Raw genomic sequence first — 115,343 nt, forward strand, 5'->3', positions numbered from 1 at the left:
AACCGCAGCCCCCACGCGCCGCCGCACAACGCCAGCACGACCCGCACGACGACATCGCCCGGACCGAGCGCGGCATAGAACACCGCGCCGAAGCCGACCCCGCCGGCCCAGATCGCATCGACGATGCCGGCGTTGTCGTGGCGGCGTTGCCACCACCAGCCCAGGCTCATCGCCACCGCGGCGATCGCCCACAGGCTCGCGACCATCGCCCAGGCATTCATCGCGGCACCTGCGCGCCGCCGTGCAGCGGTATATCGTCTGCGCGTAACCAACGTTGCGCCAACTGCGCGAGCACCGGCATCGCCACGCCCCAGCCCAGCGCCAGCCAGGCCAACGCCGGCCAGCGCGGCGGTGCGAATTCGACCGCGCCCCAGCCGCGCGCCGCGCCCAGATAAGCCAGCGGCCCGCCGATCGCGCCGAACAGCGCCGCCAGCGCGATACGACCGTGCAGGAAACGCAGGGTGTGGTTCAGGGTCATGGCGAACGCACACCACAGGCCGAGAATCCACACCGGTGCGAAGGCGGTCGACGGCCACGGCGCCGCGTACGCGGCCGCGCCGCTCGCGGCGAGCGCGCCGTCGATCAACGCGCCGGTCGGCAGCGCCACCAAGAGCAGGCGTACATCCGCGCCGCGTTGCTCGGAGACCGCGAGTTGCCACACGATGAACATCGCCGCGGCCAGCGCACCCGGCCATGCCAGGCCGCGCCCGGCGGCGATCACGGCGCAGAACCACACCAGTTGGTAACCGGCGAAATTCGCTAGCCCTTTCATGCGCACAGCTCGCCTTCGGGCAACCGCGCCGCGCGACGATGCCCGGGCTTGGCCATCAGCATCTGCACCACGCCGATCGAGCGCTCGTGGAAGCCGCCTTCGCAATACGCCAGATAGAACGCCCACATGCGGATGAAGCGTTCGTCGTAGCCCAGAGCGCGCACGTCGGCCAGTCTGGATTCGAAGCGGCGATGCCAGGCCTGCAGGGTCAGCGCATAGGACGGGCCGAAGTCGTCGAGCTGGACCAGGGCCAAGTCGCTGCCGCGGGTCTTGGCCGCGAGCATCGCGTTGATCGACGGAATGAAGCTGCCCGGAAACACGTGGCGCTTGATGAAATCCACGCTGCGCAGCGCTTGCGCGTAGCGATGATCTTCGATGGTGATCGCCTGCACCAGCGCCAGCCCGTCGGGCTTGAGCAAGTCGCCGAGCTTGCCGAAATAGGTGTCGAGATAGGGCGCGCCGATGGCCTCGATCATCTCGATCGAGACCAGTTTGTCGTAACGGCCTTGCAGGTCGCGGTAGTCGTGCAGCAACAATTCGATCCGATCGCCCAGCCCGGCCGCGGCGACGCGTTCGCTGGCGAGCGCATGCTGTTCCCGCGAAATGGTCGTGGTGGTGACGTGGCAGCCGTAATGGGCGGCGGCGTGCAAGGCGAAACCGCCCCAGCCGGTGCCGATCTCGATCACCCGGTCGCCCGGCCGCAATGCGAGTTTGCGGCAGATCCGATCGAGCTTGCGCAACGAGGCATCCTCCAGCGATTCCTCCGGCGAGGCGAACACCGCCGAGGAATACATCAGGTCCGGCGACAGAAAGGTGGCGAAGAATTCGTTGCCCAGGTCGTAATGCGCGGCGATGTTGCGACGGCTGCCGCCGCGGGTATTGCGGCGCAGCGCGTTCCAACCGCGCATCGCCCAGCCGCCCAGGCGCGCCAGCCCGGTTTCCATGCCGTCGAGCAGATCGCGATTGCGCACCAGCAAGCGGATCAGCGCGACCAGGTCGCTGCAATCCCACTGCGCGTCCATATAGGATTCGCCCGCGCCGACGCTGCCGTTGGCGGCGACCGCGCGATAAAAGCCGCCGTCGTGGACGTGGATCGTCACATCGATCGGATCGACGCCGGCCGCTTCGCCGAGCACCACTTCGCCGCAGGCATCGCGCAAGCTCAGGCGGCCGCCGCGCAACTGCGCCATCTGCGCGATCAGGCGCTGACGCAGCCAGCGTTCGGGCAACGGGTAGGCGGTATCGGGTCGTGCGTCGAGTTTGTCGGCGCTGGGCATCATGGCAGGCCTCGCGCATTGCGCGGATGGTCGTGGACGGGATTGCGTTTGAGCCACAGGCGCAGCGCCTGCCAATGGATCGCGAACATGATCTGCACGGTCATCAACGGATAACGCCACAGCACCCGCGCCAGCCCTGCGCCGTCGCAGGGCCGGCGGCGCAGGCTCAAGGTCGCGGAAAATTCGCTGTGGTCCTCGCGCATCACGTCCATATGCACCAGCAGGTCCTCGCCGGGCGCGGTGAAGCGCCAGGCATAGTCGCGCTGCATCGGCATGAACGGCGATACATGGAAGGCCTTGGCGAACGACCACTCCAGCGCGCGTCCGCACGGCCGCGCCGTGTCGGCGGCCAGCACATAGGCGTGGCGTTCGCCCCAGGGCGTGTTGGTGATTTCGGCGACGACGTAGTCCAGCGCGCGGCCGTCGTCGGCATAGCAGTAGTAGAAGCTGACCGGGTTGAACACGTAGCCGAAGTAGCGCAGATGGGTCAGCAGCCGGATCGGTCCGGTCGGGCGCCGTCCGCAGTGCTGGAACACCCGCTCGCGTACCGCATCGGCCAGCGGCAGTTCATTCGGGCCGAGATAATCCTCGCGGCGGAAACGGCCGATCGCGCCGCGCCGGGTCGACCACAGCCAGCGGCGGCGGAACACTTGTTCGATTTCGTCCAGATCCAGATACAACTGCGCGACCCGGTATTGGAACGCATGCGCCCGCGGCGAACGCCGGCGATGGCGGACCACGCCTTCGTAGATCGCGCTGAGCAACGGCGCGTCGGCCCGTGCCGAATCGGTCCGCGATGCGTTCACGCGGCCCTCCGCTCGGCGCGTTGCGGCACGATGCGCTGGCTGGCCTGGCCGTAACGCGCGCTGCCGGCGGCGCCGAGCGCGGCGGCGACTTCGACCGCGCTGCGCATGCCGTCCTCATGAAAGCCCCAGCCCCAGTAGGCACCGGCGAACCAGGTGCGGCGATGGCCCTGGATTTCGCTCTTGCGTCGCTGCGCGGCGACGCAGGCCAGGTCGTAGACCGGATGTTCGTAGCGCATGCGCCGCAGGATCTTGTCCGGGTCGATCGCCTCGCTGCGGTTCAAGGTGACCACCAACGGCTCGGGCGATTCGATGCCTTGCAACAGGTTCATGCAATAGCTGACCGTGCAGGCCGCGGCCGGCTCGCGCGGGATATGCGCGTTCCACGCCGCCCAGGCCTTGCGATGACGCGGCAACAGCCGCGCGTCGGTATGCAGCACGGTGTCGTTGAGCTGGTAGCGCATCGCGCCGAGGATGTCGCGCTCGCTGTCGTCGGCGTCCTCGAGCAGGCGCAGGGCCTGATCGCTGTGGCAGGCGAGCACGACTTGATCGAAACGTTCCTCGCCCGCGCCGCTGACCACGCTGACGCCGTGGTCGTCGCGGCGCAGCGCATGCACCGGGCAGGCGATGCGTTCGAGCACGTTCCAGCGCGCGCGCAAGGCCTGCACATAGCGATCGGACCCGCCGTGCACGACCCGCCACTGCGGCCGCCCGGCGACCTGCAGCATCTGGTGATTGGCCATGAACTGAACCAGATACCGCGCCGGGAACGACAGCACGCGCTGCGACGGGGTCGACCACAGCGCCGAAGCCATCGGCAACAGATGCTCGTCGCGGAAGGCCTCGCCGTAACGGTTCGCGCGCAGGTATTCGCCCAGGGTCGGACCGGCGCCGTCGCTGTCTAGCAGCTCGGGCGATTCGCGGTAGAAACGCAGCAGGTCGCGGACCATGCCGAGAAAGCGCGGCGACAGCAGATTGCGCCGTTGGCAGAACAGGCCGTCGAGGCTGCCGGCGTTGTACTCCACGCCGCTGAGCTCGCTGTGCACCGAAAAACTCATCGTGGTCGCCTGCGAGGGCACGTCGAGTTCGTCGAACAGGCGCGACAGCAGCGGATAGTGCGTCGGGTTGAACACGATGAAGCCGGTGTCGACGCGGTAATCGCGGCCGTGCAGGTGGATGTCATGGGTGTGGGTATGGCCGCCGATGCGGTCGGCGGCCTCGAACACGGTCACCTCATGTTCGTGCTGCAACAACCAGGCCGCGGCGAGGCCGGAAATGCCGGAACCGACGATGGCGATGCGCATGTCAGGCCTTCGCCCTGGCCGCGACCCAGGCCGGAATCGGCTTGAGATCGCGCACCAGTCCCAGCAGCGCCATCACCCGAAGCCCGTAATAGGTCAGATCGATTTCCCACCAGCGAAAGCCCTGACGCACCGTGCCGGGATAGAAATGGTGGTTGTTGTGCCAGCCTTCGCCGAAGGTGATCAGCGCCAGCCAGAGGTTGTTGCGGCTGTCGTCCCGGGTGTCGAAACGGCGCTTGCCGTAACGATGGGCCAGCGAATTGATCGTGACCGTGGCGTGGAACAGCACCGTGGTCGAGACGAAGAATCCCCAGACCAGCATCTGCGAACCGCTGGTGCCGAGCTGCGGCGCGAAGCGCTGCAACAAGGCGCCCAGTCCGAACAACGCCGCCGCGAGCAGCACCGGCACCAGCGTATCGTAGCGATCGAGCACGCGAAGTTCGGGGAACCTGGCCAGATCGGGCACGCGCTCGAGCTCGGTGCGGAACGCGCGCGGGGTGAGGAACCAGCCGACATGGCTGCGCAGGAAGCCGTGCACGCTCGGCGAATGCGGGTCCAGCGCGGTCTCGGTATGGCGATGATGATTGCGGTGATGCGCCGCCCACCACAGCGGGCCGCGCTGCACGCTGGACGCGCCGATCAGCGCGAACACGAACTGCATCGCGCGCGAGGTGCGGAAGGTCTTGTGCGAGAAGTAGCGATGGTAGAACGCGGTCAGCGCGAACATGCGGATCGCGTACATCGCCGCGGCCACGATCAGTGCGATCGGCGACACGCCGACCCACAGCACCGCGATGCAGGCCAGATGCATGGCGATGAACGGCGAAGTGCGCAGCCAGTCGATGCGGTCGGCGCGGGCTTCGTCGAGCGGCGCCTGGGTGTCGGTATCGATCCAGCGGCGCACGGTCGCGACCGCCCGCCGCCAGCGCGTGCCGCGCGGCGCGGGCGTTGACGGCACGACAGGGCCGTCGAGCGTCGAGGTGTGGCCGGGGTCGAACGACATGCCGTGCTCCGATGCGGTGCGTTATGGGGGTCTACGATGGATTCGCGCGGACGGATGCACTCGCGGCGTGTCGGCGAGCGCCGGGGTCAGGTGCTTGCGCCTGCGCAGCTGTTGACCAGCGGCTGGGTTCGCGCGGCTTGGCGTTCGGCCGCGTCGGCCTGGGTGGGCGCCGCGAATTCGATCCGCACGTTCTGATAACGACCGGTCTGGTCGCGGATCGTCGAGATGCCCTGGAAGGTCAGCAGCCGGCGATCGGCGACCGCGTAGCGCAGCTCGATCGGTGCAATCGCGAAGCCGTACCACGTGTCCAGCGCCATGCGCAGACGGCGCACCGAGGCCACGCCATTGCCCTGCTCGAGTGGTTCGATCCTGAAATCGAGGAACGACCCGCGGCTGGGCAACAGGAACGGCGCCGCGATCGATTTACCCGCCGACAGCGCATCCCAGCGGCTGCGGATCATCGCGTCGAAGCCGGCATCGATGACCGCGCCGGCGCGTTCGGGCAAGGCGGTTTCCTTGCGCGCGGCCGCGGTGTTCTTGCGGGTGTAGACGTAGCGCCGCCCCTGTCGGGTCCAGACGCCTTCCTCGTAGCCGTCGCGGGCATCGACGAAGCCGAAATCCGGCGCGCTGGCGCTGGGCGAATCGGTCACCACTTTTCTTGCGAACGCTTCGCCGCGTGGGCAGCGGTACAGCACGATGCGTTGCCCCACGCCGTCCTGGCTATAGCGCCAATGGGTCTCGCGATACAGCACGCGCTTGCTGTCGGGCGCATAGGCCACGCCTTCGTAGCGTTCGTCGGCGCAGGCGCTCATTGCGGCCGACAGCGACAGCATGGCCACCGAAACGATCGCAATGCGACGGCCGGAATCCAGGAACCTACATGCACGCATCAGCGCTCGCCTTGGCGGCCGATGGCCGGTTACGCGATGGATACGACGATGCACCTGGACCGGATGCACCATCAGACTGAATCGCCTGAACGATGTGCCATCGACTGCATCGCTGAGCACAACAGATGAAACAAGGCGGGATCGAACCTCGGTCGCGGCCGCGCATTCAACGAAATATTTCTATTTTCTGCATCCCAACGCCACGGGGCCGCGTACAGCCAACGAACCCGTGCAGTTCATCGCAGCGCAGTTCGCGCCGATGCACGGCCCTTCGCAAGCGATCCGCGCCACGTTCCGCGCGGCAAGACCACAAATAGAGGGAGAGTGAGCATGAGAGCGGAATACCTCGCATCGATCGCGGTCGCCGTGCTGGCGGCCAGTGCCTCGCCGGCCTATGCACAGTCGGCCGAGCAGGACTGGAGCGGCTTCTATTTCGGCGGCAACGTCGGTTCGTCCGAACCCAACGGCAGCGGCGGCCGGATTTCGTTCGACAACAACCTCGACGGCGGCTACGGCGATACGGTGCGCACAGCCGCCGGCGCGGATGCGTTCTCGCCGGGCTTCTGCGATGGCGCCGCGGGCGGACGCACGCCGGCCTCGGGATGCGGCGACGACAAGGGCGGCGCCGACTACGGCCTGCGCGCCGGTTACGACTGGCAGAGCGGCCGCCTCGTGTTCGGCGTGGTCGCCGAATACACCCAGGGCGATTCGCGCGACAGCGTGTCGGCGTTCAGCACCACCCCGGCGTTCTACACCATGACCCGCGATCTCGACACCACCACCGCCTTGCGCGGCCGGATCGGCTGGACCTTCGGCGGGCAGGGCGACTATCTGGTCTACGCCACCGCCGGCGCGGTGCGGGCCAAGATCGATCACCGCTTCACCACCAGCAACGCGGCCAACGCGTTCGCCTTGCGCGGCGACGACGAGGCCGACGGCTGGCAGGCCGGTGTCGGCATCGAGCGCAAGGTGCTCGATCACCTCTCGCTCGGCCTGGAATACCTGTACAGCCGCGTCGACGACGACGATTTCCGTGTCGGCGTATCGCGCGGCGCGGCGCCGGCCAACAATCCGTTTTTGTTGGTCAATGCCAACGGCACCGATTTCCGTCGCAGTGACAGCGATTTCGAATTCGGCAGCCTGCGCCTGACCGCGACCTATCGCTTCTGATCGCTTCGATCGACGGCTTGAAACGAAGAAGGCGAGCCATCGGGCTCGCCTTCTTCATTCAACCGGTAGCGCGAATACCTCAGCAGCAGCCGTGCCCGCCATGACGATCGCCGCTGTCGGCGACCGCGCCCACGCCAGTGGTTTCACCGCGCTGACTGGCCTGATGATGCTCGGCGACCACGCGCGCGACGCAGGCGGTGACCCGCTTGCCCATCGGGATGTGCAGGAACTCGTTCGGGCCGTGCGCGTTGGAATGCGGGCCCAGCACGCCGGTGATCATGAACTGCGCGCCCGGGAATTTTTCCCCGAGCATGCCCATGAACGGAATCGAGCCGCCTTCGCCCATGTACATCGCCGGCTGGCCGAAGAAGTCGCGGCTGGAGGTATCGATGGCCTTCGACAGCCACGACGACATCGCCGGTGCGTTCCAGCCACTGGAGGATTTTTCGAGTTCCAGGGTGACCTGGGCGCCGTTGGGCGGATCGCGCAGCAGCACTTCCTTGAGCAGTTCGCCGGCTCGCTTGCCGTCCAGCGTCGGCGGCAGGCGCAGCGACAGCTTCACCGAGGTGTGCGGGCGCAACACGTTGCCGGCCGAGGCCAGCGACGGCATGCCGTCCACGCCGGTCACCGACAGCGCCGGACGCCAGGTGCGGTTGAGCACCAGCTCGGACAGATCGTCGGCCATCGGCTTCATGCCCGGCAGGAACGGGAACTTGTCGTAGATCGCGGTGCCGAGCACCTTGGCGGCCTGGCGCGCCTGCTCCAGGCGTTCTTCGGGCACGTCGACGTACAGGCCTTCGATCAGGATCTTGCCGCTGGTTTCGTCTTCCAGCCGCGACAGCAACTGACGCAGCAGGCGGAAGCTCGACGGCACCACGCCGGAGGCATCGCCCGAATGCACGCCTTCGCTGAGCACCTTGACGGTGAAGTTGCCGCCGGCCAGGCCGCGCAGCGAGGTCGTGCACCACAGCTGGTCGTAGTTGCCGCAGCCCGAGTCCAGGCACACCACCAGCGACGGCTTGCCGATGCGCTCGGCCAGATGATCGACATAGGCCGGCAGGTCGTAGCTGCCCGATTCCTCGCAGGCCTCGATCAGGATCACGCAGCGCGAGTGCGGAATCTGCTGTTCCTGCAGCGCCAGGATCGCCGCCAGCGAGCCGAAGATCGCGTAGCCGTCGTCGGCGCCGCCGCGGCCGTACAGCTTGTCGCCCTTGATCACCGGCTTCCAGGGGCCCAGGTCGTCGTCCCAGCCGGTCATCTCCGGCTGCTTGTCCAGGTGGCCGTACAGCAGCACGCAATCTTCGTCGCTGCCGCCATGGGCCGCGGGAATATCGATGAAGATCAACGGCGTGCGGCCTTCCAGGCGCACCACCTCGACCTGCATGCCCGGAATCGACTGGGCCTTGGCCCAGGACTCCATCAACTTGACCGCATCGTCCATGTAGCCGTGCTGGACCCAGTCGGCGTCGAACATCGGCGACTTGTTGGGGATGCGGATGTATTCGACCAACTGCGGGACGATTTCGTCGTCCCATTTCTGGCTTACGTAGCTATCGACCTTGCTGGCGTCCATGGGGCGGGGCCTTGGAAACGGGAAAGGCGCCAGTTTACCCCTCCCGGGGCGTGTAGGACTTTTCCTACCCTGCGCTGCGGCTCTGCCCGACTTCTTTGAGGCCGGCTTGGCGATAACCTGATCCCGTCGAGACATGGAGACTGTCTCCACCGGCGGACACAAGGACTCAGGGATGTACGGCCGCCGGTTCGGAATGGAATCCAAATCTCAGGAGCTCAATCATGAAATCGTTTGCCCTTATCGCCAAGTCGCTGGTCCTGTCGCTGATGCTCGCCGGCAGTGCCTTCGCCTCTGAACAGGTCAATATCAACAGCGCCGACGCGGCCACACTGGATCGTGTGTTGCTCAACGTCGGAGCGTCCAAGGCCGAGGCCATCGTCGCGTACCGCAAGGCCAATGGGGCCTTCCGCAGCGTCGAACAGCTGGCCTTGGTCAAGGGGATCGGTCTGAAGACGGTGGAAAAGAACCGGGATCGCATCGTGGTCGGTGGCGCGCCGCAAGGCCGTCCGACCAACACGGCCGGAGCCATCGCGGCGCCGCGCTCTGCCAGCAAGCGCTGAAACTAGTCTGCCGGACACCGTAAGGACGCGGAGCTGGCAGTTGATCGGGCAAGGAGGCCCGGTAGGATTCGGGGGGAGGTCCCTGGACACGGAAGTACGTCGCCCCGCCGCAGAAGGATCTGCGGCGGGGCACATCTGTTTTTGGGGGTCGGGATTCGGGATTCGGGATTTGGGGTTGGGAAATCGGGAGTCGGGAGTCGGGTTCCGGAATCTCGCCGGTTTCAGGCTTGTTGCGTCGCCTGTGTTGTGGACCTTCCCGAAGCGGCAATTTCCCCCAAGCCTTTCATCTCCTGCCCGAAGCGTTCCCCCCTTTGAAAAGGGGGGCAGGGGGGATTTGCTCTTAGCGCGAGCGCCGGCGTTTCAGGTCAGCACCCTGGGCCTGACCCGATCCAGCCACTAGACTCAGCGTCCCGCCGCGATCCGACCCGCGCCATGTCCGACAGCCTGTCCTGGACCATCCCCGCCAACGAATACCGCCGCGAACGCTGGCGCAACCAGTTCGGCTGGACCCGCGAGATCGTGCGCATGCGCCGCGACGACGGCCTGGACCGTCCGGCGACCGGCGAGGACTGGGACTGGCGTCTGTCGATCGCCGAGATCGAGGCCGATGCGCCGTTCTCGGCGTTTCCCGGGATCGATCGCGAACTGGTCCTGCTCAGCGGCAACGGCCTGCGCCTGCGGTTCGACGACGGCGAGTCGCACGAACTGCTGCCGCCGCACGACAAACTGCGTTTCGCCGGCGAGCGCGCGGTGCGCGGCGAATTGCTCGACGGGGTGACCCACGATTTCAATCTGATGTGGCGGCGCGAGCGGGTTCGCGCCGAGCTCTGGCACCGGCCGCTGGTCGGGCCGATGGTGATCTTCGCCGAGCCGCATCAAACCTGGGCGGTGCATCTGCTGGCCGGACAGGCCCGCTTCGCCCATGACGCGGGCCTGCCGCCGCTGCAGGCCGGCGATACCGCGATCCTCGCCGCGGGCGGCGAACGGCTGCGACATGTGCTGGAAGGCGGCGGCGAGGTTCTGCTGGTGCGGGCGGCGCCGGTCTAGGCCGCGATCCGCTCAATCGTCCCGATGCCACAGGACGAACGTGGGCGGCAGGCCGTCGGCGCGGAAGGCCTCGATCGCGCGTTGCAGGGTCGCGATCGGCAGCGCCCAACTCGCCGGATACTCATCGCGCTGGCCGTTTTCCAGCAGGTAGTCGATGGTCGCCGCCTCGGGACCGGCATAGTCCGGGTTGCGCGAACTCATGCCGGCGTCGCCGGGTTCGCGCAGGTACATCAGCCAGCCCAGCTCGCCGTTGATCAGCGCGCACAACTGCTGTCCCTGCGGACCTTCAACCCAGATTTCCCGATACCGCGCGTCGCTTGCGTCGTGGTTCATGGCGTCGGTCCGGGTTCGATCGGATGCAGTCGCGGCGGATCGCGCTCAAGCATCAATACACATCGCGGCGATAGCGCCCATCGGCCGCCATCGTCTCCAGCAGGTCCACTCCCAGCGCTTCGTGCAGCACCGCTTCGACCCCCGGCGCCATGCCTTCCAGACTGCCGCAGACATAGATCGCCGCGCCCTGCGCGACCCATTCGCGCAGCGAGTCGATGCGCTCGCGCAGCAGATCCTGTACGTACACCCGCGCCGCGCCGTCGCGCGAAAACACGTAGTCGGCGCGTTCGATCGCGGCCTGCGCTTGCCACTGTTCGAGTTCGTCGCGGTAGTGCAGATCGCAGGCGGCATTGCGCTCGCCGAACAGCAGCCAGTTGCGAGTGTGGCCGGCGGCGACGCGGGTCTTGAGCAAGGCGCGCAGGCCGGCCAGGCCGGTGCCGTTGCCGATCAGGATCATCGGTCGCGCATCGACCGGCGCGTGGAAGGACGGGTTGCCGCGGATGCGCAGATCGATCGCCGCATCGAGCGCGGCATGCGCGGTCAGCCAACCGCTGCCGCTGCCCAGGCGCCCGTCGTCGCGGTGCATCTGTCGGACCAGGAGCTGCAGCGAACCATCGGCCGGAACCGACGCGATCGAATACTCGCGATGCGGCAGCGCCTTGAGCGCATCGGCGATGGCCTGAGCGCTGCGTCCGACAAATGCGCCTGCGTCCAGCAAGCGCGAACGCGCCAGCAATTCGGACAACACGATGTTCGCGTCGTCGACGCGTACCGACGCGTTCCCGTCGTGGCCGACCGCGAGCAACCACTGCGCGACCTCATCGGCGCTGTTGCGCGGGCCGATCTCGGCGATATCGCCGGCCTGCCACTCCAGCGCCGCGCCATCGGCCGGGACCAGGGCGATATGGAACGCCGGTCCGCCGACGCTGCCGGGATTGGACAATCGCCGTTCGCTCAATCGCCACGGGCGATACGAAGGCGCGCTCCAGTCGGGCAGGTCGGTGCGTCCGGCCAGTTGCCCCAGGTGATGCTGCCAATGCCGCAGGGCGCCGGCTTCGCCGTTGTCGACCTCGACCAGATCGAACAGCGGTTGCGCGCCGGCATGGCGCAGCCAATGGTCGAGGCGATGGCCGAACGCGCAGTATTCGGCGTATTCGCGATCGCCCAGGGCGAGCACGCCGTAACGCATCGTCGCCAGATGAGCGCCGTGCGCCATGACCCGGCGCACGAAGCGCGCGGCGGAATCCGGCGCGTCGCCTTCGCCGGTAGTGCTGACCACGAACAGCACGCGCGAGTACTGCGACAGTTGCGCGGCATCGAGATTGCCCAGTACAGCCAGATCGGCGCGCAGGCCGGCATCGCGCAACGCGTCCCAGCTGCGCCGCGCGAGTTGTTCGGCGAAACCGGTCTGGCTGGCGAACGCGACCAGCCAGTCGCCGCGTTGTTGTTCGACGATGGTCGGCAGCGCGGAAGCGCGCGCGCGACGTTTGCGCGACCAGGCGATCGCGGCGACGAAACCGGCGTAAGCCGCGACAAGCGCCGCGGCGAGCCACAACCGCCCGCGCCCCGGCGACGACCATTGCAAGGGCTCGGCCTGCCATTGCGACAGGCACAGCGCGAGCGCGATCAATGCGATCACCACCAGCGCATTGCCGATCAGGCTCAGGTCGATACGGCGGCGGAACGGTGCGGGCGCTGAATTCATACGGAGCGTTGCAAGGCGACGAAGGCCGGCGTGGCGCGGGTGACGAAGCCGTCGCCGTCGCGCAGCACGAACAAGGCGGCGAGATGTTTACGGTTGGCGTAGGCCAGGCCCGCGTGCGGACCGAGCACGCTCAGCGCGGTGGCCAGTGCGTCGGCGTGCATGCACTGCGCATGCGCCACGGTGACCGAGGCGACCTCGTTGGCGATCGGCCGGCCGCTGCGCGGATCGAGCGTGTGCGCGTAACGTTGGCCGTCATCGTCGAAATAGCGGCGGTAATCGCCGGAGGTCGCGATCGACAAACCATCCAGGGCGATGACCGCGGCGGCTTCGTTGTCGCCGCCACCGGGTTGTTCGACCGCGACCCGCCAGGCGCCGCCGTCGGATTTACGGCCGTGCCCGCGCAACTCGCCGCCGACTTCGACCAGGCAATCTTTCACGCCTTGCTGCAACAACCAGTCGGCGACGCGATCGACGCCGTAACCTTTCGCGATCGACGACAGATCGATCGACGCACCACCGGGTTGGGTGAGTTCACGCGTGGCAGCATCCCAATGCAGCCGTTGCCAGCCCACGCGCTGATGCGCATCGGCGAGCGCGCGCGCATCGGGCGCGTGCGCGATGGGACCGGCGGGGCCGAAGCCCCACAGGTCGACCAGCGCGCCGAGGCTCGGGTCGTAGGCGCCGTCGGTGTCGGCGGCTAGCGTCAGCGCGGCGCCCATCACTTCGGCGAATTCGACCGGCAAGTCATGCACGCTGCCGGCCGGCGCGCGGTTGTAGCGGCTGATGTGCGAATCGGTTTCCCAGGTGCTCATCTGCGCGACGACTTCGTCCAGTCGCGCTTGGATACCGTGTTCGAGCGCGGGCAGAGCGGCCGCGGCGGCGATCAGCTTGACCGACCACCGCGTGCCCATGCTTACGCCGCGCAGCTCGTGCAACGCCGCGTCCGGAGCGCCCCAGGCGCCCGACCACGACCACATCGGTTGCGGCACGGCGTGCGACATCGACTTACTGCGGCAGCACTTCGAACACGGCGACGTAGCTCAGACGGCGCTGCTTGGCCTGCGGCAGCGTGGTCTTCTTGTCTTCGCTCGCGGTTTCCAGCCAGTACATGCCGGGCTGCGCCCATTTCACTTCGAACTTGCCGTCGGCGCCGGTGGTGGCATGGATTTCGCCTTGCTCGTTGCGGTAACGGGTCGCGCCCGGGACGATCTCGATCTTCAGGCCCGAGGCCGGCTTGCCGTCGACCAGCAACTGGAATGTCGCCGATTCGCCGGCGAACAGATCGTTCGGATGGGTCACCGGGACCAGCTCGATGCCCTTGCCGGTGGTGGCGAACACGGTGGTGCTCGGCTTGCCGACGGTGGCGAAGGTTTCCACCCGGCCCAGGCTTTCGGAGGCTTCCACGTCGGTCGCGCCGGCCGGGATGCCGGTGGCGAACTCGCTGGCCTTGCCGCGCCAGCGCTTGGCTTCGCCGCCGAGCTTGTAGCTGGCGAACATGCCTTCGTTGTTCATCGCGATCTTGTAGGTGCCTTCCTGCTGAAGCTGCAGGTCGAACACGCTGCGCAGCTTGCCGGTGGAACCGTTCTGCGGCTCGACCTTGCTGCCGTCCGGCGCGGTCACCTGCAGGCGCTCCAGCGGCAGCGGCACATGGTTGAAATAGAACAGGTCGTTGGACACGGCCGCATCGACCGTCATCCACGAGCCCTTGTCGGAGAACACCGTCTGCGACGGCTGCAGCCAGGCCTTGTGCGCCTGCGCGTTGGTGGCCAGGCCGAGCGTGGCGAGAGCGAGCGCGGTGACGAGGGTGAGTTTGGTCTTCATGATTTGGTTCCGGGAATGGGGAATCGAGAATCGGGAATCGTCAGAGCAGCAATCGCGGGATCGAAAACGGTCGGAGCGGGCTCATGCGATTCCCGACTCCCCATTCCCGATTCCCGGCCTTTCAGGGCTTCACCACCAGCCCGACCTTGCCCAGTTCCGTCTTGCCCTGCGCCGACAGCGTCTGCGCCTTGGCCGGCCATTCGAACGGAATCGTCAGCATTTCGCGGCCGCCGACTTCGCGCGCGGCTTCGACCACCAGGGTGTAGCTGCCCGGGCTCAGGCCGGCGAGTTGCTTGCTGTTGCCCTTGAACGACACCGCGTGGCTGCCGACCGGACGGGTCGCGCCGCTGACGCCGTCGACCGGCATGCTCAGGGTGCGGCCGCTGCGGCGCCACCACTGGCGCATGTCCTTGAGCCACTTGGTGCCTTCGCCGTTCTTCATGTCCAGGTCGTACCACACGGCGAGATTGCTGGCGACGGTGTTGTCGGATTTTTCGATCCACGCCGCGACATAGGGACGGTGGTACTCGGCCGCGTTGATCCGCGGGATTTCGATCTTGAGTTCCAGATCGGCCGCGAACGCCGGCAGCGGCAGCGCCAGCGCGGGAATCAGGACCTTGAACGACGACAGTTTCATGGATCGCTCCTGCAGTGCTTGAAAACGGATGTTCAGTGCATGAAAAGAAGGATGACCAGCAGCGGGATCGCCAGACCGGCCACGACCAGCGGCCAGGTCTTGCCGCGCTGACGCGCGTGCAGTTGCAGCAGCCACAGGCCGGTGAACGCGAACAACAGGCAGGCCACCGCGAACAGATCGATGAACCAGCGCCACGCGGCGCCGGTGTTGCGGCCCTTGTGCAGGTCGTTGAGCCAGGCGATCCAGCCGCGGTCGGTGCGTTCGTATTCGATCGCGCCGCTCTCGCGGTCGATGCTGATCCAGGCATCGCCGCCGGGACGCGGCAAGGACACGTAGACATCGGCGCCGGACCACTCGCCCTTGCGCCCGGCGGTGCGCACATCCAACGCATCAGCGAGCCAGTCGTTGACCGCGCCGGGCAACGGCGCATCGGCCGCCGGTTGTTTCTTCAGGCTGCGCAGCAGGCTGGCCGGCAGGGTTTCCTTGACGTTGACCACGCGCGGTTCGGATTCGATCTGCGCGGCGTGGTTCAAGGTGATGCCGGTGACCGAGAACAACAGCAGCGCGACCAGGCTCAGCGCGGCGCTGATCCAGTGCCAGCGGTGCAGGGTCTTGAGCCAAAAGGAACGACGATTAGCATCGATCGCCCCCGAAGCGGCCTGAATCGGTCCGGCTTTTATCGAGCCAGTCCTGATCGAGCCATCGCCGCCGCCGATCGCATTCACGGCTGACTCCAGCGCCGCAGCAGGTTGTGATAGACGCCGGTCAACTGCACCAGCGCCGGATGATCGGGCACGTCGGCGGTGAGGCGGCGGATCGAGATGTCGAGTTCGAACATCAGCCGCCGTTGCGCGTCTTCGCTGACCAGACTCTGGATCCAGAAGAACGAGGCGATGCGCGTGCCGCGGGTGACCGGGGTGACCTTGTGCAGGCTGGTGCCCGGATACAGCACCAGATCGCCGGCGGCGAGCTTGACGCTGTGGGTGCCGTAGGTGTCTTCGATGATCAGTTCGCCACCGTCGTATTCGTCCGGCGCGCTCAGGAACAAAGTCGCCGACAGGTCGGTGCGCACCGCGTCCATGCCGCCGCGGCTGCGGTCGTAGCGGATCGCGTTGTCGACATGGAAACCGAACGACTGGCCGCCGGCGTAGCGGTTGAACAGCGGCGGATACACCCGCTGCGGCAGCGCGGCGGAGAAGAAGGTCGAGTTCTTCGCCAGCGCGTCGAGAATCAGCGGCCCCAGTTCGCGCGCGACCGGATCGTTCTCCGGCAACTGCGCGTTGTCCTTGGCCTTGGCCGACTGATGGCCGGCGGTGATGCGTCCATCGGCCCAGCCGGCTTGCTCCAGGCGGGCCCGGCAATGGGCGACCTGTTCGGCGGTGAGGACCTTGGGAACGTGCAGCAGCATGGTTTTCCTCAATGCGGCCGCCCGGGAGGGCCCGGGCGGCGCGCGTGGACGATGGAAGTCCGATTAGAACGTGAACCCGATGCGGCGTGCCACTGCTGGCGCGCCGTACCGATGCGAGCGCTTAGAAGGCGAAGTTGGCGCTCAGCACGAACTGGCGGCCGTCGCCCGGGGTCGCCCAACCGTTGTTGCGGATACGGGTGAAGTAATCCTCATCGGTCAGGTTGTTGACGTTGAGCTGCAGCGAAGCCGAACGGTTGATCTTGTAGTTGACCATCGCGCGGTGGGTCCAGTAGCTGCCGTAGGTGGTCAGCGGGCCGTTGACGTTGGTCGCGCTGTGCTGGGTCAGCCAGATCTTGCCCTGGTAGGTCGCGCCGTAGCCGATCTGCCACTTCGGGCTGATGTCGTAGGTGGTCCACAGGCTGAAGGAGTGCTCCGGCACCTGGGTCAGGCGATCGCCCTTGGTGTAATCCAGGCCCAGGCCGGCCTGACGGTCCGACACGCCCTGCAGCACTTCGCTGTCGAGGAAGGCGTAGTTGGCGTAGACCGCCCATTGGTCGGTGATCAGTCCGGACACGCCGAGCATCACGCCGTCGACGCGCGCCTGGCCGTCGAGCTGCTGCAGGCCGGACAGGTTGGCCGGGTTGTCGAGATCGGCGACCTTGTAGTTCTTGCGGTCGTTGCGGAACACCGAGCCGGTCAGCGCGATGCGGCCGTCGGCGAAGTCCCACTTGGTGCCGATTTCGTAATTGACCGCGGTTTCCGGATCGACCGAGCAGGTCTGCGCGGTGCACGAGCCGTTGACCGAGGCCTTCGACGGGGTCTTGGAGTTGCCGTAGGCGATGTAGATGCTGCCGTTCTCGACCGGCTTGTAGACCAGACCGGCGCGGTAGGAGAACAGGTCGTCGTTGCTCTTGAACGGCACCCCGTAACCGGTGATGGTGCCGATCGGCTGCGCCGGCAGCGCGCCGCCGACCGTGGTCGGAGCGAGCACGACCACGGCGTTGTTGGTCTTGCCCTCGTTGCGCTCGTAGCGCGCGCCCAGGCTCAGCTGCCACTGTTCGTTGAACTTCAGCGTGTCGAACACGTACAGCGCGCGGTTGTCGAGCTCGCCCTCGGTGCGGCCGGTGAGGGTGCGATTGAGCGGGCCGCGATAGATGTGATCGGGGTTGGCGATGTTCATCTGCGGCAGCCCGGCGATGTACGGGTTGGTGCCGTTGGGGTTGCGGAAATCGCTGGTGACGTCGAGGTCGAAGGTTTCGTGCAGGATCGAGAAGCCCGCGACCAGGTTGTGTTCGATCGCGCCGGTGTTGAACGTGGTGGTCAGATCGGTCTGGTTGTAAATCGTGGTGTTGCGGGTATCGCGACCGTAGCCGCGCGGGCCGCTCGGGCTGTAGTTGCCCGGCAGCGTCGCGCCGCAGGTGGCGCCGGTCGGGGTGCGGTTGTTGGCCAGGCACCAGGTGCCCTGCACGGCGTCGACCAGCGAGAACTGATCGACCTGCTGCCAGCGGGTCAGGTTGCGGATCTTGAACTTGTCGTTGAACGAGTGCTCGATGATCGAGGTCAGCGAGTCGAGCTCGATGTCCTGCTTGTCGATGTTGCTGTAGCCGTAGTAGTTGCCGCGATCCACGCCCGGCAAGCCGTCGCCGTTGAAGAACGGCAGGCCGTACTGCGGGGTGTTCTGGTCTTCCTGGTGCAGGTAGTTCAAGGACCAGGTGGTGTCGCCGCCCAGGCCGAACGCGAGCGAGGCGGCCGCGCCCCAGCGCTCGTTGGTTTCGACATCGCGGCCCGGCACGTCGTTCTGGTGGCCCATGATGTTCAGGCGCAGCGCGGAGCTTTCGCCGATCACGAAGTTGCTGTCGGCGGTGACGCGCGCGTAGCTGTCGGTGCCGGCGGCGATCGAGGCCTTGTGGAATTCGTTGAGGCCGGCGTTCTTGGTCACTAGGTTGATGGTGCCGCCGACCGAGCCCGCGCCGGAGTACACCGAGTTGGCGCCGTTGATGACTTCCACCGATTCCAGATTGAACGGATCGGTGCGGCTGTACAGACCGCTGTCGCGCACGCCGTCGACGGTGATGTCGCTGCTGGCGTCGAAGCCGCGCAGGTTGATCTTGTCGCCGAAACCGCCGCCGCCTTCGCCGGCGCCGAAGGTAATGCCGGGCAGGGTGCTGAGGATGTCGGTCAGCGACAGCAGGTTCTGGCCGTCGATGGTGTTGCGGTCGATCACGGTGATCGTCTGCGGGGTATCGCGCAGGTTCGCGGTGTACTTGCTGCTGCTGGCCTTCTGGATGCGCTGGCCGTGGACTTCGACGCCTTCGACGTCCTTGGCCTGGGGGTCCGGCGCGGGGGCGGCGAACACGGGCAGGGTGAGGGCAAGAGCGAGCGCGCCGGCAAGCGGCGACACGACGAACTTCGTGGTCGACATGGGAATCTCTGGGAGGGGCAGGAAAAGGGCGGTGCAAGGCCGCGTCAGGCCGCGATCTTAATGAGATGAATTCTCATTTGCAACGAAAAGTGAATGCGAAGGCCGGCCTGTAACCGTTTTCGTCGCATGAATGTGCGTAAACGGGGTGCTGATTGAGCGCTGGGTCGCGGTTTGACGAGCCCCTCTCCCGCGGCGCGGGAGAGGGGTTGGGGTGAGGGTGTGAAAGGCGAATCGACCTCGCCGATTTGGTCGCGCTTGCCCTCATCCGCCCTTCGGGCACCTTCTCCCGCTTTGCGGGAGAAGGGAGTGCCATGGCTCGTGTTGCTTGATGCTTTATGAGGTTTCGCCCGGCCGACTATTCGTCTTCGCAATGCGGCGTCACCGCATCCCGCCAGATGTCAGCGTCGCCTTAGCTGCGAGGCGGTGGGAAGGGCTAGTTCCGAGGCCTCCGTCTCGGCTCGCCGCGCATTGCCTCTTGCCTCACGGGACGAAGCAACGTGGTGATCTGAAAGAAGAACGTCGGGCCTGGAGCCCCGCCCACAAAAAACTTTGCGCCCAACGCCGCGCGTATGGGAACGATGGGCTTCAGGCGGCGCAGCGGCGCCGCTGGAAGAAGGCGAACGATGCGTTCGCGCTGTAGCGTTCTACTCGCGATCGTCGCGGGTCCACACCCCGCCGTCTTCGACCTTCACCGGGAACTTCGGCACCGGTTCGTAGGCCGGCGCGCACAGCGGGCGGCCGTCGCGCACGTCGAAACGCGCGCCGTGCAGCACGCATTCGATCGTCGCTTCCTCGCTGTCGAAGGTGCCCGAGGACAATTCGAAGTCCTCGTGCGAGCAGCGGTCTTCCAGCGCGTAGTAATCGCCGTCGTAATTGCAGACGAAGATCGCGGTGTCGCCGTCCCAGGCGACGGTGGATTCGCCCGGCAGCAGTTGCGAAGTGGCGCAGACGAAAATCCAATCGCCCATGGCGGCAATCTCTATGCGGAATTCGGGATGTGGAATGCAGGACTGGCAAGAGCGGGGGCATCGGTTTCGCCAATCCCGAATCCCGAATCCCCAATCCCGGCCCTCAAAGCTTCTTTTCCAGGATTTCGAAACTCAGATCGTCGCGCTTGGGCAGGCCGAAGCGCGCGTCGCCGTAGGGGAACGGCTCGAATCGGCCGGTCCGTTCGTAACCGCGGCGCACGTAGAACTCGATCAGTTCCTCGCGCACGTTGATCACGCTCATGCGGATCAGGCTCAGGTTCCATTGCTCGCGCGCGACGCGCTCGGCTTCGGCCAGCACGCGCTTGCCGATGCCGCCGCCCTGCAGGGTCGGGTTGACCGAGAACATGCCGAAGTAGCCGCTGCCGTCGTCCTCGACCGCGATATGCGCGCAGGCCAGCAGTTCGCCCGGCGCGTCGGCGCGCTCGGCGATCAGGATCATGCCTTGCGCCTTGCCCAGCACGCTTTCGATTTCGTCCGGGCCGGTGCGGCGGCCGTCGAGAATGTCGGCCTCGGTGGTCCAGCCGCGGCGGCCGGAATCGCCGCGATACGCCGATTCGACCAGCGCGACCACCGCGTCGGTGTCGGCGAGGGTGGCGGCGCGGAACTTGATGGTGTCGTCGGTCATGCGAGTAGTTTGCGTACTTTGGTCAGGGCCGTCACGAAGGCGTCGATCTCTTCGAACGTGTTGTAGTAGGCCAGCGAGGCGCGGCAGGTCGCCGGCACGCCGAAGTGTTGCATCAGCGGGTGCGCGCAGTGATGGCCGGAGCGGATCGCGACGCCCTCCAGGTCGAGCAGCGTGGCCAGGTCGTGCGCGTGCGCGCCTTCGACCAGGAAGCTCACCACCGCGGCCTTGTCGGCGGCCTCGCCGAAAATACGCAGGCCCGGCACTTGCTTCAAGGCCTGCGTGAAGCGGCTCAGCAAGGCCTGTTCGCGCGCTTCGATGTTGGCCATGCCCAGCGCCGACAGATAATCGACCGCGGCGCCGAGCCCGGCGAAACCGGCGATGTTCGGGGTGCCGGCCTCGAAGCGGCGCGGGCCGTCGGCGAACACGGTGCCTTCGAACCGCACTTCCTTGATCATCTCGCCGCCGCCGATGAACGGCGGCATCGCGTCGAGGTGTTCGCGCCGCGCCCACAGCGCGCCGGTGCCGGTCGGGCCGCTCATCTTGTGGCCGGTGATCGCGTAGAAATCGCAGCCGATCGCGGCGATGTCGAGCGGCCGGTGCGGCGCCGCCTGCGAGCCGTCGATCAGGGTGACAATGCCGCGCTTGCGCGCTTCGCGGCAGATCTCGCGCACCGGGTTGACCGTGCCGAGCACGTTGGAGACGTGGGTCAGCGCCAGCAGTTTCACCTCGGGGGTGAGCAGCGAATACAGCTGATCCAGATCGAGCTGGCCGCGTTCGTCGATCTCGGCGACCTTGATCACCGCGCCGGTGCGCTGGGCGACCAGTTGCCACGGCACGATGTTGGCGTGGTGCTCCATGCGCGTGAGCACGATCGCATCGCCGGCCTTGAGCCGCGGCAGCGCCCACGAATAGGCGACCAGATTGATCGCGAAGGTGGTGCCGCTGCACAGCACCAACTCGTCGCCGCGCACATTGAGGAAGTGGGCGAGCTTGCCGCGCGCGCTTTCGTACAGCTCGGTCGCTTCCGAGCCTAGCGCATGGACCGCGCGGCTGACGTTGGCGTTATGGCGGCGATAGAAATCGTCGACAGCGGCGATCACCGCCTCGGGTTTCTGCCCGGTGTTGGCCGAATCGAAATAGATCAGCGGCTTGCCGTGGACTTCGCGGGTGAGCACCGGGAAGTCGGCGCGTACCGCGGCCCAGTCGGTAGGGGTGGGGACGGCGTTCATTGATCGGACCTTGGTGGGGAGAGAAACGAGTGGAGAAAAGTGAGAAACGAGTAACAGCGTCTGGCTCAACCGTCGTCGAGCCGCTGTACTGTTTCCTCACTCCTGCGCACTGTTTTCCTCGCTCTTAAATCAATCGTTCCAGCGCCAGATTCAAGCGCACTTCCAGCATCGCCCGCGCGCTGTCGTCTTCGAACAACGACAAGGTCTCGCGACAGAACGCGGTGGTCAGCAGGGCGCGCGCCTGTTCGGCCGGCACGCCGCGCGAGCGCAAGTAGAACAGCGCGTTGGCGTCGAGCTGGCCGACGGTCGCGCCGTGCGCGGCCTGCACTTCGTCGGCGTGGATCTCGAGCACCGGCTGGGTGTCGATCTCGGCGCCTTCGCTGAGCAGCAGGTTCTTGTTCGACAGCATGGCGTTGCTGCCGTCGGCGCCTTCGCGGATCAGGATGCCGCCGTGGAACGCGGCGCGCGAACGGCCGGCGCCGAGGCCGCGCCAAATCAGTTCGCACTGGGTGTCGCGGCCAACGTGATCGATGCCCAGTCGGGTGTCGAGGTGACGGCGACCGGTCGCCAGCAGCACGCCGTTGGCGTGGACCTGCGCGGCTTCGCCGTGCAGCGCGGCGTTGAGTTCGTGACGCGACAGCGCCGCGCCCAGTTCCAGGTCGATGCGGCGATAGCGCGCGTTGCCCGCGAGCACCGCGTCGGTGCGCGCGATCACGGTCGCGCCCAGCGCTTCGTCCTGCACCCGCGCGTGCGACAAGTTCGCGTTAGGCGCGAGATGCACGTGGGTCAGGCTGTTGCTCAGATGGGTGTGGCTGTCGGCGGCGAGCTGATGCTCGACCACGGTCAGGCCGGCGCCTTCGCGCAGCTCGATCAGGTGGCGCAGGTGCCAGGCGCGGTCGCCCGCGGCCGGGCTGCCGACGAACACCAGATGCACCGGCACTTGCGCCTGCGCGCCCGCGTCCACGCGCAGCACCGCGCCTTCGTCGGCGAGCGCGGCGTTGAGCCGGGCGAACACTTCATCGGCGCGCTCGTAGCGGCGGGCCAGGAAATTGGCTTCGCGCACGTCGCCTTGCGCGAGCACCCGCGACAGCGGCTGCAGCGACACGCCGGACGGCAAGCCGGCCAGATCGGACTGCGCGGCGTCGTAGCGGCCGTTGTGGAAGACGATGCGCGGCGCCGGGATGCCGGCGATCGCGGCGCTGTCGAACGCGGCCGGGGCGGCGTCGGCGGCGACGAAGGCGCGGCGCTCCAGCGCGCGCAGCGGGGTGTATTTCCAGGCCTCGGTGCGCGGGCCGGGCAGGCCGTCGCGCAGGGCCGCGTCGAGCGCGGCGCGGCGGGTCGCGCCCAGGCCGGCCGATTCGCGCACGGGCAGCGCGTCGAAGGCCGAGACGAATGCGTCGAGCAGGGCGCTCATCGGGCGCGCTCCCGGAACCGTTGGTCGCGCATCACGCCGAATGCTCCGGTGCGACGCGGTCCTTGAGCCATTCGTAGCCGTGCGCTTCCAGTTCCAGCGCCAGCTCCGGGCCACCGGTCTCGACGATGCGGCCGTCGGCGAGCACATGCACCACGTCGGGCTTGATGTAATCGAGCAGGCGCTGATAGTGGGTGATCACCAGGAACGCACGATCGGGCGACCGCAGCGTGTTGACGCCGTGGGCGACCGCCTTGAGCGCGTCGATGTCCAAGCCCGAATCGGTTTCGTCGAGGATCGCCAGCTTCGGTTCAAGCAGCGCGAGCTGGAAGATCTCGTTGCGCTTCTTCTCGCCGCCGCTGAAGCCTTCGTTGACGCCGCGATGCAGCAGTTCGTCCTTCAGATGCAGCACGGCGAGTTTCTCGCGCACCAGCTTGAGGAACTGCATCGAATCGAGCTCGGCTTCGCCGCGCGCCTTGCGCTGGGCGTTGAGCGCGGTGCGCAGGAAATAGGTGTTGTTCACGCCCGGAATTTCGACCGGGTACTGGAACGCCAGGAACACGCCGGCGGCGGCGCGTTCCTCGGGTTCCAGCGCGAGCAGGTCGCGGCCTTCGAACTCGACCGTGCCCTGGGTGACCTCATAGCCTTCGCGGCCCGACAGCACGTTGCCCAGGGTGGACTTGCCGGCGCCGTTGGGTCCCATGATGGCGTGGACCTGGCCGGGCTGCAGATCCAGCGACAGGCCCTTGAGGATGTCCTTGCCGGCGACTTGGACGTGGAGGTTTTCGATCTTGAGCATGGAATGGGTCATCGGAAATTCGGAATGAGTCGATGCGGCGAAACCCGCGCGGTCGCGCGCGGGTTCGCGCTCAGGCGCAGACGCCTTCGTAGGCGAGGCGGCGCTGCGCGCCGGCCGCGTCGGTGACGTCGTAGCACTGTTCGTAATCGGATTCGGCGAAGGTCGGCAGCTTCGGGCAGTCGATCATCCTGGAGCGATCCGCCAGCGCCTGCGCCTTGTCCGCGATGGATTCGATGCGGCCGGCCACGTCGATGCGGAACTCGTGCGATTTGTCTTCGCTGTCGCGCGCGCGCACGCGCAGCCACTGGCCTTCCAGGCCGATCACGTCGGCTTCGTAGGGTTTGCCCCAGCGGCGCAATTCGCGCCCGGCCTGGTCGAATTCGACCACGTAGTCGGCCAGCAGCGATTTGTCCTCGAGCGGAATCGCGCTCACCCGCGCATACGGGGTCGCGCCGCAGGGGCCTTCGCCCCAGCGGACGATACGCGGATCCTCCGGCGCGCCTTCCTCGGCCTGGCTGGTGAACGGCAGCACGTACTGCGTCGTCGCGACCGTCGCCGCCGGCGTGGCCGGCGCGGGCGTTTCGGCCGGCGTGGCGGGTTGGGCCGCCGGGGCGGGCACGGACGCGGCGGGCGCTTGCGCGGCCGGCGTTTGCGGAGTCTTGGAGCAGGCGGCCGTCAACGCGGCCAGGCAGCACACAGCGAGTACGCGCATCATCCGACCGACCCTTCCAGGCTGACTTCCAGCAGTTTTTTCGCTTCGACCGCGAACTCCATCGGCAGCTCGCGGAACACCGACTTGCAGAAGCCGTCGACGATCATCGACACCGCGTCTTCCTCGCCGATGCCGCGCGAGCGGCAGTAGAACAGCTGGTCGTCGCTGATCTTCGACGTGGTCGCTTCGTGCTCGACCGTCGCATCGGGGTGCTTGACCTCGATGTACGGGAAAGTGTGCGCACCGCACTTCTTGCCGATCAGCAGGCTGTCGCACTGGGTGTGGTTGCGCGCGCCGGCGGCGTTCTTCTCGACCTTGACCAGGCCGCGGTAGGTGTTCTGGCCGCGGCCGGCGCTGATGCCCTTGCTGATGATCTTGGACTTGGTGCGCTTGCCGACGTGGATCATCTTGGTGCCGGTGTCGGCCTGCTGACGGTGATGGGTCAGCGCGACCGAATAGAACTCGCCGGTCGAGTCGTCGCCGAGCAGCACGCAGCTGGGGTATTTCCAGGTGATCGCCGAACCGGTCTCGACCTGGGTCCAGCTGATCTTGCTGCGCGCGCCGCGGCATTCGCCGCGCTTGGTCACGAAGTTGTAGATGCCGCCCTTGCCGTTCTCGTCGCCGGGGTACCAGTTCTGCACGGTCGAATACTTGATCTCGGCGTCTTCCAGCGCGACCAGCTCGACCACCGCCGCATGCAGCTGGTTTTCGTCGCGCATCGGCGCGGTGCAGCCTTCCAGGTACGAGACGTAGGCCTTGTCCTCGCAGATGATCAAGGTGCGCTCGAACTGACCGGTGTGGCCGGCGTTGATGCGGAAATAGGTGCTCAGCTCCATCGGGCAGCGCACGCCCTTGGGAATGAACACGAAGCTGCCGTCGGAGAACACCGCCGAATTGAGCGCGGCGAAGAAGTTGTCGCCGGTCGGCACGACGCTGCCGAGGTACTTCTTGACCAGCTCGGGCTGCTCGCGGATCGCTTCGGACATCGAGCAGAAGATCACGCCCTTTTCGGCCAGTTCCTTGCGGAAGGTGGTGCCGACCGAGACCGAGTCGAACACCGCGTCGACCGCGACACCGGCCAGGCGCGCGCGCTCGTGCAGCGGCACGCCGAGCTTGTCGTAGGTGTCGAGCAGTTCCTGCGGCACTTCGTCGAGCGAGGCGTATTTGGCCTTGGGCGCGCTGTAGTAGCTCAGCGCCTGGAAATCGATCGGCGCGATATTGAGCTTGGCCCAGTGCGGCATCGGCATGGTCAGCCAATGGCGGTAGGCCTCAAGACGCCAGTCGGTCATCCACTGCGGCTCGTCCTTCTTGGCCGAGAGCGCGCGGATGACGTCCTCGTCCAGGCCGGGCGGCAGGCTGTCGGACTCGATGTCGGTGATGAAACCGGCTTCGTAGCGGCGACCCAGCTGCTCGTGGATCTCTTTATTGGCGATGTCGCCCGCCTGCGCGGGAGTCGGTTTGATGTCGGTGGCCATGGCGGCTGCCTACTGTCTAAGCGCCGGCCAGGCGCAGATCGATGCGCTTGGCGGCTGGGTCGTGAGGAAGGGATGCGGTGGGAGCGAGCATTTGAGCCAAGGTGACGTTGCTGAGCGCTTCGATGACCACGTCGTTGATGCGGCGCCAGTTGGCGCGCACGCCGCACTGATTTTCCAGGCCGCAATGGCCTTCGTGGACGCTGCATTCGGTCATGCCGAGCGGGCCTTCCATCGCCTCGACGATCTCGATCAGGCCGATGTCGTCGGCGGCGCGGGCCAGGCGATAGCCGCCGTTGGCGCCGCGGAAGCCTTCGACCAGCCCGGCCTGGGCCAGCGGCTTGAGCACCTTGCTGACCGTGGGCGCTTCCAGACCCGCCCGTTCGGCCAGTTCCGACGCGCTCAGCACGCGATCGGGCCCGGCCGCCAGGACGGTCAGGACGACCGTGGCGTAATCGGTGAGTTTGGTGACGCGGAGCATCGTGGGGAAGCTCGGGATGAATTCGTACCGAAATTGTACGTTTTTATGCCGGCTCGGGCTAGCGGGCGGTTTTGCCCAATTCAGCGGGGTGTTCAGCGCGGGCTCGACGACCCCGGCGCGGGCCGCGGCGGGGCGCCGCGTTGCGGACCGTGGCCGGACGATGGCCGGGCGATCGAAGCAGGTCGCGGAAGAAAGGCGACGGCCGACGATAGCGGCGACCGGCGCGGCAGGTCAGAATGCGCGCTCGTCATTGTTGGGAATCCCCATGCCGCGCAAGATCGCCGCCCGTCGTTCCGCCATCCACGGCAACGGTGTATTCGCCGTCGCCCCGATCGCCAAGGGCGAACGCGTCATCGAGTACAAGGGCCGCCGCCGCAGCCACGAAGAGGTCGATGCCGGCGACACCGGCGACGCCGATTCGGGCCATACCTTCCTGTTCACGCTCAACGACGAGTTCGTGATCGACGCCAACTACGAAGGCAATTCGGCGCGCTGGATCAACCACAGCTGCTCGCCGAGCTGCGAAGCGGTGCTGGAAGAGGACGACGGCGACGACCGCCGCAAGGACCGGGTGTTCATCGAGGCGATCCGCGACATCGCCGCGGGCGAGGAGCTGTCGTACAACTACGGCATCACCCTGGCCGAGAAGCACACCAAGGAACTCAAGAAGATCTGGGAATGCCGCTGCGGCTCGGAAAACTGCACCGGCACGATGCTGCAGCCCAAGAAGGACAAGAAGTCCAAGAAGAAAGACAAGAAGAAGGACAAGAAGAAGGACAAGAAAAAGAAGAAGGACAAGAAGGGCAAGAAGAAGGATTGAGGCAAGCCGGCTCTGCCCGCCGCGGCCGCGAGCCCGGGGCGAGCCAGGTTCTCGAACGTCGCTTCTCGCCGCATCTTTGTCCCAGCGCGTCCTTCTCCCGCCGCGCCGTGCCCTTCTCCCGCCGAGCGGGAGAAGGTGGCCCGAAGGGCCGGATGAGGGCAGGCGACAGCTGGCGTGAAGCCGCCTTGAGCGCTCGGGCCCTCACACCAGCCCTCTCCCGCTGGGCGGGAGAGGGAGCACAAGCAGAGCAAGCGCAGGCATGGCCGGTCAATCATTGACCGCGTACGAAAGTCCGATAGCTCAGCCGCGTCCCGCAACGGGACACTGCGGTGCATCCGCCGCCACGCCGCGATAACACCGGGCGGCGACAATGGCCGCCGGTTCGCCCGCATGGGCCACGTTTTCTTCCCGTCTGTCCTTCCCGCATCGCATTCCAGGAGTTCCTCCGCATGAGCTCGATCCAAGGCAAAGTCGCCGTCGTCACCGGAGCCGCCAGCGGCATCGGCAAGGAAATCGCCCACGAGCTGGCCCGCGCCGGCGCCGCGATCGCGATCGCCGACCTCAACCAGGCCGGGGCCCAGGCGGTGGCCGACGAAATCGTCGGCAACGGCGGCCGCGCCATCGGCGTGGCGATGGACGTCACCGACGAAGCCGCGGTCAACGCCGGCATCGAGCGGGTGGTCGCCGAGCTCGGCGGCATCGACATCCTGGTGTCCAACGCCGGCATCCAGATCGTCAACCCGATCGAGAACTACGCCTTCGCCGATTGGAAGAAGATGCTCGCGATCCATCTCGACGGCGCGTTCCTGACCACCAAGGCGGCGTTGCCGCATATGTACAAGGGCGACAAGGGCGGCACGGTGATCTACATGGGCTCGGTGCATTCGCACGAGGCCTCGCCGCTGAAGTCGGCCTACGTCACCGCCAAGCACGGCCTGCTCGGCCTGTCGCGCGTGCTCGCCAAGGAAGGCGCCAAGCACAACGTGCGCAGCCATGTGGTGTGCCCGGGCTTCGTGCGCACGCCGCTGGTCGACAAGCAGATTCCCGAACAGGCGAAGGAGCTGGGCATCAGCGAGGACGAGGTGATCAAGAAGGTCATGCTCGGCAATACGGTCGACGGTGTGTTCACCACGGTCGAGGACGTGGCGCAGACGGTGCGGTTCCTGGCTGAGTTCCCGAGTGCGGCGCTGACGGGGCAGAGTTTCGTGGTCAGCCATGGCTGGTATATGCAGTAAGGCGGCGTGCGTCCGTGAGTTGATCGCGGCGCCTGCTTTGCCCGGCATTTCCACGAATAAGACATGTGGGGTCGCCTTTGCTCGTCATTCCCCGTGAATGCGAATGTCACAGCGCCTTTGCTCGTCATTCCCGCGAACGCGGGAATCCAGCGACTTTTCGTTGGTCGGAATCGTCGTCATCGGCAAGGCGAAAGTCACTGGATTCCCGCGTTCGCGGGAATGACGGTGATGATAGTTCGCGCTGAAGTCTCTGGATCCCCGCCTTCGCGGGGATGACGAGCACAAGCATCGGGCGACGGACGACGAGATGTCTGGCTTGTCGTCGGAACATGTAGCCCGCAGTCTGAAAGCAGTACCTTCAGGTACCTTTAAACGCGACACCTTTAAAAGCGGCTCCTTCAAAAGCAGCACCTTCGAAAGTGACACCCCGCAGCTCTTCACAGTAAAAGGCGGTCAGCATGGCAACCACGCGCACTCCGACCCGGCGCAATGCCGCTTCTACCGGCGGCGCAAAGCGCGCCAGCGAGTCTGAGCCGGCCAAGCGCGAGCCGGCGCGTCGCGATCCAGCCAAACGCGACCCCAAACCGGCCACCCCTGCGAAGAAAGACCCGCCGGCCAAGGCGCCGGCGCGCAAGGAACCGCCCGCGCGTGCAAGTACGCGCCGCCCAGCCGCCGCTCCTGCCGTCGTCACCGCGCCCGCGGCGAGCAAACGCGCCGTCAAGAGAGCAGCGTTCATCGATCCGGCCGATGCCAACGCCGCGCCCGGCCGCGGCAAGCGCCGGACTCAAACCCACGACACCGCGCCGGTCCTGCCCGACAACATCGCCCTGGTCCTGCAAGGCGGCGGCGCGCTCGGCGCCTACCAGGCCGGGGTCTATCAAGGTCTGTTCGAAGCCGGCATCGCGCCGAACTGGATCGCCGGCATCTCGATCGGCGCGTTCAACACCGCGATCATCGCCGGCAATCCGCCGCAGCGGCGCATGGAGGCGTTGCGCGAATTCTGGGACACGATCTCGCGTCCCTACCTGTTGCCGTCGACCACCTTCGGCCAGGAAGCGCGCTTCGCCGATATCGACGCCGACAGCCGCGCCTGGCTCGACACCTGGGAAGCCTGGCGCGCGATCGTCGAAGGCCAGCACGGCTTCTACCAGCCGCGCGGTTGGCTCGGCCAGGATCCGATGGCGCTGTTCGGCGCGCCGCCGGGGCCGGCGGAGGCGAGTTTCTACGACACCTCGCCGATGATCGCCACGCTCGATCGCATGGTCGACTTCGACCGGCTCAACGACGGCGGCATCCGCGTAAGCGTCGGCGCGGTCAACGTGCGCACCGGCAACCTGGAGTATTTCGACAACACCCAGATGCGGCTGGACGCGCGGCATATCCTCGCCTCGGGCGCGCTGCCGCCGGCGTTTCCGGCGGTCGAGATCGACGGCGAGTTCTACTGGGACGGCGGCCTGGTGTCCAACACGCCCTTGTCGCAGGTGCTGACCGCATCGCCGCGGCGCGACACCCTGGTGTTCCAGGTCGACCTGTGGAACGCGCGCGGCGATCTGCCGCAGAACCTGCTCGACGTGGCCGAGCGGCAGAAGGAAATCCAATACTCCAGCCGCACCCGCCTGATCACCGACACCCAGCGGGTGTTCCAGCATTACCGGCGGCTGCTGCGCGAATTGCTGGAGGAAATCCCCGAGGACGTGCGCAAGACCAATCCCTGGGCGCAGCACGCGGCCGAGCTGGCCTGCGACCGCCGCTACAGCGTGGTCCATCTGATCTACCGCGACCGCGCGCGCATCGGCCACTTCAAGGACTATCAGTTCGGCCGCGTGGCGATGCGCGAGCATTGGCTGTCGGGGCAGAGCGATATCGCGCGCGCGCTGAGCCACCCGGACTGGTTGCAACTGCCGCACGGCGAGTCGGCGTTCGTCGCGCACGACGCCACGGCGCCTTGAGCGCACCGATTCGATCCGGATAGGCAGCGCCGCGATGACAGCGGGCGCGGTTCCGCTCCACGGACGAGCGCGCGAAGTCAGCCGCTGCCGCTGACGTTTGTCACGCAGCGGCCACGCCGCGACCTGAGCCAAGGGCCCATGGCGCTGGGATGCACATGAACGGCCAATGGTTGCCATGACTTACGCCATTTAGCGCACGCTCGTCGCACCGCTAGTCTGCGCGGCGTCGCGGTGCCGTATGCCGCGACTCGATACCGCGACGGGGATGCGTCGCGGGTCGGTTCACCGGCTCGGGGTCGCAGCATGCGCAATCCATTGTTCGTTTCGTTGTCGGCCGCCTGCGCCGTGTTGGCCGCGCCGTGCGCGCAGGCGGTGGAGATCGACGGCCGCATCGATCCGCAGGAATGGAGCCAGGCCCAGCACATCGAGGATTTCCGCCTGACCCAGCCGCTGTCGCGCGAAGCCGCGTCGCAGCCGACCCAGGCCTGGATGATGGCGACGCCCGAAGGCCTGGCGATCGCGTTCCGCAATCAGCAGCCGGCCGGGGTGCCGCGGCTGCGCCAGCACACCGAGCGCGACGGCGACGGCACGGTCGACCGGGTCAACCTATACGTCGACTTCGATGGCGACGGCCGCATGGGCTACAACTTCACCGTGACCCTGGCCAACAGCATCACCGACGCCACCATCACCAGCGAAAACCAGTTCAACAACGACTGGGACGGCGACTGGCGCCACGCCACCAGCGAAGACGACGAGGGCTGGTCGGCGGAGATGCTGATCCCCTGGCATATCGCGCCGATGCGCAAGGCCGACGGCGGCAACCGCACGATCGGCATCCAGCTCGACCGGGTGATCGCCTCAACCGGCGAACGCACCTCGTGGCCGGCGGTGCATTACACCCAGGCGCGCTATCTGTCGGCGTTCAACCGCGTGCAGATGCCGGCCTACGGCCAGACTTTGCTGGCGATCACGCCATACGTGGTCGGCGTGCAGGACGCGGTCAAGCACAAGGGCGACTTCGACGGCGGCCTGGACCTGTTCTGGAAACCCAGCGGCAAGTTCCAGCTCAGCGCGACCTTGAACCCGGATTTCGGCCAGGTCGAAAGCGACGAACTGACCGTCAACTTCAGCGCCACCGAAACCTTCTTCAGCGACAAGCGGCCGTTCTTCACCGAGAACCAGAGCTTCTTCGACGTGCCGTTCGGTTCGTACGGCAGCAACAGCCGCCTGATCTACACCCGCCGCGTCGGCGGCGGCCGCGACGACGGCAAGGGCTCGGGCGACGTGACCGCGGCGCTCAAGCTCAACGGCAGCGCGGCGGGCTTCAACTACGGCTTGTTCGCCGCCAGCGAGGGCGAGGAGGTCGGCCGCGACTTCTACGCCGCGCGCGTCACCCGCGATTTCGCCCGCTTCGGGCTCGGCGCGATGGTTACCCAGGTCGATCGGCCGTTTCTGGATCGCCAAGCCAACGTCTACGAATTCGACCAGCGCTGGACGCCGAACCCGCAGTGGTCGATCCGCGGCGCGGTGGTCGCCTCCGATGTCGAACAGGCCGGGCGCAGTTTCCGCGACAGCGGCGGGCAGGTCCGCATCGATTACGACATGGGCAAGGGCTGGCGCCAGCAGCTGTACGGCCTGCATCTGGGCAAGGACCTGATGCTCAACGACTTCGGTTATCTGGAGCGCAACAACTTCAACTACCTGCGCTACGACCTGGGCCGGCGCGTCACCGATCTGCCGGCCGATTCGGCGTACTCCAGCCACGACTGGCATTACGCGGTGTCGCGCCGCTACAGCGACGACGGCGTGCATATCGCCGATGCGGTATCGATCAACCGCCGCAGCGATCTGCGCAATGGCGGCCGCGAGTTCCTCGAAGCGGCCTTGTGGGGCAGCGGTCACGACGACCTGATTACCCGCGGCCACGGTGTGCTGCGGGTGCCGGCGAAATTGTTTTTGACCTACGAGGGGCTGCGTCCGCGCCAGGGCGACAACCCGTGGTCGCTGTACACCGAAGCCGGCTACAGCGCGGACGGCCTGGGCGGTGTCGACGAAGGCAGGCTGCGTGTGTACCTGGAGCCGAATTACCAGTTCAGCGACCGCATGCTGCTGTTCGCCGGGGTCGAGTACAGCCACAACCCCGACTGGCTGCTGTGGCGTCAGGGCAACCGCGTCGCCAGTTTCCGCTCCGACCTGTTGTCGCTCAACGCCGGCCTGCAATGGTTCATCGACGACAAGCAGGAACTGCGGCTGCGCCTGGAAACCATCGGCGTGGATGCGCGCGCGCGTCAGGCCTATCGGGTCGCCAGCGATGGCCGCGCCCTGGCGGTGGCCGAGGAGATTCCGGATTTCCGCGTGCGCAATCTCGGCTTCCAGGTGCGTTACCGCTACGAACTGGCGCCGCTGTCGTACCTGTACGTGGCCTACGTGCGCGGCGGCGAGATGTTCGAGGAAGGCATGCAGCACGACGGCGTCGGCCGGCAATTCCGCGATGCGTTCGATCTGCGCGACAGCGAGCAGTTGCTGGTGAAGCTGTCGTACCGATTCGAGATTTGATCGCCGTCCGGCGCGTACAACGAACTGGGTTGCAGTATGAAGCTGCCGGCGTCGCCGCGTTTTGGCGCCGGGCGTTTGCGCCGCGTGTGACCGGCTGCATAAGAGCGCAAGCGCCCGGGCGAAAGGGCTTAGGAGTACCGGTTCCGGCGCGTTCGAGGTGGTAGAGATCGCGCCGGCACGCCATCCCCCGACGTGCCGGCGCGCATCGCCGCGGCGGGCAGGCCGTGGTTAATCGGCAGACGTTGCGCGAGGCGCGCCTTTCGGATCTTTCGACAAGGAGCAAGCAATGGATGTTCGCGCAATCCGTATCGCCGCCGCCGCGGCCCTGATCATGGTGGCGTTTTCCGCGGCCGCCGCCGGCGGCAAGGGCGTGACCTGGCGCAAGGCCGGCCACGCCAACGGCGTCGACCACGTGGGCTGCTTCAGTCCCGAGTGCGACGCCTACCAGGGCGACACCGTGTGCTCGGCCCGCCTGCCGGTGTTGTGTCTGAAGCAGGACGGCTCGCCCGCGCCGGTGCCGACCGACTATTACAACGGCTGGGCCAAGGGCAACATCGCGCTGAGCCGCGCGGTGCGCGGCGATTCGTTCGCCACCCGCGCGCAGGCCGATGCGTTCTGCCGCGCCGAGTTCGGCCCGGGCTATCGCATGGCCACGCACCACGACGGCGACGGCGGCTGGAGCTGGCGGGCCTACGGCAACGTCGACGCCAGCACGCGCTTCTGGGTGACGGTGGTCGATCAGCCCAGCAGTTGCTGGAACTGATGCAGGCGCCCGCCGGCCGTGTGGCCGGCGGGTGTTTTTGGTTCCGATGCACTGTCGGGTCAGTTCGAGGGGCGGGCTCTGCTTTGGGATAGGTCGGTGCCGATCAGTGCGTGTGCTTTGGTGGGCGTGGGGGAATTTTTTGCGTGAGGTTGCGTCGTTGTTCGTGGTGTCGCGGTCGCGGCTTGCGCCGCTCCTACAGGGGCTTGCGTGAAGGTTTGTGCGCTACTTGCAGGAGCGGCGCAAGCCGCGACCACGACACCGCATCGACGACGCCACCAACCGATACGCCGCGTTGCCGCGCGAATTCGACCGCCCATCAGCGGACGCCAATCACTCCTTCCGCCACTCCACCCCGAAATACACCGCGCGCCCATCGCCCGGCAAAAAATTACGCCCATCCAACCCGCGCGCGTCGGCGATCACGTTGGTGCTGGCGATCCACTTGCGGTCGCCGAGGTTGCGCGCGTCGGCGAACCACGACCATTGCTTCGCGAGCTTGCCGCCGATGCGCAGGCCGGCGATGGTGTAGCCCGGCGCCTTGAAGCTGTTAGCGTGATCGATGTAGTACGACTGCGGCGTCCATTCCACGCTCGGCGCCAGGTACAGATACTCGCCCGGCGACCAGCGCAATTCGGCGCGCAGTTGTTGCGGTGGCACGCCGGCCAGGTCGTTGTCGCCGTAGACGCGGTCGCCGTCGAAACGGAAATCGTTGTAGAGGTAGTTGGCCGACACGGTCCACTGCGCCGCGGGCTTCCAGCCCAGGCCGAGTTCGATGCCCTGATGCACGGTGCGATCGGCATTGACCGTGCCCAGCGGATTGCCGTTGCCGTCGCTGAGCGAAAGCAGTTCGCCGCGGACCCGCGCGCGGTACACGGCCAGGTCCAGCGACAACGCGTCGCCGTTGAGGCGCAGGCCGATCTCGCCGCTGTCCGCGCGTTGCTTGTCGACCGGGGTGATGCCGGGGCCGCCGCTGAGTTCGCCGAAGCTCGGCGGTTCCAAGCTGCGGCTGAGGTTGGCATAGAGCTGGGCGTGCTCGTCGATCACATAGCGCAGGCCGAGCTTGGGGCTGATGCCGGAATAGTCGGCGGCGAAACTCTCGTCGCGGCCGCCGGTGATGAACCGATCGCGCGAGCGGCGGTCGGCGTCGAGCGCCTGCGCGCCCAGCGACAGCACCCATTGCGGCGCCAGCCAGGTCTGGTTCTCCAGATAGAGTTTGCGATTGCGCGCGCGTTGATCGAAGCGGTTGCTGCGCGCGCCGGCGCGGCCGGCGATGTTGAAGTAACGATCGTCGTCGATGTCGCCCTGGGCGAAGGCGGCGCCGGCGATCAGCACATTGCGCAGGCCCAGCCATTGCGACTGGTGGCGCCAGCGGACATCGATGCCGACGTCGGAACTGTCCTGCTGCAGCACCTGGAAGATCGGGTGGTGCAGCGACTTGTCGGCGTAATAGGCCGACATGGTCAGCGTGCTGCGTTCGGATGCGGCCCAGGCCAGCTTGCCGGCGATGCGGTCGAGGCGATAGTCGCGGCGCTGGTTCAAGGTGAGGTTGCCGGGCGCGGCCCGGCGCGGATCGCGGCGCGACTCGTCGAGGGTCAGATTGCCGGGCAGGGCCGAGCGCGTGTCGACATGGGTCAGGTAGACGCGCGCGTCGAGCGTGTCGCTGAAGCGATAGCCGGCATTGGCGAACAAGCGATAATTTTCCTGTTCGGCATGGTCGCGATAACCGGTTTGATTGATGCCGCTCAGACTCAGATAACCATCGGCGTCGCCGCGCACGCCGGCAAGCGCGATCTGGCCGCGGCGATAGCCGAATGCGCCGGCCTCGGCGCGCAGGGTCGCGGGCGCGGCGTCGTAACCGGTCGGCGAAACGAAGTTGATCGCGCCGCCGAGCGTGGCCGCGCCGAACTCCAGCGCGTTGGCGCCGCGGTAGACCTCGATGTAGCGCGTCGCCAGCGGCTCGACCGCCTGGAAATCGAAACCGCCGTCGGCGAGGTTGAGCGGGCTGCCGTCCTGCAGCAGTTCCAGGCCGCGGCCATGGAAGGTGCGCTGCAGACCCGAGCCGCGGATCGACAGGCGCGCTTCCTCGGCGCCGAAGCGCGGTTGCACGAACACCCCCGGCGCGTAGCCCAATGCATCGGTCAAGGTGCTGACGCGGCCGTCGCGATACGACTCGCCGTCGACCAGAGCGGTCGCGCCGGCGCGCTGGTCCAGACGCGCGCGCGCGGCCTCGGGGCTGTCGACCGCGCGGCCTCGCGCGTAGCGACCCAGGACGCGAACCGTGCCGAGCGTTTTTGCCGATGCATCGTCGGGCGTCGGCGCCGCATCGGACTGGGCGACGCCGTCGAAGGCGAATGCATCCAAGGCGACGGCGCTCGCCAATGCGAGCGCGGCGATACGAAGTGTGACGATGCGCATGAGGGGGTAATCGCAGGCTGAAAGCCGGGAAGCTTAGGCGGCGTTTTTCGCGCCCGAGTGCGGCATATCGCCGCAGTGGGGCATGACGGCTTGCGATGGCCGTTGCCGCGTTGCTTGGACGTTTTCAGTGGTTGCGGATGCCGCGTCCCCGTTCGATGCGCGACGATTTTCGTAATGCGTCGGTCACCATCCGCGATCACGCGTTGCAATGTACGACGCACGCGATCGAAGCCGACACCCATGCGGCGACGACAAGCCGCTCAAGATCCAACCGTCACCGATCTTTCCGACCACTCACGCCGCATCGCCCACCGATGCCGCTTGCGCATGCACCGGCTTGACCCGCAGCGCCCAGATCACCCCGGCAATCAACAAACCGACGCCGACCAGCGTCAACGGCTTCGGCATCTGGCCGCGCAGGATGAAGGTGTAGCTCAACGCCGCCAGGGTTTCGAACACGATCAGTTGCCCAGCCAGCGCGGTCGGCAAGCGCTGACTGGCCTGGTTCCAGCACAGGGTGCCGACCCACGAGGCGAACAAGCCGATCGTCGCCATCAAACCGATGAAGAACGCCGGACGCGGCCCGAACGGCATCGCGAACGATGCGCCGCTCGCGCTCATGTACAGCCACAGCGCGATGTAGCCGAGCAAGGCCAGCGGCAGGATCGCCACCCCTTGCGCGGTGGCCCAGGTGCGTGGGTTGCGGCCGGGATGCGCGCGCAGCCAGTCGGCGTTGCGCAGCGGATACCAGGTCCAGCAGGCGACGCCGCCGAGCGCGAGCAGCGCGCCGACCGCGTAACGGCCCAGGTCGGCGTTGGCGTCGGCGCGCAGCGCTTCGAGTTCGACTTGATTGACGCAAGCGATGCCCAGCGCGATCAGCAGCAGCGATGGCGCCAGCCGCCGCCACGGCAGGCGGCCGTCGCGTTTGCTGTCGCGCAGGTTGGCGCTGATCGCGATCACCACCGGCAAGGTGCCGATGATCATGGTCGGCAGCGGGCCGCCGGCGCGCTGGATCGCGCTGGCAAGGCACAGGTAATAGAGCAGGTTGCCGATCGCCGACAGCTTCAACGCTTCGATCCAGTCGGCGCGGGTGAGCTGACGCAAGGCGCCGCGGTCGAGCCAGGCCAGGGGCAGGGCGATCAGGCCGAAGGCGAGATAGCGCCCGACCGATTGCAGCGCGGCCGGGTATTCGGGCAGCAGCAGCGGGCCGATGAAGACCAAGCCCCAGATCAGGCCGGCGAGCAGGGCGTAAAGGGTTCCTAGCAGCATGCGCGCAGTGTGGCGGGCGGCGATGGCGGGGTCTTGTAGCAGATTGCGGTTTGGCGGGTCGCGGGTTGGCGGGTTGGCGTCGCGGGCGCGGTGGCGTGGTCGCGGCTTGCGCCGCTCCTACAGGGGCTTGGGTGAAGCTTCGTGTGCCGAGTGTAGGAGCGGCGCGAGCCGCGACCGCGTCATCGCGACAACGCCGTTGCCAACCGTCAGCCGCGAATCTGTTTCTGATACCGCGCCGGCGTGATGCCGTAGCGGCGCGAGAAGGCGCGAGTGAGGTGCGCCTGATCGGTCAGGCCGGTGTCGGCGGCGATGCCGGCCGGCGCGGCGCCCGCGGCGAGCAGGCGCTTGGCCTGATACAGACGCAGCGCCATCAGCATCTGCTGCGGAGTGACGTGGTACTGCGCGCGGAACCGGCGCAGAAAATGGAACGGACTCAGGCCGGCGATCGCGGCGAGTTCGTCCAGGGTGATCCGTTCGGCCAGATGCGCGCGCAGGTAGTCGATCACGCGGTCGAAGCGATGCGCCGGTTCGTCGCGCGCGCGCCGCGGGATGCGCGCGTGATCGCGGAATTCGCCGAGCAGCGCATGCAGCTGGCTGTCGAAATCCAGCGGTTCGCATGCTCGCCACAGACCATCCAGGCGCGCGGTGATGCGGCGCGCGCGCAGCGGGTCGTGCTGCACGGCCTGATCGAACCACCAGCCGGCTTCGCCGGTGATCTCGTCGGCCACGTCGGGGTCGACGTAGATCATGCGGTAGCGCCAACCGCCTTCGGTTTCGGCGCGGCCGGTGTGCAGCACATCGGGGTTCATCAGCACCAGCGAGTCGGGCGGCGCCAGATGATCGCTGCCGCGGTAGCGGAAGCGTTCGACCCCGGACTCGATCGCGCCCAGGCCGTAGGCCTCGTGGGTGTGCGGTTCGAAGGCGTGGCGGACGATGTGCGCGCGGTACAGCTCGATGCCGCGGCGATGCGCCGGCTGGCGGAATTCGGCCGCGTCGAAGGCATCGACGAATTGGGCGGGTACGCCTTGCATGCGCCGAGTATGGCATGCGTCCGCGCGGGCTTCAGGCAGGCGTGGCGGTGTCGCCGCGTAAATTCCGCAGGGCGACCCAGGCGCGCGCGGTCAGGATCTCGAACAGGCCGGCGCGCGCGGTGCGGCGGCCGAGCACCAGCAGCGCATGGTCGCGGGTGAGCAGCCAGCGCGCGTTCGCCGCCAGCGCCAGTTCGAGGAATTTCTGATCGTCCGGATCGGCGCAGCGGGGCAGGGCGACGGTCTGAGCATCGGCGTCGTGCGCCAGCACCCGCAGCCAGCGGTCGTAGTCGAGCAGGCTGCGTTCGCGCGCGGCCGGGTCGAGCTTCAATTGCGGATAGGTCAGCACGCGTTGCCATTCGGCGCGGCATTCGGTGTCGGTGACCGCTTCGATCGCGCCGCTATGCAAGGCTTCGAGCAAGGGCGCCAGATCCGGCGCCTGGAACGCGAACAGGTCCAGGCAGACATTGCTGTCGAGGACGATGCGCGGTGGCTGCGCGCTCATGCGCGGGCGGCCGTGGCGAGGCTCAAAGATCGTCCTCGCCGGGAAACGACACGCTGAGTTCTTCGACCCGCAGCAACTCGCCCTGCCTGGGGAACTTGGGATCGTCGCTGGCGTAGTCCGCGTCGCTGGACGGCACCGCGTCGGCTTGCATGGACGGGTCGGGCACTTGGCCCAGGCGCGCGCCGCGCATCACCGGATCGCCGTCGCGGCTGGCGAGCTTGCCGCCGTTCCAGTCGGTGATGGTGCCGCCGTAATCCCAGCCCATGCCGCTGAAGCGGATCGGTTTGCCGTTGAGCCGTACCAGTTCGCTCAGGCGCATGCCCATGACGATGCCGTTGTCGAGGCGCCAGCGGGTGTCGGGTTCGCGCACGCTCACGAAAGCCAGGCCGCGTAGTTGCTGTTCGTCCTGGTAGTGCAGGACGGCGCGGCGAGTGGGGTCGTCGGCGAACAGGATCACGCCGCGGAATTCCTCGCCTTCGGGGCCGGGCATGTGGTCGTCGATGCGGACATTGGCGGCGCCGAATAGTTGCTTCAGGCGCTCGGGTCCGACATCGGGTGCGAGCGCGCCGGGCAGAACGTAATCGGACACCACTTGGGCCGCGGGTTCGGCCGCGATCGAAGGTGCGGCTTGCGCGGGTGCCGCAGGCGATGGCGTGGCCTTGACGGCAGGCGCGGGTTGCGGCGTCGCGGCCTGCCGCTCGCACGCGCCCAGCAGCGCGCACAGGCTCAGCGCGATCGCAGCGCGCGACGCGGCGAGGTTCATGGCTTGACTTCGCGAATATCGGCGCTGCCGATCCGCCACGCGCGCTGCGCGTCGCTGGCGCCGTCGACCACCGCGCGGCGCAGGGTGTAAGCGCCGACGTACTTGTGCTGACTGCCGTCGCGCTGGGTCGAGGCGATCGCGACCGGCACTTCGATATAGCGCTGGCCGGCGCCGGCATCGATGCGACCGGGCGGCATCACTTCGACCGAGACGCCGGCGGTTTCGGCGAAACCGTCGGCGAACTGCTGCGGGGTCTGTCCGCTGGCGCGGCCGCCGTCGGACCACAGCGCGTAGGCGCGTTCGAAGTTCTTGCCGTTGATCGCGGCGTAGTAATCGCGGATCACGGCGACCGCGTCTTCGGCGCTGGGTTCGGCGGGCGTGGCCGGCGGCGCATTGGGATCGGCCGGCGCGGCGATCGGCAAGGTGCCGTCGACCGGCAGCGCGGCCGGGTCGGTGGGCTCGACCGGCGCGATCGGGTTGCCGTTTTCGTCCAGCGCCGGCGGCGCGTTCGGGTCGACCTCGGGCATGCCGATCTGGCCGGGGCCGGGGCGGTCGGGCATGCCGGTCACGCCGCCGCGGCTCGCGCCTTCGGGTGTCGGCAGGGATTGACCGGGCTCGCCTTCGCCGCCGCCGTCCGCGGCGGTGCCTTTGTCCTTGCAGCCCGTCATCAGCCACAGCGGACAGGTCAGGACGGCGATCAGGGCAATCAACGGGCGAGACGGGCGCATGGCGGAGTCCGAGGCGGTTGGGAGCGCGATCGGTTTCGATCATGCCTGTTCGATCAGGCCGGCGCGCGATCGAACGAGTGTATAGGCGTAACCGCGATGTCGGCGACGTGCCGGAAGTTGCTGGCTGGGGGCGGCTCAGTTAGATGGATGTGGGCTGACTTGGGGGGATTGGGTCGCGGCGGGATTCGAGCTTGGGAGCGGCGGAGGGTGTTTGGGTGTGTGGCCGGGGCTTGCGTCGGTGCTTGGTGAAGATAAAGAGCAAAAGCAAAAGCAAAAGCAAAAGCAAAAGCGAAAGCAAAAGCGAAAGCGAAAGCAAAAGCGAAAGCAAAAGCAAAAGCGAATCCCCCCTGCCCCCCTTTTCCAAAGGGGGGAACAGCAAGAGCGGGGCGCTGCGCATCGCGTCAACGGATCGAGCCAGAGAGTCGAGTCAGAGAATCGAGCTAGAGAATCGAGCAAGGGAGTCGAGCAAGGGAGTCGAGCCGACAGATCGAATCTGATCGCGACCTCGGACCCACCTTCCCGCAGTTGCTTTTCCCCCCTTTGGAAAAGGGGGGCAGGGGGGATTCGCTTTTGCCTTGCGCTTTTACGACCACACAATCAAGCGCACAACTCAGCGCAACACCACCGCGATCGACACCCCGATCAATTCCCAACGCCGATCCACCGGATTGCGCTTCATCCGATACCAACCCTTGTAACGGCGGTTTTCGCCATCCTGCAGGCTCACCCGCAGGTCGACCGGAATTTCCAGCAGCTCAGGCTGGGGTTCCTGATCGATCTGCTTGGGCGTGTCGTTTTCGATGCGGATCGCGCGCAGGTTGTCGAGCGCGCGCAGGTCGGCTTCTTCGTTGCCGCGCGGCAGGCGCTGGTAGGCCCAGTGCTTGTCGGCTTCCTCGCGTTTGCCGCTGCCGAGTTTCTGCAGGTACTGGTGAAGTTCGTTGACCGCGTCGGTCATCGCGTCCAGGCGCTGCTGGCTTTGCGCCTGGGCGCGCTGCGCGGCGGCCGCCTGGGCGCGGGTTTGCGCGTCGTCGGGCGCTGGCGCCGCGGGCGGCGCGACCGCGACGTCCGGGTCGGGTTGGCGTTGGCAGGAGCAGCCGACGAAGCTCAATGCGAGCAGGGCGGGGATCAGCAGGCGCATCGGCGAAGTCCATTCAACCCGGCTGCACGATTACAGCCGCAGGCGATGCTAGCGTCTGCAGGCCGCGTGCGGGAAGCCGCGGCGGCACGGCTGGGCCTGAAGCGGATGCGGCGTCGCAAAAGCGGCCGTGGGCGCGGCGATCGTCATCGGGTCGACGGCGACGATGCCGGTGCCGGATCGGTTCTGGGTACTGACGCGATCGCATGCGTCCGCCCGCGGCGCGGACGCATGCGACGGCATTAGGCTAGAGCGAGCGCCCGCGCCGGTCAGGCCTGCGCGTCGCGCAGCTGCTGTTCCAGACGGGCCTTCAAGGCATCGTCGATCTTGAGCTGGCGCGCCAGTTCGTCCAGATACGCGCGCTCCATATAGGTCTGATCGTCGGTCGCGAGCAGGCTGGCCAGGTACATCTCCGCGCCGATCTCCGGGGTGGTCGCGGCGCGCGCGACTTCGGCCGGGTCCAGCGGCTTTTCCAGTTCGTCGTGCAGCCAGCGGCGCAGTTCCGGATCGCCGTCGATGCGGGTGAATTCGCCCTCGATCACTTCGCGCTCGCGCGCGTCGATGTGGCCGTCGGCCTTGGACGCGGCGACCAGCGCCTTGAGAATAGCCTGGCTGTGCAGCTCGGCCTGCGGCGGCGGCAGGCGATCGACCGTCTGCGGCTCGGCCGTGCTGTCGCCCTGCTGACGGCGGTAGTCGCCATAGGCCTTGTAGGCGAGCACGCCGACCGCGGCGACGCCGCCGTACAAGGCGATCTTGCCGGCGTGCTTGCGCAGTTTCTTGTTGCCCAGCAACAGGCCCAATGCGCCGCCGGTCAGTGCGCCCTTGCCGAAGTCGGCATTGAGTAGACCGCGTTTTTCCTCTTTCTTCTCGTCGCCTTGGTAACGCACCGGCGGCTTGCCGCCGCCGAGCAGGCCGTCCAGGCCGCCTGCGCCGAGGCTGTTCTGCGCGGTCTTCAACAACTGGTCGAGAAAGCCATGGGTCTTCATGCGGTTCGCTCCGTAGCGAGGTCGTGATCGAGGTCGTGATCAAACGACCTATGGGCCACGACGCCGGCCTTCAAGGCGGGCACGGCCGGCGACGCCTCGCCACAGCGTTGACGTACATCCGCGATTCAAGCTCGCGCGATGCGGCTGATCGCCCTGGCTTGATCCACCGCGCGCGCCTCAGCCGCGTTGCTGCACCGCAAGACGCAGACCGAGCGCGATGAACACGCTGCCGGTCAGGCGCTCCTTCCAGCGGCCGCCGCCGGTGGCGAAACGGCGGCCGAAGCGGCCGACCGCGAAGCTCAGCATCAGGCTGTTGAGCATGCCGATCATCGACAGCAACGCGCCGAGCACCAGGAACTGCAACCACACCATGCCGCGCTCGGGATGCACGAACTGCGGCAGGAAAGCGAGGAAGAACAAGGCGATTTTGGGATTGAGCACGCCGGTCACGACCGAACGCAGATAGACATGGCGGGCCGACACGCGCGCCGTCGCCGGCAAGGCCTCGGCGACCGGCTCGGCCGTCGCGTCGGCCGGCGCCGGCGCCGGCGCGCTGCGCCATGCCTTGATCCCGAGCCAGATCAGATATGCCGCGCCGGCGTACTTGAGCACTTCGAAGGCCAGCGCCGAGGTCGCCAGCAACGCCGACAGCCCGAGCCCGGCGGCGAGCGCGTGGATCAGTGTCGCCGTTTCCAGCCCGAACGCGGCCTGCACCCCGCGCGCGGTCCCGCCGGCTGCGCTCTGGGCGATGATCCAGGCGGTGCCGGGGCCGGGAATGAACACCAGCACGGCGGCGGCGATCAGGTAGGCGGTAAGGGTGGCGGTGTCGAACATGGCGGCGGCGGGCGAGGGACAGGACCGCAGTCTGCGCCGCCGCGATGGCAGCCGCCAAGTCCCGCGCGATCGCATCGGCGCGAGTGGGTGTTGCGCGTTTGCGTCGAGGTCGACCCGGTTGTCCCGATGACGTCGGGCGCGAGGCGATGATCAGGCCGAATGCTCGGGCGTGGATCGGCCTTAGAGATTGTTTCGATCGAGCAGGCCTATGCCGGCGACTGACTCTGGATCTTCTCGATCGCCGACACGAAGGCCTCGGTGCCGGGCCACTGACCGATCCGTCCGAGCTTCTTGCTTCCGCGGAACACCAGGAACGCCGGAATGCCATGCAGGCCGAAACGCGTGCCCATCGCCGGATCTTCGTAGACGTTGTCGTGCAGCCACTCCACGTCCGGCCAGCTGAAGCGCTCCTGCGCGAGCAGCATCTGGCCCTTGGCGACGTCGCAGTTCGGACAGTCCTTGCCCCACAGGAACAGGATGCGCAGATGGCCGTCGTCGGGCAGGAATTCGTCCAGCCGCGCTTCGCGCACCAGCTTCATCGGAAACTGCCAGAAGAACCGCGGGTGGGTGGTTTCGGTCACCCGCGAATCCTACTCCCCGCACACGCCGCGCGGTGGCGGCCGATGCACCGTTCATCGCGACGCTGCGTTGCGATGGCGTAGTTCGGCCGTGTGCGTCGGCGGGGCGTGCCGGCGGCGCCGCGGGTTCATCGTGCCGCGATCGGCGCGAGCCCGATGCCGCCGATCACTGCGCGACCAAGTGCACCGCGTTCTTGCGAAACGCCGCGAGCACCGCGTCGTAGGTGTCGGAGATGACATTGTGCTGGCCGTTTTCCGGGTCGTTGATCCAGAAGTGGCCGTCGAGCTGGATGCCCTTGTCGTTGACGCCGGTGATGTACATATGCGGCGGCGGTTGCTGCAGTACGCGCGGCTGCGCGGTCATCGCCTCGACGAACAGGGTGCGGGCCAGATCGAGGTCGACGTCGCCCTTGACCAGCACCCCGCAGACCAGGCGCAGATTACGGTCGGACCAGGACTGGTTGACGATCACGTTGCTGGTCAGGCTGTCGTTGGGGACGATGGCCTCTTCGCCGTCGCGGGTGCGGATCATGGTGTAGCGCACGGTCATGCGGGTGACCCGGCCGACGATGTTGTTGGTCGCGATGTTGTCGCCGACCCGCACGGATTGTTCGAACAGCACGATCAGGCCGCTGATGTAGCTCGCGGCGAGCCGTTGCAGGCCCAGGCCCAGGCCGATGCCGAGCGCGCCGCTGAACGCGGCCAGCGCGGTGAGGTTGATGCCGCTGATCGAGAAGATCACCGCGGTCGCGGTGATCCACACCGCCACGCTGAAGATCCGCGATAGCGCCAGCACGAAATTGGGCTGCAAGGTGCGGCTGCGGCGCAGCAGGTTGGTGATGGTCTTGTCGCCCCACAGCGCGATGATCGCGATCACCACGCCGACCACCAGGCCCCTGACCACGCCCTCGCTGGACAGGTTGATGCCGCCGAAGCTGAGCTTGGCCGAATACAGCTTGGCGATCAGCGCGCTGCGGTCCTTGAACACGGCGAACACCACGGCCAGCCACGACACCACCGTGGCCAGTCGCAGCATGACCCGCAGCAGCATGGTCGGGCGGAACAGCAGCTCCACCACCGCGCCGATCACGCGGATGATCACGAACAGGAACAGCAAGGTGCCGGCCAGGCCGATCAGCGGATTGTCGAAGCTGCCGCCGATCAGGCTGATCGCGCCCAGGCTCAGCAGCATGATCAGCGGCATGCACAGGTATTCGACCAGGATCAGCAGGACCGGGCGCTGATGGCCCAGCTTGAGTTTGATCTTGCGCGTGACCAGCACCGCGACCGTCAGCGCGGCGAGCAGCACCAGCACGGTGACGATCAGGTCGGTCGGATTGGACACCACGTCCAGGGCATCGGACACGATCTCGGCCAGTTCGGGGTCGGTCTCGAGGGAGGGCTTGGCGTTGACGGTCATCGGTTCGGTGGTCGGCGGATCGATCGGAGAGGGTGACAGGTCCGGGCGCGAATCAATCGCGCGGTTCGCTGAGCTTGCGATCGCGGCGGCATTGGCTCAGGGGTTTGCCCTGCGAGGACACGATCCTGGTGATCAGCATTTGCGCACGATCGGTTTTGACCTTCATGCAGGCGCAGCCGTAACCGTAGCCGCGCGGGTCGCCTTCTCCTCCGGCCGGCACCCATTCCTTCTCGGCCCTGGGCGGCGGCCAGTCGCCGTCGGCCTGATGGCCGCCCTGTATCGCTATGGTCCATTCGCCGTCGCGATCGATCAGCCAGGCATTGCCGGGGCTTGGGTTGACGAACCACCCGCAGCGGTTCTCGACGGCCGGGCCCTTCGCAGCGGTTTTTCCCCAGACGGCGCCGGGCAGTACGACGAGCCAGAGCGTCAGGCAGGCGCCGAGGATCGCGCGCCGATGCGCGCTGCGTGGATCGCGCAGGTTCGGACGGGTCGGGCTGTGGCCGGGGGCGTTGTGCGGCATCGCGGTGTCCTTCGGGTCGATGTCTTTCGATGGTAACGAGGTAGGCGGCCGGGTGTGAGCCTGGCCATCGCGATTGTTCGGGCTGGAGTGTGATGGCGGGGGAAATGTCGTGGTGGGATTCGCGACGCGGCTGCGCGGCGAACTGAGCGCAGAGCGTCGAGGTTGAAGCCCCTCCCACAAAAGATCTGGCTGCGGCGTGGTGAGTGGTTATTGCGACGCGAGTGAGCCATTGGGTTCTCGCTGGGAGTCCGCAAGACCCATGGGCCGCCGAAAGGTTTGTTGTGGGCGGGGTTGAAACCCATTCCCCAAAAGATTGCGCGGGTATCGACGTCTTTAGTGGGGCGAATCCTCAGGCCCGATCGCCCGTCGCGGCGATCGGACCTGCACGGCAGCAGAACCCATGCCCTTGCCGCCAGACTTCAGTCTTCCTCATGCCGAGGTTTATAGGCCTCGACCAGTTTCTGCTGCACGTGCCCCGGCACCGGTTCGTAGTGACTGAAATCCAGCGAGTAGCGGCCGCGTCCGGCGGTGACCGACTTGAGTTCGGCCGCATAGCCTTCCAGCTCCGACAACGGCACCTGCGCGCGCACCACGATCTCGCCGCCGCGCATGCTGTCGGTTCCGCTGATGCGCGCGCGCTTGCTGGCCAGGCCGCCGCTGATGTCGCCCATGTGCTGCTCGGGTGCGTTGACCTCCAGTTCGACGATCGGTTCGAGCACCTGCGGCCGCGCCTTGCCGATCGCGTCGAGAAAGGCTTTCTTGCCGGCGGCGACGAAGGCCACTTCCTTGCTGTCGACGCTGTGGTATTTGCCGTCGTACACGATCACCCGCACGTCCTGCAGCGGATAACCGGCGACCGCGCCGTCGTGCAGCACCTGGCGCACGCCTTTTTCCACCGCCGGCAGGAACTGACCCGGGATGGTGCCGCCCTTGACCTCGTCGACGAATTCGAAGCCGCCGCCGCGCGGCAAGGGTTCGACCCGCAGGAACACTTCGCCGAACTGGCCCGCGCCGCCGGTCTGTTTCTTGTGGCGATGATGGCCTTCGGCCTTGCCGGCGACGGTTTCGCGGTAGGCGATGCGCGGCGGCCGCACTTTGACCTCCACGGCGTACTTGTCCTTGAGCCGGTCGATGTTGATGCGCAGGTGCAGGTCCGACAGACCGCGGATCACGGTTTCGTTGGTTTCGGTTTCGTGTTCGACATGGAAGCAGGGATCTTCCTCGGCCAGCTTGTGCAGCGCGGTGGCGAGTTTTTGTTCCTGGCCCTTGCTGGCCGCTTCGACTGCCAGGCCGAACATCGGCCGCGGGAAATTCAGCGGCGCCAGATGGATATGGTCTTCGTCGTGGCTGTCGTGCAGCACCGCGTCGAAATGCAGCTCGTCGACCTTGGCCACCGCGGCGATGTCGCCGGGGATGGCCTGTTCGATCTCGACGTGGTCCTTGCCCTTGAGCTTGAACAGATGCCCGACCTTGAACGGCTTCTTGCCGTCGTCGACGAACAACTGGGTGTCCTTGCGCACGGTGCCCTGATAGACGCGAAACACGCCGAGCTTGCCGACGAAGGGATCGTTGACGATCTTGAACACGTCGGCGATCACGTGCGCCTTGGCGTTGGGCACGGCCAGGATCGGTTTGGCGTCCTCGCCGATGCCCTTGAGGAACGGCGGCGCATTGGCTTCGCCCGGATGCGGGAACAGGTGCTCGGCGACATCGAGCAGCTCCTTGACTCCGACGCCGCTGCGCGCCGAACAGAACAGCACCGGCACCAGATGGCCTTCGCGCAGGCATTGCTCGAAAGCGTTGTGCAGTTCCTCGCCGGACAGCCCGCCTTCGCCGAGGTCGAGGTAATGCTCCATCACCGTCTCGTTGATCTCGACCACCTGGTCGATGATTTTCTGATGCCAGTCGGCGACCGGGCCGAGATCGCTGTCGCCCTGGTTCGCGCCGAAGCAGTCGATCACGCTCTGGCCGCGTTCGGCCGGCAGGTTCAGCGGCAGGCATTCGGGACCGAAGCTTTCGCGGATGGCGTCGAGCACGCGCGCCGGGTCGGCGCCTTCGTGATCGATCTTGTTGACCACGATCGCCCGGCACAGGCCGCGCGCCTTGGCGTGTTCCATCATCCGGCGGGTGCCGTAGGCGACGCCGCTGTCGGCATCGACCACCACCGCCACGGTTTCCACCGCGGCCAGCGCCGACAGGGTGGGGCCGCGGAAGTCGGGATAGCCGGGGGTATCGATCAGGTTGACGTGGATGCCGGCGTGGTCGGTGCTGGCGATCGCAGCGTCGATGGAGTGGCCGCGCTGCTTCTCGATCGGGTCGAAATCCGACACCGTGCTGCCGCGTTCGATGGTGCCTGCCGTCTGGACTGCGCCGCCGGCCTGCAGCAGGGCTTCGAAGAGCGTGGTTTTGCCGGCGCCGGGGTGGCCCGCGAGGGCCACGTTGCGAATCGATTCTGTGCTGTAGGACATGAGCGGACTTCTCCCTGTTGATTGCCCGCGGGCAAAGGGTGGGAAGGCCGTCATGGCTGTCCGCGCTGCGCGCCCGAGCGTGGCGCTCGGCGGGCGGTCATGGCGGGCCGGCGGGTCGCCGGGAATCACAGACTCCCGCAGGCGGCAGGGGCGGTCAAGCCCGGTCGCTCGAAGCGCGCACTGTTTGGCGGTTGTGCGTGTTGCGTTGCGGCATGGGGCGGGGAGCAGGAACGAGTTGAAAGGAGTGAGAAACGAGTAAGGCGGGCGAGAAATGAGTTGAGAGGAGTGAGAAACGAGTAGCGCAAACGCCCCTGCTCCTACTCACTCCTCACTCCTCTCAACTCGTTCCTGGCTCTTAACGTCTGGCCCGCTACCCTGTGCGCTCCTCATCGCACCGGAGCCACACCATGGGTATCTCGCGTCACGCCACCGCACACTGGGAAGGCGATCTCAAGAGCGGGCAGGGCAAGCTGAGCACGCCGCAGAGCGGTCTGCTCGACAACACCCGTTACGGCTTCAACAGCCGCTTCGGCGATGAGAAGGGCACCAACCCCGAAGAACTCATCGCCGCGGCCCACGCCGGCTGTTTCACCATGGCCTTGTCGGCCAAGCTCAGCGAAGCCGGGCATCCGCCGGCCAAGCTCGATACCCGCGCCGAGGTCGACCTGTCGATGGAAGGCGGTCCGACCCTGTCGCAGATCCGGCTCAAGGTGACCGCCGACGTGCCCGGGATCGATGCGGCCAAGTTCCAGGCGATCGCCGAGGATGCCAAGGCCAATTGCCCGGTGTCCAAGGCGCTCAGCGCGGTGCCGATCAGCCTGGAGGCCAAGTTGGCGTGACCGGGTCGGGGGCGCGGTTCCGGCCTTCGTGATGGTTGCGTTCGACCGTTTGATCACGCGGTCGCGGCTTGCGCCGCTCCTACAGGCAGGCCATGTCGGTTGCGACTCGCCCGTGTAGGAGCGGCGCGAGCCGCGACCGCGCCACTCCACTCACGACGAACCCCCGCCTTGCACGATCTGCCCACCCATTCGCGCGGCAACGCTCCGCTCCGCCACGCCCTGCTGATCCACGGCGCCGGCGCGGGCGGCTGGGAATGGAACCTGTGGCGCGAGGTCCTGCACGCGCGGGGCTTCGTCACCGTCGCGCCGGACCTGCAACCCGCGGCCGGCGGTCTGGCGGCGACCTCGCTGGACGACTATCGCGATCAGGTCCATGCCGCGCTGGCCGGGTTGCCGCGCCCGTGCGCGCTGATCGGCGCCAGCCTCGGCGGCCTGCTGGCGATGCTGTGCGCGGACCAAGCCGACGCGCTGGTGCTGATCAACCCCTTGCCGCCGGCGCCGTGGGCGGCGCAACTGCCGTCGCGCGGATGGCCCGATCTCGTGCCGTGGCGACGCGACGCGCGCCTGGCCTCGACCCGGCGCGCCATGCCCGACGCCGACGAGGCCGCGGCCCTGTACGCGCTGCGCCGCTGGCGCGACGAATCCGGCCGGGTCCTGCGCCAGGCCTACGCCGGCGTCGAGACGCCCGCGCCGGCCGGCCCGGTGCTGTGCATCGCGTCCGAGCGTGACCAGGATGTCGCCGCGCGAACCACCGCACAGTTCGCTCACGCGCTCGGTGCGACCTTGTGGCGGTACCCGCACAGCAGTCACGTCGGTCCGCTGCTCGGCCGCGACGCCGCCGGCACTGCCGTGGCCGTCGCCGACTGGCTGTCGGCGAGGTAAACGCCGCGCGCCCGTGCGGGCCCGGGCCGGCCGCATTCAGCCCGGGTTGACCGCCGCGGCCCGACGATCCGCATCGCGCCATCCCGGCGTCTGGAGTCCATGATGAATCGCTCGCTCGTCACCGTCCTGGGCCTGGCGCTGACCGCCGCCACCGGCATCGCTTCGGCGCAGTCGTCCTACGGCTATCCGCAGAGCAACTACCCGCAAAGCACCTATCAGCAGAACACCGGCAACGCCGGCTACAGCTCGCAGATCGATTTCGCGCGGGTGATCCGGGTCGATCCGGTGTTCGATCAATATCGTACCCAGCCGGCCAGCACCGGCCCGCGCTGCTATGAGCGTCCGGCCTATGTGCAGGGCGACACCTATTACGGCGACGACAACCGCAACGGCGATTCCTACTACGACCCCAACGGCGGCGAGCGCCGCAGCACCGGCACCGAAGGCGGTCGCATGGCCGCGACCGTGGTCGGCGGCATCGTCGGCGCGGTGCTCGGCAGCAAGGTCGGCGGCGGCAGCGCGCGCTACGCGACCTCGGCGATCGGTTCGATGGTCGGCGGCATGGCCGGCAAGAGCATCTACGAACAGAACAAGCGCAGCCAGCAGCCGCCGCGCAGCGGCATGGTGCGGGTCTGCGATCCGGTCCAGGACAACGGCAACTATTACCCGACCGGCAACAACGGCGAGCGTTCGGTCAGCGGTTACGACGTGACGTACGAATACGCCGGCAAGACCTATCGCACCCGCACCGATCACCACCCCGGCGATCGCATCCGCGTGCGTGTGGATGTGCGGCCGGATTGAAGGATTCGGTCGGGGCGCGGGCCGCAAGTCGCTTCATGGGTAGAACGCAGACACCAAGCTCGGTTGATCGGGTTGGTGTCTGCGTCGTTGTTGCTGGCGAGCTGGCTGTGATGTCGCGGTCGCGGCTTGCGCCGCTCCTACAGGGGGCGGCCATAGTTTCGTTTCTCACTGTAGGAGCGGCGCGAGCCGCGACCGCGCCACCGCGCTTGCGTCGTGACCGTGAGGGCGTCGTAGCCGCTTGAGGTCGCGGTGCGTCTGCCTCGCTTGCGCGCGCCGCATCCAATGACGCGACGGATCAGGGCTCGGGCAAACCTGAGGCGCGCGCGACCATCCGCGCCAGCGCCGCCTCGTCGCGCAACACCACGTGGCGATAGCGCAGGCCGATCCAGCCCTGCTGTTCCCAGGCCTTGAGCTCCTTGCTCACGCTTTGCCGGGTCGCGCCCAGCATGCTCGCCAGATCGTCCTGCGGCAGCGCCAGATCGATCAAGCGGCCGTCGGCTTCGTCGACGCCGTAGACCTGCGCCAGTTGCAGCAGGCGCTTGCCCAGCCGCGCCGCCAGCGGCAGGGTCAGCGCATCCTCGACGTAATCGAGCACCGTGCGCAGCTTGCGGCACAGCAGGCGGGTGAAGCCGCGATACAACTCGGGGTGTTCGTCGAGCAGAGCGAGAAAACGCAGGCGCGGCAGCAGCAGGATTTCGCTGTCGCCGATCGCGTGCGCATCCTGCGGACGCGGTTCGCCGTCGAACATCGACACCTCGCCGAACCAGCTGCCCGGCTCGAACAGCACGAACAACACCTCGCGCCCGTTCGGGGTCGGCACGCTCAGGCGGATGCGGCCGCGGACCACGCCGTACAGGCCCTCGGCGGCGTCGCCGCGCGCGTACAGCCGCTCGCCGTCGCGCAGGCGCCGGCGCAGCGACATCGCCTGCAGGTGCGCGACCAGTTCCGGCGACAGATCGCGCAGCCACGGATCGGCGCTCAGCGCGGGGTCGGTCATGTCGGCGTGGCGAGCGGGCGCGGGATGATCCTGCATGGCGGGCCTGTGCGGAGGGTTCGACGGCTGCGAAGGATTCGACTGTCGGCAAGCCGACGGTCGGCGCCGGAGCGCGGGGCTATTGTGCCCGTTGGACCGCGATGGGGAACGATCATGCAGACGAGCAGTCACGACGGCGATGCGCAGGCAACCACGGCCGAGGCCGAATGGGCGTTGCGGGTCGATCTGGCCGCGGCCTACCGGCTGGTCGCGCTGTTCGGCTGGGACGATCTCGTGTTCACCCATCTGACCGCGCGCATTCCCGGCCCCGAGCACCGTTTTCTGATCAACCGCTACGGCATGGGCTTCGACGAAATCACCGCCTCCTCGCTGGTCAAGATCGGCCTCGACGGGCTGCCGGTGGACGAGGCGCTCAGCGATCAGCCGATCCCGGTCAACCCGGCCGGCTTCGTCATCCACAGCGCGGTGCATGCCGCGCGCGACGACGCCTTGTGCGTGATGCACACCCATTCGCTCAACGGCATCGCGGTGTCGGCGCAGCGCGACGGGGTACTGCCGATCTCGCAGCAATCGCTGTTCGTGCTGGCCGCGCTGGGCTATCACGACTACGAAGGCGTGGCGCTCAACGACGAGGAAAGGCCGCGGTTGGTGCGCGATCTGGGACGCAATACCTTCCTGATGCTGCGCAACCATGGCCTGCTGACGGTCGGCGCGAGCGTCGCCGATGCGTTCCTGGCGATGTACATCTTCGAGGCCGCATGCGCGATCCAGGTGCGGGCGATGGCCGGCGGGGGCGACTTGTTGCGTATTCCCGCGCCGATTCTCGCCGGCATCCAGGCTCAGGCCGCGCAGGTCACGCGCGGGCTCGGCGGCGCCCTGGCGTGGCCGTCGCTGCTGCGGCGATTGCAGCGGCACAATCCGGGCTACGATCGCTGAGTCAGCTTCGCGCGGTGGCCGCTTCGCGCATCCGTGTTCCCGCCGCCGGCGTCGCGCCGGCTCGTACACCCCGTGGTCGGGAGATCCTTCGTGCAGGACAGCCTGTTGCTCAAGATCGGTCTGCCGATCGCCATCGCCATCATCATGTGCGGCATCGGCCTGACCCTCAGCGGCGCGGATTTCCGTCGCATCGGCCAGCATCCCAAGCCGGTCGTGGTCGGCCTGATCGGCCATTATCTGTTGCTGCCGTTGCTCGGCTTCGCGGTGGCGTGGCTGTTTCCCGACTCGCTGGAATTCGCGGTCGGGTTCGTGCTGGTCGCGGCCTGTCCGAGCGGCAGCAGCTCCAACGCGCTGACCTTTCTCGCCCGCGGCAATGTCGCATTGGCGGTGACCTTGACGGTGATCAGCGCGCTGGTGACATTCATCAGCGTGCCGTTGCTGGTCAATCTGGCGTTGGACTGGTTCGGCGGCGAAACCCGCCATATCCGTTTACCGGTGGGCCAGACGGTGATGCACCTGGCCGCGCTGGTGCTGGTGCCGGTGTTGCTCGGCATGGGCTTGCGGCGTTTCGCACCAGCGTTGGCCCAGCGCATCGAGCCGTGGGTCAGCCGTTTCGCCTTGTTGCTGCTATTGTTGCTGATCGTCGCGATCAGCGTCACTCAGCACGATCTGCTGCTGCGTACTTTCCCCGAACTGGGCCCGGCGGCGTTGCTGATGTGCAGCGCGGCGATCGGCGGTGGCTTCGCGCTGGCGCGGGTCAGCGGCCTGGACTTGCGCGATTCGATCACGGTCGGGATGGAGGTCGGCGTGCAGAACAGCACGCTGGCGATCGTGATCGCGCTGACCTTGTTGAACTCGCCGCAGGTCGCGGTGCCGGCGGCGATGTATGGCTTGCTGATGTATGTGCCGGCGTTCGCGGTGGTGATGCTGGGGCGGCGGGCGGTGGCGCGGGAGCAGGCGCGCGCGGCGGGCGTTTGAAGGTTGTTACAAGGGCTCGTGGCCCTGATGCGGGTGGTACTTGCTTGCGCGTGCCCTCATCCGGCCCTTCGGGCCACCTTCTCCCGCAAGCGGGAGAAGGGTTTTTCGCAGCTTGCTCATGATCGTGACAAATCCCTCTTTAAAAGCCCCTCTCCCGCTTGCGGGAGAGGGGTTGGGGTGAGGGCCACGCAGCCTCAACGCCAATCGATCGATCCACGCACCACATTGCTGACCCGCCCACCCGACCAGACCTCCCCATCGCCATCCACGCGCAACTCCAGCCGCGCGTCGAAGCCGACTTCGCGGCCCTGGCTGACGGTATAACGCCCGTCGCGGCCCGGCAGGGCGCCGTTGTGGTTGAGCCATGCGGCCAGGGTGGCGTTGGCCGCGCCGGAGGCGGCGTCCTCGAACTGCGCCGGGGCGCCGACGAAGGCGCGCACGACCAGGTCGTAGTCCTGCCCGGCATCGGCGCGCGCGAACGCGCACAGGCCCATGCTCTCGGTGCTTTCGGCCAGCGCGCCGATCGCGGCCCAGTCCGGGCTGGCGGCGCGCAGCGCGGCTTCGTCGCGCAGTTCGGCCAGCCACCAGCGGCGGCCGCCGTCCATCAGCGCCGGCGGCAACGCGCCCAAGGGCAGATTGCGCAAAGTGTCGGCCAGACGCGGGTCGGCGGCGCTGGCGGTCTCGACCACCCGCGCGCGCGGCGTGCGCACCGCGATCGTGCGCGACTCGCCTTCGCCGCTCACCGACAACGGCAGCAGCCCGGCGACGCCCTCCTGCACCAGCACGCCGTCGACCGGCGTCGCCAGCCCGGCCTCGAGCACCACGCAGGCGGTGCCGACGCTGGGATGGCCGGCGAACGGCACCTCGCGGCGCGGGCTGAACATGCGGATGCGGTAACTCGCGCCGGGCTGGCTCGGCGGAAACACGAAGGTGGTTTCGGGCAGGCGGGTCCAGCGGGCGATGGCCTGCATGGCGGCGTCGTCGAGACCGTCGGCGTCGAGGACCACGGCCAGCGGATTGCCGGCGCCGGGCCGGTCGGCGAACACGTCCAGTTGCAGATAGCGGCGTTGCGTCATTCGGGTGGGCTTCCGAGGAGCCCGTGCAGGTGGCGGTACAAGGGCGGGGCCATGAGAGAGGAAAGAGTGGGGAAGCAATGAGAAACATCAGATAGAGCGGAGAAAACAGTCGGCCCGGCACCCCGCCGAAGCGGACCGCCGAAACCATCGGCCGGGCAACCCGCCGAAGCAAGCCCCCGAAACCAGCGGCCCGGCCCCTTCGTTCGGGAACCGGCCGCTTCGACTAGAATCGTCGCCTCATGCCCGGACTCCCGGGCGCGCGCGATGGCAAGCACGCGATTCTAGGCGCGCAGGACCGGCAAGTGTGCAAACCCGCGGCCCCGCATCGATGCGGCGCGGCGGGCCGATCGACCTGTCCCGGCCTTCGCCGGGGCTTGAAACCCGTAACGACAACCGAGGAAGACGTGGTGGCGCAAGCGACAGGCTGGGTGGTGCTCAAGTTCGGTGGTACTTCGGTATCCCGCCGCAACCGTTGGGACACGATCGGACGCCTGGCTTCGAAACGCCTGAAAGACGACGGCCGGCGCGTGCTGGTGGTGGTCTCGGCGTTGTCGGGCGTGACCAACGAGCTGCAGGCGATCGCGTATGCCGCGCCCGGCCAGGACGACGGCATCGCCGCGCGTTTCGCCGGTCTGGTCGAGCGTCACCGCACCTTCTGCGCTGAACTCGATCTCGACCCGGACGCGGTGCTCGGCGAACGCCTGGCGAAACTGGTTGCGTTGGAAACCGATCCGCGCGCGGCGAGCCGCGCATTGGACTGGCAGGCCGAGGTGCTGGGGCAGGGCGAACTGCTGTCGTCCACCTTGGGCGCGGCCTACCTGCGCTCGCAGGGGCTCGACTTCGGGTGGTGCGATGCGCGCGACTGGCTCGACGCGGTGTCGTTGCCGAACGCGAGCGAGTGGGCGCAGCGCCTGTCGGTGAATTGCCGGCACCAGGCCGAAGCGGGTTTCGCCGAACGCTTCGACGCGCAGCCGACCGCGATGCTGATCACCCAGGGCTTCATCGCCCGCCACGGCGACGGCGGCACCGCGATTCTCGGCCGCGGCGGTTCCGACACCTCGGCCGCGTACTTCGGCGCGTTGCTGAAGGCGCAGCGGGTCGAAATCTGGACCGACGTGCCCGGCATGTTCAGCGCCAATCCGCGCGAAGTGCCCGATGCGCGCCTGCTGGCGCGACTGGATTACGCCGAGGCCCAGGAAATCGCCACCACCGGCGCCAAGGTCCTGCATCCGCGTTCGATCGCGCCGTGCCGCGACGCCGGCGTGCCGATGGCGATCCTCGACACCGAACGCTTCGATCTGCCCGGCACCCGCATCGACGCCAGCGCGGCGACCGTGCCCGGGGTCAAGGCGATCAGCCGGCGCAACGGCATCGTGCTGGTGTCGATGGAAAGCATCGGCATGTGGCAGCAGGTCGGCTTCCTGGCCGACGTGTTCGAGCGGTTCAAGCGGCATGGCTTGTCGATCGACTTGATCGGTTCGTCGGAAACCAACGTGACGGTCTCGCTGGATCCGAGCGAGAACCTGGTCAACAGCAACGTGCTCGAAGCGCTGTCGGCCGATCTGGCCGAGGTGTGCCGGGTCAAGGTGATCGCGCCGTGCGCGGCGATCACCCTGGTCGGCCGCGGCATGCGTTCGCTGCTGCATCGATTGTCCGACATCTGGGCCGCGTTCGGTCGCGAGCGCGTGCATCTGATTTCGCAGTCGTCCAACGACCTCAACCTGACCTTCGTGATCGACGAGGCCGACGCCGACGGCCTGTTGCCGCATCTGCACCACGAACTGATCCGCGGCGGCGCCATGCCGGTGCGCGACGACAGCGTGTTCGGCCCGAGCTGGCGCGAGATCGCGCACGGCAAGCCGCAACGCGCGCCGGCGTGGTGGCAGGGCCGGCGCGAACGCCTGCTGGCGATGGCCGATGCCGGCACCCCGCGCTACGTCTACGACCTGGCGACCGTGCGCGAACGCGCGCGCTCGCTGATCGGCACCGACGCGGTCGATCGCTGCTTCTACGCGATGAAGGCCAATTCGCACCCGGCCGTGCTCAAGACCATCGTCGGCGAAGGTTTCGGCCTGGAATGCGTGTCGCTGGCCGAGATCGAGCGGGTATTCGCCGCGATCCCGCACATGGCGCCCGAGCGGGTCTTGTTCACCCCGAGCTTCGCGCCGCGGCGCGAATACGAAGCCGCGTTCAAGCGCGGTGTGATCGTCACCCTCGACAACATCGAAGCGCTGCAGCGCTGGCCCGAATTGTTCCGCGGCCGCACGTTGTGGCTGCGCCTGGACCTGGGCCACGGCGAAGGCCACCACGAGAAAGTCCGCACTGGCGGCGTCGCGGCCAAGTTCGGCCTGCCGTTGTCGCGTTTCGACGCTTTCATCGAGCAGGCGCGCAAGCTCGATGTCCGCATCAGCGGCCTGCACGCGCACCTGGGCAGCGGCATCGACGATCCGCAGCACTGGCGCGGCGTCTACGCCAGCCTGGCCGGGTTGGCCGACAGCGTCGGTACGGTCGAGACCATCGACATCGGCGGCGGCTTGCCGATCGCCTATACGCCCGAAGCGCCGGCGTTCGATCTGGCGCAGTGGCGCGCCGGCCTGGATGAAATCAAGGCCGCGTACCCGCGTTATGGGCTGATCATCGAACCCGGCCGTTACCTGGTGGCCGAAAGCGGCGTGCTGCTGCTCGCGGTGACCCAGGTGATCGAAAAGGACGGCGTGCGCCGGATCGGTTGCGATGCCGGCATGAACGCGCTGATGCGTCCGGCGATGTACGAGGCCTACCACGGCATCCACAACCTGAGCCGCTTCGACGACAGCGCGGTCGCCGCGTTCGACGTGGTCGGCCCGGTGTGCGAGAGCAGCGACGTGCTCGGCCGCGGCCGGCCGATGCCGATCGCGACCGAGGAGGGCGACGTCATCCTGGTCGCCGACACCGGCGCCTACGGCATGGCCATGGCCAATACCTACAACCTGCGCGCGCTGCCGGCCGAGGAGGTGATCGAATGACATCGACCTTCCGCAAACCCCGCGCGCGACTTGCTCTGATTTCGGGAAAACGCTTGTGAGTGCCCAATTCCAACGCGACGCGGTTCGCGCCTTCCGTTTCGTCCGCTACCATCTCGACGCCGCCACCGGTATCGCCGAACTGGTGTATGCCTTCGACGACGGCCCGGAGCTGATCGAAACCATCACCATTCCGGGCGCGCCGTTCGTCCTGGACGGCGCGCGCGAGCAAGCGGTGCGGCAGGCGCTGCGTCTGCTGCATCTGATCGCCGGCGTGAGCTATTACAAGGCGGCGGTGCCGGAGGAGATCCGCATCGACTCGTATGCGATCGATGCCGATGCGGCGGCGTTGCTGGAGCTGATCTATGTCAACGGGCTGGGCGAATTCGCGTATCGCAATGGCTTGAATCTGCATGGGAAGATCAAGTTTCCGGTGGGGCCCTCACCCCAGCCCTCTCCCGCAGGCGGGAGAGGGAGTAACGGCGTCGATGCGTCTGCCCTCGATGGTCCGTCCAGCACCGCTGCTCTTGATGGTCTCTCTCTCCCGCTTGCGGGAGAGGGCCGGGGTGAGGGCTACGCGCCCGCGCTGCGCCTGCGCGAACACGCTCTGGTCGCGATCGGCGGCGGCAAGGACTCGCTGGTCAGCATCGAAGCCCTGCGCGCGCTCGGCATCGAACAGACGGTCACCTGGATCGGCGGTTCGCAGTTGATCGCGGCCTGCGCCGCGCGCACCGAGCTGCCGACCCTCAACCTCGGCCGCGCGCTCGCGCCGCAGCTGTTCGAACTCAATCGCCAGGGCGCCTACAACGGGCATATCCCGGTCACCGTGGTGAACTCGGCGATCATGGTGCTGGCGGCGCTGCTGCACGGCGTCGATCAGGTCGTGTTCTCCAACGAACGCTCGGCCAGCTACGGCAGCCTGATCGAAGGCACCGGCGAGGTGAATCACCAGTGGTCGAAGGGCTGGGCCTGCGAGCAGGCGTTCGGCGATTACGTGCAGCGGCATGTCGCGGCCGATCTGCATTACTACTCGCTGCTGCGTCCGCTCAGCGAATTGGCGGTGGCGCGGCAGTTCGCCCGCACCGATCGTTACGACGCGCATTTCAGCAGCTGCAATCGCAATTTCCATATCCTGGGCGAGCGGCCGGCGAGTCGCTGGTGCGGGGTGTGTCCCAAGTGTCACTTCGTGTTCCTGGCGCTGGCGCCGTTCATGACCAAGCCTCGCTTGGTCGGCATCTTCGGCCGCAACCTGCTCGACGATCCGGGCCAGACCGAGGGCTACGACGCGCTGCTCGAATACCGCAACCACAAGCCGTTCGAATGCGTCGGCGAAGGCCGCGAGTCGCGCGCGGCGATGGCCGCGCTGAGCGAGCGTCCGGAATGGCGCGAAGACGCCCTGGTCGAACGTTTCGCGCGCGAGATCCGTCCGCAATTGGGCGACGACGATCTGCGCATCGAGCCGTTGCTGACGCTGGACGACGAACAGCGTCTGCCGCCGCGGCTGTGGGAGCGGTTGCGTGCGTATTTCGCAGCTTGACGGTCGCGCGGTCGCGCTGTGGGGCTGGGGCCGCGAAGGTCGCGCGGCCTATCACGCGATCCGTTCGCGCCTGCCCGAACTCGCGCTGACCCTGTTTTGCTCGCACGAGGAAGCCGCCGATGCGCGCGCGCTCGGCGACGTACGTTTGGCGATCGAAACCGCGGCTACCGCCGAGCGGTTGGGCGCATTCGAAATCATCGTGAAGTCGCCGGGCATCAGTCCGTATCGCGCCGAAGCCTTGGCGGCGGTGGAGCAGGGCGCGCGTTTTCTCGGCGGTACCGCGTTGTGGTTCGGCGAACACGGCGATGCGCGCACGGTCTGCGTGACCGGCACCAAGGGCAAGAGCACCACGACCTCGCTGCTGGCGCATCTGCTGCGCGCCGGCGGTCATCGCACCGCGCTGGCCGGCAACATCGGGTTGCCCTTGCTGGAAGTGCTCGATCCGCCGCGGCCGCCGGAGTTCTGGGCGATCGAGTTGTCGAGTTACCAGACCGGCGATGTCGGCGCGAGCGGCGCGCGGCCCGAGGTCGCGGTCGCGCTGAACCTCTATCCCGAACATCTCGACTGGCACGGCTCGCAGGCGCGTTATGTCGAGGACAAGCTGCGTCTGTTGACCGAAGGCAAGCCGCGCATCGCGGTGCTCAACGCCAACGATGCGGTGCTCGCGGGCTTGAAGTTGCCCGACAGCGAGATCCATTGGTTCGGCCACGCGGCCGGTTGGCATCTGCGCGGCGACGCGCTGTGGCGCGGCGATCGCGAGATCATGGACACCGCGTCCCTGCCGCTGCCCGGACGCCATAATCGCGGCAATCTGTGCGCGGTGTTGACCGCGATCGAAGCGCTCGGCATCGACGCGGCCCCGCTGGCGCCGCATGCGGCGAGTTTCAAGCCGTTGCCGAACCGGCTGCAGCCGCTCGGCACGCGCGACGGCATTGCTTACGTCAACGATTCGATCAGCACCACGCCGCATGCGAGTCTGGCGGCGCTGGATTGCTATTCGGATCGCCGCATCGCGCTGTTGGTCGGCGGCCACGATCGCGGCATCGACTGGCAGGCCTTCGCCGATGCGATGCGTCGGCGCGCGCCGGTCGCGATCGTGACCATGGGCGAGAACGGCCCGCGCATCCACGCGCTGCTGGCGCCGATCGCGGCGCAGTCGGATTTCCGTCTGAGCGCGGCCAAGGACCTCGCCGAGGCGATGGCGCAGGCGCGCGCGGCCCTGGGCGAGGCCGGAGGCACGGTGCTGTTGTCGCCGGGCGCGCCGAGTTTCGGCCCGTATCGCGACTATGTCGCGCGCGGCCGCCATTTCGCCGAACTGGCCGGCTTCGATCCCGACGCGATCGTGGCCATCGACGGCCTGGGTATCGCCTGACGCTTCGTTGCGCGCGCAGCCGCTGAAACGCAGGCGATGCCGCGTTTCGCGGCCCGCGGCGGGCCTTGTCGACTGATCGCGGCTGGTGTCGACAGGTCCGCGCCTGCCCACGCATCCGTCACCCGAACGCGCTAGGCTGGCCGCCATCGTCCACACCGGAGTCCGACCATGCGCCGTCTCGCCGCTGCCCTGTCGCTAGTGTTGTGTACCTCGCCCGCGTTCGCGGCGATGCAGACCAAACCGGTCGAATGGAAGATCGGCGAAGACACCTTCAGCGGCGTGCTGGTGTTCGACGACGTCAACGCGATCAAGCGGCCGGGCCTGGTGATGGTGCCGAACTGGATGGGCGTCACCGACAACGCGATCCAGCATGCCAAGGACATCGCCGGCGACAGTTACGTCGTGCTGGTCGCCGACGTCTACGGCAAGAACGTGCGGCCCAAGAACAAGGACGAAGCCAAGGCGGCGGTCGGCAAGGCTTACGCCGACGGCGGCGCGACCTTGCGCAAGCGCGTGAGCGAAGCGGTCGCGGTGTTGAAGGCGCAGGACAAGACCGCGCCGTTGAATGCGGCGAAGATCGGCGCGCTGGGTTTCTGCTTCGGCGGCTCGACGGTGCTGGAACTGGCGCGCACCGGCGCCAACCTGGCCGGCGTGGTGAGCTTCCATGGCGGGCTCAAGTCGCATTTGCCGAGCAACGGGGTCAAGGTCAACACTTCGGTGCTGGTGCTCAACGGCGCCGCCGACAAATCGGTGCCGAACGAGGACATCGTCGCGTTCGAGAAGGAAATGGACGAGGCCGGCGCGGACTGGCAACTGGTCAACTACAGCGGCGCGCGGCATTGCTTCGCCGAGATCGAGAACGCCAACAATCCGCCGCAGGACAATTGCCGGTACGACGAGCGTGCGTCGAAGCGGTCGTTCGCGGCGATGCGGGGATTTTTTGCGGAGCGGTTTGGGAAGAAGGATTGATCGGCCCGGATTGCGGGTCTTCGAGGTCGTAATTTCCGCGAACGCGGGAATTACGGCTGCGTTCGCATTGAGGTCGAGCGTTGAAGTTCGACGGTCGAGGTTGATGGTTGAAAGCGCGAGTTTTTACCGGCGCTCAAACGAGATTTTAGGCTGACCAATTTGATCTTTGATCGCGAATCTACAAGATCGTCATTCCCGCGAACGCGGGAATCCAGTGACTTTCGCGCGAGGAACCTCAAGAACATCATCCCCGCGGAGGCGGGGATCCAGGGCTTCTCGTGCGAGAACGTTTGAAGTCACTGGATTCCCGCGTTCGCGGGAATGACGGGTAGGGGGTATCGCGGGAATCGGTTGTATTGGCCGCTGTTCAAGAATCAAGACAACCGCAGCCTTGCACGTCGGCAACCGTTTCAATAAACGGGGCGACTCACGAGCCGCAAGTCGATCACCGCACCACCCACCACAAGCAAAAACGGCGGCCCCAAGGCCGCCGTCGCAAACACACGATCGAAACAAGCGCGCCGCAGCGCGCCCAACCCTCAGTGATCCCGACTCACCGCATACCGCGCCAAGCCGCGCAGCGCGGCGGTGTAATCGTTGTCTTCCAGCCCTTCCAGCGCCGCGTCCGCCGCGTCGGCGTAGTCCTCGGCGCGCTTGCGGCTGTAATCCAGGCCGCCGGTGGCGCGGATCGCGGCGAGCACCTCGGGCATGGCGTCGGTGTCGCCGTGCTCGACCGCGGCGCGCAGGCGCGCGCGGGTGGCGTCGTCGCTGTGGGCGATGGCGTGGATCAGGGGCAGGGTGGCCTTGCCTTCGGCGAGGTCGTCGCCGAGGTTCTTGCCCAGGGTCTGCGCGTCGGAGGCGTAGTCGAGCACGTCGTCGGCGATCTGGAACGCATAGCCCAGGGCCATGCCGTAGTCGTGCAGGCGCTGTTGCACGCGCGCGTCGGCGCCGGCCAGCACCGCGCCCAGGCGGGTCGCGGCGGCGAACAGCACCGCGGTCTTGCGCTCGATCACGCGCAGGTAGGCGGCCTCGTCGGTGTCGGGGTTGCGCACGTGCAGCAGCTGCAACACCTCGCCCTCGGCGATGGCGTTGGTGGTGTCGGCGAGGATCTTCATCACTTCCAGGCGATCGAGTTCGACCATCAACTGGAAGCTGCGCGAGTACAGGAAGTCGCCGACCAGCACGCTGGCGGCGTTGCCCCAGACCGCGTTGGCAGTCTTGCGGCCGCGGCGCAGGTCGGATTCGTCGACCACGTCGTCGTGCAGCAAGGTCGCGGTGTGGATGAACTCGACCACCGCGGCGAGCTGGTGCGCGTCCGGCCCGCGGTGGTTCAGGGCCCCGGCCGCCAACAGCAGCAGCATCGGCCGCAGCCGCTTGCCGCCGGCGCCGACGATGTACTCGGCCACCTGGTTGATCAGCACCACGTCCGAGGCCAGCCGGCGCCGGATCAGGGCGTCGACGGCCGTCATGTCGTTGTGGGCCAGGGCCTGGATGCTCGCCAGATCGGGGACGGACAGGGACGTAGCGCTGGAGGACATGAGGCGGCCGGGTCGTGGGGACAGGAATTATAGGGCTTGTGTGGTTTGTGTCTCAGTCCGCACACGGGCGGCCGCGAACGAGACCTGGCGCGCGCTTCTTACTGAAGCAGCTGAATTCGGAACGTCGTCGAATAACTCATAATTTGCAGCCTTTTTCAGCCTAAATGAGAGGCTCATCGCGCTGTATTTTCACGCTTTATCTGCGCTAGCAGCGCTAGTGTCTGACATCGAAAGTGGAAATAAGTTTGCCATCGGGACTGGGTTGATGTGCCGCATCGCCGGGAAGCTCCAGCGGTCGGCGCCGAGTCGACAAACTGCCAAGAATTGTCAGTTTGGTGACCCCCAGGGGCAGGTTATTGCAGGCGGAATCTCGTTTTTGATGTGAACTGTGTTGAAATCACAATGTGATGGATGGCACACTATTTGCAGCCGTGTCCTATTAAGCAGTACGTACTGCGTATTGCGATAGGGGTTCCACAGAGGATCTGTTGCATCTGAACACTGCGCTTAGTCGTAGTGGGGCGTGTAACAGGGGTGGAAAAAAGGGGGGCACGTTATGACGTGTCAGGGGTTAAGACTCGGTATCCATGGGGATGTCGCTGTTCCTTCCGCCGTATCGGCGGTCTCTGTCTGCGTGTCGCGTGGCCGTGCAATGGCGGCCGGGGGCGAGCAGTTCCTACCTGGTAGTCGATGTGAATCGCCAAGCCATTCCGGCGCTGGCGCATGGGGCGAATGGCCCTTGCGCGTGGCAGACGGATAGCCGAAGGCGGTTTCGAGACGGGCGTCTGCATCAAAGGACGCTCGTTTTGTGTGGATTTGCTGCGTGTCGCGAGTGGTATGCGAAACGCATGGAAGCCAGGCATCAAGCACTCGCCGTACCCGTACGAACTCGCAACACAAGGCATTGCCAGCAGTAAGCACGTCGACCAGCCGCTTGGCGCCGACGACACCTCACCGCACCGGTGACTGTCGCCGCCGTTCCCGGCGCTTACCGAACTCCTGTTTGGGCTACCGCATGAATATCGTCACTACCCGCACCCCGGCCAGCCAGTCGTCAGCTCGTCGCGACTCCCGTGCTGGATCCCGCATCGCTCGAACCGGGGCGCGTGTATTGCTTGCCGCCATGCTGGCGCTGGCGGCCTTGCCGGCCATGGCGCAGTTCGCCAATCCCTTGCGCAACACCGCGACGATCACGCCGCCGACGAACGTGACCAACGTCGACACGGCCTGTACCGCGAACGGCGGCACCTTCAATGCGACCACCGGCGCCTGCTCGGCGACGGACTCGAACACGCTGGCGGCGGTGTCGGACCTGAGCGTCACCAAGACGGTGTCGAACCCGACGCCGACGGTGGGCACCAACGTCACCTTCACCGTGACCGTCGCCAACGCCGGCCCGTCCGCGGCCGTCGCCACCAACGTGACCGACCAGCTGCCGGCCGGTTACACCTTCGTCTCGGCCACGCCGAGCGTGGGCACCTACAACGCCGGCACCGGCGTGTGGGCGGTGGGCACCCTGGCCTCGGGCGCGAACGCGACCTTGCAGATCGTCGCGACCGTGCTGCCGACCGGCCCGTACGCGAACACCGCGACCGCGACCTCCAGTTCGACCGACCCGACCCCGGGCAACAACACCGCGACCAGCACGCCGGTGCCGGTGGCTTCGGCCGATCTGGCCGTGACCAAGACCGCGTCGAGCGCTACGCCGACCGTCGGTACCAACATCACCTTCACCGTGACCGTCAGCAACAACGGTCCGTCGGCCGCGGCCGGCGTCAACGTCAACGATCAGCTGCCGGCCGGTTACACCTTCGTTTCCGCCACGCCGAGCGTGGGCACCTACAACGCCGGCACCGGCGTGTGGGCCGTCGGCGCTCTGGCCTCGGGCGCGAACGCGACCCTGCAGATCGTCGCCACCGTGCGCGCCACCGGTCCGTACGCGAACACCGCGACGGCGACGTCGACCACCAACGATCCGACCCCGGGCAACAACACCGCGACCAATACCCCGGTGCCGGTGGCTTCGGCCGACCTGGCCGTGACCAAGACCGCGTCGAGCGCGACCCCGATCATCGGCAGCAATGTCACCTTCACCGTGACCGTCAGCAACAACGGCCCGTCGGCCGCGGCTGGCGTCAACGTCAACGATCAGCTGCCCGCGGGTTACACCTTCGTCTCGGCCACGCCGAGCGTGGGTACCTATAACGCCGGTACCGGCGTGTGGGCGGTGGGTGCGCTGGCCTCGGGCGCGAACGCGACCCTGCAGATCGTCGCCACCGTGCTGCCGACCGGCCCGTATGCGAATACCGCGACCGCGACCTCGACCACCGGCGATCCGACGCCGGGCAACAACACCGCGACCAATACGCCGGTGCCGGTCGCATCCGCCGATCTGGCGGTGACCAAGACCGCGTCGAGCGCGACCCCGACGGTCGGTACCAACGTCACCTTCACCGTGACCGTCAGCAACAACGGTCCTTCGGCGGCGGCCGCGGTCAACGTCAACGATCAGCTGCCGGCCGGTTACACCTTCGTTTCGGCGACGCCGAGCGTGGGTACCTACAACGCCGGCACCGGCGTGTGGGCCGTCGGCGGCCTGGCTTCGGGTGCGAACGCGACCTTGCAGATTGTCGCGACCGTATTGCCGACTGGCCCGTACGCGAACACCGCGACGGCCACCTCGACCACGAACGATCCGACCCCGGGCAACAACACCGCGACCAATACGCCGGTTCCGGTGGCTTCGGCCGATCTGGCGGTGACCAAGACCGCGTCGAGCGCGACCCCGATTGTCGGCACCAACGTCACCTTCACCGTGACCGTCAGCAATAACGGCCCGTCGGCCGCGGCTGGCGTCAACGTCAACGATCAGCTGCCCGCCGGTTACACCTTCGTTTCGGCCACGCCGAGCGTGGGCACTTATAACGCTGGTACGGGTGTGTGGGCCGTCGGCGGCCTGGCCTCGGGCGCGAATGCGACCTTGCAGATCGTCGCGACCGTGTTGCCGAACGGACCGTACGCGAACACTGCGACGGCCACCTCGACCACCAACGATCCGACGCCGGGCAACAACACCGCGACCAATACGCCGGTTCCGGTGGCTTCGGCCGATCTGGCCGTGACCAAGACCGCGTCGAGCGCTACGCCGACCGTCGGTACCAACATCACCTTCACCGTGACCGTCAGCAACAACGGCCCGTCGGCTGCGGCCGGTGTGAACGTCAACGATCAGCTGCCGGCGGGTTACACCTTCGTCTCGGCCACGCCGAGCGTGGGCACCTACAACGCGGGCACCGGTGTGTGGGCCGTCGGCGGCCTGGCTTCGGGTGCGAACGCGACCTTGCAGATTGTCGCCACCGTGTTGCCGACCGGCCCGTACGCGAACACCGCGACGGCCACCTCGACCACCAACGATCCGACCCCGGGCAACAACACCGCGACCAATACGCCGACGCCGGTGGCTTCGGCCGATCTCGTCGTGACCAAGACCGCGTCGAGCGCTACGCCGACCGTCGGTACCAACATCACCTTCACCGTGACCGTCAGCAATAACGGTCCGTCGGCCGCGGCCGGCGTCAACGTCAACGATCAGCTGCCCGCGGGTTACACCTTCGTTTCGGCGACGCCGAGCGTGGGCACCTATAACGCCGGCACCGGCGTGTGGGCCGTCGGCGGCCTGGCTTCGGGCGCGAACGCGACCTTGCAGATCGTCGCGACCGTGCTGCCGAATGGTCCGTACGCCAACACCGCGACGGCAACCTCGACCACCAACGATCCGACCCCGGGCAACAACACCGCGACCAATACGCCGGTTCCGGTGGCCTCGGCCGACCTGGCCGTGACCAAGACCGCATCGAGCGCGACCCCGACCGTCGGTACCAACATCACCTTCACCGTGGCCGTCAGCAATAACGGTCCGTCCGCTGCGGCCGGTGTGAACGTCAACGATCAGCTGCCGGCCGGTTACACCTTCGTTTCGGCGACGCCGAGCGTGGGTACCTATAACGCCGGCACCGGCGTGTGGGCGGTCGGCGGCCTGGCTTCGGGCGCGAACGCGACCTTGCAGATTGTCGCGACCGTATTGCCGACTGGCCCGTACGCGAACACCGCGACGGCGACCTCGACCACCAACGATCCGACCCCGGGCAACAACACCGCGACCAATACGCCGGTTCCGGTGGCTTCGGCCGATCTGGCCGTGACCAAGACCGCGTCGAGCGCCACGCCGACCGTCGGTACCAACGTCACCTTCACCGTGACCGTCAGCAATAACGGCCCGTCGGCCGCGGCTGGCGTCAACGTCAACGATCAGCTGCCGGCCGGTTACACCTTCGTTTCGGCGACGCCGAGCGTGGGTACCTATAACGCCGGCACCGGCGTGTGGGCGGTCGGCGGCCTGGCTTCGGGCGCGAACGCGACCTTGCAGATCGTCGCGACCGTGCTGCCGAATGGTCCGTACGCGAACACCGCGACGGCCACCTCGACCACCAACGATCCGACCCCGGGCAACAACACCGCGACCAATACGCCGGCTCCGGTGGCTTCGGCCGATCTGGCCGTGACCAAGACCGCGTCGAGCGCGACGCCGACCGTCGGTACCAACGTCACCTTCACCGTGACTGTCAGCAACAACGGTCCGTCGGCCGCGGCCGGTGTGAACGTCAACGATCAGCTGCCGGCGGGTTACACCTTCGTCTCGGCGAATCCGAGCGTGGGCACCTATAACGCTGGCACCGGTGTGTGGGCGGTCGGCGGCTTGGCTTCGGGCGCGAACGCGACCTTGCAGATCGTCGCGACCGTGCTGCCGACCGGTCCGTACGCGAACACCGCGACGGCCACCTCGACCACCAACGATCCGACCCCGGGCAACAACACCGCGACCAATACGCCGACGCCGGTGGCTTCGGCTGATCTGGCCGTCACCAAGACCGCGTCGAGCGCGACCCCGACCGTCGGTACCAACATCACCTTCACCGTGACCGTCAGCAACAACGGCCCGTCGGCCGCGGCTGGCGTCAATGTCAACGATCAGCTGCCGGCCGGTTACACCTTCGTCTCGGCGACGCCGAGCGTGGGTACCTACAACGCCGGCACCGGCGTGTGGGCGGTCGGCGCGCTCGCGTCGGGCGCCAACGCGACCCTGGATATCGTCGCCACCGTGCTGCCGAACGGCCCGTACGCGAACACCGCGACGGCGACCTCCACCACGAGCGATCCGACCCCGGGCAACAACACCGCGACCAATACGCCGGTTCCGGTCGCTTCGGCCGACCTGGCGGTGACCAAGACCGCGTCGAGCGCTACGCCGATCGTCGGTACCAACATCACCTTCACCGTGACTGTCAGCAACAACGGTCCGTCGGCCGCGGCCGGCGTCAACGTCAACGACCAACTGCCCGCGGGTTACACCTTCGTCTCGGCGAATCCGAGCGTGGGCACCTACAACGCCGGCACCGGCGTGTGGGCGGTTGGCGCGCTGGCTTCGGGCGCCAACGCGACCCTGGATATCGTCGCCACCGTGCTGCCGAACGGTCCGTACGCGAACACCGCGACGGCGACCTCGACCACCAGCGATCCGACTCCGGGCAACAACACCGCGACCAATACGCCGGTTCCGGTGGCATCCGCCGACCTGGCGGTGACCAAGACCGCGTCGAGCGCTACGCCGATCGTCGGTACCAACGTCACCTTCACCGTGACCGTCAGCAACAACGGCCCTTCGGCCGCGGCCGGCGTCAACGTCAACGATCAGCTGCCGGCCGGTTATACCTTCGTCTCGGCGAATCCGAGCGTGGGCACCTACAACGCCGGCACCGGCGTGTGGGCGGTCGGCGCGCTGGCTTCGGGCGCCAACGCGACCCTGGATATCGTCGCCACCGTGCTGCCGAACGGCCCGTACGCGAACACCGCGACGGCGACCTCGACCACGAACGATCCGACCCCGGGCAACAACACCGCGACCAACACGCCGACGCCGGTCGCTTCGGCCGATCTGGCCGTGACCAAGACCGTGTCGAACCCGAATCCGCCGATCGGCTCGACCATCACCTTCACCGTCACCGTTTCCAACGCCGGTCCGTCGGCCGCGGCGGACGTGGTCGTCAACGACGCGCTGCCCAGCGGTTACACCTTCGTCTCGGCCACGCCGAGCGCGGGCACCTACAACGCCGGCACCGGCGTGTGGACCGTCGGTGCGCTCGCGGTCGGCGTCAGCCAGACCCTGACCGTCAGCGCGGTCGTGCTCGAGACCGGCAGCTACGCCAATACCGCCACCGGCACCTCGACCACCAACGATCCGACCCCGGGCAACAACACCTCGACCTCGACGCCGACCCCGGTCGCCAACCCGAGCCTGTCGCTGGTCAAGGCCGCGCCGACCAACGCCGACAACGACGGCAGCGGCACCGTGACCCTGGGCGATGTGCTGACCTACACCGTCACCGCGACCAACACCGGCAACATCACCCTCACCAACGTGGTGGTCAGCGACGCCCAGCTGACTCCGGCCAGCCAGACCTGCCCGAGCGTCCCGGTCGGCGGCACCTGCGTGCTGACCGGCACCCACACCGTCACCTTGAGCGAAGTCACCGCGGGCGAGATCGTCAACAACGCCAGCGTGGTCTCGACCGAAGTCACCACCCCGGTGCCGGCGACCCGCACCACCCCGACCGCCCGTCGCCCGATCGTCGCCGTCGCCGACAGCGGCGCGGTGACCAGTGGCGCCAGTGGCGGCACCGCCGTGCCCAACGTGCTGGTCAACGACACCTTGAACGGCCAGCCCGCGACCACCGCGACGGTGGCGATCAGCCAGGTCTCCAGCAGCAACCCGAACATCACCATCGATCCGCTCACCGGCGCGGTCAACGTCGCCGCGGGCACCGCGGCGGGCAATTACACCCTGCGTTATCGGATCTGCGAGATCGCCGATCCGACCAATTGCTCGGAAGCCGACGTCGCTGTGCAGGTGGGCGCCGCCGCGATCCTGGCGGTGGACGACACCGGCACGCCGGTCAACGGCAGCACCGGCGGCACCGCGGTGGCGGACGTGCGCGGCAACGATCTGCTCAACGGCGCTCCGGTCGTCGCGGCCGACGTCACCCTGACCCAGGTTTCGACCACCAACCCGGGCGTCACCCTCAACACGACCAGCGGCGCGGTGACTGTCGCCCCGGGCACCCCGGCCGGCACGTACACCCTCGTGTATCAGCTGTGCGAAGTGCTGAACCCGACCAACTGCGACGACGCCACCGTGACGGTCACCGTCAACGCGGCGCCGATCGTGGCCAACGACGACACCGGCACGCCGGTCAACGGCCGCACCGGCGGTACCGCGGTGCCCGATGTGCGCGTCAACGACACGCTCAACGGCAACCCGGTCGTCGCGGCTGACGTGACTCTGAGTCAGGTCTCGACCACCAACCCGGGCGTCACCCTCAACACGACCACCGGTGCGGTGACTGTCGCCGCGGGCACTCCGGCCGGCACGTACACGCTCGTGTACCGCCTGTGCGAAGTGCTGAACCCGACCAACTGCGACGACGCCACCGTGACGGTGACGGTCGACGCGGCGGCGATCGTGGCGAACAACGACACCGGTACGCCGGTCAACGGCAGCACCGGCGGCACCGCCGTGCCGAACGTGCTGGTCAACGACACCCTCGATGGCAACCCGGTCACCCCGGCTGACGTCACCCTGACCCAGGTTTCGACCACCAATCCGGGCGTCACCCTCAACACCACCACCGGTGCGGTGAACGTTGCCCCGGGTACTCCGGCCGGCACCTACACGCTGACCTACCAGATCTGCGAACTGCTCAACCCGACCAACTGCGACGACGCCACCGTGACCGTGACGGTCGATGCGGCGCCGATCGTGGCCAATGACGACACCGGCGCTCCGGTCAACGGTCGCACCGGCGGTACCGCGGTGGCGGACGTGCGGGTCAACGACACGCTCAACGGCAACCCGGTCGTCGCGGCCGACGTCACCCTGAGCCAGGTCTCGACCACCAACCCGGGCGTGACCCTCAACACCACCACCGGTGCGGTGACTGTCGCCGCGGGCACCCCGGCGGGTACGTACACGCTGGTGTATCGCCTGTGCGAAGTGCTGAACCCGACCAACTGCGACGACGCCACCGTGACGGTGACGGTCGACGCGGCGGCGATCGTGGCGAACAACGACACGGGTACGCCGGTCAACGGCAGCACCGGCGGCACTGCGGTGCCCAACGTGCTGGTCAACGACACGCTGGACGGCAACCCGGTCACCCCGGCCGATGTCACCCTGACCCAGGTTTCGACCACCAACCCGGGCGTCACCCTCAACACGACCACCGGTGCAGTGAATGTCGCTCCGGGCACCCCGGCCGGCACCTACACGCTGACCTACCAGATCTGCGAACTGCTCAACCCGACCAACTGCGACGACGCGACTGTGACTGTCACCGTCGATGCGGCGCCGATCGTGGCCAACGACGACACCGGCACGCCGGTCAACGGTCGCACCGGCGGTACCGCGGTGCCGGACGTGCGGGTCAACGACACGCTCAACGGCAACCCGGTCGTCGCGGCCGACGTCACCCTGAGCCAGGTCTCGACCACCAACCCGGGCGTCACCCTCAACACCACCACCGGTGCAGTGACTGTCGCCGCAGGCACCCCGGCGGGCACGTACACGCTCGTGTACCGCCTGTGCGAAGTGCTGAACCCGACCAACTGCGACGACGCCACCGTGACCGTGACGGTCGACGCGGCGGCGATCGTGGCGAACAACGACACCGGTACGCCGGTCAACGGCAGCACCGGCGGCACCGCGGTGCCGAACGTGCTGGTCAACGACACCCTCGATGGCAACCCGGTCACCCCGGCTGACGTCACCCTGACCCAGGTTTCGACCACCAATCCGGGCGTCACCCTCAACACGACCACGGGTGCAGTGAACGTCGCTCCGGGTACTCCGGCCGGCACCTACACGCTGACCTACCAGATCTGCGAACTGCTGAACCCGACCAACTGCGACGACGCCACCGTGACGGTCACCGTCGATGCGGCGCCGATCGTGGCCAACGACGACACCGGCACGCCGGTCAACGGTCGCACCGGCGGTACCGCGGTGGCGGACGTGCGGGTCAACGACACGCTCAATGGCAACCCGGTCGTCGCGGCCGACGTCACCCTGAGTCAGGTCTCGACCACCAACCCGGGCGTCACCCTCAACACCACCACCGGTGCGGTGAATGTCGCCGCGGGCACCCCGGCGGGTACGTACACGCTCGTGTACCGCCTGTGCGAAGTGCTGAACCCGAGCAACTGCGACGACGCCACCGTGACGGTGACGGTCGACGCGGCGGCGATCGTGGCGAACAACGACACGGGTACGCCGGTCAACGGCAGCACCGGCGGTACCGCGGTGCCGAACGTGCTGGTCAACGACACCCTCGATGGCAACCCGGTCACCCCGGCTGACGTCACCCTGACCCAGGTCTCGACCACCAACCCGGGCGTCACCCTCAACACCACCACCGGTGCGGTGAACGTTGCCCCAGGTACTCCGGCCGGCACCTACACGCTGACCTACCAGATCTGCGAACTGCTCAACCCGACCAACTGCGACGACGCGACTGTGACTGTCACCGTCGATGCGGCGCCGATCGTGGCCAACGACGACACCGGCACGCCGGTTAACGGCCGTACCGGCGGTACCGCGGTGGCGGACGTGCGGGTCAACGACACGCTCAACGGCAACCCGGTCGTTGCGGCCGACGTGACCCTGAGCCAGGTCTCGACCACCAACCCGGGCGTGACCCTCAACACCACCACCGGTGCGGTGACTGTCGCCGCAGGCACCCCGGCGGGCACGTACACGCTCGTGTACAGCCTGTGCGAAGTGCTCAACCCGACCAACTGCGACGACGCCACCGTGACGGTGACGGTCGACGCGGCGGCGATCGTGGCGAACAACGACACCGGTACCCCGGTCAACGGCAGCACCGGCGGCACTGCGGTGCCCAACGTGCTGGTCAACGACACGCTGGACGGCAACCCGGTCACCCCGGCCGATGTCACCCTGACCCAGGTTTCGACCACCAACCCGGGCGTCACCCTCAACACGACCACGGGTGCAGTGAATGTCGCTCCGGGCACCCCGGCCGGCACCTACACGCTGACCTACCAGATCTGCGAACTGCTGAACCCGACCAACTGCGACGACGCGACTGTGACTGTCACCGTCGATGCGGCGCCGATCGTGGCCAACGACGACACCGGCACGCCGGTCAACGGACGCACCGGCGGTACCGCGGTGGCGGACGTGCGCGTCAACGACACGCTCAACGGCAACCCGGTCGTCGCGGCCGACGTGACCCTGAGCCAGGTCTCGACCACCAACCCGGGCGTCACCCTCAACACCACCACCGGTGCGGTGACTGTCGCCGCAGGCACCCCGGCGGGTACGTACACGCTGGTGTACCGCCTGTGCGAAGTGCTGAACCCGACCAACTGCGACGACGCCACCGTGACCGTGACCGTCGACGCCGCGCCGATCGTGGCGGCGGACGACACCGGTACCCCGGTCAACGGCAGCACCGGCGGCATCGCGGTGACCGACGTGCGCGGCAACGACACCCTCAACGGTGTGGTCGTTACTCCGGCCGAGGTGACCCTGAGCCAAGTCTCGTCGACCAACCCGGGCATCACCCTCAACACCGGCACCGGTGCGGTCGATGTCGCGCCGAACACGCCGGCGGGTACGTACACCCTGGTGTACCGCCTGTGCGAAGTGCTGAACCCGAGCAACTGCGACGACGCCACCGTGACCGTCACGGTCAATGCGGCGCCGATCGTGGCCAACGACGACACCGGTACCCCGGTCAACGGCAGCACCGGCGGCATCGCGGTGACCGACGTGCGCGGCAACGACACCCTCAACGGTGTGGCCGTTACCCCGGCCGAAGTGACCCTGAGCCAGGTCTCGTCGACCAACCCGGGCATCACCCTCGACACCGGCACCGGCGCGGTCAACGTCGCCGCAGGCACCCCGGCGGGCACGTACACGCTGGTGTACCGCCTGTGCGAAGTGCTGAACCCGAGCAACTGCGACGACGCCACCGTGACCGTCACGGTCAATGCGGCGCCGATCGTGGCCAACGACGACACCGGCGCTCCGGTCAACGGCCGCACCGGCGGCACCGCGGTGGCGGACGTGCGCGTCAACGACACCCTCAACGGCAACCCGGTCGTTCCGGCCGAGGTCACCCTGAGCCAGGTTTCGACCACCAACCCGGGCATCACCCTCAACACCGGCACCGGTGCGGTCGATGTCGCGCCGAACACGCCGGCGGGTACGTACACCCTGGTGTACCGCCTGTGCGAAGTGCTGAACCCGAGCAACTGCGACGACGCCACCGTGACCGTGACGGTCAACGCCGCGCCGATCGTGGCGACCAACGACACCGGCGCGCCGGTGGACGGTCGCAGCGGCGGTGTGGCGGTGCCCAACGTGCTGGTCAACGACACCCTCAACGGTAATCCGGTGACGCCGGCCGACGTGGCCCTGACCCAGGTCTCGACCAGCAACCCCGGCGTGACCCTGGACCCGGCCACCGGCGCGGTGAACGTCGCGCCCGGCACGCCGGCGGGCAGTTACACGCTGACCTACCAGATCTGCGAACTGCTCAACCCGAGCAACTGCTCGACCGCCACGGTCAGCGTCACCGTCAATGCCACCGTGATCGATGCGGTGGACGACGTGGTCGCCACCCCGGTCAACGGCAACACCGGCGGCACCAACGTGATCAACGTGCTCGCCAACGACACCCTCGGCGGCAGCGCGGTGAATCCGGTCGACGTCAACGTCACCCCGGTCAGCAGCGGTCCGCTGACGGTCAAGGCCGACGGCGGCGTGGATGTCGCGCCGGGCACCCCGGCCGGCACCTACACCGTCACCTACCAGCTGTGCGAGGTGTTGAACCCGAGCAACTGCGACACCGCCACGGTGACCATCACCGTGACCGCGCCGGCCATCACCGCGACCGACGATCCGGCCGGCGGCACCGGCGTCACCCCGCAGAACACCCCGGTGACGACCAACGTGATCGCCAACGACACGCTCAACGGCGCGCCGATCGATCCGAACCTGGTGACGATCACGGTCAGCACCGATCCGAGCAACGGCACCGTGGTGGTCAACACCGACGGCACCATCACCTACACGCCGCGCGCCAACTTCAGCGGCACCGACAGCTACGTCTACACGATTTGCGAGAAGCTCAATCCGACCAACTGCGCGACCGCCACGGTCACCGTCACGGTGCAGCCGAACACGGTCACCGCGACGCCGGATACCGCCCAGACCAACCAGCAGACGCCGGTGACGATCAATGTGATCGGCAACGACAGCGTGACCGGCGCGCCGCTGGATCCGGGCTCGCTGACCATCGCCAACCCGCCGGCCAACGGCACGGTCACCTGCGCGGCCGGTTCGTGCACCTACACGCCGAACCAGTTCTTCGCCGGCACCGACACGTTCACCTACCGCGTCTGCGACACCTCGTCGCCGACCCCGGTGTGCGCGACCGCTTCGGTGACGATCACGGTGCTCGCCAATGCGCCGGTGCTGCGTCTGGTCAAGACCTCGGCGACGCGCGAGGTGAAGATCGGCGATCTGGTCCGCTACACCGTGCAGGTCGAGAACGTCGGCGATTCGCCCGCGGTCAACGCGACCCTGGTCGACATCCCGCCGGCCGGCTTCACCTTCGTCGACAACTCGCTGACGGTGGACGACGACAACAAGAACGGCGTGATCGCCAGCGCCAACCCGCTGCGCATCACCGGCATCGATGTCGGCATCGGCGGCAAGGCCACGGTCAGCTACTTCCTGCGCGTCGGCGCCGGCGTCGGCAAGGGCGTGCACAAGAACCAGGTCGCCGGCTACGACAGCAACGGCACCAAGATCAGTAACGATGCGACCGCCGAAGTGGTGATGGCGGGCGATCCGCTGCTCGAGGACAGCCTGATCGTCGGCAGCGTGTTCGACGACCGCGACAGCGACGGCTGGCAGGATCCGGCCAAGGCCACCGGCGTGAAGGTGCAGGGCGGCTTCGCTCCGGGTGCCTACGTCGCCGGTTCGACCACGGTCGACCGCGGCCAGGGCCCGGTCGCCGAGCCCGACGCCAGCGCGCCGCTGCTGCACGGCATCGCGCTGGGCCGGATCGACGGCCGCAGCTCCGACGCGGTCTCGCCCGAGCAGCATCAACTGGTCGTGCGCCAGACGCTCAGCGCGCTGGAGTTCGCCGACGACTTCGTGCTGACCACCGACGAAGGCACCACGGTGCGGATGGACGCGGCCGGCAAGACCACGGTCGAGCGCAGCCGCGGCGACGCCGCCAAGGGCCTGACCGCGCAGGATCTGCAGGTCAGCCGCCAGGTCAGCCAGGGCGCGAGCGGTTACGTCGTGTCGTACACGATCCGCAACAACGGGGTCGAGGAACGCGGCATCCCGGGCGTGCGCATCGCCTCGGTCGAAGGCTTGATCATGGAAACCGACGCCTACGGCCGTTACCACCTGGAAGGCATCGAAGGCGGCAACTCGTCGCGGGGACGCAACTTCATCCTCAAGGTCGACGCCGCCACCTTGCCGCCGGGCACGGTGTTCACCACCGAAAACCCGCGCGTGCGCCGCATCACCCAGGGCGTGCCGACCCGCTTCGACTTCGGCGTCAAGCTGCCGCCGGGCGAGATCGGCAGCAGCAAGTCGAACACCGACGTCGAACTGGGCGAGGTGTTCTTCGAAGCCGGCAGCGCCAAGGTCAAGACCGACTACACGCCGATGTTCCAGGACATCGCCGGCAAGCTGCGCGACGCCGGCGGCGGCAGCGTCACCGTCACCGCGCAGGCCGAAGAGGAGGCGCTCGCCTTCGCCCGCGCCCGCGCCGTGCAGACCGAACTGATGCGACAGCTGGAATCCGATCCGGAACTGGCGCGCAAGGTGCAGGTCGACGTGGTCGCCGGTGTCGACGCGAGCCAGGCGCTGGTCAGCCTGGATCCGGCGATCCGCTTGGGCGAGGTGTTGTTCGACACCGACCAGGCCACGATCAAGCCGCAGTACAAGCCCTTGATCAGCGAAATCGCCAAGGCGCTCAACCAACAGGGCAGTGGGGCGGTCGGTGTGATCGGCCGCGCCGACAAACGCGGCGCGGCCGCCTACAACGTGCAACTGGGTCTACGCCGTGCCAAGGCCGTGTTCGAAGCGATCTCGGCCGAACTCAAGCCCGAGGTGAGGCAGAAAGTGCGAGTTGACATCACTGACGACACCCAGGCGCCAGTCGGCGTGGGCAACCGCTGAGGACATGACCATGAAGATGAAGATGAAGCTTCTGGACATGACCCTGATCGGCCTGCTCTCGGCCGGTGCAGCCACGCCCGCGTACGCGCAGAAAGCCGGCGCCAACAACCCGACGCAGAACGCGCCGGCCCGCGACACCGGCCGGCGCACCACGTCGGTCCCGGTGGACCTGAGCTCGCTCGACAAGCCCCAGCCGCAGACCGAGGCGCTCGAACCGGTGCCGCGCGCGAAGTGCGAAGGCAGCGAGTGCCGCAGCGACGAGGGCCTGCTGTTCCGCGTGCGCACGCGCGGCGAAGACAAGCCGGTGGCCGAAGGCGACGACGCCAACGCGCTGCAGGCCAATCGCCGCGTCGACGTGGTGCGCGAAAACCTGACCCCGGGCGCGGCCAAGATCGCCGGCAAGTTCCAGATCGACCTGCCCAACGGCGGCGTGATCTGGGCCACCGAAGATCCCACCCTCGGCCCGCCGGTGCTCAACGTCCAGGCCGGTTCGATCGCGCCGTTCGAGAACGGCCGCATCACCAAGCCGCTGCGTTTCCACGGTTACACCAACTACGCGTCGTTCATCGACAAGTTGCAGGTCACCGTGTACCGCGGCAGCGACACCGACCTGGTCACGCCGCTGGCCACCATCGACCTGCCGGTCGACAACGTGTCCGAACAGGAGTGGGACGGCGTCCTGCCGTCCAACATCAACCTGCTGGCCGGCGACGAGTTGATCTACATCGCCCGCGCCTACGGCAAGGACGGCGCGTTCGACGAAATCAATCCGCAGCGCATCCAACTGGTCAAGCCCGAGGAATACGAACGCGGCGTACAGATCCAGCGCGAGGAAGTGCAGCGCACCCTCGGCCAGGCGATCGACGATCGCGGCGCGCAGGACATCGAGATCACCAGCTCGATCTACGGCACCAACGCGATCCGCATCCAGAACATCCCGGTGTACGGCTCGCGCGTGCGCATCTACGGCCGCGACATCCCGCGCGATGCGCAGCTCACGATCAACGACCAGACCTTCCCGATCGACCTGGAGCGCAAGTTCGCCGCCGAGTTCCTCGAACCGGTCGGCCCGCACACCTACGCGGTCAAGATCAAGAACCGCGGCGGCGGCGAGCTGGAGAAGAACCTCGACGTCAACGTGACCGGCAAGTACAGCTTCCTGGTCGCGCTGGCCGACGTGACCCTGTCGGAGAACAACGTCAGCGGCAACATCGAACCGCTGGCCGCCGGCGACAACGGCCGCTACGACGACAGCTTCATCAGCGAAGGCCGCCTGGCGTTTTATTTGAAGGGGAAGGTGCAGGGCAAGTACCTGATCACCGCCCAGGCCGACACCCACGAAAACGAAATCAAGCGGCTGTTCAACGGCTTCTTCGACGCGCAGGCGCAGGACATCTTCCGCCGCCTCGACCCGAACCTGTACTACCCGGTGTACGGCGACGATTCCAACACCTACCGCGACGTCGACACCCAGGGCAAGCTGTACCTGCGCGTGGACTGGGACCAGAACCAGGCGCTGTGGGGCAACTTCAACACCGGCATGACCGGCACCGAGTACGCCCAGTACAACCGCTCGCTGTACGGCGCGGCCTTGAACTGGCGCAGCCGCAACACCACCGTGCTCGGCGACCCGAAGAGCGAACTCAAGCTGTTCGGCTCCGAAGCGCAGAGCGCGCTGGGCCACACCGAATTCCTCGGCACCGGCAACAGCCTGTACATGCTGCGCCACACCGATATCCTGCCGGGTTCGGAAAAAGTCACGGTCGAAATCCGCGACGTCAGCACCGGCCGGGTCGAATCGCGCGTCGATTTGAAGCGCGGCGCCGACTACGAAATCAACGACATGCAGGGCCGCATCCTGCTCAGCCGGCCGTTGTCGCAGATCACCCGCGAGAACGTGCGCACCTTGACCCGCGACACCCCGCTGGACGGCTACACCCAGCGCCTGCTGGTGGATTACGAATACGTCCCGGCCGGATTCCAGGTCGACGACGTCAGCGCCGGTTTCCGCGGCAAGCAATGGTTCGGCGATCACTTCGCCGTCGGCGGCACCTACGTCGACGAAAACCGCAGCGGCGACGACTACAGCCTCAAGGGCGTCGACCTGACCCTGCAGGCCGGTCGCGGCACCTACCTGAAACTGGAAAAGACCCGCACCGAATCCACCGCCGCGCCGATCTGGTACTCGACCAACGGCGGCGTCGACTTCACCCGCATCAACGCGATCACCGGCGCCCGCCGTGGCGACGCCGACAAGGTCGAAGCGCGCGCCAACTTCAAGGAACTGGGCTGGACCCAGCTCGACTGGAGCGTGGGCGCGTGGTGGCGCGACATCGATCAGGGCTTCTCGATCTCGCGTTACGACAACGGCGAAGCGGTGCAGGAATATGGCGCCGAGTTCCTGGGTTACTTCACCGAGAACTTCAGCCTGTTCGGCCGCCACACCCGTCGCGAACGCGGCGATGAAGCGCTCGAACAGAGCCAGCTGACCGCCGACTGGCGCATCACCAACGACGACCAGCTCGGCGCCGAACTGCGCCGCGTGCGCGAGGAGCGCAACGCCGCGTCGTTGAGCCCGGACATCGACGCGATGCTGTTCGCGCTGAGCTACCGTCACCGCATCGGCTCGACCCTCGAGCTGTACGCGACCGGCCAATACACCCTCGATGACGACGGCGGCAAGTACGACCGCAACGACCTGCTGACCGTGGGCGCGCGCTACCTGTTCGGCGACCGTTCCAGCGTCGGCGCCGAAGTCAGCAGCGGCAGCCGCGGCGAAGCCGGCAAGGTCGACGCCGAGTACCGCCTGAGCACCGACCATACCCTGTACGGCGCCTACACCTTCAGCACCGACAGCACGCAGCGCGATCCGCTGTTCGACAGCGCCTTGCAGACCGGCTGGACCATCGGCCAGCGCTGGCGTTTGAACAACCAGACCAACCTGTACAACGAAAGCCAGTTCCTCAAGGACCCGCGCGATTCCAGCGAAGGGATCATGCACACCTTCGGCATGGATTTTTATCCGGCCGAAGGCTGGAACCTGGGCTTCGCGGTGATGGACGGCGACCTGGAAGCGGCGACCGGCCACGTCGACCGCCGCGCCTACAGCCTCAGCGGCGGACGCGTCGATCCCAACACCGACTGGTCGAGCAAGATCGAATACCGCAAGGACAGCGGCGCCGAGCGTCGCGAAGCCTGGGTCACCAGCAACCGCTTGTTCTACAAGGTCAACGAAGACTGGCGCATCGCCGCGCGCTTCCTGTACTCCGACATCAAGGACGAAATCGACGTCAGCCGCGGCGCCAAGACCGTCGAAGGCAACCTCGGCTTCGCCTACCGCCCGCACGACAGCTCGCGCTGGGCCGCGTTCGGCAAGTACGTGTACCTCTACGACCTGGCCACCATCGGCCAGGACGGCGGCAACCAGTACGACCAGCGCTCGCAGGTGCTGTCGTTCGAAGGCATCTACCGCATCGACGACAAGTGGGAACTGGGCGGCAAGGCCGCGAGCCGTTGGGGCGACTACCGCATGGGCCGCGGCACCGGCCTGTGGCTGGACAGCCGCGCCGACTTCCTCGCCGGCCAGGTGCGCTACCACCTGATCGCCAAATGGGACGCCCTGGCCGAATACCGCTGGCTGGCGGTCAAGGACGGCGGCGACAAGCGCGGCTGGCTGATCGGCGTGGACCGTCAGATCGGCGACAACTTCAAGGTCGGCGTGGGCTACAACTTCACCGACTTCAGCGACGATTTGACCGATCTGGAATACGACAACAAGGGCTGGTTCTTGAATCTGGCGGGTTACTACTGACCCCCGGCGTCCACCCGCACCGCTTCGACACATGAGTCAAAAAAGGGCGTCCGCAAGGACGCCCTTTTCTTTTGCAGCTAGCCAGATCGCTCCGCAACCACGCCCGCCCCCTGTAGGAGCGGCGCAAGCCGCGACCGCGACACCTCAACCACGTCGCCCCTTGTGCTCGTGCGTGATACATCGGCCACGAGCATCACTCGTCATGCAGCGCCGCGCATTCACTGCCTTCAACCGCATTCCAACGACCCGCCTTACGTCTCTCGGGCCAAGCCTTCAAGGTAGGGAATGTCATCGTTGAACTGCAGCACCACCCACGCAGCATCCGCCTTGATGCAGAAAAACACGCATTCAGACGCTGCCGGCCTGGGCGCGGAGTGCAGCCTGAAAACCTCGAAATGCCGTCTTCCATCCAGAATCAGCGAAACCATGTCCATCACTCTGAACGACAGATAGGCCCGCAAATTCGACAGATCGACATCGCTGGTCCGAGGCGTCTGCCTGACAATAAACGGCCTGATATCGAACTCAAGACTGCCCAAACCACGTTCAAGGCGTTCGACGCCATCGAATGCCAAGGTCGGGTTCCAGGTGTAGAAACCCTTCAAGGCCTGTTCGATACCAGCGTCGTCCCTAGCCTCGATGAGATAGGCGGAGCCACTGTATCCCCTGATACATCCGACCATCGCTGCGGTTCCGTAAAGAAACCCATCCAGCCGCGCGATTTCCTTCTGCGCTTCAATCACGTTCATAGCGGTCGGGCCGGTTACGGCCACTAAAGCCTCGGGCGCAGTCTACGTCTTCAAGATCGTCAGCGCTGCCCCGCGTGCCACCGAGCCCGCTACGTCAATCCGAGCGATAACCACGGTGGCCCCCTGTAGGAGCGGCGTAAGCCGCGACCGCGAACTCCCACCCACGTCGTCACTTGCCCCAAGCAAGACCCGACACACCGCGGGCGCCGCCAATACGATCCGGCCACCGTATTGCCCAGTACACCTCACGTCATCGGGTAGCCCGCCACCGACCGAAAAACGCCCGCCCCCCAATTCTGCGCTTATGAAGCAAAATGGCCCGGAAAACGCACGGCCCGGCAAACCTCATTCCCAACACGCGCGCATTCGAACCCGAACCCGCCTGATGCAGGAGTCGCGATGAAATTCGATTTCGAACAGATCGGAAGTCGGAAGCGTTCTGCAACGAGATCGCACAAGACATGGTTCGCCTGTTCGGAATTTCATGGGAGGAAGCCGAAGGCCGAATCAACCGCGAGTGGAAAGGCAAGCGCATGACCGGCAAGGTACTCATCATCTATCACGAACCACCCGATCACTGGGCGCAACGCATTTACTACGAGGAAAGCGTTCTGTGGTGGGTCGATTAGCACCTGCCCGTCAAGCCGTATCCGTGAAGATGCGGGTCGAGTCAAGCGACTGTTTCGGCTCCTCCCTCCCAACGCGCATTCAGACCCAAACCCGCCTGATTCAGGAGCCGCGATGAAATTTGACCTCGACACAGATGCAACCTCGGAAGCGTTCTGCGACGACATCGCACAAGAGATGATGCGCCTGTTCGGAGTTTCACGGGAGGAAGCGGTAGGTCGAATCAACCGTGAATGGAAAGATAAGCCCTTGATCGGTGATGTACTCATCATCTATCACGAAACCGCCAATTACTGGGCGCAATGCATCTACCACGAAGAAGACGTTATGTGGTGGATCGATCAGCACCTTCGCGTCAAGCCGTACCCGTGAAAACGCGAGCCGAGTCCCGCGACATCCCTGGTTCCATCCTGTAGGAGCGGCGCAAGCCGCGACCGCGACACCTCAACCACGTCGGCCCATGGCCCGCGCTTCACCGGCGTGTCGGCTCGCCTCGCTTATAAACGATACTTTCACCCTGCACCTCAGGTCGCCGTGACTTCATTGGCCTGTTTCCACAACGCAGTGAATTCTTGCTCCGAAATTTCTTCGCCTACGTCTTGTTCTTCAACTGCCAAGACCGGCTGATCGGTAAGGTCATATCTTGGGTCGCGCTCAGACTCCCGCGTTGCCCAATACAAACTTATTCCGAATTGGTTGATCTGCCGAACGATCATCCCATCAAGGACTTCGCAGTAGTAAAACCCGTCTTCGTTGTCGAGAGAGACCGTATAGAACTTGTAAAACTTGATCATTCGAGGGCTTCCGACAAGAAGGTGGTGAGTCGTGGTGGTGGCTTAGATTTCAAAGGCCTTCTTTGCGCTTTCCAGAAAATTCACCGGAGTCTCCCCGGTTAAATTTCCTTCAAGTGAGGCCAACGCTATCAGCTCAATTCTGCTGGCCAGAGGACGAGCGGTGTTAATTCGCTCGATCAAGAATTGCGAGTGATCGGCGATAGGCATGCCCATCACGAAGAGTGAATTTATGCAGTCCAAGGCTGTAACTAGCACGTTGCTGTCGTCACTGGTGGCTATCTCCATCAGCAAGTCGAGAGATCTTTTCTCCGGCACACTCCCTAGTGCATCGGCGCATCTGGAGATCCATTCTGCAGATTTGATAGGGATTTCTTCGCCGAGCTTGATCCAGTCCTCTTGATTGAAGTCGCACAGGATCGCGGCACATACGTCGATGCCTACATCGGACCAGTAGTCGACAGAAGGGCTTCGGTTAATTTCGGCGTCCAGCTTGGCAAACATAGTCAGTGCTGTATTGGATGGTGAGGATGCATGTTAGCCGCATGTCTTCGAACCGCGAACCATTAGGCAACGGTTGGGCTCCTGCGAGCATGGACAACCCGTTGACACGCGGATTTCTCAGTAGCAATTTCTGCACCGGAGCCTAGAAACTCCTTACACAGCGGCCCCACCGCCGAAATACCGGTGGATTTTTTGCGCCTACGTTTTGGGCGCACACTCGGCGCGTTTCCGCGTCGGGAGGGCGGCTAATACAACACCCGCAAGGGGAATACACCCGCCGTCTGTGTACGGTTTCTAGCCTCCCGACATCCCGCCTGCGACTTCGCGCAGCGCGGACCACCGGTCCATGGAGCGGAGCGCGCCTATGCCCCGCAAGACGCCGTCCGCCCCGCGTGCGGACAGCGTTGTGCTACCCGTCGATGCCTACCTTGAACTGCAAGCGTTCCACGACGAACTGGTCGGCATCGCCCACACCATCGATCCGACGACCGAACCGGCCCCGGCCGTCCGCGAACCCGAGCAATCGCGCCGCCGCGCTTTGGCCAAAGTCTTCCGGCTATAGGCCGAACAAATGGATCGCAGCCTCAAGGCGATCCGACCGGCGTAACACCGCAGCGACCGGCCGTCGTCGATCGCGACGGCGGCCGCACCGGGCAAACGACCGCACGCGGGGCGCCAACGCCCGCGCACGCACTGTTTTGACCAAGGTCTGGACGAAATCAGGCCCAAGGAAAATAGGGGTCAGGGTATATTTTCTAAGTAAAGTCCACTCTGCCTATTTTCAGGGACGATGATACGCCCTCGATACCGACTGGTTCCGGGTCATGATCGAAGTCCAGTTGCAGCGGCGAGCACGTCCAGTAAAGATAGGTTATCCGTTTAAGGTTGAGGGGGTGGAGAGTGGAATGGAAGGTTCACTCTAGCCTTGTTTCTATTCTTGTCGCATCAGTGTTTTCTAAACAATAATTTTTAAATGATCAGAAATGCATTTAATTATAAAGCTATCAAAAGAAATCCAGGTTATTTGAGGTGAGGTGTCGCCTTCGATATATTGCCATATCGGTGGGTCGTTATGGCCGTTGACGACAAAGAAGTTAAATTCGTAACCTTGATGCATCGAGAATATAAATGATTCATCGGGGCTCGGGAGTTTTGTGGAATTTTCTTTTAACAGAGCTTCCGCTTCGCCGCGCAAAGATTCTAAGTGTGGGTAGAAAATATCTGTGCCACGCAGAAAATCTCCGGCGCCCCATCCCATGGCCAGCAGAAATTCCCTGTACGAATCGGGCAGTGCGTATCCAATGCGCTTCTCCAATGCGGATACTTCAGTCGAGCTACATCCTCTAATTTGCAATGGAGTGCATATCTTCTCTCTTGTGAGCAGAGAGATTAATTCATTCTTTTTCATCGTGTTTTCGACAATGCATGGGGCAAAGAGAGAGATAGAGAGCAGAGAGCACTTTCCTTAGTCCCGTATCCGTAATGGACCGATGGTGGTCGGCGGCATGCTAAAGCAGGCTGTGTGTCTCCAGCAACGAAGCACAGTATGCCTCCACAGCCTAGAATTGATCTGCCCCACATCGCGCAACATGTCGTTCAACGCGGTAACGATCGACGCCCCTGTTTCTTTCAGGACCTGGATTACCTTCGCTACTTGAGTGAACTACACGAACTGGCCGCGCGGGCCGGCTGTGTGATCCACGCCTATGTGCTGATGACGAATCACGTCCATTTGTTGCTTACGCCATCTCGGGTGGGGCAGGTGAGTGCGGTCATGCAGGCGCTGGGACGGCGGTATGTCCGCTATGTTAATGATCGTTATCATCGCACCGGTACCCTGTGGGAAGGGCGGCACAAGGCGTGCCCTGTCGACACAGATAGCTATTTGCTGCACTGCTATCGGTATATAGAACTCAATCCCGTGCGTGCAGGGATAGTGAGCGCGCCAGGCGATTATCGCTGGTCCAGCTATCACGCGAATGCGTCTGGCCAATCCAATGCTCTGCTCACTCCGCATCCCACCTATCTGGCGCTGGGTACGGACAGCGCATATCGTCAACACGCTTATGCCCGCTTGGTTGCAGAGATACTAAATCCAGACAAAGTGGCGCTTATTCGGCTGCGACTGCAGCGCCAACACGCACTCGGCACTGACCGGTTTCGAGCCATGAACGAAGCCCAGTTGCAGCGGCGCGCAGGTCCGGCAAAGATCGGGCGTCCGTGGAAGGATCGGCGAGGGGCGGAGAGTGGAACGGAAAGTGCACTCTGCCCCCTGTTTCGGAGCTCAACCCGGTGCGCGAGGGGACGGTGAGCTCGCCAGGGGATTATCGCTGGTCCAGCTATCGCGCAAATACATCGGGCGAGCCGAGCACCTTACTCACTCCCCGGTCTACTTGACCTTGGATGCGGACGATACAAGCCCTCAGCAGGCTTATGCCAGCTTGGTTGCAGAAGCCCTAAATCCAGACGACGTGGCTTTGATTCGGCTGCGACTGCAGCGACAGCACGCACTCGGTACCGACCGATTCCGGAGTGTGATCGAAGCTCAGTTACAGCGGCGCGCAGGTCCGGCAAAGATTGGGCGTCCGTGCAAGGATCGACCGGGGCCGGAGAGTGGAATGGAAAGTCCACTCTGACCCCTATTTTCGCTTCGCTGATATGTTAAATAGAAAGTCTTAAGGTATCTGAGCCATCATATTCATTCAGGCTGTCCAGTTCTGGGAAGATGCGATCCTGGTCAAAATTTGCGCCGAAAAAATATCTTTTCCCCGGAGCCTTCCAATAAGCATAGTCGATATTTTCAATTCCGAATTTCAATCCGCATGCAAGACAAGGATCATTTTTTCCGAATAAAAATATAATTAATTGGTTCAGCTCTAATTTGGTTCCTTCGAGGAAATTGTACTCTCTGGCTTCTTGGGCTTCTGATAATTTAATTTTTTTGTGTGGAATGTCTTTCCAGTCTATCCCGCTGCCTGCCGTATTCCACGGGAGGTTTTCAAGCTTGGCTTTTAACTGATCTGCAATTTCAATGGGCACGATGAGTGCGTGTCCTAAATTTATCCATTCTTGTAGGTGGTAGTCGCTATTAATCATATTAATTCTCCGGAAAATGCCGTAGCAACTCGATGTATTTAGCTTCTGTCCCGCCTTCGATTAGGTTCAAGCCAAAATACCAGTTTGGACGCTTTCTGCCTCCAGTGCGATCCCACCAATTCACATGAAATCCGTATTCTTCATCAAAGTCTATGCGCCAACCACGTGCGCCGTCAGGGCTCATTCTACCAGTCACGCGTCCAACGTTGGGCCCGATTTCTTGAATGAAGTCAACGGAATCATCTCCTAGTCCGGATAATTTTTTCGCATACTGTCTAGCGGAATTAAAAGAGTCAAATGTTTTGAAATTTTCAGTGCCTTTTGATAGCTTTTTTAATATTTTCAGGCGATCTATGTCGCCTAATGCGCCAATTTGTGCATATGTGTTCTTTGGCCCTGAGCCGCTGGGGCCAAAAAGCTCCACTTCCTTAGCGGCATTCATTCGATCGCGAACCACGACCTCAAGTTTGTTTTTCGCAACCTCAATATAAGCTTTTGCGTTACGTGCGGCGCCGATGATCATGTCCCTGCCCATCGACGCGCCAATGCCTACGGCAACAGTGCTAGCTAGGCCGATGGTGAACGCTGCCGCTGAGTCGGATACCGGGCGGACGGCCGCCACCTCATCCCCTTCGACCGCTCCAAAAATACCTTTGGCATAGGCATCGGATAGTGGGGTCTTAATATATTTATCGATTTTTTGGTTGATCCATTCTCCTGCAATTTGCTCGGTAGCCAGCCCAACAATCGTCTTCGGAATGCCGCCTAGTGCGAACTGAGTGACGATAACTGCGCCACGTACGTTGTCCTCACCTAAGGTCTCGATTGCACTACCCAAGGCCGCTTGCCCTTCAACTATGACGCCAGAGGCCGCTACAGCGAAACTATGAAGTGTTGACTTTGTACTGAACGGATCTCCACCAAAGACATCTATTTCTATGCCAAAGGGGTTTGCGTCGTGAAGGGAGTACGGTACGCCCGATTCGTTATATTTTAATGGATACTTTCCTCGTGATTGCCGTGTGAGTAAATTTTCCTTTTCCTCAGTGCTCAAGTCATCGAAGCTATTTAATTTGTTGTTCTCCGATCTGGCTAGGGCATCGCGATCATCCCGCGCAGCCAGAAGGCCCTGCATATCAGGATCGGTGACAATACGGCGCGCTTGCTCGGGAGAGTAGCCAGCCTTCCTAAGCTCGTCATATGCCCCGCGGGAAGCGTCTTTAAGGCCTCTAGTCGCTCGAACATCCCGCACACCCAGTGCCATAGCGTTGCCGAGGACATTGCCTAGCGCATTACCAAATGCGTCCAACGCAATCCGCCCATAGTGGATCTCGTCATTGAACCCAAACGCACGACGGGTGTGGACGCTGACGACGCCACCGATCATGCCATTGGCAAGATCGGCGCCGAAATTACCGGCACCTTGGAAGTCCTTGGATGGGGGTAGTCCGACAGATTTGCTGATCTGCGCCGATACCAAGCTACTCAAGGCGTCCGCTGTAATGCCTCGCCAGCTGAAGCTGACGTCCATACCTGCAACTTTTTGGCCGATGTAGCTTGCGCCGGCTCCGCCTAGCGCGAGACCAGCGGCTCTTCCGTACTGGAGTTTTTCGACGGCCTGTCCAACGGAACCCCATTGGGCAAACATCCCGCCGGTAATTGCGCCCGTTACGCCACCGACAATTACGCCACGCCAGTTGAAGCTGGTGACGCCCATCATGCTGCCGACCGCTTGGCTGGCCAAGCTACTGGCCGCGCCCGCTACCGCGCCTGCATACACGCCGGTACCAAAAGAGATTGAAGCGGCAGCTGTCGTTCCTCCTACGGCTGCGGCGGTTCCTCCCACGGCTGCGGTGGTTCCTGCGGCGGCGCCTGCTCCCGCACTTGCAGCGACAGTACCCGTAGTCGCACCTGCGCCAGCAGCGGCTCCACCGGCAGCTCCGGCAGCGGGGCCGGTCATTGCCCCCCAAGTACCGACTGCTACGGCCACGGCCACGACGATCATGATGACCATGCCAAGCGTGTCGCAATGCGGCGGCGGTGGGATAAACGGCAAAGTCGGCGTAGTCGACCCAATCGCCTCCGCCGGGTTATACGGCTTGAACGTACCCGCATCATTGCGACTGACATCGACGTTCGGCACGTCCAACATCAAACCGCCACCGATCTCCTGCTCCGGATCGCCCAGACCGTTCGCCTGCGCCAGCACGTACCACTGCTGTTCGTTGCCGTACACGCGTTTCGCCAGGTCGCGCAGGGTCTCGCCGGCCAGCGCGGTGACCTTGCCGCCGCCGGCTTCGTACATGCCCATGCCGTTGAGGCTGACGATGCCGAGTGCGCCTTCGCGCACTTGCGCCATCTGCTGGCCGCCGGCGTAGGCGAACAGGTAGTTCGGTTTGGTCGTGCCGGTCTGGGTGAACTGGCCGTTGCTCAGGGTGCCTTCGCGGCGGGTCTGGACCTGGCCGTCGCCGTTGTAGGCGTAGTAGCGCACGCGGTCGTCGAGGGTGCCGTTCTTCAGGCGGGTGTTTTCGACCTGCGAGATCAGGCGGCCGAAGGCGTCGTACGTCAGCGTGTTGGTGGTGGGCTTGTAGTTGTTGTCGGTGCTGACGCCGCTGACGATCTTTTCCTGGTAGCTCTCCCAACCTTCGTAGGTGACGGTGTAGGTGTGCATGTAGCCGGGGGCGAAGGTGCGGTAGCTCGTGGCCTTGCCGGAGCCGTCGTAGGTGCTCTGATTGTTGTTGTCGAGATAGTCGACGCGGCTCTTGACCACGGTGAGCACGCTAAGGTCGGTGCTCTGGCGGCCGTTGGCGTTGTCCAGCGACGCGATCTGTACCCAGTTGGTGGCTGCTTCGTTGCGGCCGGTCGTGCTCTGGTAGATCAGGCGGCCGTCGGCGTCGTAGGCGTAGGCTTCGGCGCCTTGCAGCCAGCCGCTGTAGTCGTAGGTCTCGTACTCCTCGTGGATGTCGCTGTTGCCATAACGGGTCCAGGTGGTGCCTTCGGGGTAGTACGTGCGGCTGCCGAGCTGGCGGTTGTTGGCGTCGTAGCTGAAGACGCGGTTGATGCCGCCGAAGTTGCTGCTTCCCGCCAGTTGCTCGTGGAATTCGACGGTGCGGTTGCCGCGCAGGTCGTAGTTGCTGCGCTGCACTTTGAGGTTGTTGAAGCGGTAGAAGGTGCGGGTGACCGCGTTGCCGGCGGCGTCGTAACCCAAAAGGTACGAGTCGCCGCCTTGCTCGGTCAGCACGATCTGGCCGTTCACCATGCGGCCGTTGTTGATCGCGATGCGGTTCTCGGCGTCGTAGGTGAACCAGTAGTCGCGCACGTCGATCGGCGTGGGCGTGCTCGCCATGGTGCTGGCGGTGGTTGCGGTGCCGGCGCTCTCGGCCTCGGGTGCCATGTCGAAGCTCAGGCTGCTTTCGACCGGACCGCCGGGTTGCGACAGTGGCCCGCCGCCGCGCTGGAACTGGACGGTGAGGTGGAAGCTCATGTCGACGTAGGCGCCGAAGCTGTCGGTGGCCCGCACGGTGATGTTGTAACCTCCGTTCTGGCCGGGCGGGGACAAGTCGAAGTAGTGGCCGCCGCTAGCGCTGTAGCTGTACACGACCCAGGCCGGCGAGTTGACCAGCTGATACGTCAGCGGATTGCCGTCTGGGTCGATGAAGGCATTCGCCGGCCAGATCTCGTAGTCGCCGCTGCCGGCGCTTTCCGAAATCACCATCGACTTGTTGGTCGGCGTGTAGTTGCGTATCGGCGGGTTGTTGGGCGGCGCGACCGCATTGACCGTGATCACGAAGCTGGTCGAGGCCGAGTCGTAGCCATCGGAACCTGTGACGGTGACGGTGTAGCTACCCGCGGTGCTGGGCGTGCCGGTGATGACGCCGGTGCTGCTCATGCTCAGGCCCGGCGGCAGGCCGGTCGCGCTGTAGGTGGTTAGCTGTCCGCCGCCCGGATCGGTGAACGCGGGAATCTGATAGGCGAAGCCAGTACCGACGCCGGCGGTCTGGTTCGGGATCGACGAGGCGACCGGCGGCTGATTGACGTAGCTGCCGAAGCCGAAATCCATTGTCTTGCTGGCGCCGAACGCGTCGGTGGCGGTGTAGTAGAGACGCACGTTGCTCGCGCCGCTGGCCACGCCGCTGATGGTGCGGCTTTGCGCGTCGAAGCTCAGGCCGGCGGGCAGGCCGGTGAGCTGGTAGGCGAGCGCATCGCCTTCTGGATCGGTGAAGGCCGGCAGTTGGTAGCTGTACCAGTGTCCGGCCACCGCCCAAGGCATCGTGAATTCCGACGGCGGGTTGGGCGCACGGTTGTTGGCGCGCACGGTGATCGCCAACGTCGTGGTCTTGGCCGCGCCGCTGGTGTCGGTGGCGGTGAAGCTGACGGTGTAGACGGTGCCGGCAGGGATGTCGCCGGGGACGCGGCCGATCAGCCGCAATTCCGGGCGCACTGGGTTGTCGATACGCTGGAACGACATCCATGCGGGCAGGCCGCTGGCGGTAACGGTGAAGCTGTCGCCATCGGGGTCGGTAAATACCTGCGAAAGCGGGCTCGACCAGCTGAAATCGCTGTAGTTCATCGCGACCACGGCGGGCAACGGCGACGGACCGGTCGGCGCGCTGTTGGCGGCGGCGTTGACGTGGATCGTCTTGATCACCGACAGGCCGTTCTGGTCGGTCGCGCGCAGCATCACCGCGAACACGCCGACCGCGGTCGGGTCGGCGCGCAGCAGCATCGTGGCCGGATCGATCTGCAGCCACGACGGCAGCGAACTCAGATTGTCGATGCTCAGACGCAGCTGATCGCCGATGTCCAGGTCATAGAAATAATCGCTGGCGCGCAGGGTCTTGGTGAGGTTGGTGCCGACCTTGACCGGGATCGTTTCCGGCGCGGTGTTGAACACTTGCGGGCCGACGTTGCTGCGCACGTACAAGGTGAACGTGGTCGCGGCCGCGTTGCCGGGGTTGCCGGTTTCCGAGGCGAGCAGGCGGATCGACAGGTCTTGGTCGGCGGCGTTGGCGGCGGGCTGGGCGGTGAAGATGATCTGGCCGGTGGCCGCGTCGCGGCGCGCGGTCAGCCACGCGGGCAAGGGGCTGCCGTCGGCGAGGCTGATCTGCAGGGTCAGCGGGTCTTGCTGGGCATCGAGGAAGATCTCGTTGAACACCAGTGCGAACTCGGTGGTCGCGCCCTTGTGGACCGAACGCGAGGGCGGCGACTGCACCAGTTGCGGCGCGGTGTTGATCGCCGGCACTTCGGCCGAGTCGGGGCCGTAACCGGCCGAGGCCTGCACCCGACGCCGGTTGCCGACCGCGTCGTAGCTGTAGGTCAGGTCGAACGCGCGCTTGGCCGCGCCGTTGGATAGGTCGTCCTGCACCACGCGCTGGATACGGTTGTTGCTGTCGTACCACGTGCGGGTGATGGTATGCACCACCTTGCCGCCGGCGTCGGTGGTGTTGACTTCTTCCAGCGTGCGGTTGCCGGCGGCGTCGTATTCGTAGCGGTGGGTCGGGGCGGCGCCGTTCTCGTGCAGTGCCTTGATCAGGCCGTTGGCGTAGTACGTGGTGTAACGGATGGCATCCCCAGCCGGACCGCCGGCTTGGGTTTCCGCGGTGATCTGTCCGGTGGTGGCGTCGTAGGCGTAGTTGAAATCGCGGCCGCTGAGGTTGTTATGGTCGGTCAGGCGGCCGTAGACGTCGTAGTCCCACGAGAGCTGGTGCAGACGCACCGTTTCGCCATCGCGGTCGACGACCGTCGAAGCATTGATCGACCAGAGGGTTTCGTAAATCTTGCGGCCCTGCGTGTCGTAGGCGTAACCGGTGCCTACACCCATCGCGGTGCGCGACAGCAGCAACCGGTGCTGGCTGTCGTACTCGTACCGCGCCAGATTGTTGAGCGCGTCGAACACCTGGACGCGGTCGCCGTTCTGGTTCAGGACATAGCGTTGCAGCGCCGAACGCGTGCGTCCGCCGGCACCGTTGGCGAGGTAGTCGCCGATCTGGATCACGCGGCCCAACCGGTCGTAGTCCTGGTAGGTCAGGTAGCCGAGCGGGTTCTGGGTGATACGTTGGTTGCCCAGCGCGTCGAACGCGAATCGGGTCGTCTGACCCAGCGCGTCGCGCGTGGCGATCAGGCGGCCGGTCGCATCGTATTCGTTGGTACGAGTATTTCCGTTGGCATCGCGGGTGCCGATCAGGCGGCCAAGCGCATCGTAGAACCACTGGTTGACCGGGCGCACCCAGCTGACCGCGCCGGTGTCCGATACGACCTGGACGATCGGGCGTTCGTCGCGCACGACCTGGTTGGACTCGTTGTACTGGTAGTTGGTGCGGTAGCCGCGCGCGTCGATCACTTCCAGCACGTTGCCCCAGCGATCCAGACGCTGCTGGACGTTGGTTGTGGCGTTCGGGTCGGCGGTATGCGACGGCAGGCGGGTGGCGGTGATGCGGCCCAGACGATCGGTGGTGTTCCAGGTGATCGCGTCTACTTTCTGCCCGTCGGACGTGGCGACCACGTGGGCCTCGCGCACTTGATGGCCGGCGAGGTTGTAGCCGAAGTTCTTGACCACGAAGGTTTCGTTCGACGTGACCAGCCGGCCGGCGCCATCGTAACCGTAGTTCAGGCTGCCCGCGATGCCGGCATAGGTCTTCTGGACGATCTCGCCGAACGCGTTGTAGACCACCGCCTCGGACTGGTCGGTGCCGGAACCGCCGCCGTTGAGCAGGTCGCGGGTCTGGCTGGTGCCGGTCTGGCGGCCGGCCTTGTCGTAGCTGTACCACGAGTGGACGCGCACATCGTAGGCAGCTTCGCTGCCGGACAGGACGGTCCACCGGTGGGTGACGTTGTCGGCTGCGTCGTAGTCGCTGTAGGTGGACTGATCGTTGCTGTCGATCGTGACGACCGCGCGGCCCTGCCAGTCGTAGCGGATACGGTCGATCTGGTCCTTGTTGTCGTCCGCAATTACGTTCCCGGCGGCATTCTTGCCATTGGCGAACCGGCGCGTCAGCACGATATTGCCGAATGCGTCGTAGATCATGTTGGTGAACGGGGAGACGTACTCGTACATCCACGACGTCGTCAAATCCCGATCGGTGCCGCTGCCCAGCAAGGAGAAGGTCGTATCGTTGATGACCGCGCGCACCGGTTCGGTCACGCTGACCGCATTGCCGAGCGAGTCGTAGTCGGTTTTGGTGACGCCGGTATCGTCGATAACCTCGGTGACGCGGTTTTCGCCGTTGTAGCGGAACTGGGTGAACACATCGCGCACGCCGGAGCTGCCGTCGTTGCGCTGGAAGTGGCGTACCACCGCCTGGATCGACTTGCGGCCCAATGCGTCGTAGCCATAACGGATCGTGCGATCGTAACCGCTGATGTCGTCGCCGGCCGGCGGCGTATTGGGCGGCGCCAGCGTGGTCAGGCCGATAGTCGACACGGCGCGGGCGAACTCGACGGTTTCGGTGACTTCGCCGGTGGCGTTGTACTGGCTGCGGGTCACATAGCCTTCGGCATCGACCGTCATCGTCACCCGGCCGACCAAGTCGTAATAGGTGTAGCTGTCGGCCCAGCGCGCATCGGCCTGGCCCGCGGTGCCTTGCAACAGGATCGATTCCTTGACCTTGTTGCCGAAACCGTCGTACTCGACCCGCACGGTCGGCGAGCCGGTCGCGGCGACGCCGGCGGCGGTGTAGTAGGTGACCTGCGCCTGTTCGATCTGCACGGCGAGGCCGCGCTGGTCGTAGCGCGTGGTGATGGTGCGGTCCTGCGCGCCGGCCACGACCGCGCCGGCGGTTTCGATCTGCGCCAGCGTGATCGGCTGGCCCGCGCTCCATCCCGCGATCGCGGCGGTGTTGAGGCGAGCTTCGTAGCGGCGCAGCTGGGTTTTCTGGCCGAAACCGTCGTAGCTGTTGCGGGTGACGTAATTTTCCTGGTCGATGTCGTAGGCCAGTTGCCCCAGCGCGTCGTAGACCTTGTAGCTGTAGTTGCCGCGCACATCCTTCTGCACCACGGCGCGGCCGAGTGCGTCGTAAACGATTTCGATGGTCGGCTGGATGCCCGAGGCGACCAGTTGCCCGTTGGCCGGATCGATCTTGCCGGCATCGGGAAAGATCGTGCGGATCTGGTTGCCGCGGTTGTCGTACTCGTAGCGGGTGATGCGCGCGCGCCCGCCATCGGCATCTTCGAGGCGACGGATTACGTTGCCCAGCGCGTCGTATTCGGTGCGGGTGGCGATACGGCGCACGCCATAGCTCTGGGTGCCGGCGGCGTCGACGCTGGCGATCCAAACGTCCGGGCTGATTTCGGCGGTGCGGCGGCCGGCGGCGTCGTATTCGTAATTCCAGATGTTTCCGTTCTTGTTGCGCAGCGCGGTGACCTGGCCCAGCGGGTTATAGGTGTACTCCTCGTACTGGTTGAGCGCGTCGGTGACGCGGACCACCCGGCTCATCGCGTCGTAGGCGGTCGTGGTCTTGCGCACATCGGCGATGCCGGCGACCGCGGCCGATACCGCGGCCTCGTTCATCGGCGTGGCGATGGAGATGTATCCGCCGTAGCGGCGGGTCTCGATGGCGCGACCGGCGCCATCAAAGCGCTGCTCGTTGACCGCGCCGAGATTATCGATGGTAAAGCGCACGCGGCCGGCGGCGTCGAATACGTACTGGGTCGAGCGATAACGATCGGCGCTGGCGTAGGCGCCGGCCGCGTTAAGGGCGGCGTTGACGTCGGCCGGCGTCGCCACCGGGCCGAGGGCGATCGCTACGTTGTATTGATATTGCGCGGTCACCCGGCCGGCGCCGTCGTAGCGGCGTTCGTTGACCAGATAGGTGCTGGCGCTGTTCTGGGTCAGGGTGTAGCGCTCGCGGCCGGCGGCGTCGTAGATGCGGCGCACGACCGCGTCGGTGCTGGCGTTCTGTGCGGCGACGGCGGCGATGTCGGCGACCGTGGCGGTGCCGGCGGACAGCTTGGCCCACAACGCGGCATTGATCGTCGCGGCTTGGGCGTGACGGCGCCCCACGATGACGCGGCCGGCGGCATCGTAGCTGCGCGTGCTGATGTAGCCCGCGCTGTCGACCGTCGCGGCGATGCGGCCGGCGCTGTCGTAGACCTGGTAGCTGCGCAGGTCGCGCGCATCGCTGGTGATTGCCGTGGTGCGCGAACGCAGAGTCGCTTCGGCGAGTGGATCGCCGGCGATCAATTGCGCCTTGAGCGTCACGTCGATGGTGATCGCACTGGCGTAGGCGCGGGTCCCGACTGTGCGGCCGGCGGCGTCGTACAGCAATTCGACCACGGCGCCGTAGGCATCGACGCTGAAATGCGCGCGGCCGGCGCTGTCGTAGGTCGTGTAGTCGACCAGGTCGGTGGCGTTGTCGACCGGGGTGACGTCGATGACGTCCTGCGGCGTGGCGGTGCCGGCGACCAGCTTGGCGCGCAGGGTCGGGTTGAGCTGGGCCGCGTGCGCGTAACGCTTATGCACGGTCTGGCGACCGGCGGCGTCGTAGACGTACGAGATCACCGTGCCGGCGTTGTCGACGGTGGTGCGCAACTCGCCGAGCACGGTGAACACCTGGTAGGTGACCAGATCGCGTGCACGGTCGGTCGCTGCATCGTTGCGCAGCGCGTCGAGGTTGAAATCGCTCAGCTGCGCCGTACCGCCGAACAGCTTGTTGAGCATGGTCGTGCCGAAATCCGGCCACAGCGCCGCGTAGTTCCGGATCACCGAGACCCGGCCGGCGGCGTCGTAGGTGAATTCCTGGATCGTGCCGATCGTGCTCAATACCAGCCGCGCGCGGCCGTCGCGGTCGTAGACGGTGTAGCTGCCCGGGTCGGTCGAGCCCCATGCGAGACGTGCATCGAGCTGCGCGATGGTGGTGGTGTCGGTCAGCGTCGACACGTTGGTCGCGGCGATGAAGGTCCGCGTCGCGACGACCTTGCCGGTGACATCGAACCAGTTGCGCGTCATCACCCCGAGCGGATCGACCGTATAGATCATCCGGTCGGCTTCGTCGTAATAGAATCGGGTGACGTTGCCGGTCGCATCGGTGCGACGCACGACGTTGTCGTTGGCGTCGTAGGCGTAACTCGTGATCAGGTTCAAGCCAGCCGGATCGAGGCGTTCGGCGGTACGGCGACCGAGGGCATCGTAGTCGTACTGGATCGTGCGCGCCTGCGCGGTGCCGGCGCCTTCGGTGACCGTGATCTGACGACCCAGGGCGTCGTAGGTGTAGGCGGTGCGCAGGTTCAATCCAGCCGGATCGGCGGCGACCTGGGTCAGGCGGCCTTCGCGGTCGTAGATGTAGGCGGTCTTGCGGCCGCTGGCGTCGGTGACTTCGCTCTGGCGGCCCTGGCCGTCGTAGCGGTAGGTCGTGGTCAGCGCCAGGCCCGCGGGATCTTCGATCCGCTGCAGCAGGCGGCCGACCGCGTCGTAGCGCAGCTCGACCCGGCGCCCGGTGCGATCGACCGTCGCGCTGAGCAGGCCGCGCGCGTCGTACTCGTTGGCATCGGCGCGGCCGAGCGCGTCGGTGGTGCTCTTGAGGTTGCCGTCGCGATCGTAGAGGTAGCTGGTGTTGGCGACGGTGCCGCCCGGCAAGGGCGTTGCGACGTTCACCTGCTGGCCGTGGCGATTGAAGGTCGTGGTCACGCTCACGCCTTCGGGCGTGGTGACGGTGGTGGTGCGATTGGTGGTGTCGTAGGCGCTGGTAGTGGTGCGTCCTAGCGCGTCGGTGACGCTGAGCACGCGGCCGTAGGCGTCGTAGCTGGTGCTGACCAGCTCTTGGCGGCTCATGACGGTCTGGCTGGCGGTCAGCTGGCGGCCGAGGCGGTCGTAGGTATAAATGGTCGCGATACCGCGGCCATCGGTCGCGCTGGTGATTCGACCGAATGCATCGTAGACCGATCCCGCGCCGCGCTGCTCGGCCTTGCCCACTGCATCGGTACGCGCGGTCAGCAGGCCGCGCTTGTCGTATTGATAGTCGCTGATCGACGCGGCGGCCGTGCCGTAGGCGCGTTCCTCGCGAATCTGCTCGTTGAACGCGTTATAGGTGTAGCGAGTGCTCGAACCTTCGGCGTCGAGCGTGCTCGCGACTTGGCCGCGATTGGTGTAGGTGATGCTGCGTCGACTGTCGCTCGCGGCCACGTAAGCCAAGGTGGTGATGGCGGTGGCGGCGCTGTCGCGGCTGCCGGCGCTGGCCAGGGTGATGCGGCCGGTGTAAGCGGTGGTGTCGCGCACTTCGCCGAAGGCGTTGTAACGGATCTCGGTCACTTCGCCTTGCGCGTTCGCCACGCCGCTGGTATTGGCCACGCCCTTGACCGTGAAGGTGGGCTGGCCGCTGGCATCGTAGAAATACCAGGTCTTGTTGCCGGCCGCGTCGATGCTTTCGATGCGCTGACCGAGGTTGTTGTAGTTGTGACGAACGCCGTACTGCGCATAGATTGCATCGAGCTGCGCCTCGGTCATCCCGGCGGTGACGCGGGTCGAGCCTTCGCCGTCGAGTTCGCCGATCAACTCGCCGAACACGTTGTAGCGCAAGCGGCCTTCGCGCACCTCGCTGGTGTCGGCGGCCGTCTCGGTGCGCAGCACGCGGCCTTGCGCGTCGTAGCTGTAGCGGGTGACGGTGCCTTCGGCGTTGCGCTCGGTGCTCAAGCGGCCGACGACGTCGTAGCCGCGACGGGTTTCCCGCAGCGCGCCGGTGATCGCCGATGCGTGCAGGGTCGCCAGGGTTTCGCTGCCACTCAGGCCGGTCAGCTGCTTGGCATAAGCCAGCACCGCGCGTTCGTTGCGCGCTTCGTCGAACACGAATTCGGTCAGGTAGCCTTCGGCGTTCAACTGGCCGACGACGTTGCCGCGGCCATCGTAGAACCAGCGGGTGAGTTGATCGGCGGCGGCGTTCGCCGGGCGCAGTTGCGCGAGCGTGCCGGCGGCGCGCTGCGCGCTCGCGGTCACGGTTGCATAGGCCTTGCTGGCGATGCGGCGGCCGGCGAGGTCGTAGCTGTGTTCGACCAGATAGCCTTCGGCGTCGAGCTGGCCGGTCTGACGGCCGCTGGCGTCGTAGAAATAGCGGACAATGCGTTCGGTGGCCGCGGTACCGGCCGCATCCGTCATGCGGGTCTGCAACAGGCGGCCTGCGCCGTCATAGGTAAAGGTGGTGATCGTGCCCTCGGCATCGGTCTGGCTCACCAGACGACCTAAGGCATCGTAAAGGTGGCTATCGACACGATCCTCGGTCGACAGCGCGGGGCGAGCGTCTTCGATCATGTCGTAGACAAAGATGGTGCCGACCATCCAGCCCGGACGAAAGATACTCAGACTCTGGGCGCTTGACGTCGTACCACCGCCCGGGTCGCCAGGGCCCGGGTCGCCTGGGCCTTCAGGCTCGCCCGAACTTCCGTCCTGCCACGACACGGGATTCACCCGCGTGGCGTATCGCTTGGTCTGAACGATGCGTCCGAGCGCATCGCGAACGAATTCAGTAACCGAGCCGGTTTCGTCGACCTGACCCGACAACAGGCCTTCGGCATCGTAAAAATAGTACGTGCGCGCACCGCCCGCATCCTCGCTCGCGCGCAAGCGACCGGCGGTGTCGTAGTAGTTCTTCGACACCGTCCGCGCCGCGCCGCCGCTGAACGCCGAATCGGTGACGCTGATCAGCTGGCCGGCCTTGTCGCGGACTTCGACCCGCAGCAGGTCGTTGCTGGTCACGCCGTCGTTGACCGTGCCGCCCTCGATCACCATGCGCACGCTGGCGCCGGAGTCCTGATAGGTCCATTGGCTGACGATGCGGCGCAGTTGGTCGCTGCCGGCGCCGACCTTCTCGGTGACCACTTCCGACCGCAGGCGGTCCATGCCGTCGTAGAGGTAGGTCGTGGTGTGGCTGACGTCGCGGCCATCGTCGACGGCCGTGGTCGAGCTGCGCATCAGCCGGCGCTGGGTCAGCAGGCCGTGCGCGTCGTAGAGGTATTGCACGATCTCGGTGGCGTCGTTCTCCACGCCGTTGCCCGAGGCGTCGACCGAACTGTACGTCTTGGTTCCCGACAGGCGGCCTTTGCCGTTGTAAGTCGATTCGCTCAACGTGCTCTGCGCGCGTTGCGACGTGGTGGCCCAGGCGGTCAGGCCGGCCAGAGTCATCGCGCCGCTGTAGGCCGCGCCCAGGTACTGCCGCGATTTCGACACCTGGCCCGCGCCGGCGCCGACGGTTTCGTACTCGAACTCATGCACCGCGCCGAGCGCGTCGATCACGAAGCGCACGCGGTCCTGGGCGTCGTAGACGTACGAGGTGGTCAGGCCGCCGCTCGGCGCCTGCGCGCCCAGTTCGCGGTCCGCATCCAGGCCGCTGTAGACCGTTTCGCTGGCCAGCTGGTTGGTTGCGGTGTAGGTGCGCTGCACCGCGGTCGCCGCCGTGCCGGACGCCGGATTGACCGTGTTCCACTGCCACAGCACATTACCGTTGGCGTCGTACTGGTACACCGTCTCGCTCAAGGTGGCGCTGCCGCGCACCGCCTTGACCCAGGTGACGTTGCCGCTGGCGTCGTAGCTGTACTGGGTCAGGTCGCGCACGCCCGACACCGCCGGCGAACGCACTTCGATCAACTGCCCCGCCGCATCGTAGACATAGCCCCACGAGCGTCCGGTCGAGTCGGCGACTTCGGTGCTGCGGTTGGCGGTGTCGTAGGTGAAGGTCAGGGTCTGGCCGGCGCCGTCGCTGTCGTCGGTGTTGACGTCGCCGCGGGTCAGCGTGCGCACCCGGCCTTGCGCGTCGTAGGTGTAGCTGACCAGCGTGCCGTCGCTCTGCCGCACCTGGCTCAGTTGCAGGCTGCTGGCGTCGACATAGGTATAGACAGTGTGGAAACGGTAGCCGTCGTTGTTGGCGAAATTGCTGGTGTCCCAGGCGTCGCGATCGCCCGCGGCATCGGCTGGGGTCAGGTCGACCAGCACCGAGCTCAACCGGCCCGAGCCGTCGTAACCGTAGGTGACTTGCTCGTTGACCACGCCATTGATGCGGGTCGACAACGTGCTCAACCGGCCATTGGCGTCGTAACCGAAGATCAGCGCTTCCTGCGGCCCGCCCTCGACCGCTTGCACTTCGCTGACGCGGTTGCTGGCGTCGTACACGACGTTCCAGGTGGCCTTGGACACGCCATCGGACTTGAGGTCGCGAATCCGCGTCAGCCGGCCCTTGAGCGTGGCGTCGGCGTGGTTGGCGTACTGCTCCTCGCGACGCGTGCTGCCTTCGACCCAGGTCCAGGTGCTGGTGGCGCCGTCGCGGTTAAGCGTGTCGTGCGCGCCGTCGCCGGTGGTCGAGCGATACAGGTCGGCGCTGACGAATGCGAAGTCCTGGTACGAGCCATCGCCGCTGTACCGGCGCATCACGCTGCCGGCGGCGTTGAGCGTGCCCGACAGCAGTTCGACCCGACGCTCGAAGCCGGTGATCCAGGCATCGGCGCCGACATCGGCCAGCAGGCCACGGCTGTTGTACGTGCGCTGCGCGGCGATGGTCATGCCGCGGAACAGCAATTGCTCGTCCTGACTCTGCAGCAGCAGATTGCCGGTGGCGATATTGACGTACTGGTTGTCCTTGCCCTGACCCAGCCGCGCGCCGCCGCCCAGACCGGTGCCGATCTGACTCGCCGAGCCGTTGAACAGGCCCAGACCGTTACCCGAAATCACTGCCGACATGCCGACTTCCCCAAGATAGTTCGATGGTTCGCCGCTTTCTGTCAGCGGCCTATCTACCTATCCATGGGACGGGGAAAAGGTTTAGGTCGGATGAAGTGTTATTTCAGTCGGTTTTTTCTCCTGAGATTAGTTATGAATATGGGACAATTGAAATCTAGCGGACCCGGCCCGGCACGCCCGGCCGCTGAATCGCCGCGCAGTACCGATGCGCATTGCCCCTAAACCGTTTGCCCCATGGCGCGGATACAAATCTGTGGCCCGGGGCGCCATGCCGCATCCCCGATCCATCGCGGCACCGTCTAGTCTCCAATGGTGCCCCGGGCCACACTCAAGCAATGACCGCGCCGCGACGGCGCATTCGAGGTAAAGGCGATGGGTTACGACAAGCTGGACAACGAAGAACTGCTGCGCCTGGCGCTGGACGCGATCAACAACGGTCGCGACGCGGACTCGCTGGTGATGCTCAAGACGCTGCTCGAACGCGATCCCAAGCACGTCCACGCGCAGTACCTGCTGGCCGCGCAGCACGCGCAACTGGGCATGTTCGAACGCGCCGAGGCCGGGTTCCGCGCCGCGGTCGCGGGCGCGCCGGATCTGGCGATCGCACGTTTCCAGCTCGGCCAGTTGCTGGTGATGAAGGGCACTGTCGAGGAAGCGACGCAGATGCTGGCGCCGCTCGCCGATCGCGGCGATGCCCTGGCCGCCTATGCGCGCGCCTTGGTCGCGGCCGCCAACGAAGACGCGCCCACCGCGGTGCGCGAACTCGACCAAGGCCTGGCCCTGCCGCAGGAAATTCCCGCGCTGGCCGGCGACATGCAGCGTCTGCGCGATCGCCTGAGCGTGCAGGGCGCCGACCTCGCGACGATGCAGGCCACCGAGGCGGCCCTGGCCGAGACCAATCCGATCGGCGCCAATCCGATGTTCCTGGCCAGCTACGGGCGCGAGCACTGATCGGCGATGTCGATCGACCGTCTATCGACGACCGCTTCGCTGATCGCCGCGCTGCGGTCGGAGCTGAGCCGCAAGACCGAACGCGTCGGCGGCAAGAACACGCCCGCGTCGGAGGAAACGCCGCCGCCGGCGCGCGCCGGCAAGCGCGACCTCGCCGCGCTGCGGCGTGATCTGGCCGAAGTGCTCAAGGATGTTCCGGCCGGCGACGCCGAAGCGCTGGACGCGGCAAGGCCACGTGTAATTCGCACCATATTGCTATGGGAATTTGGCAGTGAGTTGCGCGAACACAGCCAATGGCAGCCGATGCTGGACTCGCTGGTGCAGACCCTGCAGACCGACGAATCCCACCGCCAGGCCATGTCGCGCCTGCTTTCCGAACTTCGCGTCTGAAACCGTGAGACGGGTTCGATGCAATCTGTGTTGACAGGCACGAATTTATCGAGTTAGCGTTCGCCACCTCGCCGATTTGCTGAATCAGTTATGCAACACGGCGGGAGCATTATCGAGACACAGGGGGTCGGCCATCGTCCATGGGGATGGGTGAGGGTCGATCGAAAATCAGCAGTTCGACGTTTGGAGACGACGTCAGGATATGGAACGCATGGACGTGCGGGTCACGCAGCTGCGTGGCTTTCTTGCAACAGATCCAACCAATATCAATCTCGCTTGCGACCTGGCCGATGCCTTGTGCGCGCAAGCCGAGTACGCGCAGGCCGACGCCGTGTTGCGGGGCTTGCCCGACGGCGAGACCGCGCCCGGGCCGGCGTTCCGCCTGGCCCGGATCGATCTGATCCACGGCCGCCATGCGCAGGCCGAGGCCGGTTATCGCGGCCTGATCGAACACGGCCACGACAATCTCGCGATCCGTCACGACCTGGCGTTCGCCCAGCTGTGCCAGCGTCATGTCGACGATGCCGCGGCCACGGTCGAGGCCGCGCTCGCGCGGTTCGAACCGGCTCCGGCGCTGTTCGTGCTCAAGGGCCGCATCGAGCTGATGCGCGAGCGTTACGATGAGGCGGTCGACGCGCTCGATCGCGCGCTGCAGCTCGATCCCGACGACGAAGCCGCGCAGGGCGTGCGCGCCCTGGCCCTGTTCGACGCCAGCCGTTTCGAAGAGGCCGCGGTCGCCGCGCGCGACTGCCTGCTGCGCTATCCCGAACAACACGAAGCGCTGCTGGTCGCCGGCACCATGTCGTTGTGGCAGAGCGATCTGGACAGCGCGCAGGCGCTGTTCGAACGCGGCCTGCAGCGGCATCCGAATTCGGGCCGCGCGCTGTCGGGCTACGGCCAGTTGCAGATGCTGCGCAACGACTTGCCGGCCGCGCGCGACACCTTGCATCACGCGGTCGTGGCGATGCCCGATCACATCGGCACCTGGCATGCATTGGCCTGGACGCAGTTGTTGCAGAACGATCGCGACGCGGCCGAAACCAGCTACCGCAAGGCCTACGAGCTCGACCGCAATTTCGGCGACACCCATGGCGGGCTCGCGCTGATCGACGCCTTGCGCGGCGATTACGATGCCGCCGAGCAGGGCATCAAGCGCGCCTTGCGTCTGGATCCGCAGGCGGTCACCGCGCGCTACGCCAAGACCCTGGTGCTCGAAGCGCGCGGCGAAAACGCCGCCGCCGATGCCTTGATGGGCGAGCTGATGCCCGGCAGTCCGCTGCCGGTGCACGAATTCGCCCAGCGCCTGAAAGCCACCCTCGGAATCCAACCGCGCTAACCCCGCCCGGAGCAGTGCCATGGATTCCGATTTCGCGATCCGTCTGCTGACGGACACGCTGTTGGCGGCCGTCAAAATGTCGGCGCCGATCCTGCTGGCGACTTTGGTCGTCGGTCTGCTGATTTCGATCGTGCAGGTCGTCACCCAGGTTCAGGAAATGACTTTGACCTTCGTGCCCAAGCTGGGCGTGGTGGTCGTGGTCTGCCTGGGGCTGGGCAGTTGGATGCTGTCGGTCGCGATCGAACTGGCCAAGCGCATGTTCGAAGTGGCGGCGGGACTGTAGCGATGAACGCCGCCACCGTGGATGGTCTGGAACGCTTCGTCGGCATGCTCGGCCTGGCCTTCCTGCGCTATCTGCCGCCGATCGCGCTGGCCTCGTTGTCGCCGTTGAACTGGGCGCCGCCGCTGGTGCGCATCGCCCTGGCGATGGCGCTGGCGTGGATGACGGTGCTGGCGATGCCGGTCGACGCGTGGAGTGCGATGCCGACCCAGGCCGGCGGCTGGATCGCGGCCGCCATCGTCGAATTGAGCATCGGTTTCGTGTTCGGCCTGGTGGTGATGATGCCGCAGGCCGCGCTGCATCTGTCGGGCTGGCTGGTCGACGTGCAGGCCGGCCTGAGCGCGGCGGCGATCTTCAATCCGGGCGGGCAGGGCGACATGCAGTCGATGATCGGCACCGCGCTGATGCTGCTGGCGACGGTGCTGTTCTTCACCCTGGACCTGCACCTTGAGCTGTATCGCGCGCTGGTTGCGAGTACTGCGGTGATGCCGGTGGGCGGCGCGGGGCTGCATCTGGACGTGGAAGCGTTTTTCGGGCTGATCGGCAGCAGTTTCCTGCTGGCGCTGATGATCGTCGCGCCGGTGATGCTGGGCCTGTTCGCGGTCGACGTCGGCGTGGCCTACGCGACCCGCTCGATGCCGCAGGCCAATGTGTACTTCCTGATGCTGCCGCTGAAGATCTTGGTCGCGCTGCTGCTGTTGGTGGCGACGCTGCCGTTCGTGCCCGCGTTGATGGGGCGGTTGTTCCGCGATGCGTTCGCTCGCGCGCCGGCGATCCTGGGAGGCTGACCGTGTCGCAGGGCGATCAGGACAAGACCGAGCAACCGACCCCGTATCGGCTGGAGGAAGCGCGCAAGCGCGGCGAAGTGGCCAAAAGCCCCGACGTCGCCGGCGCGCTGGTGATGATCGTGTTCGCCGCGGTGATCGCGGTGACCGGTGCCGGCGTGGCCAGCGCGCTGGCGACCGCGACCCGGCGCATGCTGCAGCTGTCGGGCAATGCGCCGGCCTTGAACGGTTCGTTCTTCGACTGGGTGATGCGGTCCTACGCGCCGGTGTGGCAGGCGCTGACGCCGCTGGTGCTGGGGCTGTTGATCGCGGCGGTGGTGGCCAACGTGCTGCAGACCGGGCCGATGTTCACCACCCATCCGCTCAAGCCCGATTTCAAGCGCATGAACCCGGCCAACACGGTCAAGCGGATCTTCTCGATGCGCACGATCTGGGAGCTCGGCAAGCTGGTGGTCAAGTGTCTGATGCTGGCCGGCATTTGCGCCTTGTTCGTGTGGAAGGCGCGCGCGCTGGCCGAGGCCACCGCGATGAGCCTGCCGCAGCGGCTGGGTTCGCTGGTGCTGTCGGGTTTCATCAAGACCTCGGTGTACGTGCTGTTGGTGATCGGGTTGGCGGCGCTCATCGACCTGATGTTCAGCCGCCGCGAATTCATGAAGCGCATGCGCATGAGCCGGCGCGAGCTGCGCGACGAGGTCAAGCGCCGCGACGGCGATCCGGCGGTGAAGTCCAAGCAGAAACAGCAATTGCGCGATCTGCTCAAGAAGGCGCGCGCGCTGAGCAAGGTGCAGGAAGCCGATGTGATCCTGACCAACCCGACCCACGTCGCGGTGGCGCTGCGTTATCGGCCCGGGCAGATGCTGGCGCCGGTGGTGCTGGCCAAGGGCGCGGGCATGTTCAGTCAGCGCATCCGCGCGCTCGCCGCGCGTCACGGCATCCCGATCGTGCGGGTGCCGCCGCTGGCGCGCGCGCTGTATCAGGAATGCGAGATCGACGGTCCGGTGCCCGAGGACCGCTACGCGCAACTCGCGCCGATTTACCGGCAGCTGTGGGCCGACAAGGCCGCGGCGAAAGCTTCGAAGACTCACGACGCTTCCAATAGCGCCCCGACGAACCACGCCCAACCGAACGAAGCGAAGGACGCGTCACCATGAAAGACCTGTTCGGCCAACTGTGGAGCGGCAAGCGCGACCTGGCCCTGATCGCGATGGTGATCGGCGTGCTGACCGTGCTGTTCGTGCCGGTGCCGGCGCCGATGCTCGACTTCCTGCTGGTGATCAACATCTCGATCGCGCTGCTGATCCTGCTGATCACCTTCTTCACCGAAACGCCGCTGAAGTTCTCGACCTTCCCGACCATCCTGCTGCTGTCGACCCTGCTGCGGCTGGCGCTCAACGTCTCGGCGACGCGGCTGATCCTGGAAGGCGCCGACGCGGGCCGGGTGATCAACGCGATCGGCGAGTTCGTGGTCGGCGGCAACTACATCGTCGGCATCGTGGTGTTCCTGATCCTGGTGGTGGTGCAGTACGTGGTGGTGACCAGCGGCGCGCAGCGCGTGGCCGAGGTCGCCGCGCGCTTCACCCTGGACAGCATGCCCGGCAAGCAGATGAGCATCGACGCCGACATGAACATGGGCCTGATCGACGAACACGAGGCCCGTCACCGCCGCGCGATGGTCGAGAAGGAAGCCAATTTCTACGGCGCGATGGACGGCGCGACCAAGTTCGTCAAGGGCGACGCGATCGCCGGCATCATCATCATCCTGACCAATATCGTCGGCGGCCTGGCGATCGGCATCGCCCAGCTCGGCCTGTCCTGGGGCGAGGCGGTGCAGCGCTTCACCCTGCTGACCATCGGCGACGGCATCGTCACCCAGATCCCGTCGCTGGTGATCGCGGTCGCCACCGGCATCATCATCACCCGCGCCGCGGCCGATGCGCAGCTGGGCTCGGAAATTCCCAAGCAGGTGCTCAACAACCCGCGCGCGTTGCTGATCGTCGCGATCTCGCTGTTCGCGGTGCTGCTGCTGCCGGGCTTTCCGAAACTGCCGGTGCTGTTCGTGCTGATCGTGCTCAGCGCGCTGATCTGGGTGGCGATGCGCGCGCAGCGCGCGGCCAAGGCCGAGGACGATCCCGACAACGTCGAAGCGTCCACCAGCGGCGGCGCGGCCAAGCCGGCCGACGAACTGCAGCAGTGGATGAAGATCGAACCGATCGAAGTACGCCTGGGCAGCGAGCTGTCGACCGCGCTGATCGGCGCCAACAGCGATCTGGTCGAACGCATCGCCAACCTGCGCAAGCAGTTCGCGCTCGACCTGGGTTTCGTCCTGCCCAAGGTGCAGACCAGCCAGCGCACCGAACTGGCGGCCAACCGTTACGAAATCCATTTCCAGGGTTGCCGCGTGGGGCAGGGCGAGTTGTCGGTCGACCGGGTCATGGCGATCAATCCGGGCGGAAATCGCGCCAAGCTCGAAGGCCCGGATACCCGCGATCCGGCCTACGGCCTGCCGGCGCAATGGATCGCCAAGGACGCGCGCCAGTTCGCGCGCAGCGCCGGCTACACCCTGGTCGATCCCGACACGGTGCTGATGACCCACCTGAGCGAACTGGTCAAGCGCCAGGCCGCCGACCTGCTGACCCGCGCCGATACCGAGCGCCTGCTGCAGCGCGTGCGCGATCAGCACGGTTCGCTGATCGACGAACTGATCCCGAACGTGCTCAGTTTTTCCGACGTGCAGAAAGTGCTGCAGTTGCTGCTGCGCGAGCAGGTCAGCATCCGCCATATCGAAGCGATCCTGGAAGTGCTGGTCGATGCCGGCAAGACACTGAAATCGCCCGACGATCTGGCCGAACGCGTGCGCGAACGGCTCGGTCCGATGATCTGCCAGGGCCTGCGCGACGCGCAGGGCGACCTGCATGTGCTCACGCTCGCGCCGGAACTCGAGCGCAGCCTGATGGCCAATGCGCGTCCGGGCGATTTCAAGGGCGGGCTGTTCAACGAAGTCGGCCAACTCGACGGCTTCATGAAAAACCTCGGGCGTCAGGCCGAATCGATGATGGGCCGCAATCTCAGCCCGGTCGTGTTGTGTCCCTCGCCGGTGCGGCGTTCGCTGCGCGCCTTGCTGCACCGTTCGATGCCTTACGTCGCCGTGCTGGGTCTCAACGAGATCCCGGCGACCACCTCGGTGCGTTCCTTCGCCGCCATTCAAGCCAACTGAGCGATCCCGCCGTGACCGACACCTTGCAAGCCATCGCCCGCGCCTTGAGCACCGACGTGCAGACCTTGGGCACGATCAGCCACAACGTCGCCAACATGAACACCCCGGGCTATCGCGGCGTGCGCGCGGTGCCGGAGTTCAGCCAGCAGGCGCTGCTGCGCACGTCGCTGGACCAGACCGACGGCAGCGTGATGCAGACCGCGCGCAAGCTCGATCTGGCGCTGCAGGGCCCGGGCTTCTTCGTGGTCGAACGCGAGGGCGAGCCGCTGCTGGTGCGCTCGGGCGCCTTCCGGGTCGATGCGCAGGGGCAACTGGTGACCGCCAACGGCGACATCGTGCGCGGTCCTAACGCGCCGATCGGAACCGATCTGGATGCCTTGCGCGTGGACGCCGACGGCGCCTTGTGGAACGGCGAGCAGAGCCTAGGCCAACTCGAATTGATCACCGTCGCCGATGCCGGCGCGCTGCGCCCGGCCGGCGGCGGTGCGTACCGCTACGAAGGCGAGCAAGGGCAGTGGAGCGGTCAGGTGATCCAGGGCGCGCTCGAGGCCGCCAACATCGACGCGGCCGGCGAAACCATCCGCCTGATGGAAACCACGCGCCACGCCGAATCGGTGCAGCGCGCGATCTCGATTTACGACAAAGCCATGGACACCGGCATCAACCGCCTCGGCGACAACTGAATCAACGGAGCACGACCATGATCGACGCACTCTATATTTCCGCCAGCGGCCTGCGCGGCGAACAGAAACAGATCGACGTGATTTCCAACAACGTCGCCAACATGCAGACCCCGGGCTTCAAGCGCAGCCGGGTCAACTTCGCCGAAGTCGCGACCGCGGCCGTCGCCGCCCAGTCCAACGAATCGGAGCTGACGACGCAGTCGCTGATGCGCGGCAACGGCGCGCGGGTGATCTCGACCTCGACCCTGTTCTCGCCCGGCGAAATGCGCCAGACCCAGGGCGCGCTGGACCTGGCGATCGACGGCAATGGTTTCTTCGAACTCGAAGCCGCCGACGGCAGCACGGTCTACACCCGCGACGGTCAGTTCCGGCTCGACGACGAAGGGTTCCTGGCCTCGATCCACGGCCAGCGCCTGGCCCATTCGGTGCAGATTCCGGCCGACGCCAAGGACATCCGCATCGATGCCAAGGGCGAGATCACCGCGCTGCTGGCCGGCGACGAGGCGCGTTCGGTGCTCGGCGACATCGAGCTGGCGACCTTCGCCGCGCCCGATGCGCTGGTCTCGATCGGCAACAACCGCTACGTACCCAACGAGGCGTCGGGCACGGTGTCCTACGGCCGCCCCAACGAGCCGGGCTTCGGCGGGCTGCAGCAGGGTTATGTCGAACTGGCCAACGTCGAGATGATCGACGAGATGTCGGCGCTGGTGCTGGCGCAGCGCGCGTATCAGCTCAATGCGCGCGTGCTGCAGGCGGCCGATCAGGTGCTCGAAACCATCAACAATCTGCGTCGCTGAGACCGCTGTGATGCGACTGCCCGCTTGCGCCGTCCTGTTGCTGTCCACGCTCGCCGCGCCGCTGGCGACGGGCGCGGTCGCGCCTGTCGGCACGCCGGGGCAGTTGGTCAGCGCGGACGCGATCGCGCGCACGGTCGAGGCCGAGTTGCGCGCGCGCCTGCAGGCGGCGGGACGTACCCAGGCCAGCGTGAAAGTGGCTGGACGAATCGACGATCAGACCGTTCCCGCCGGCGCGCTGAGCACCGTGGTCGGCAGCATCGCCGGACGCTGGCCGCGCGCGCGGGTCGGCGTGCCGGTGCAGTTGCGCGTCGACGGCGCGGTCGCGCGCACCCTGACGGTGTGGGTCGAAAGCCAGGACCTGCGCAATGTGCCGACCTACAGCGCCGATTATCCGGCGCGCCGTGCCGGCGAAGCCATCGCCCTGGCCACGGCGCAGGTCGACATGAATTGCTGCACCGGCGACGCGCTGGAATCGATCGACGCCGTGCAGTCGCTGCGCCTGAAGCGTTCGGTGCGCGCCGGGCAACCGGCGATGGCCGCCGATTTCGAAGTCATTCCCGACGTGCAGGCGCAACAGCCCGTGCATATCGATGTCGCCCGCGGCGCGGTGCGGCTCAGCGTACCCGGCATCGCCCTGCGCGACGGCCGGATCGGCGAGCGCATCCCGGTGCGCGCCGACGATGGAGAACGAACCGTGGTTTCACGCGTCACCGGAAAACAAAAGGTGCAAGTGGATGAATAAGCACGCCCCTACGCGGCATGCGCTGGTTCCAAGGCTGGCTCCGATCGTGTTGGCCGTCGCGGCGGTCTGCGCCGGTCCGGCGATCGCGCAGCAGTCGATGCCGCAGCAGATCGAACCGATGCCGATGCCGGCCCCCGCGCCATCGCGCGAAAGCCTGATCGACGTGAACGGCTATCGCGGCCTGGCCGCGGATCATCGCGCGCACCGCATCGGCGATGTGATCACGGTGTACGTGATCGAAGCCACGCGGGCCAAGTCGCAGGCCGCCACCGACGCGTCCAGCGATCTGGACATGCGCGCCGGCCTGACCTCGCCGTCGACCGATTTCGATGCGCGTCTGGGCCTGGGCGGCAGCAACCGCGCCGGCGCGCAGACCACGCGCGTGGGCGAGTTGCGCACCCAGATTTCGGCGCAAGTGGTCGCGGTGACGCCCGACGGCAGCCTGCAGATCCAGGGTCTGCAGACGCTCAAGGTCAACGGCGAGAAGCAGACCATCAAGGTCAGCGGCCTGGTCCGTCCCGAGGACGTCGGCCCCGACAACACCGTGCTCTCGCACCGCATCGCCAACGCCGATCTGGAATTGGTCGGCGTCGGCGTGGTCAGTTCGTCGCAACGTCAGAGCCTGATCTATCGCATGTTCAAGTGGCTGAGGTTGATGTGAGCGCGATGACGACTTTCAAGAATCTGTTGCTGACCGGCGTCGCGCTCGGTGCGTTGCTGGGCGCGTGCGCGAGCGCGCAGGCCGCGGCCGGCGTGCGGGTCAAGGAACTCGCCCGCGTCGCCGGCGTGCGCGACAACCCGCTGACCGGGTACGGCCTGGTGTTCGGTCTGTCCGGCTCGGGCGACTCGGCGCGCAATCGCGCGACGTTGCAGTCGGTCGCCAACACCTTGCGCAACTTCGGCGTCAACGTCAGCGAGGCCGACCTGGCCAGCCGCAACGTCGCCGCGGTGATCGTGACCGCGCGTCTGCCGGCGTTCGCCGAGCCCGGGCAGATGCTCGACGTGCAGGTCGCCTCGTCCGGCGACGCGCGCAGTCTGACCGGCGGCACCTTGATGCTCACGCCGCTGTCGGGTCCGGACGGTCGCGTGTACGCCATCGCGCAGGGCGCGATCTCGGTCGGCGGCTATCAGTTCGAAGGCGTCACCGCTTCGCTGCAGAAAAACCATCCGACCGTCGGCTGGGTGCCGCAGGGCGCCAGCGTCGAACAGGGCTCGCCCTTGCGCGTGGCCGGCGACGGGCGCTCGCTCAGCATCCTGCTCAACGAGCCGGATTTCACCAATGCCGAGCGCATCGCCGATGCGATTCGCGGGTCGGTGTCGGGGGCCAGTGTGCGCGCCGAGCATGCCGGCAAGGTCACGGTGGCGTATGCGAATGCGCCGGCCAACTTGGTCTCGGAAATATCGCGCCTGGAAAACCTGTCGGTGCAGCCGCAGCGCAAGGCGCGGGTGGTGGTCAACGAGCGCACCGGCACCGTGGTCGCCGGCGGCGACGTGCGCCTGGGCGAGGTGACCGTGTCGCACGGCGATCTCAAGGTCGAGATCCGCACCGACTACACCGTGTCGCAGCCCGAGGGCGTGTTCGTGCGTCCGGGCAGCAGCATCGGTTCGGTGGTGGTGCCGCGCACGGAAATTAAAGCCGACGAAGGTCCGGCGCCGCTGGTCAGCGTGCGCGAAGACGCGAGCGTGGCCGAACTGGTGTCGGCCCTGCGCGCGATCAAGCTCAGCACGCGCGACGTGATCGCGGTACTTCAGTCGATCAAGGCCGCCGGCGCCTTGGACGGCGAACTGGTGATCCAGTGATGCACGGGTTTACGAGCAGCGGCATATCGATGGCGGTTTACGGCATTTTCCAGGGGAAGCGGCAATGAGCAGCGACATCACCACCGAAGCGGTCCGGCTCGCGCTGGGCATGCAGGATCTGCAGGCGCGCCTGGCCAGCGCGAACATCGCCGGCGCCAACCGCGCCGACGCGCGCGTGCAGCGCGCCGACTTCGGCCGCCTGCAAGGTCTGTTGAACGAAGCCGCGCAGGCCGGCGGTCGCGATTCCGAACTCGCCGCGCGCCTGCATCAGGCCACGAGCAGTCCCGAATCGGTGCCGGTCGCCTCGGTCGGGCAGACCGTGCAACTCGACGAACAGGTCGGCGACATGGTCGCGGCGAGCCTGAACTACCAATCCCTGAGCGAAGCGCTGAGCCGGCATTTCGGCCTGATGCGCCTGGCCGTCACCGGAAGGAGCTGAGCATGGCCATCGAATCGATCCTCGACGCCGCGCGCGCGGGCATGCAGTACGAACGCCTGCGCCTGGATGCGTCCAGCCGCAACATCGCCGCGGCCAACGTGCCGGTCGCCGCCGGCCACGGCGCGACCCGCTTGAGCGTCGGCGCGCCCGGATTGAACGGAGCGGCCGGCGGTTTCGCCGCCGCGGTGTCCGAACAGCCCACCGGCCTGCGCGAAGTCAACGACCCGGCGCATCCGATGGCCGACAAGGACGGCATGGTCCATTACCCGGCCACCGACATGGTCGGCGAAATGACCACGCTGATGACCGCCAGCCGCGGCTACGAAGCCAACGTGCGTTCGTTCAACCTGCTGCGCGGCATGATGCTGCGCGCGCTCGAAATAGGAGCCAAGTGATGAGCGTGGAAGCCATCGGTGCGATCGCGCTCAGCGCGCTCGCGCAACCCGAAACCATCCGCACCGACGCGATCGCGCCGACCGCGAACGCCGGCATCAAGGGCGCGGATTTCATGAACGTGATGGGCGCCGGCCTGAGCCGCGCCGACCAGAGCCTGCGCAGCGCCGACACCCAGTTGCGCGCGCTCGCCGCCGGTCAGGACATCCCGATCCACGAGGTGATGATCGCGATGGAACAAGCGCGCATGGACCTGACCCTGGTCGTCGAGGTCCGTAACCGGATGCTCGAGAGCTACCAGGAACTGACCCGCATGCAGTTGTGACCTGAACCACGCCCATGAATCCCAAAAGCTATTTCGTTTCCCTGTCCCCGGCCGCGCGGGTGAGCCTGATCGTCGGCGTGCTGGCGATCGTGGCGCTGACCGCCGGCATGCTGTGGTGGCTGATGGCGCCGCGCCAGCAACTGCTGTTCGGCAAGCTGCGCGAAGCCGACACCGCCGAGATCGTGCAGTCGCTCAACGAGTGGAAGGTCCCGCATCAGATCATCGACGGCGGCACCGGCATCACCGTCGCCGCCGACAGCGTGTACGAAACCCGCATGCGCCTGCTGTCGGCCGGCGTGCCGCGCGGCGGCCATGTCGGTTTCGAGCTGTTCGACGATGCCGATTTCGGCGTCACCGAGTTCGCCCAGCGGGTCAATTACCAGCGCGCGCTGCAGGGCGAGATCGAACGCACCGTGGCTTCGCTGCCGGGCGTGCAGACCGCGCGCGTGCATCTGACCATCCGTCGTCCGGGCATGTTCGTCGGCGATCGCGAAAGCTCCAAGGCCTCGGTCGCGGTGGCGATGAATCCCGGCGAGACCCTGGCGCGACCGCAGGTGCAGGGCATCCGCAGCCTGGTCGCCTCGGCGGTGGAAGGGCTGGCCGTGGCCGACGTGTCGGTGCTCGATTCCAACGGCACCTTGCTGGCCGGCGGCGCCGACGGCGGGCGCGGCGCGATCGCGCTGGACGAACGCTCCGACGAGGAAGCGCGGCTGGAAGACCGCATCCGTCTGCGCGTGGTCGAACTGCTCGGCCAGGTGCTCAACAACGAGGAGTTCAAGGTCTCGGTCGATGCGAGCCTGAACTTCGACGCGGTGCGCGAGGTCAGCGAGCGTCCGATCGCGCAGGGCGACGACGGCAACGGCCTGCTCGCGCGCAAGCGGATCAATTCCAGCCAGGCGCCCGACGCCGCCGGCCGCAGTCAGAGCCAGGAAGAATCCGAGTACGTGCACGGCATGTCGCGCGAGGAGATTTCGCGCGCGCCGGGCCGGGTCGAGCGTTTGTCTGTCGCGGTGATCCTGCCGCAGCACCTGGACGAGCAGGAGGTCGCGCGGATCCATTCGCTGATCTCGGCCGCGGCCGGCATCGACACCAATCGCGGCGACCGCCTGGAAGTCTCGCGCCTGCCGAGCGGCAAGGTCCGCGCGACGCCGCCCGCAGTGGCCGCGTTGACCGCGCCGCAACCCGCCGATCGCGTCGCGCTCGCCGCGCCGCACGGCAATCTGATCGCCAACCGCTCGTTGCAACTGCAGCCGTGGATGCCGTGGGCGCTGGCCGGCGCGGTCGGCCTGCT

The 115,343-nt window shown here is 66.4% G+C and carries 84 protein-coding genes and 1 pseudogene (2 of these 85 only partly in view); 39 read left to right on the forward strand and 46 right to left on the reverse strand.

The features are described 5' to 3' along the window. The 7 genes from IEQ11_RS06070 to IEQ11_RS06100 form a co-directional block, all read right to left on the reverse strand. Positions 1-206: the start of a DUF1295 domain-containing protein gene (locus IEQ11_RS06070; RefSeq protein ID WP_096418201.1), read on the reverse strand. 577 nt of this gene lie to the left of the window's left edge; the window shows 206 of its 783 coding nt (coding positions 1-206); its start codon is at positions 204-206; its stop codon lies off the left edge, out of view. Between the two features lie 11 nt (positions 207-217). Beyond that, positions 218-772 (reverse strand): DUF2878 domain-containing protein, encoded by a 555-nt coding sequence (locus tag IEQ11_RS06075; protein WP_191822383.1) that lies wholly within the window; start codon positions 770-772, stop codon positions 218-220. Further along, positions 769-2,049 (reverse strand): SAM-dependent methyltransferase, encoded by a 1,281-nt coding sequence (locus IEQ11_RS06080; RefSeq protein ID WP_191822421.1) that lies wholly within the window; start codon positions 2,047-2,049, stop codon positions 769-771. Before IEQ11_RS06080 ends, IEQ11_RS06075 begins: the two co-directional genes overlap by 4 nt. Then, the gene (locus IEQ11_RS06085) at positions 2,049-2,855 is read right to left on the reverse strand and encodes a DUF1365 domain-containing protein (protein WP_247024733.1); all 807 of its coding nucleotides are present in this window, start codon (positions 2,853-2,855) and stop codon (positions 2,049-2,051) included. Before IEQ11_RS06085 ends, IEQ11_RS06080 begins: the two co-directional genes overlap by 1 nt. Then, positions 2,852-4,156 carry an NAD(P)/FAD-dependent oxidoreductase gene (locus IEQ11_RS06090; RefSeq protein ID WP_191822384.1) on the reverse strand — a complete coding sequence of 435 codons (1,305 nt, stop codon included), beginning with the start codon at positions 4,154-4,156 and terminating at the stop codon, positions 2,852-2,854. The genes IEQ11_RS06085 and IEQ11_RS06090 overlap by 4 nt, the downstream gene beginning before the upstream one ends. A 1-nt stretch (position 4,157) precedes the next feature. Continuing rightward, positions 4,158-5,057 (reverse strand): acyl-CoA desaturase, encoded by a 900-nt coding sequence (locus IEQ11_RS06095; RefSeq protein ID WP_247024831.1) that lies wholly within the window; start codon positions 5,055-5,057, stop codon positions 4,158-4,160. A gap of 185 nt (positions 5,058-5,242) precedes the next feature. Beyond that, positions 5,243-6,118, reverse strand: coding sequence for a hypothetical protein (locus tag IEQ11_RS06100; protein ID WP_247024735.1), 876 nt, complete (start codon positions 6,116-6,118; stop codon positions 5,243-5,245). 258 nt (positions 6,119-6,376) lie between these two features. Between IEQ11_RS06100 and IEQ11_RS06105 the strand changes: the two genes are divergently transcribed. Next, entirely contained in the window at positions 6,377-7,216 is an 840-nt protein-coding gene (locus tag IEQ11_RS06105; protein WP_191822387.1) for an outer membrane protein, read from the forward strand. A gap of 79 nt (positions 7,217-7,295) precedes the next feature. On the opposite strand, the gene IEQ11_RS06110 is transcribed toward IEQ11_RS06105, so the two are convergent. Next, positions 7,296-8,789 (reverse strand): M20 family metallopeptidase, encoded by a 1,494-nt coding sequence (locus IEQ11_RS06110; RefSeq protein ID WP_036110420.1) that lies wholly within the window; start codon positions 8,787-8,789, stop codon positions 7,296-7,298. A gap of 221 nt (positions 8,790-9,010) precedes the next feature. Here IEQ11_RS06110 and IEQ11_RS06115 point away from each other — a divergent pair, with 221 nt between their 5' ends. Then, the gene (locus IEQ11_RS06115) at positions 9,011-9,349 is read left to right on the forward strand and encodes a ComEA family DNA-binding protein (protein ID WP_036110418.1); all 339 of its coding nucleotides are present in this window, start codon (positions 9,011-9,013) and stop codon (positions 9,347-9,349) included. A gap of 432 nt (positions 9,350-9,781) precedes the next feature. Continuing rightward, complete coding sequence (locus IEQ11_RS06120; RefSeq protein ID WP_191822388.1) at positions 9,782-10,396, forward strand: HutD/Ves family protein; 615 nt, start codon at positions 9,782-9,784, stop codon at positions 10,394-10,396. A 12-nt stretch (positions 10,397-10,408) separates the two neighbouring features. Here IEQ11_RS06120 and IEQ11_RS06125 read toward each other — a convergent pair whose 3' ends face one another. The 16 genes from IEQ11_RS06125 to IEQ11_RS06200 all read right to left on the reverse strand — a co-directional run bounded on the left by IEQ11_RS06125 (position 10,409) and on the right by IEQ11_RS06200 (position 26,440). Continuing rightward, positions 10,409-10,729, reverse strand: a complete 321-nt coding sequence (locus tag IEQ11_RS06125; protein WP_191822389.1) for an Imm1 family immunity protein — start codon at positions 10,727-10,729, stop codon at positions 10,409-10,411. Between the two features lie 52 nt (positions 10,730-10,781). Beyond that, on the reverse strand, positions 10,782-12,434 hold the full coding sequence (locus tag IEQ11_RS06130) for a sulfite reductase subunit alpha (RefSeq protein ID WP_191822390.1): 1,653 nt from the start codon (positions 12,432-12,434) through the stop codon (positions 10,782-10,784). Further along, positions 12,431-13,435 (reverse strand): FAD:protein FMN transferase, encoded by a 1,005-nt coding sequence (locus tag IEQ11_RS06135; RefSeq protein ID WP_191822391.1) that lies wholly within the window; start codon positions 13,433-13,435, stop codon positions 12,431-12,433. The genes IEQ11_RS06130 and IEQ11_RS06135 overlap by 4 nt, the downstream gene beginning before the upstream one ends. Before the next feature lie 4 nt (positions 13,436-13,439). Beyond that, the gene (locus IEQ11_RS06140) at positions 13,440-14,255 is read right to left on the reverse strand and encodes a DUF4198 domain-containing protein (protein ID WP_191822392.1); all 816 of its coding nucleotides are present in this window, start codon (positions 14,253-14,255) and stop codon (positions 13,440-13,442) included. Positions 14,256-14,376: 121 nt separating this feature from the next. Beyond that, a complete protein-coding gene (locus IEQ11_RS06145) occupies positions 14,377-14,892 on the reverse strand; it encodes a DUF2271 domain-containing protein (RefSeq protein ID WP_046655827.1) in 516 nt (171 codons plus the stop codon). A 32-nt stretch (positions 14,893-14,924) separates the two neighbouring features. Next, complete coding sequence (locus tag IEQ11_RS06150; protein ID WP_191822423.1) at positions 14,925-15,557, reverse strand: PepSY-associated TM helix domain-containing protein; 633 nt, start codon at positions 15,555-15,557, stop codon at positions 14,925-14,927. Positions 15,558-15,613: 56 nt separating this feature from the next. Next, positions 15,614-16,300: a Fe2+-dependent dioxygenase gene (locus tag IEQ11_RS06155; protein ID WP_191822393.1), complete on the reverse strand. Its 687-nt coding sequence runs from the start codon at positions 16,298-16,300 to the stop codon at positions 15,614-15,616. Positions 16,301-16,421: 121 nt separating this feature from the next. Further along, positions 16,422-18,722 (reverse strand): TonB-dependent receptor, encoded by a 2,301-nt coding sequence (locus IEQ11_RS06160; RefSeq protein WP_191822394.1) that lies wholly within the window; start codon positions 18,720-18,722, stop codon positions 16,422-16,424. A 644-nt stretch (positions 18,723-19,366) separates the two neighbouring features. Beyond that, positions 19,367-19,690, reverse strand: a complete 324-nt coding sequence (locus IEQ11_RS06165) for a Rieske (2Fe-2S) protein (protein WP_036110399.1) — start codon at positions 19,688-19,690, stop codon at positions 19,367-19,369. A 103-nt stretch (positions 19,691-19,793) separates the two neighbouring features. Then, positions 19,794-20,336, reverse strand: coding sequence for a GNAT family N-acetyltransferase (locus IEQ11_RS06170; protein ID WP_096413861.1), 543 nt, complete (start codon positions 20,334-20,336; stop codon positions 19,794-19,796). Continuing rightward, positions 20,333-21,565, reverse strand: a complete 1,233-nt coding sequence (locus IEQ11_RS06175) for a cysteine desulfurase (RefSeq protein WP_191822395.1) — start codon at positions 21,563-21,565, stop codon at positions 20,333-20,335. Before IEQ11_RS06175 ends, IEQ11_RS06170 begins: the two co-directional genes overlap by 4 nt. A gap of 124 nt (positions 21,566-21,689) precedes the next feature. After that, positions 21,690-22,979: a Fe-S cluster assembly protein SufD gene (sufD, locus tag IEQ11_RS06180; protein ID WP_191822396.1), complete on the reverse strand. Its 1,290-nt coding sequence runs from the start codon at positions 22,977-22,979 to the stop codon at positions 21,690-21,692. 31 nt (positions 22,980-23,010) lie between these two features. After that, the gene (sufC, locus tag IEQ11_RS06185) at positions 23,011-23,775 is read right to left on the reverse strand and encodes a Fe-S cluster assembly ATPase SufC (protein ID WP_036110478.1); all 765 of its coding nucleotides are present in this window, start codon (positions 23,773-23,775) and stop codon (positions 23,011-23,013) included. 70 nt (positions 23,776-23,845) lie between these two features. Continuing rightward, entirely contained in the window at positions 23,846-24,487 is a 642-nt protein-coding gene (locus tag IEQ11_RS06190; protein ID WP_191822397.1) for a hypothetical protein, read from the reverse strand. Beyond that, entirely contained in the window at positions 24,487-25,962 is a 1,476-nt protein-coding gene (gene sufB / locus IEQ11_RS06195) for a Fe-S cluster assembly protein SufB (RefSeq protein ID WP_036110385.1), read from the reverse strand. The genes IEQ11_RS06190 and sufB overlap by 1 nt, the downstream gene beginning before the upstream one ends. 16 nt (positions 25,963-25,978) lie before the next feature. Then, a complete protein-coding gene (locus tag IEQ11_RS06200) occupies positions 25,979-26,440 on the reverse strand; it encodes an SUF system Fe-S cluster assembly regulator (protein WP_191822398.1) in 462 nt (153 codons plus the stop codon). Between the two features lie 265 nt (positions 26,441-26,705). Here IEQ11_RS06200 and IEQ11_RS06205 point away from each other — a divergent pair. The 5 genes and pseudogenes from IEQ11_RS06205 to IEQ11_RS06225 form a co-directional block, all read left to right on the forward strand. Next, positions 26,706-27,170 (forward strand): annotated as a pseudogene (locus IEQ11_RS06205) (SET domain-containing protein); the annotation flags it as partial. A gap of 539 nt (positions 27,171-27,709) precedes the next feature. Then, positions 27,710-28,495 carry a 3-hydroxybutyrate dehydrogenase gene (locus IEQ11_RS06210; protein ID WP_046655840.1) on the forward strand — a complete coding sequence of 262 codons (786 nt, stop codon included), beginning with the start codon at positions 27,710-27,712 and terminating at the stop codon, positions 28,493-28,495. 458 nt (positions 28,496-28,953) lie between these two features. Beyond that, positions 28,954-30,444 (forward strand): DUF3734 domain-containing protein, encoded by a 1,491-nt coding sequence (locus IEQ11_RS06215; RefSeq protein WP_191822400.1) that lies wholly within the window; start codon positions 28,954-28,956, stop codon positions 30,442-30,444. Between the two features lie 303 nt (positions 30,445-30,747). Next, positions 30,748-33,003, forward strand: a complete 2,256-nt coding sequence (locus IEQ11_RS06220; RefSeq protein WP_191822401.1) for a DUF5916 domain-containing protein — start codon at positions 30,748-30,750, stop codon at positions 33,001-33,003. A 286-nt stretch (positions 33,004-33,289) separates the two neighbouring features. Further along, complete coding sequence (locus IEQ11_RS06225) at positions 33,290-33,766, forward strand: hypothetical protein (protein ID WP_046655843.1); 477 nt, start codon at positions 33,290-33,292, stop codon at positions 33,764-33,766. Positions 33,767-34,096: 330 nt separating this feature from the next. On the opposite strand, the gene IEQ11_RS06230 is transcribed toward IEQ11_RS06225, so the two are convergent. The 13 genes from IEQ11_RS06230 to fusA form a co-directional block, all read right to left on the reverse strand. Then, positions 34,097-36,181 (reverse strand): TonB-dependent receptor family protein, encoded by a 2,085-nt coding sequence (locus tag IEQ11_RS06230; RefSeq protein WP_191822402.1) that lies wholly within the window; start codon positions 36,179-36,181, stop codon positions 34,097-34,099. A 294-nt stretch (positions 36,182-36,475) separates the two neighbouring features. Beyond that, the gene (locus IEQ11_RS06235; protein WP_191822403.1) at positions 36,476-37,450 is read right to left on the reverse strand and encodes a DMT family transporter; all 975 of its coding nucleotides are present in this window, start codon (positions 37,448-37,450) and stop codon (positions 36,476-36,478) included. A 206-nt stretch (positions 37,451-37,656) separates the two neighbouring features. Next, entirely contained in the window at positions 37,657-38,481 is an 825-nt protein-coding gene (locus IEQ11_RS06240; RefSeq protein ID WP_057920987.1) for an AraC family transcriptional regulator, read from the reverse strand. A gap of 31 nt (positions 38,482-38,512) precedes the next feature. Further along, positions 38,513-38,983, reverse strand: coding sequence for a PIN domain-containing protein (locus IEQ11_RS06245; protein WP_191822404.1), 471 nt, complete (start codon positions 38,981-38,983; stop codon positions 38,513-38,515). A gap of 22 nt (positions 38,984-39,005) precedes the next feature. Next, entirely contained in the window at positions 39,006-39,746 is a 741-nt protein-coding gene (locus tag IEQ11_RS06250) for a hypothetical protein (RefSeq protein ID WP_191822405.1), read from the reverse strand. Continuing rightward, a complete protein-coding gene (locus IEQ11_RS06255) occupies positions 39,743-40,474 on the reverse strand; it encodes a hypothetical protein (protein ID WP_191822406.1) in 732 nt (243 codons plus the stop codon). The genes IEQ11_RS06250 and IEQ11_RS06255 overlap by 4 nt, the downstream gene beginning before the upstream one ends. 610 nt (positions 40,475-41,084) lie before the next feature. Then, positions 41,085-41,612 carry a hypothetical protein gene (locus IEQ11_RS06260; RefSeq protein WP_191822407.1) on the reverse strand — a complete coding sequence of 176 codons (528 nt, stop codon included), beginning with the start codon at positions 41,610-41,612 and terminating at the stop codon, positions 41,085-41,087. Between the two features lie 266 nt (positions 41,613-41,878). Continuing rightward, entirely contained in the window at positions 41,879-42,595 is a 717-nt protein-coding gene (locus tag IEQ11_RS06265; protein ID WP_191822408.1) for a tellurite resistance TerB family protein, read from the reverse strand. A gap of 177 nt (positions 42,596-42,772) precedes the next feature. Then, a complete protein-coding gene (locus IEQ11_RS06270; RefSeq protein ID WP_191822409.1) occupies positions 42,773-43,429 on the reverse strand; it encodes a LysE family translocator in 657 nt (218 codons plus the stop codon). Between the two features lie 206 nt (positions 43,430-43,635). Beyond that, entirely contained in the window at positions 43,636-44,010 is a 375-nt protein-coding gene (locus IEQ11_RS06275; RefSeq protein WP_036110351.1) for a thioredoxin family protein, read from the reverse strand. A 163-nt stretch (positions 44,011-44,173) separates the two neighbouring features. Next, entirely contained in the window at positions 44,174-45,427 is a 1,254-nt protein-coding gene (locus IEQ11_RS06280; protein WP_191822410.1) for a mechanosensitive ion channel family protein, read from the reverse strand. Between the two features lie 52 nt (positions 45,428-45,479). Beyond that, positions 45,480-45,947: a DUF4087 domain-containing protein gene (locus IEQ11_RS06285; protein WP_191822411.1), complete on the reverse strand. Its 468-nt coding sequence runs from the start codon at positions 45,945-45,947 to the stop codon at positions 45,480-45,482. Between the two features lie 419 nt (positions 45,948-46,366). After that, the gene (gene fusA, locus IEQ11_RS06290) at positions 46,367-48,415 is read right to left on the reverse strand and encodes an elongation factor G (RefSeq protein ID WP_036110345.1); all 2,049 of its coding nucleotides are present in this window, start codon (positions 48,413-48,415) and stop codon (positions 46,367-46,369) included. Between the two features lie 407 nt (positions 48,416-48,822). Here fusA and IEQ11_RS06295 point away from each other — a divergent pair, with 407 nt between their 5' ends. From IEQ11_RS06295 to IEQ11_RS06305, 3 genes are all read left to right on the forward strand, one after another. Continuing rightward, positions 48,823-49,254 carry an OsmC family protein gene (locus IEQ11_RS06295; RefSeq protein ID WP_191822412.1) on the forward strand — a complete coding sequence of 144 codons (432 nt, stop codon included), beginning with the start codon at positions 48,823-48,825 and terminating at the stop codon, positions 49,252-49,254. Positions 49,255-49,422: 168 nt separating this feature from the next. Further along, entirely contained in the window at positions 49,423-50,136 is a 714-nt protein-coding gene (locus IEQ11_RS06300) for an alpha/beta hydrolase (protein WP_191822413.1), read from the forward strand. 102 nt (positions 50,137-50,238) lie between these two features. Then, positions 50,239-50,940: a glycine zipper 2TM domain-containing protein gene (locus tag IEQ11_RS06305; RefSeq protein ID WP_036110339.1), complete on the forward strand. Its 702-nt coding sequence runs from the start codon at positions 50,239-50,241 to the stop codon at positions 50,938-50,940. 295 nt (positions 50,941-51,235) lie between these two features. Here IEQ11_RS06305 and IEQ11_RS06310 read toward each other — a convergent pair whose 3' ends face one another. Next, on the reverse strand, positions 51,236-51,937 hold the full coding sequence (locus IEQ11_RS06310) for a Crp/Fnr family transcriptional regulator (protein WP_036110463.1): 702 nt from the start codon (positions 51,935-51,937) through the stop codon (positions 51,236-51,238). Between the two features lie 150 nt (positions 51,938-52,087). Here IEQ11_RS06310 and IEQ11_RS06315 point away from each other — a divergent pair, with 150 nt between their 5' ends. Together IEQ11_RS06315 and IEQ11_RS06320 are read left to right on the forward strand one after the other, a co-directional pair. After that, the gene (locus IEQ11_RS06315; RefSeq protein ID WP_191822414.1) at positions 52,088-52,870 is read left to right on the forward strand and encodes a class II aldolase/adducin family protein; all 783 of its coding nucleotides are present in this window, start codon (positions 52,088-52,090) and stop codon (positions 52,868-52,870) included. Positions 52,871-52,960: 90 nt separating this feature from the next. Beyond that, positions 52,961-53,848, forward strand: a complete 888-nt coding sequence (locus tag IEQ11_RS06320; RefSeq protein ID WP_191822415.1) for a bile acid:sodium symporter family protein — start codon at positions 52,961-52,963, stop codon at positions 53,846-53,848. 194 nt (positions 53,849-54,042) lie between these two features. On the opposite strand, the gene IEQ11_RS06325 is transcribed toward IEQ11_RS06320, so the two are convergent. Further along, a complete protein-coding gene (locus IEQ11_RS06325; protein WP_036110330.1) occupies positions 54,043-54,924 on the reverse strand; it encodes a PhzF family phenazine biosynthesis protein in 882 nt (293 codons plus the stop codon). 407 nt (positions 54,925-55,331) lie between these two features. Here IEQ11_RS06325 and IEQ11_RS06330 point away from each other — a divergent pair, with 407 nt between their 5' ends. The 4 genes from IEQ11_RS06330 (at position 55,332) to IEQ11_RS06345 (ending at position 61,804) form a co-directional block, all read left to right on the forward strand. Next, entirely contained in the window at positions 55,332-57,929 is a 2,598-nt protein-coding gene (locus IEQ11_RS06330) for a bifunctional aspartate kinase/diaminopimelate decarboxylase (RefSeq protein WP_247024737.1), read from the forward strand. A gap of 55 nt (positions 57,930-57,984) precedes the next feature. Beyond that, the gene (locus IEQ11_RS06335) at positions 57,985-59,463 is read left to right on the forward strand and encodes a MurL-like N-terminal domain-containing (RefSeq protein WP_191822417.1); all 1,479 of its coding nucleotides are present in this window, start codon (positions 57,985-57,987) and stop codon (positions 59,461-59,463) included. Further along, complete coding sequence (murD, locus tag IEQ11_RS06340) at positions 59,444-60,835, forward strand: UDP-N-acetylmuramoyl-L-alanine--D-glutamate ligase (protein WP_191822418.1); 1,392 nt, start codon at positions 59,444-59,446, stop codon at positions 60,833-60,835. The genes IEQ11_RS06335 and murD overlap by 20 nt, the downstream gene beginning before the upstream one ends. A 168-nt stretch (positions 60,836-61,003) precedes the next feature. Continuing rightward, a complete protein-coding gene (locus tag IEQ11_RS06345) occupies positions 61,004-61,804 on the forward strand; it encodes a dienelactone hydrolase family protein (RefSeq protein WP_191822419.1) in 801 nt (266 codons plus the stop codon). Between the two features lie 539 nt (positions 61,805-62,343). On the opposite strand, the gene IEQ11_RS06350 is transcribed toward IEQ11_RS06345, so the two are convergent. Beyond that, on the reverse strand, positions 62,344-63,342 hold the full coding sequence (locus IEQ11_RS06350) for a polyprenyl synthetase family protein (protein ID WP_096413889.1): 999 nt from the start codon (positions 63,340-63,342) through the stop codon (positions 62,344-62,346). A gap of 1,111 nt (positions 63,343-64,453) precedes the next feature. On the opposite strand from IEQ11_RS06350, the gene IEQ11_RS06355 reads away from it, so the two are divergent. Both IEQ11_RS06355 and IEQ11_RS06360 read left to right on the forward strand, forming a co-directional pair. After that, the gene (locus IEQ11_RS06355; RefSeq protein WP_247024740.1) at positions 64,454-77,686 is read left to right on the forward strand and encodes an Ig-like domain-containing protein; all 13,233 of its coding nucleotides are present in this window, start codon (positions 64,454-64,456) and stop codon (positions 77,684-77,686) included. Between the two features lie 10 nt (positions 77,687-77,696). Then, the gene (locus IEQ11_RS06360) at positions 77,697-81,497 is read left to right on the forward strand and encodes a hypothetical protein (RefSeq protein ID WP_228464565.1); all 3,801 of its coding nucleotides are present in this window, start codon (positions 77,697-77,699) and stop codon (positions 81,495-81,497) included. Positions 81,498-81,748: 251 nt separating this feature from the next. Here IEQ11_RS06360 and IEQ11_RS06365 read toward each other — a convergent pair whose 3' ends face one another. Next, the gene (locus IEQ11_RS06365) at positions 81,749-82,270 is read right to left on the reverse strand and encodes a hypothetical protein (RefSeq protein WP_191821670.1); all 522 of its coding nucleotides are present in this window, start codon (positions 82,268-82,270) and stop codon (positions 81,749-81,751) included. A gap of 437 nt (positions 82,271-82,707) precedes the next feature. Between IEQ11_RS06365 and IEQ11_RS06370 the strand changes: the two genes are divergently transcribed. After that, positions 82,708-82,875: a hypothetical protein gene (locus tag IEQ11_RS06370; protein ID WP_191821669.1), complete on the forward strand. Its 168-nt coding sequence runs from the start codon at positions 82,708-82,710 to the stop codon at positions 82,873-82,875. A 112-nt stretch (positions 82,876-82,987) separates the two neighbouring features. Next, on the forward strand, positions 82,988-83,245 hold the full coding sequence (locus tag IEQ11_RS06375; protein ID WP_191821668.1) for a hypothetical protein: 258 nt from the start codon (positions 82,988-82,990) through the stop codon (positions 83,243-83,245). Positions 83,246-83,397: 152 nt separating this feature from the next. Here the strand turns inward: IEQ11_RS06375 and IEQ11_RS06380 are convergent, their stop codons facing one another. Both IEQ11_RS06380 and IEQ11_RS06385 read right to left on the reverse strand, forming a co-directional pair. Then, a complete protein-coding gene (locus IEQ11_RS06380) occupies positions 83,398-83,667 on the reverse strand; it encodes a hypothetical protein (RefSeq protein ID WP_194735096.1) in 270 nt (89 codons plus the stop codon). Positions 83,668-83,709: 42 nt separating this feature from the next. Then, a complete protein-coding gene (locus IEQ11_RS06385) occupies positions 83,710-84,168 on the reverse strand; it encodes a hypothetical protein (protein WP_191821667.1) in 459 nt (152 codons plus the stop codon). A gap of 364 nt (positions 84,169-84,532) precedes the next feature. On the opposite strand from IEQ11_RS06385, the gene IEQ11_RS06390 reads away from it, so the two are divergent. Further along, positions 84,533-84,730: an XAC0095 family protein gene (locus IEQ11_RS06390; protein ID WP_191821666.1), complete on the forward strand. Its 198-nt coding sequence runs from the start codon at positions 84,533-84,535 to the stop codon at positions 84,728-84,730. Positions 84,731-85,123: 393 nt separating this feature from the next. On the opposite strand, the gene IEQ11_RS06395 is transcribed toward IEQ11_RS06390, so the two are convergent. Beyond that, positions 85,124-85,576: an SMI1/KNR4 family protein gene (locus tag IEQ11_RS06395; protein WP_191821665.1), complete on the reverse strand. Its 453-nt coding sequence runs from the start codon at positions 85,574-85,576 to the stop codon at positions 85,124-85,126. Positions 85,577-85,714: 138 nt separating this feature from the next. Here IEQ11_RS06395 and IEQ11_RS06400 point away from each other — a divergent pair, with 138 nt between their 5' ends. Next, positions 85,715-86,479 carry a transposase gene (locus tag IEQ11_RS06400; protein WP_228464563.1) on the forward strand — a complete coding sequence of 255 codons (765 nt, stop codon included), beginning with the start codon at positions 85,715-85,717 and terminating at the stop codon, positions 86,477-86,479. A gap of 350 nt (positions 86,480-86,829) precedes the next feature. Here the strand turns inward: IEQ11_RS06400 and IEQ11_RS06405 are convergent, their stop codons facing one another. Then, positions 86,830-87,264, reverse strand: coding sequence for a hypothetical protein (locus IEQ11_RS06405; RefSeq protein ID WP_191821664.1), 435 nt, complete (start codon positions 87,262-87,264; stop codon positions 86,830-86,832). A 1-nt stretch (position 87,265) separates the two neighbouring features. Continuing rightward, positions 87,266-101,917: a putative Ig domain-containing protein gene (locus IEQ11_RS06410; RefSeq protein WP_191821663.1), complete on the reverse strand. Its 14,652-nt coding sequence runs from the start codon at positions 101,915-101,917 to the stop codon at positions 87,266-87,268. Positions 101,918-102,289: 372 nt separating this feature from the next. Between IEQ11_RS06410 and IEQ11_RS06415 the strand changes: the two genes are divergently transcribed. The 16 genes from IEQ11_RS06415 to fliF form a co-directional block, all read left to right on the forward strand. Further along, the gene (locus tag IEQ11_RS06415) at positions 102,290-102,868 is read left to right on the forward strand and encodes a hypothetical protein (RefSeq protein WP_191821662.1); all 579 of its coding nucleotides are present in this window, start codon (positions 102,290-102,292) and stop codon (positions 102,866-102,868) included. A gap of 6 nt (positions 102,869-102,874) precedes the next feature. Further along, positions 102,875-103,258 carry a hypothetical protein gene (locus IEQ11_RS06420; protein WP_096413903.1) on the forward strand — a complete coding sequence of 128 codons (384 nt, stop codon included), beginning with the start codon at positions 102,875-102,877 and terminating at the stop codon, positions 103,256-103,258. Between the two features lie 211 nt (positions 103,259-103,469). Beyond that, positions 103,470-104,594 (forward strand): tetratricopeptide repeat protein, encoded by a 1,125-nt coding sequence (locus IEQ11_RS06425; protein WP_191821661.1) that lies wholly within the window; start codon positions 103,470-103,472, stop codon positions 104,592-104,594. Between the two features lie 19 nt (positions 104,595-104,613). Continuing rightward, complete coding sequence (locus IEQ11_RS06430) at positions 104,614-104,877, forward strand: flagellar biosynthetic protein FliQ (RefSeq protein ID WP_036101654.1); 264 nt, start codon at positions 104,614-104,616, stop codon at positions 104,875-104,877. Positions 104,878-104,879: 2 nt separating this feature from the next. Further along, the gene (locus tag IEQ11_RS06435; RefSeq protein WP_228464561.1) at positions 104,880-105,662 is read left to right on the forward strand and encodes a flagellar biosynthetic protein FliR; all 783 of its coding nucleotides are present in this window, start codon (positions 104,880-104,882) and stop codon (positions 105,660-105,662) included. A 2-nt stretch (positions 105,663-105,664) separates the two neighbouring features. Then, positions 105,665-106,810, forward strand: a complete 1,146-nt coding sequence (locus tag IEQ11_RS06440; RefSeq protein ID WP_082124176.1) for an EscU/YscU/HrcU family type III secretion system export apparatus switch protein — start codon at positions 105,665-105,667, stop codon at positions 106,808-106,810. After that, positions 106,807-108,873, forward strand: coding sequence for a flagellar biosynthesis protein FlhA (locus tag IEQ11_RS06445; protein ID WP_036101656.1), 2,067 nt, complete (start codon positions 106,807-106,809; stop codon positions 108,871-108,873). The genes IEQ11_RS06440 and IEQ11_RS06445 overlap by 4 nt, the downstream gene beginning before the upstream one ends. 11 nt (positions 108,874-108,884) lie before the next feature. Continuing rightward, positions 108,885-109,556: a flagellar hook-basal body protein gene (locus IEQ11_RS06450; RefSeq protein WP_036101658.1), complete on the forward strand. Its 672-nt coding sequence runs from the start codon at positions 108,885-108,887 to the stop codon at positions 109,554-109,556. 17 nt (positions 109,557-109,573) lie between these two features. Beyond that, positions 109,574-110,353, forward strand: coding sequence for a flagellar basal-body rod protein FlgG (gene flgG / locus IEQ11_RS06455; RefSeq protein WP_057921010.1), 780 nt, complete (start codon positions 109,574-109,576; stop codon positions 110,351-110,353). A 10-nt stretch (positions 110,354-110,363) separates the two neighbouring features. Then, the gene (flgA, locus tag IEQ11_RS06460) at positions 110,364-111,095 is read left to right on the forward strand and encodes a flagellar basal body P-ring formation chaperone FlgA (protein WP_191821660.1); all 732 of its coding nucleotides are present in this window, start codon (positions 110,364-110,366) and stop codon (positions 111,093-111,095) included. Continuing rightward, positions 111,088-111,756, forward strand: coding sequence for a flagellar basal body L-ring protein FlgH (locus tag IEQ11_RS06465; RefSeq protein WP_228464559.1), 669 nt, complete (start codon positions 111,088-111,090; stop codon positions 111,754-111,756). The genes flgA and IEQ11_RS06465 overlap by 8 nt, the downstream gene beginning before the upstream one ends. A 5-nt stretch (positions 111,757-111,761) precedes the next feature. Beyond that, positions 111,762-112,895 (forward strand): flagellar basal body P-ring protein FlgI, encoded by a 1,134-nt coding sequence (locus tag IEQ11_RS06470; protein WP_191821659.1) that lies wholly within the window; start codon positions 111,762-111,764, stop codon positions 112,893-112,895. Between the two features lie 64 nt (positions 112,896-112,959). Continuing rightward, the gene (locus tag IEQ11_RS06475; RefSeq protein ID WP_191821658.1) at positions 112,960-113,334 is read left to right on the forward strand and encodes a hypothetical protein; all 375 of its coding nucleotides are present in this window, start codon (positions 112,960-112,962) and stop codon (positions 113,332-113,334) included. A 2-nt stretch (positions 113,335-113,336) separates the two neighbouring features. Next, complete coding sequence (locus tag IEQ11_RS06480) at positions 113,337-113,729, forward strand: flagellar basal body rod protein FlgC (RefSeq protein ID WP_036101673.1); 393 nt, start codon at positions 113,337-113,339, stop codon at positions 113,727-113,729. Beyond that, positions 113,729-114,052, forward strand: coding sequence for a flagellar hook-basal body complex protein FliE (gene fliE, locus IEQ11_RS06485; RefSeq protein ID WP_036101681.1), 324 nt, complete (start codon positions 113,729-113,731; stop codon positions 114,050-114,052). Before IEQ11_RS06480 ends, fliE begins: the two co-directional genes overlap by 1 nt. A gap of 14 nt (positions 114,053-114,066) precedes the next feature. Continuing rightward, positions 114,067-115,343, forward strand: partial view of a flagellar basal-body MS-ring/collar protein FliF gene (gene fliF / locus IEQ11_RS06490; protein WP_191821657.1) — the 5' portion only. It continues 151 nt past the right edge of the window; 1,277 of the gene's 1,428 nt are visible here — the first part of the coding sequence; its start codon is at positions 114,067-114,069; the stop codon falls past the right edge of the window.

Source organism: Lysobacter capsici (genome assembly GCF_014779555.2).
Taxonomy (GTDB): Bacteria; Pseudomonadota; Gammaproteobacteria; order Xanthomonadales; family Xanthomonadaceae; genus Lysobacter; species Lysobacter capsici.

Coding starts and splice junctions, on each gene's coding strand:
- IEQ11_RS06075 (WP_191822383.1), bottom strand. CDS start 772: ATGAAAGGGCTAGCGAATTTCGCCGGTTACCAACTGGTGTGGTTCTGC.
- IEQ11_RS06080 (WP_191822421.1), bottom strand. CDS start 2,049: ATGCCCAGCGCCGACAAACTCGACGCACGACCCGATACCGCCTACCCG.
- IEQ11_RS06090 (WP_191822384.1), bottom strand. CDS start 4,156: ATGCGCATCGCCATCGTCGGTTCCGGCATTTCCGGCCTCGCCGCGGCC.
- IEQ11_RS06100 (WP_247024735.1), bottom strand. CDS start 6,118: ATGGTGCATCCGGTCCAGGTGCATCGTCGTATCCATCGCGTAACCGGC.
- IEQ11_RS06105 (WP_191822387.1), top strand. CDS start 6,377: ATGAGAGCGGAATACCTCGCATCGATCGCGGTCGCCGTGCTGGCGGCC.
- IEQ11_RS06110 (WP_036110420.1), bottom strand. CDS start 8,789: ATGGACGCCAGCAAGGTCGATAGCTACGTAAGCCAGAAATGGGACGAC.
- IEQ11_RS06115 (WP_036110418.1), top strand. CDS start 9,011: ATGAAATCGTTTGCCCTTATCGCCAAGTCGCTGGTCCTGTCGCTGATG.
- IEQ11_RS06120 (WP_191822388.1), top strand. CDS start 9,782: ATGTCCGACAGCCTGTCCTGGACCATCCCCGCCAACGAATACCGCCGC.
- IEQ11_RS06125 (WP_191822389.1), bottom strand. CDS start 10,729: ATGAACCACGACGCAAGCGACGCGCGGTATCGGGAAATCTGGGTTGAA.
- IEQ11_RS06130 (WP_191822390.1), bottom strand. CDS start 12,434: ATGAATTCAGCGCCCGCACCGTTCCGCCGCCGTATCGACCTGAGCCTG.
- IEQ11_RS06135 (WP_191822391.1), bottom strand. CDS start 13,435: ATGTCGCACGCCGTGCCGCAACCGATGTGGTCGTGGTCGGGCGCCTGG.
- IEQ11_RS06140 (WP_191822392.1), bottom strand. CDS start 14,255: ATGAAGACCAAACTCACCCTCGTCACCGCGCTCGCTCTCGCCACGCTC.
- IEQ11_RS06145 (WP_046655827.1), bottom strand. CDS start 14,892: ATGAAACTGTCGTCGTTCAAGGTCCTGATTCCCGCGCTGGCGCTGCCG.
- IEQ11_RS06155 (WP_191822393.1), bottom strand. CDS start 16,300: ATGCTGCTGCACGTTCCCAAGGTCCTCACCGCCGAACAGGTCGCCCAT.
- IEQ11_RS06160 (WP_191822394.1), bottom strand. CDS start 18,722: ATGTCGACCACGAAGTTCGTCGTGTCGCCGCTTGCCGGCGCGCTCGCT.
- IEQ11_RS06165 (WP_036110399.1), bottom strand. CDS start 19,690: ATGGGCGATTGGATTTTCGTCTGCGCCACTTCGCAACTGCTGCCGGGC.
- IEQ11_RS06170 (WP_096413861.1), bottom strand. CDS start 20,336: ATGACCGACGACACCATCAAGTTCCGCGCCGCCACCCTCGCCGACACC.
- IEQ11_RS06175 (WP_191822395.1), bottom strand. CDS start 21,565: ATGAACGCCGTCCCCACCCCTACCGACTGGGCCGCGGTACGCGCCGAC.
- sufD (WP_191822396.1), bottom strand. CDS start 22,979: ATGAGCGCCCTGCTCGACGCATTCGTCTCGGCCTTCGACGCGCTGCCC.
- sufC (WP_036110478.1), bottom strand. CDS start 23,775: ATGCTCAAGATCGAAAACCTCCACGTCCAAGTCGCCGGCAAGGACATC.
- IEQ11_RS06190 (WP_191822397.1), bottom strand. CDS start 24,487: ATGCGCGTACTCGCTGTGTGCTGCCTGGCCGCGTTGACGGCCGCCTGC.
- sufB (WP_036110385.1), bottom strand. CDS start 25,962: ATGGCCACCGACATCAAACCGACTCCCGCGCAGGCGGGCGACATCGCC.
- IEQ11_RS06200 (WP_191822398.1), bottom strand. CDS start 26,440: ATGCTCCGCGTCACCAAACTCACCGATTACGCCACGGTCGTCCTGACC.
- IEQ11_RS06210 (WP_046655840.1), top strand. CDS start 27,710: ATGAGCTCGATCCAAGGCAAAGTCGCCGTCGTCACCGGAGCCGCCAGC.
- IEQ11_RS06215 (WP_191822400.1), top strand. CDS start 28,954: ATGGCAACCACGCGCACTCCGACCCGGCGCAATGCCGCTTCTACCGGC.
- IEQ11_RS06220 (WP_191822401.1), top strand. CDS start 30,748: ATGCGCAATCCATTGTTCGTTTCGTTGTCGGCCGCCTGCGCCGTGTTG.
- IEQ11_RS06225 (WP_046655843.1), top strand. CDS start 33,290: ATGGATGTTCGCGCAATCCGTATCGCCGCCGCCGCGGCCCTGATCATG.
- IEQ11_RS06230 (WP_191822402.1), bottom strand. CDS start 36,181: ATGCGCATCGTCACACTTCGTATCGCCGCGCTCGCATTGGCGAGCGCC.
- IEQ11_RS06235 (WP_191822403.1), bottom strand. CDS start 37,450: ATGCTGCTAGGAACCCTTTACGCCCTGCTCGCCGGCCTGATCTGGGGC.
- IEQ11_RS06240 (WP_057920987.1), bottom strand. CDS start 38,481: ATGCAAGGCGTACCCGCCCAATTCGTCGATGCCTTCGACGCGGCCGAA.
- IEQ11_RS06245 (WP_191822404.1), bottom strand. CDS start 38,983: ATGAGCGCGCAGCCACCGCGCATCGTCCTCGACAGCAATGTCTGCCTG.
- IEQ11_RS06250 (WP_191822405.1), bottom strand. CDS start 39,746: ATGAACCTCGCCGCGTCGCGCGCTGCGATCGCGCTGAGCCTGTGCGCG.
- IEQ11_RS06255 (WP_191822406.1), bottom strand. CDS start 40,474: ATGCGCCCGTCTCGCCCGTTGATTGCCCTGATCGCCGTCCTGACCTGT.
- IEQ11_RS06260 (WP_191822407.1), bottom strand. CDS start 41,612: ATGCGCCTGCTGATCCCCGCCCTGCTCGCATTGAGCTTCGTCGGCTGC.
- IEQ11_RS06265 (WP_191822408.1), bottom strand. CDS start 42,595: ATGAAGACCCATGGCTTTCTCGACCAGTTGTTGAAGACCGCGCAGAAC.
- IEQ11_RS06270 (WP_191822409.1), bottom strand. CDS start 43,429: ATGTTCGACACCGCCACCCTTACCGCCTACCTGATCGCCGCCGCCGTG.
- IEQ11_RS06280 (WP_191822410.1), bottom strand. CDS start 45,427: ATGACCGTCAACGCCAAGCCCTCCCTCGAGACCGACCCCGAACTGGCC.
- IEQ11_RS06285 (WP_191822411.1), bottom strand. CDS start 45,947: ATGCCGCACAACGCCCCCGGCCACAGCCCGACCCGTCCGAACCTGCGC.
- fusA (WP_036110345.1), bottom strand. CDS start 48,415: ATGTCCTACAGCACAGAATCGATTCGCAACGTGGCCCTCGCGGGCCAC.
- IEQ11_RS06295 (WP_191822412.1), top strand. CDS start 48,823: ATGGGTATCTCGCGTCACGCCACCGCACACTGGGAAGGCGATCTCAAG.
- IEQ11_RS06305 (WP_036110339.1), top strand. CDS start 50,239: ATGAATCGCTCGCTCGTCACCGTCCTGGGCCTGGCGCTGACCGCCGCC.
- IEQ11_RS06310 (WP_036110463.1), bottom strand. CDS start 51,937: ATGACCGACCCCGCGCTGAGCGCCGATCCGTGGCTGCGCGATCTGTCG.
- IEQ11_RS06315 (WP_191822414.1), top strand. CDS start 52,088: ATGCAGACGAGCAGTCACGACGGCGATGCGCAGGCAACCACGGCCGAG.
- IEQ11_RS06325 (WP_036110330.1), bottom strand. CDS start 54,924: ATGACGCAACGCCGCTATCTGCAACTGGACGTGTTCGCCGACCGGCCC.
- IEQ11_RS06345 (WP_191822419.1), top strand. CDS start 61,004: ATGCGCCGTCTCGCCGCTGCCCTGTCGCTAGTGTTGTGTACCTCGCCC.
- IEQ11_RS06350 (WP_096413889.1), bottom strand. CDS start 63,342: ATGTCCTCCAGCGCTACGTCCCTGTCCGTCCCCGATCTGGCGAGCATC.
- IEQ11_RS06360 (WP_228464565.1), top strand. CDS start 77,697: ATGAAGATGAAGATGAAGCTTCTGGACATGACCCTGATCGGCCTGCTC.
- IEQ11_RS06370 (WP_191821669.1), top strand. CDS start 82,708: ATGGTTCGCCTGTTCGGAATTTCATGGGAGGAAGCCGAAGGCCGAATC.
- IEQ11_RS06375 (WP_191821668.1), top strand. CDS start 82,988: ATGAAATTTGACCTCGACACAGATGCAACCTCGGAAGCGTTCTGCGAC.
- IEQ11_RS06380 (WP_194735096.1), bottom strand. CDS start 83,667: ATGATCAAGTTTTACAAGTTCTATACGGTCTCTCTCGACAACGAAGAC.
- IEQ11_RS06385 (WP_191821667.1), bottom strand. CDS start 84,168: ATGTTTGCCAAGCTGGACGCCGAAATTAACCGAAGCCCTTCTGTCGAC.
- IEQ11_RS06390 (WP_191821666.1), top strand. CDS start 84,533: ATGCCCCGCAAGACGCCGTCCGCCCCGCGTGCGGACAGCGTTGTGCTA.
- IEQ11_RS06395 (WP_191821665.1), bottom strand. CDS start 85,576: ATGAAAAAGAATGAATTAATCTCTCTGCTCACAAGAGAGAAGATATGC.
- IEQ11_RS06400 (WP_228464563.1), top strand. CDS start 85,715: ATGCCTCCACAGCCTAGAATTGATCTGCCCCACATCGCGCAACATGTC.
- IEQ11_RS06405 (WP_191821664.1), bottom strand. CDS start 87,264: ATGATTAATAGCGACTACCACCTACAAGAATGGATAAATTTAGGACAC.
- IEQ11_RS06410 (WP_191821663.1), bottom strand. CDS start 101,917: ATGTCGGCAGTGATTTCGGGTAACGGTCTGGGCCTGTTCAACGGCTCG.
- IEQ11_RS06415 (WP_191821662.1), top strand. CDS start 102,290: ATGGGTTACGACAAGCTGGACAACGAAGAACTGCTGCGCCTGGCGCTG.
- IEQ11_RS06420 (WP_096413903.1), top strand. CDS start 102,875: ATGTCGATCGACCGTCTATCGACGACCGCTTCGCTGATCGCCGCGCTG.
- IEQ11_RS06425 (WP_191821661.1), top strand. CDS start 103,470: ATGGACGTGCGGGTCACGCAGCTGCGTGGCTTTCTTGCAACAGATCCA.
- IEQ11_RS06430 (WP_036101654.1), top strand. CDS start 104,614: ATGGATTCCGATTTCGCGATCCGTCTGCTGACGGACACGCTGTTGGCG.
- IEQ11_RS06435 (WP_228464561.1), top strand. CDS start 104,880: ATGAACGCCGCCACCGTGGATGGTCTGGAACGCTTCGTCGGCATGCTC.
- IEQ11_RS06445 (WP_036101656.1), top strand. CDS start 106,807: ATGAAAGACCTGTTCGGCCAACTGTGGAGCGGCAAGCGCGACCTGGCC.
- flgG (WP_057921010.1), top strand. CDS start 109,574: ATGATCGACGCACTCTATATTTCCGCCAGCGGCCTGCGCGGCGAACAG.
- flgA (WP_191821660.1), top strand. CDS start 110,364: ATGCGACTGCCCGCTTGCGCCGTCCTGTTGCTGTCCACGCTCGCCGCG.
- IEQ11_RS06465 (WP_228464559.1), top strand. CDS start 111,088: ATGAATAAGCACGCCCCTACGCGGCATGCGCTGGTTCCAAGGCTGGCT.
- IEQ11_RS06470 (WP_191821659.1), top strand. CDS start 111,762: ATGACGACTTTCAAGAATCTGTTGCTGACCGGCGTCGCGCTCGGTGCG.
- IEQ11_RS06475 (WP_191821658.1), top strand. CDS start 112,960: ATGAGCAGCGACATCACCACCGAAGCGGTCCGGCTCGCGCTGGGCATG.
- IEQ11_RS06480 (WP_036101673.1), top strand. CDS start 113,337: ATGGCCATCGAATCGATCCTCGACGCCGCGCGCGCGGGCATGCAGTAC.
- fliE (WP_036101681.1), top strand. CDS start 113,729: ATGAGCGTGGAAGCCATCGGTGCGATCGCGCTCAGCGCGCTCGCGCAA.